This window comes from Sideroxydans sp. CL21 (genome assembly GCF_902459525.1).
Taxonomy (GTDB): domain Bacteria; phylum Pseudomonadota; class Gammaproteobacteria; order Burkholderiales; family Gallionellaceae; genus Sideroxyarcus.
The window spans coordinates 1,252,501-1,367,843 of the sequence record NZ_LR699166.1 but is presented as its reverse complement, the minus strand read 5'-3'; the positions used below and the strand labels follow the sequence as shown (position 1 = coordinate 1,367,843).

Here is a 115,343-nt window from a genome sequence, read left to right as displayed (position 1 = left end):
CTCTTTGGACGCCGCGCGCATCATTGCCTTGACGGCCGCAATCGGTTTTGTCGACGGGAATTTTAAAATTGAAGACAATATTTTATTCAGGAACAGGATTGCGCTCGTAACGGCAACGGAACAAATCACTTCCAAACCTGCCCGGCATCACGGCAAGCTTGAGTTGATGCCGGGCAGCACTGCCTACCTGATTGAAATCAGGCATGGCGACGCCATCAGGGAAGTGCTGATTGATACAGATACCGGACGCGTACTTTTGTCATGAGCGATTCTTTAACAGTAATACCAAATAACGGGAGCACCGTGAAAAATCTTGTGGCGATTGCACTGCTGTCAGTATTGATGACCTGCCCGGCCACCGCGGATGAATTTGGAGACGACTTTGACGGCTCCCCGGTTTCAACCGACCTTTCGGGAAAGTTTTATATTGGAGTTGATATCGCATCCGCTACATTTAGCGGCTCGATTTATCCCAGCACCTCCGGTCTTCGCATTGTGGGAGGGTACAACATCAGTTCGATGTTCGCAGTTGAAGCAGGCTATGCAATGCTGTCCAGTTCGAGCAATAGCTGCGACTATGGAGGATGCGGCTACGGGGGTTACGGATATGGCTACGGATATGGGTACGGATACGGCTACGGGTATCCGCCAGTGTTGGCATCATATTCATTTGATACAAACTCATTACAACTTGCTGCCGTGGGGTCTTATCCAATCAACGATGCAGCCTCCGTTTCCCTCAAGCTCGGAGTGGATAGAAATTCGATGAACTACTCTTCAACGGACAATTCCGGCAACCCTTTGCCCACAATAAGCGGCTCCAAGAACAACCGGATGTACGGTATCGGCGGTCAGTACGACGTGGGAAATGGAATTGTCATACGTATGCAGTATGAAGATCTGGGAGAGCTCGTTCCCGGCATTAGCATGAGGATGATTTCCCTGGGTGGAGTTTACAACTTCTGAGCTTGTCCGCCATTTGAGCGGGGCCAAAAAGTCGCGGCATCCGGTTGTGCAATCTGCGTCAGGCCAATACTCGTCCGGCATCAAACCGCTGCAGACACTGTCGCGCAAACATCTCTGCAATTGCCTGCAAAATGAATTTTTATTAATTACGTAGTCACACGGTAATGCTTATATTACTCACGTGTGTCGCTCGCAGTCCGGAATTGATTCGAACTCTGGCATGACTTGGCCCGGTCAGATCCTGGTTCACCAATTGGCTGTTGAGCGACACCTTGCAAAACTCATTCACCGGTACAAGGCAACATTAATTCCGGCATTTATGCGCTTATCCTTAATGGAGGCAACCATGGCTGAAAATATAAAGCACAGCGCACCGCAGCACGAATTCCTCGGTTTCGACAAGCAATCATTGCGGCATTCCCTCGTCAACAGACTCACCTACGCCGTTGGAAAAGAGCCTCTCAACGCTTCGGTACGCGACTGGTTTCACGCTGTTGCATTTGCCGCACGCGACCGTTTGATAGAGCATTGCATGGAGACCCAGCGCAGGTACTATCGTGATGATGTCAAGCGGGTCTATTACCTCTCAATGGAATTCCTGACCGGGAGGATGCTTGCCAATAGTTTGCTCAACATGGGGTTTTTCGACAATTGCCGTGACGTAATGCTTGAACTGGGTGTGGATTTCGATGCCGTTCGCGAGATCGAGGAAGATGCGGCCCTCGGCAACGGCGGCCTGGGACGTCTGGCAGCCTGCTTCCTTGATTCGCTGGCCACACTCGGCATACCCAGTTACGGGTACGGCATCCGCTACGAATACGGCATGTTCCACCAGGATATCGAAAACGGATCCCAGGTCGAACGCCCGGACAACTGGCTGCGGTATGGGAATCCGTGGGAATTCCCCCGCCCGGACCTGCTTTACAAGGTCAATTTTTACGGTCATGTCATTCATTGCAAAGACGATGACGGTGCCTACCGCCACCATTGGATGGACACCACGGAAGTGATGGCGATGGCCTATGACACGCCTGTTCCCGGCTTCGGCAACAACACGGTCAACAACATGCGTCTGTGGTCGGCCAAGGCGACGCGCGATTTTGACCTGCGCTATTTCAACAATGGCGACTATATCAAGGCTGTCGGGGATAAAAGCGAATCGGAGAGTCTGTCCAAGGTGCTCTATCCGGACGACACGACCGCGATGGGGAAGGAACTCAGACTCAAGCAGCAGTATTTTTTCGTTACCGCCTCTCTGCAGGACATCATTTTCCGCTTTCAGAAATATCACAAGGATTTTGATCTTCTGCCGGACAAGGCAGCCATCCAGTTGAACGACACTCATCCTTCCATTTCCATCCCAGAACTCATGCGCCTGTTGATGGACATTCATCATCTGGACTGGGACAAGGCATGGAACATCACGGTGCGCACTTTTTCCTACACCAACCATACGCTGATGCCGGAAGCGCTGGAAACCTGGCCTTTGGCGATGTTTGAAAGAGTGCTGCCACGCCATATGCAGATCATTTATGAAATCAACCACCGATTCCTGCACGATGTGATGCACCGGAATCCGGGTGACGTTGAATTGTTGCGGCGCATCTCAATCATAGACGAAGATATGGGTAAGCGAGTCAGAATGGCGCATCTGGCCATCGTTGGCAGTCACAAGGTGAATGGCGTGGCACAGATCCATACCGAACTCATGAAAAATACCACCTTCGCCGATTTCGAAAAAATCTACCCGGGCAAGATCATCAATATCACGAACGGCATCACTCCCCGCCGCTGGATCAACCAGGCTAACCCGGCGTTGTCCGCCCTGATAACCCAGCACATCGGGGAGGGATGGAAAACCGGGCTGGAGGAATTGGAAAGGCTGGTACCGCTCGCGGAGAACGAAGCCTTTAAGCAGGCATTCATGTCCGTCAAGCAAACCAACAAGGTCAAGCTTTCGGCCTATATCCGCGACCACCTGAAAATCGAGGTTAATCCCGACTCCCTGTTCGACGTGCAAATCAAGCGTATCCATGAATACAAACGCCAATTGCTCAACCTGCTGCATGTCGTCACCCGGTACAACCGCATCCGTGCCGGAAAGACTGAAGGCCTTGTGCCGCGCACCGTCATCTTCAGCGGCAAAGCCGCGCCGGGTTATGCCACAGCCAAGCTCATCATCAAACTGATCAACGACGTGGCCGACTTCGTCAACAACGATCCCGCCATGCATGATTTGCTGAAAGTGGTATTCATCCCCAACTATAACGTTGCAATCGCAACAGACATCATTCCCGCCACCGACTTATCCGAGCAGATATCGACTGCGGGAACGGAAGCCTCCGGCACCGGCAACATGAAAATGGCACTCAACGGGGCGCTCACCATCGGCACCATGGATGGCGCCAATGTCGAGATCGGGGCTGAAGTCGGGTGGGATAACATCTTCATCTTCGGGCTGAACATCGGGGAAGCTGCCAACCTGCAACGGCACGGCTACAACCCTTGGGATTACTACCACGCCAACAGCGAACTGCAACAGGCACTGGATATGATCGGCTCTGGCTATTTCTCGCCCGAAGAACCGGGACGCTTCCGCAAAATTGTGGACGATCTCACACAGGGAGGTGACCGCTTCCTGCTGCTGGCCGATTATGCCGCCTATATCGACTGCCAGCAAAAAGTCGATGCCCTTTACAACAGGCCGGACGAATGGGCACGCAAGGCAATCCTGAACGTTGCGCATATGGGAAAGTTCTCCAGCGACCGTAGCATCGGCGATTACGCCGAGAAAATCTGGCGCGTTGAACCGGCCCCAAAGGGACGAGCAACCCGGCAACAAGAGCATGTGCGCCTGGCATCGGAAAAGCATCTGACCATTGCTTATTGAAGGCATGCCTTCAACAACAACGGCATTGAAAACGAAGCGAGAGTTCTGTACCCCAATATTCCAGGAATCAATATGGCCAATCTTCTTGAACAACTTGAATCCATGACTGTCATCGTGGCAGACACGGGCGATATCGACGCAATCAGTCATCATCGACCGCAGGATGCAACAACCAATCCGTCCCTGCTGCTCAAGGCGGCAACCCTGCCGGAATATGTTCCGCTCATCACCGATGCGATCGCATGGGGAAAATCGCAAAGCAGCGACCGCGAGCAACAGGCACGCGATGCCATGGACAAACTGGCGGTGGATGCCGGACTGGAAATACTCAAGTATGTTCCGGGTCGCATCTCGACCGAAGTGGATGCGCGACTTTCCTTTGATACGGCCGCCACAGTCAGCAAGGCACGCAAACTGATCCGTCTTTACAGCGCCGCGGGCATAGCCAGCAACCGTGTGCTGATCAAGATAGCCTCCACGTGGGAGGGCATTCGAGCGGCTGAAATCCTTGAGCGCGAGGGCATCAACTGCAATCTTACGTTGCTATTCGGCTTTGCCCAGGCGCGTTGCTGTGCGGAAGCCGGCGTCACACTGATCTCTCCTTTCGTCGGGCGAATTCTTGACTGGAACAAGGCGCACAGCGGCAAGGATTTTGAGGCGGAATCTGATCCCGGCGTACTCTCGGTACGCAAAATTTATGCGTACTACAAGGCGCACGGTTATCAGACCATCGTCATGGGTGCGTCATTCCGCAACATGGACGAGATTCTGGCCCTGGCCGGATGCGACCGTCTCACCATCGCCCCGGTTTTTCTGCAAAAACTGGAGGCCACACAAGGCTTGCTGCCGCGCAAGCTGACCGACACGGGCGTGACCGAAGTACGACCGATGCCGATGACCGAAGCCGAATTTCGCTGGGCAATGAACGAGGATGCCATGGCCACCGAGAAGCTTGCCGAAGGTATACGCGGTTTCACTGCGGATCAGATCAAGCTGGAAAAAATGCTGATGGAAAAGCTTTAAAGCCTTGCCGATATGCGGCTGTCAACAACGCGAGTAATTAAAAACTGAAGGCAACGTTCAACAGCGAATTCTGCCGCGTAATCACCAAGCCCGATACGACAGGCATGAACAGTGCAAGGAGGCAATAGTGAAACAATCACTTCCACAAATAGTGCATCTGGATCGCGAAATCTGCGGCACGCTCGAACTTGCAGAACAGCATGAATGGTGGCTTGCCAACGGCAAAGGAGGCTACGCCGGCGGGACGGTTGCGGGCACACTGACCCGGCGTTACCACGGCTTGCTGATCGCCCCGTTTCAATCGCATTTGCAGCGCAATCTGTTGTTTGCCAAGGCCGATGCCGAATTGCTGGACGGTGATCGCGTCATACATTTACACACCAATCGCTGGGGCAGCGGCGTGGTGGAACCGCGGGGGCATCTTTCCATAGAATCGTTTCGACTGGACGGGCGCATGCCGGTCTGGCATTACCGTCTGGATGACCTGCTGATCGAGGCACGTATCTGGATGGAGCACGGCAGACACAGCACCAGCATAGCCTGGCGCTTGCTGGAGAATCCGGCGGAACGCGGCGTCAAATTGCGTGTACGGTTGCTGGCCAATGTTCGCGATCATCACGGCATCACCGGGTTTGAAAACAGTTCCCCTTCTTTCCAGACCAGCGACCACGAACTGGATATCAGTTATCCCGGCTGCCCCACCCTGCATTTTCATTCCCGTTGCGGCGAGGTACAACGTGCCGATTATTGGATCGAAGATTTCGATCTGCCGGCGGAGCGCGAGCGCGGCCTGTCCAGCCTTGATCGCCATTTATGCGTCGGTCACATGACCTTCCCCATTCATGCCGGGCACTGGGTCGGACTGACTGCCTCCATCGAAGAAGATGAACCGGCCTATTACATGGAGGACTCGATGCGGCGCTTTCAGGCACGCGACCTTGCCATGCTGACCCGCGCGAAAATCACCGTGCCGGAACTGATGCAGGCACCCGCATGGATAGACCAGCTGATCCTGGCAGCGGACAGTTTTGTGATTCGCCATGAGCAGGATGATATCCATGCGCGCGATGCCATCGTGGCAGGATACCCGTGGTTCGGTGAATGGGGGCGCGACAGCATGATTGCGCTGCCCGGACTGCTGCTGGCAACCGGACGTTACCAGCAGGCACGCAGCCTGCTGCTGGGCCACCTGCCGCTGGTGGACGGCGGCATGCTGCCCAATTTCTTTCCGGGCAATGGCGAGGCGCCCCAATACAACACGGTAGATGCGGCACTGTGGTTCATCGAGGCCTGGCACGCGTACTTCTCAGTCATCAAGGATTTGCCGTCGCTGGCTTATGCATGGCCAATATTGCAGCAGATCATCGGACATTATCGCAATGGAACACGCCACGGCATCGGCATGGATCCTTCAGACGGCCTGCTGTGCGCGGGAGAAACTGGCATGCAACTCACCTGGATGGATGCGAGGGTGGGCGACAATGTCATCACGCCGCGGATCGGCAAACCGGTGGAAATAAATGCCCTCTGGTACAACGCATTGCAGACGATGGAGTATTTCGCCCATATCCTGAACGATGAAGCGCGCGCGAAGGAATATTCGGCGATGGCTGCAAAGACCCGAGCTGAATTCCGGAGATTTGTCCGGTCGAAACACAACGGACTATTCGATGTTATTGACGGCCCCGATGGCAATGACGATGACATCCGACCCAACCAGATTCTGGCAGTCAGCCTGACGTTTACTCCGCTGGATTCCCAAGCACGGCAGGACGTCGTTGCCGTCTGCGCGCAACACCTGCTTACTCCTTTCGGTTTGCGTTCCCTGGATTCCGCCAGTCCGGATTACCGTCCGTATTATCAGGGCGATGTCTGGTCGCGCGACAGTGCCTACCATCAGGGTACGGTCTGGGCATGGCTGCTGGGACATTATGCTTTGGCGGAATACCGGGTCAGCGGCAATGCAGAACGAGCTTTGTCACGACTTGAAGGAATGCAGGACCATCTCAATAAAGCCGGACTGGGCACGGTGAGCGAAATATTCGACGGTGATGCGCCGCACACGGCGCGGGGCTGTCCGGCTCAGGCATGGTCGGTCGCCTGCACGCTGGACGCCTGGTTGAAACTTCGTCGCGCCCAATCGAAAAATGAAAAGGAAGATCGGCATGAACAAGCAAAATCTGTCGCATGAACTGAAAGGATGTCCGGTATGAAAACGCTGGATTCCTGCACATTGACCATCTTCGGTGCCGGAGGCAATTTGAGCCGCCGCAAATTGATCCCGGCGCTGTTTCACCTGGAAACGGCACAGCGGCTGCCGGATCATATGGTCATTCTCGGATGCGACATCACGCCGCGCGAACGAACGGACTGGCTGGAATTTGTCAGCGGCATATTGCGCGAACTGCACGGGCACGATATCGATGAGGAAGCGCTCCAGCGCTTTTGCGGGCGCCTGTATTATTTTGCAATTCCTCCGGACGACGACACTGCCTACTCTCGCCTGCAGAAATTGCTGGATGACGGTCCTGATCTTCCGCCCAATATCGTTTATTACATGGCGGTGCGACCGACCGACTATCCCGGTATCGTCGACAAGCTGGGCAACGTTGGTCTGCTCAAGGAGAAAAATGGCTGGCGGCGCGTGGTCATCGAAAAACCCTTCGGCTACGACTTGCAGAGCGCACAGACGCTGCAGGCCAGCCTGTATCGGCATCTGAACGAGCCTCAGATATTTCGGATAGATCACTATCTGGGCAAAGGCACCGTGCAGAATGTCATGGTGTTCCGCTTTGCCAACCTGTTGCTTGAGCCCTTGTGGAACAATCACTACATCGATCATGTGCAGATCACCCATTCCGAAACACTGGGCGTGGATGGCCGCGCGGACTATTACGAGGGCTCGGGTGCATTGCGCGATATGATCCAGAGCCACTTGCTGCAACTCATGGCCCTGGTGGCGATGGAGCCGCCGCTATCCATGGAGGCTGAGCATTTGCGCGACGAGAAAGTGAAGGTGTTCAAGGCCATACGCCCGATCACCCAGAATGCGGTGCATGCCCACGCGTTTCGCGGCCAGTATGCCGGCGGCAGCATCGACGGCAAAGCAGTTCCGGGTTATCTGGAAGAGAAAAATGTGGCTCCGGACAGCACGACTGAAACTTACGCCGCCATGAAATTGTTCATAGATAACTGGCGCTGGGCGGGAGTCCCGTTCTATTTGCGTACCGGAAAGCGCCTTGCCCAGAACAGCTCGGCAATCTGCATCCGCTTCAAGAATCCCCCGCAGGATCTGTTGCGGCACACAAGGCAGGGGCCGCCCCAACCCAACTGGATCATGCTGGGCATCCAGCCCGACGATTGCCTGAAAATGGAAATGCAGGTCAAAGTCCCCGGACTGGATTTGCATACGCGTACCATCAGCCTGGATGCGACTTACCGCAAGGAAGGCGAAAAGGATTACGATGCTTACGAAGGCTTGCTGCTCGATGTAATCATGGGCGACCATTCCCTGTTCCTGCGCATAGACGAGGTGGAGGCAGCGTGGCATGTGGTCGATCCGGTTCTCAAGGTATGGTCGATGGAGCGCGAATTCATCAATACCTATCCTGCCGGCAGTTGGGGGCCGCGCGGCACGTATTGCCTGTTTGATCGCGAAGACCAGTTCTGGCGTCATTCGCTGGATGCGGGCGGATCGGATACACAGGCTTACTGATGCAAGAACCGGAAGATGAAGCGAGGGAAATGACGTTCCAGCCCGCACAACTTGCAATCCATGAAAGCGATGCTGCTCTGGCAACCTGCGTGGCAGAACGCGTTGCCGACCTTGCGGCGCAGGCCATCGCAATTCGGGGCGAATTTCGTCTCGCACTGGCCGGGGGTGAAACGCCGCGTCGTTGTTACGAACAGTTGCGCTACCTGCCGGTGAATTGGGCGCACGTTCAAGTTTTTTTTGGCGACGAACGTTGCCTGCCCCGCGGCGACAAGCAGCGCAACGACACGATGGCGTATGCCACCCTGCTCGACCATGTGGCCATTCCGCCGGCGAATATTCATACCATCGCCGCGGAATACGGCGCATATGATGCGGCAAGAAATTATGCCATGCTGCTGAATGATTATGCCCCGCTGGACCTTGTGTTGCTTGGCCTGGGCGAAGATGGGCACACCGCCAGCCTGTTCCCGGGAAATCCGGCAACCGAGTTGAGCGATGCCGCTGTAGCCGTCTTCGATGCGCCCAAGCCGCCGCCGCAGCGTGTTTCGCTTGGATTGCATACACTGCAGCGGGCACAGCATCGAATATTTCTGGTCACGGGAGCAGGCAAGCGCGCTGCGCTGCAAGCGATTAACGACGGTGCATCATTACCCGCCGCCCGGGTCGGATTGTCCGAATGGCATATTGACCGTGCTGCGATGCCGGAATTTTATTGATTTCATTTGGAGGAAATATGCAGATCGGAATGATAGGGTTGGGACGCATGGGCGCAAATATGGTGCGTCGTTTGCAGAAGGCCGGCCATCAATGCGTGGTGTTCGACCGTAGCAGCGAGGCGGTGCAGGCCTTGGCGCAGGAAGGTGCTACCCCATCCACCAGCATGCGGGATATGGTCGGCAAACTGAGTTCGCCGCGCGCCATATGGCTGATGCTGCCGGCAGCCGTAGTGGATGCCGGCGTCACCGAACTGGCCGCATTGCTGGATGCGGAGGACATCATCATCGATGGCGGCAACTCGTATTACAAGGATGACATCGCGCGGGCCAAGAGTCTGCACAGCAAGTCGATTCATTACGTCGATGTCGGCGTCAGCGGCGGCACCTGGGGACTGGAACGCGGATATTGCCTGATGATAGGCGGACAGAAAACAACGGTGGCACATCTGCAACCCATCTTTTCCTCGCTTGCACCGGGCGTGGAAACCGCGCCGCGCACCGAGGGCCGCACAGGCCAACCCGGTCCGGCAGAGATCGGCTACCTGCACTGCGGACCGGAAGGTGCCGGGCACTTCGTCAAGATGGTGCATAACGGCATCGAATACGGAATGATGGCTGCGTACGCCGAGGGTTTCAATCTGCTGCGCCACGCCAACGTGGGTGGAGTGGCGCGGCAGGCGGATGCGGAGACGACACCGTTGCGCGATCCGGAAGCATTCCGTTACGAAATCGATGTCGCCGAAGTGGCCGAGCTGTGGCGGCGTGGTAGCGTGGTCAGTTCATGGTTGCTCGATCTGACCGCGCACGCGCTGCACAGCGATGCCGACCTCAAACAATTCGGTGGACGCGTTTCCGATTCCGGGGAAGGCCGCTGGACCAGCATCGCTGCAATCGAATCCGGCACGCCAGCCCCGGTGCTGACTGCCGCGCTATTCAACCGTTTCACGTCGCGCGGCGAAGCAGACTACGGCGACAAATTGCTGTCCGCACTGCGGTACGAATTTGGCGGTCATCACGAGAAACACCAGGAAAACACATGACCTGCAAACGACTAATATAATTTTAGAGGCGTCCGGAATTTATGGTTGAATTACAATTTTGGACGGTTTTGTGTTTGCTGTTGGTGCCAAATAGTATAAATAGACTTTGGATTACGAACTCATTCATAACTTCTTGTCATTTTTAATTTCCTTTGCGGGAATAGCAATGTAGTCAAATTGACATGACCAGAAATTTAGTTTGGTATTGGCCGCATTCTGCTTGTTTAACTGGGCAAACTCCTCCGGCGCTTTCTCCTCAATACCGGCCGTTCATAACCCAACCTTTTCGATATTGTAGGAAAAATTAATTACTTATATTTCTTTGCCTTGTAGAGTGCTTGGTCAGCTAGTTCTAATAGTGAAGCTACTGTTTCGACCGAGTCAGTATAGGTAGCCATGCCAATTGAAATACCCACTGACACATTTTTTCCAGTGGAAAGTGTGATGGGAATTTGCACAGCATTCACAATGCGATCGGCAAGTGATTCGGAAGTATTATCGTCGCTTTGTCGCATTAAAATTCCGAATTCATCGCCACCAAATCTCGCTAATAAATCTTCTGCACGAATTTCTTTTCCCATGCGTCGTGAGACTTCGCACAGCACTTCATCACCCGCAGAGTGGCCATAAGTGTCATTGATAATCTTAAAATCATTCAGGTCCATGAAATAAACAGAGAAAGTTTCGCTTTTTCGTCGAGCATGTGCCAATTCAGAGTTTAGTGTTCGTTCGAATTGAACCCGGTTAGGTAGGCCAGTAAGATGGTCCGTCATGGCTAACTGGCCTAATAATTTGGCGCGCTGCCTATTCTCCAAAGCAGTAATTACCAAAGTAGAAAGATCACGTAATAACTCAACTTGAGTTGGCGAAAATTTTCGTGGCTGAATATCTACAACGGCGATAGTGCCAAGCGCGAATCCATCACGATCAATGAGTGGGGCTCCAGCATAGAATCGCAGATGCGGCGCTTGCGTTACCAAGGGGTTGTCCTTGAATCTTGGATCTTGCTGCAAATCTTCCACGATAAGCGCTTCCCCCGGTTTCATGAGCGCATGCGCACAAAAAGCAATCTGGCGATCAAGTTGAGGCACACCAAGCCCAAGCTGTGACTTGAACCATAATCGGTTGGTATCCATCAGTCCGATTACTCCAGCCGGTGTTCCTATTGCTTGAGTAGCAACTCGGGTAAGCGTATCAAAATCAACCTCTGGTGGGGTATCCAAAATTTCGTAGGATTTAACTGCTTTGAGTCGCTGGGACTCATTCGAAGGTATGGGACATGCAATAACAGAATTGTTCATTAACTCCCCCCTATAACAATATTTTCTTATTCTGCCTGAAGAATAGTTGCATGATTTGCAGCATCAATCAACGCTACTGATGTTTTGAATGACAGAACGTCAAAAAGGTCTTTATGACATCTATGGAAATGCTGAATAAGTCCACTCGATGAGGGGGTAGTGCGTTAATGACCAGAAAGCACGGCGGCAGCCAAACCATAAACCGAATGCACCCTTGCTTGTTCCAACACAGCCAGCCGATATTCTGAATATGTATTCAATAAAGCCTGTCCATAACGCTTAACCCCCGATCTCATTTGTGATTCCGTTGCATGACGGCAGCAGCTCATGAAGTACCTTTGTTGACTCCATCAATCCTGATGATCAAGTTCTGGATGACGACAATGTTGTCGAGCGTTTGATTGATTCTGTCAGGCATTCAACGGTTGTGTGACATTTAGCACAGACAGTAGTGGAATGATTATCTACATTAAAAAAAGCCACCGTCAATCAGGAAGAAAAATAAATGAATTCAATGAACATCAATCGTATACACAGTTATTCGCAAGAAGAAAGGCGATACATATGCATGGATGCCAGTTACTTCTGACGGAAGTAAAGCCTTGAGTAAACAATCATTGCTCGATGCCCGATATTTTGGGCCCATGTATTACACGGCAATTCAAATCACGCATGATTCAGGAGACGTTAATGGCATTTGACAAACACCCATCCAATTACTCTCTCAACAGCCTGAACGGATGGTTAGGCAGCGGCCTGGTGGCACTCGTAGCCATTTTGTTCGCAAGCTCTGCCTCCGCAGTCGGCACCGAACCTGCACAAACCGCGCTTTACGCCCAATCTTCGTCCCAGAGTAAAGCTTCGCTTGAACATATCATCCCGCAGGAAGTCGACGCACCTGTTGGAAAGAAAGCTCCTCAGGATCATAAACACTTCAAACAACTCCAAGGGCCGTTTACATCGCCCGAACAAGTCACCAAAGCTTGCCTGAGTTGCCACACTGAAGCAGGCAAGCAGGTCATGTCCACCATCCACTGGACCTGGAAAGCATGGAATCCCAAGACCAAACAAATGGTCGGCAAGAGCCAGGTCTATAACACCTTCTGCGTTAGCCCGATCAGCAACGAGCAGTTTTGCACGGTTTGCCATGTCGGCTATGGAAGTACCGATCCGAATAAATTCATTCCTTTTGATCAACGTACCGAGAATCAGGTCGATTGCCTGGTGTGCCACGACCAGACCAGGGACTATCGCAAGATTCCTTTTATAGGCGGTAATCCAGCGATGGAAAAAATCGCGGTGCGCCCGGGATGTAACGAGGTTTATGGTACCGACAAGCCTTATGTCCTACCCCAGAATCTGGCAAAGATTGCCCAGAGTATTAGCTCACCGACCCGTGCCAACTGCGGTGGTTGCCATTTCTATGGAGGCGGTGGCGACGGAGTCAAACACGGTGATCTGGATAGCTCGCTTCTTGATCCATCACATGAACTCGATGTGCATATGGATACGAAGGGATTGAACTTCCCTTGCCAACAATGCCATCAAACCAGCAATCACCACGTCACCGGCGAACATTACGCCATTGACGCCAATCCAAAACAAGCCGCGTTCATGCCGGGTTCTGATCACAACGGCAATGCTACGGCCTGCCAATCCTGCCATGGTCAAGCTCCACATCACGGGGATGGGCTGACTTCGAAGCAGATTGCCTCCACACTCAATATGCATACCCGTGATATCGCCTGTGAAACTTGCCATATCCCCGAGTTTGCGCGCGGGGGCAAGCCCACGAAAATGAACTGGAACTATGCGACAGCCGGCAAACTTTCACCTAACGGCGCTCCCCTGGTGATTGAAGATGAGAACGGCAGGAACACCTACTGGGGGGTCAAAGGCAGTTTCCTGTGGGAGGATAACGTGGTCCCCGAATATCGCTGGTTCAACGGCACCGAGCGCTGGATGCATATTGGCGACAAGATACAGCCAGATCGAAACGGGGTAGTAGGTGTCAATGATATAGAAGGCAGTGCGATCGACGGTCAATCGAAGATATGGCCTTTCAAGATATCCCGGAACAACCAGCCCTATGACACGCAAACCGGCATACTTGCGGTCTTTCACTCCTTTGGCTTCGATCAGGATTCTTTCACCATGACTTACGATTGGCAGAAAGCGATCACGGCTGGAATGAAGGCCGCCAAACTGCCTTACTCGGGGCAATATGGATTTGTTCAAACTCAAATGTATTGGCCAATATCCCATATGGTTGCGCCCAGGACAAAAGCGCTGGGTTGTGCACAGTGCCACGCAAACAGCGGACGCCTCCAAGGCATAGACGGTGTCTATATGCCGGGACGCTTTAAAGATCATCAACCCTGGATTGAACGCATTGGTCTGCTCGCAGCCGCATTGGCTCTCGCCGGTGTGCTTATTCACGGTCTGATTCGCACCATCCTGTGGTTTCGTCGTCGGTCATAGCTAATAAGGGGTCGTAATGTCAACTCGTATATATCTGTTCAAACGTTTCGAGCGATTCTGGCACTGGAGTCAGGCAGCGCTTGTCATCACCATGTTGATCACGGGTTTTGAAATCCACGGTTACCTTGGAGGATTTACTTTCAAGACAGCGCTGCTGATCCACGGCTATTCCGCTTGGCTTTTGGTCACGCTCTGGATGTTTGCAATTTTCTGGCATTTCACAACAGGTGAATGGAAGCAATACATCCCGACCTTCCAGAAGGTCGTCCTTGTTGCGCGGCATTACGCATGGGGCATGTTCCTCGGTGAGGATCACCCCTTCCACAAAACGTTGCAACACAAGCACAACCCATTGCAACGGCTTGCGTATCTATGGCTGAAGCTGATGATCAACCCTTTGATCTGGGTTAGCGGAATGCTGCTGCTGATTTTCAGTTACGACTGGATTCAACTGCAGCCGTTCGGATTGACACTCACCGAAGTGGCCTGGATTCACACTGCCGCGGCTTACATGATGCTGATTTTCTTTATTGCCCACCTTTACCTGACAACCACCGGCCATACTCCATTGGCCTATATCAAATCCATGATTACAGGCTGGGAAGACAGTGATGAAGAACCCTCGGTTCATGCTTCGTCCTCTTCAACAAACGTCTAACCGCTCAATCACATTAGGACCATGATCATGATGGACAAGAATGCATTTCACGATATTCTGGAATTTGTTATTAAACGATTGGCCACAACAATGGCCGTTGCCATCGTTGTGGCAGCGATAACATCTTTAACCGCCCAGGCTACGCCAACGGCTTCGAACCAGAATGCTCCTGGTTTGGCGGATACGCCCGGAAGCAAAGCCTCAATTGCAGCATCAGATAAAACCCTGACTGAAGGTTCGTTAAAGCTGCAGGATGGCTTGGCATTGCTGGACTCGTCGGTACTGTTAAAAGTGTATTACTACGCCTACTCCGGAGCACCGGTTGACTACAGCGAGATTTTGACCGAAAACACGGAAAACATCATTCAACCCAATCCCGTACAAGCGAGCAATGAGCAAAAGAAGGTGATCGATCGGTTGATTCAGATTGCCAAAACCAAACCGGATTTATTGATCAAGGTCGACGACATTGCGTTGGATTCCTATGACAAGACGAGCCGGTCATTTCCTGTCGTGAACCGACTGTTTATGAAGGGGGCACGCTTTTATTTCGATAACTCGCGTTACCACTATCATTATTCCGATGCCAGTGCATTTGGCGCACTACGTTGCGCGGACAGCAAAACAATTGCCGCCATCAATTCATCAGTTGCCAATTACGAACATTTCTCGATGGATATCGTTGCTCATGTTAACCATGCCGTTGCCAAGGAAGATACGTTAGTCATTGACTTGCACAAGGTTACTCTGAAAGACTCTTCCGGCCATCTGCTGATCACTCAAGTCAAACCTTAACTTTAACGTGAGTTACAAAAGCGTCCGTGCATGACCGTCCAGGTTGGAGGTAGTCCTCCAACCCGGCAATGGTGTCTACCCATCCCGCTTCACCACCGCGAGGCCGTCAGCTGCATGTTTCCTGCCCAACCTGGAAATGAAGTTGAAACACTGTTCAGATCAAGTCTGAGCCTCTACATATGGTTATATAACCTTTGCTATCCGACATCTGATTGATGCCCCTGTGATCATTTACTCGTTTCGCTAATGACTGTGGTCGAGCTTGCATCCGGTCCTGCATGTGATTTTCCGAGCACATGGCGCCTGCCATTCATCCCCGAATGATTCGATGATGCCCATCATCTTCAATATCGAATTGCCACGCAATCAGAGCATAAGCAGACGAAGAATGTTAGTGAAGAAAGTTATCTCGCTTTGCTCATATGTACGTCACCGCACAGAAATATCGATGACTATTTCATAGGATCACATCCACCCGATTCAAAGTTAAAGTTGCTCAAGATTTAGTCCAAATTTAATCACCTGCCAGCAAGGCATCCAAAATGCGTACACTAACCGGATTCACCATCGTTGCCTGCTGTTTGGTGCTGATGCCCGATTTTGCCTGGTCTGCCGATACGCATCTTGCCGCAGCAACTAAATTCTCACGCATACCCAAAGCAGGCTCGATCTTTCACGACTGTCCGGACTGCCCCGATATGGTGGCCATCCCTGAGGGAAGTTTCGACATGGGCTCGCCCAATTCCGAAAATTCAAGGAATGACGACGAAGGCCCCGTGCATCATGTCAAATTGACCGCCTTTGCCATGGGTAAAACGGAGATCACACGGGGGCAGTTTTCAACATTCGTAATAAAATCAAAATACATCACCGGCGACAAATGCGTGGCGCTGAAAGGCAGCAGATTTGAGGAAGACAGCGGGCGGAACTGGCGCGATATTGGCTTTTTGCAAACCACGAATCACCCCGCCTCATGTGTCAGCTGGAACGATGCCAAAGCCTATACGGCATGGCTGTCACTCAAGACGGGAAAACAATACCGGCTATCAACAGAAGCCGAGTGGGAATATGCCGCCCGTGGAAGTTCCGTCACCTCACGTTACTGGGGCGACAATCCGGATGAAGCGTGCGGATATGCAAATGTCGCCGACATGACAGCAAAAGCGTCGGTACCCGGCGCTTCTTTCTGGTTGTTGCATAATTGCACGGATGGCTATGCCTATTCCGCACCAGTAGGCAGCTTCAAGCCAAATGCATTCGGACTGTATGACATGTTGGGAAATGTGACGGAATGGACCGAGGACAGCTATCACGACAGCTATAAAAACGCTCCGCTGGACGGCACCGCATGGCAAGGCGATGCCTCCAGGCGGGTGCTTCGCGGCGGCTCTTGGAACAGCAGTCCGAATCTTGTGCGTGCCGCCAGAAGGTGCGTCAACAAACCTGATGAGCGCTTCAGCTTTGTCGGTTTCCGTGTGGCCAGAACACTTCCCTGAAAGAGGCTGTCCTGATTGTTTGTCCATGGGTTCCCATGAAAGCTGGCTGGCGAACTGATTGCGCAATTTTCCATTCTACGTTCGACCGCACACAGATGGAACACTGACCATTTTCTACCATGCGACCGAACTTATATCAGTTCGGTATCCACACGAATGAATGGCACGACGACGTGTACCGTGTGCTCAGCAATCTGCAGTCATACCAGGGGAACAACTGCTGCCGGCGGAGAACGATCTATGCCCTGATATTCAAAACAACTCGTTGGGCACATTCCGGTACACTAGCGCCAGCGTCTACAACACCTAGTAAAGATTCGAATACCATGTCCGCCCTGCCCGAACTGAACGAGCTTGAACGCATTCTGGAACTTGGCCGAGGCCATCTGGAAGCGCAAATTGCTTGCGAGGTCAGCGCGGGAGACAAGCGCTTTCCGGTTTACCAGCTCACCCTGGGGAATCCCGACCCAAAATTGCCCAGCATCGGATTTTTTGGCGGCGTCCACGGTTTGGAGCGTATCGGCACACAAGTATTGCTGTATTTTTTACGAAGCTTGCTCACCCGCCTGGAATGGGACAACAGCCTGCATCATTTGTTACAGGATGTCCGGCTGGTATTCATGCCCTTGGTCAATCCCGGCGGCATGTGGCAATCCACCCGCAGCAATCCGCGCGGAGTGGACCTGATGCGCAATGCGCCGATAGAGGCGGCAGGTGATGTTCCATTCCTGCTGGGAGGACACCGGATCAGCCCTCACTTGCCCTGGTATCGCGGTACAGCCGGCGCCGAAATGGAGGTCGAAAACCTGGCGTTATGCCGGACCGTGACCGATGAATTGCTGACGCGTCCATTCAGCATTGCAGTGGACTGTCATTCCGGATTCGGCACACGCGACCGGATATGGTTTCCCCTTGCACATAGCGTGCATCCCATCGATCATTTGGCCGATATCCTGAGGCTGGAAGAACTGTTTGAAACAACCTACCCGAACAACAGATACCTGTTCGAGCCGCAAAGCATCCAGTACCGCACCCATGGTGACGTCTGGGATTACCTGTATCTGCAAGCGCTGCGGGACAAGAGCAAGACCTTTTTGCCGTTGACACTGGAGATGGGCTCCTGGCTGTGGGTGAAGAAAAATCCGCTCCAGTTATTCTCCCGGCACGGCATGTTCAATCCCTCCGTAGAGCATCGCTTGCATCGGGTGTTGCGCAGACATACTGTCTGGCTGGATTTTCTGATGCGTGCCGCAAGCGGCCACGACAAATGGCTGGCGAAGGGTCCCACCCGCCTCCGCTTGCAGGAACGCGCCGTAGCGCGCTGGTACAGGCCATGAGTACATGGGTACTGTTGCGCGGCCTGATGCGTGAGACACGCCACTGGGGCGAGTTTCCCATGCTGTTCCAGAATGTCACCGGCGCACAAAATGTGGTGACCCTGGATTTTCCCGGCAACGGCAGACTGCATGCGCAGGCCAGCCCCGGCAGCGTGGGGGAGATGGCGGACCATTGTCGCATGCAGCTTGCGAAACTGGGCTATGCGCCACCTTACCATGTGCTTGCCTTGTCCCTGGGTGCGATGGCCGCAGTGGAATGGAGTGCACGGCATCCGGATGAAATCGACAGACTGGTGCTGATCAATACCAGTCTGGCTCCGCACAATCCCTTTTACCAACGCCTGCGCCCCGCAAATTATCCGGCCCTGTTGCGCTTTCTGATTTCGGGTTCCGAATTCCAGCGCGAAGAGCTGATACTGCATCTAACCAGCACACTGGAGCGCAGCGAACTGCAACGGGCAAAACTCCTGGAACAGTGGACATCCTATGCATGCGAATGTCCCGTCACACGCGCCAATATCCTGCGGCAGTTGCAGGCCGCCATCTCATATCGTGCCGCTCAAACAAAACCACCTGTGCCATTATTGTTGCTCGCCGCGCAACAAGACAGGCTGGTCAGTGTGAAATGCTCGCAAACTCTCGCCAGGCTATGGGACTGCCCGATCAGATTGCATCCGGTTGCGGGGCACGACTTGCCTTTGGATGACGGATTCTGGGTGGCGCAACAAGCAAAGGAATGGCTTGAATCAGAGCATCAAACGGCGGGAAAGTGAGTGCAACCACTTCACTGGATATAGTCGTTCAGGGCAACAGAAAGGCCGCAATCCGGTATGCGGCGCGGCCTTGGAATAACAACGGGTGTGGCAAACCCGCGTCAGTGCATTTCCTGCCTGGGAAGCACGGTTGAAGCGAGCTTGGCATCGGCTTTCAGCAGGCCGACTTCATCGCTGAGTATATGCACCGCTTCGTTAAGCAATACATCCTTTGCGTTCTTTCTGGCCTTCTCGATTGCCAGGTCGGCAGCCAGGTTGCGTTCGTTCGACTGCAAGCCGTCGTCTTCAAATGCAGCACTGTCGGCGACAAGCGCTTCCTTGTCAGCCGACTTGCCGCCTTTTTCTGCCGCATCGTTTTTCTCTCTTGCAAGTATCCGTGCCTCTTGCACTGCACGCTCTTTGCGCCTGTCGGTTTCATTCAGGGAAATGAGGTTTTTCTTGCGCTGGGTGTTGAACTCGGCGATATCTTCCCTTAACGCCTTGAAATCCTTGTCCTTGCTTACCCGTGCATCGTGGATCGCCGTCAGTTGCGGCATGATGCCCGTCAAACTTCCGGCAGACTTATAAGCAGCCGGTTTGATCTGCGACCATGGCAGGGCATTGTCATAGCTGGATTCGCCGAAATCCTCGGCATCGGAGATCATTGGGAGGCTGATATCAGGTATCACCCCGCGCATCTGGGTGGTGCCGCCATTGATGCGGAAGAATTGGGCGATCGTCATCTTGAGTTCGCCGAATTTCGGTTTGTCGCTTTTTTCGAGCTTGTCCAGATCCAGAACAGTCTGCACAGTCCCTTTGCCGAAACTGGTTTCGCCGATCACGAGACCGCGACCGTAATCCTGTATCGCGGCGGCAAAAATTTCGGAAGCCGACGCCGACCCGCGATTGATCAAAACGCCAAGCGGTCCATCCCATGCAACGCCCGGGTGATTGTCATTGTCTACCGTCACCTCGCCTTTGGCGTCGCGTTGCTGCAATACAGGCCCCTGGTCTATGAATAATCCCGTCAACTCGATAGCTTCATCCAGTGAACCTCCGCCATTGTTACGCAGGTCCACCAGCACGCTGTCAACCTTGTCTTTTTTGAGTTCTGCCAACAGGCGCAATACATCCCTGCTTGCACTTTTGAAATCTTTGTCGCCTCTCTGGCGGGCGGCAATATCCTGATAGAACCCCGGCAAGGTAATGATTCCGATACGACGAGTTGCATTACCGTCCTTAACCTCCATTATGGATTTTTTGGCTGCCTGCTTATCGAGGCTGATTTTCTTCCGGACCAGTCGAATTAGATTATGTTTGCCGTCGGGGCCTGCGCCCGCGGGGAGCACATCAAGCACCACCACTGAATCTTCCGCACCGCGTATCAATGCCACAGCGTCGTCAATACGCCAGCCCATCACATCTACAATGGGATTGTTATCTCCCTGCCCGACACCCACGATGCGATCGCCGATTTTCAGTTTTCCCGACAGGGCTGCCGGACTCCCCGCCAATAGATCGCGGATGGTCGTGTATTCATCCTTGGTTTGCAGCTCCGCACCTATACCGACTAGCGACAAGCTCATCGAGATATCAAAGTCTTCCGACGCACGTGGCCCGAAATAGTTTGTGTGCGGGTCTATCGACGTGGCATAGGCGTTCATGAATATCTGGAACACATCTTCGCTTTTGACCTTGGCTATACTGCTCAGAATGTTTTCGTACCGCTTGTCCAAAGTGTCCGCGATGCTTTTGGGATCCTTGCCGGCAAGCTTGAGCCGCAGCCAGTCGTTTTTGACGCGCTTGCGCCACAAATCATTCATTTCGTCTTCAGTCTTTGGCCAAGGCGCCTTTTCTCTCATGTACTGGTAACTTTCCTTGCGCTCGAAATCAAATCCCTTCTTGAGCAAGGAACGGGCATACGCAATGCGTGCAGTAATCCGTTGCTGGTAAACATTGAAAATGCCGAAAGGAATACTCAGGTCTTCGTCGAGAATGGCGTCACCAAGTTTGGTTCGGGCATTTGCGAAACTGTCGACGTCAGCCTGCAGGAAGTAAATTTTTTCACCGTCCAGCGCCTTCAGATAGTAGTCAAATATTTTCGAAGACGATGCATCGTCAAGCGGTATACGCCTGTAATGGTAACGAGTCAGGATTTCAGCGGACAAATGCGCGGCCTGAGATTCCACTTGCAGGGGCTCAAGCGGCGAAGCTGTCCGCGATGCATCAAGCGCTGCCGCCTGCGTCGCTATTGCAAATGCAAGAAATACCCACATCAATTTATTTTTCATAGTTTATCCACCAAAATCATGGGCTGATTATATATCGCCCCACATCTTAATTTCGCTTCAATCGCGGCCTTGCATGAAATGACACCAGTCGGCCTGCGGGATTGTCACTGCAGCCGTCTTTTGTATCAATCGGGTTACAAAAAAATGCCGCCGTATACAGAGCAGACACACTGCAGATACTCGATCGGATTAAATTTCGCATCATGCTAACTCATACGCTCGCGCTGCCGAAAAACGATATGAAAGCTGCTTTCCGATAAATGAAGGCTTGATGCAACAAACCTAAACAGGAGTAACCCGACATGCCATGCAAATCGTTTGTAGTGGAAAGAAATTCCGCAATAAAGGGCAGATTGTTCAAGGACTTCAAAATCAACATGGCCAGATTCATCTTTGCCAGGCACAGACTGCGGACTGTCCGGGCCAGCTGGATATGTGCATCACGAGGCTTGCAGATCGTTGTACGAACCAACAAGGAATAGGCCCGCGCTTGCGAGATGCGCATGTCAAGGTCATGAATCATCTACGGTCCCGGAGCAAACGAACGGAATTGCATGCCTGCGCAGGTAAAAGTGCGACATTGCATTTCTCCGGGCTTCGCCACAGGACATTCGGCCGGACCGGGATTATTTTACTGGCCGCAACCATTTGCTTACCGGAGCAAACAGCTGGTGACGACAACAATGACGCTGACATCTCCATTCTTACGGGCGAGCTGCCCACTCAGTACTGTGAGGATTGAATTCCCGCATCGGAAATTGTGACAAAAACCGATGGCGCGCTTATGAAATTTCAGGGAATCAATATAGCAATCTGAACGAAGGTGAAAATCATGAACAAATACATTTCAGGAGTCATTGCGGGCAGCTTGATCGCCATGTCCTTACCTGCTTATGCCGAACACGGTGATAGGCACTTTGAAGGCGGAGAATATCACCGCGGCGGTGAAGGTTGGCACGGGGACAGACATACTGTGGAAATCTGGCGCGGCGGAAACTGGGTGCATGACCGTCATGACGGCAGGTTCGGATGGTGGTGGGTTGCAGCCGGTATGTGGTATTTCTACCCGGCACCGGTATACCCTTATCCCGATCCCTATACGCCTCCTGTCGTAGTCGTAACCCAGCAACTGCCCACGCCGGCGCCCCAGACAGCCGTCCAGGCGCAACCGGCTTTGCAGTATTGGTATTACTGCGATTCGCTGAAGACTTATTACCCGTATGCACCCAGTTGCCCCGAAGCTTGGCGCATGGTTCCTGCACAACCGCCGGTACCCACCCAGTCTCTTCCGCCACCGCAGGCGGCACCGCATTAAGCGCGTCATGCACGACAGCATTGATCGAAACGAAGGAATAAGATTTTGTGTTGTTTCCCCGCACAAGCAACATTGAGGCAGATTCGAATGAAATATCCAATTCTTGCAGTGATTTTCTTGTCAGTGCTTGCCGGGTGCACAAGTGTTCCCAACGGCCCCAGTGTTGCGGTGATGCCCGCTCCTGGCAAACCGTTCGACCTGTTTGTTGCAGAAGATCGCGAGTGCAGGAAATTTGCGCAGCAATCCATCGGAAAATCGGCCAGCGAGGCCGGCACTGACAGCGAAGTAAAAAGCATGGCTGCCGGCACTGCAATCGGCGCCGTTGCGGGTGCCGTCATCGGAGGCGGCCACAACGGGGCGGGAACCGGCGCGGCCATTGGTCTCCTGAGCGGTGCATCGATAGGCTCGAATGAAGCCCGCTACAGCGAGCGCGAAGCACAGCGGCGTTACGATATTTCCTACGAACAATGTATGTATGCCAAAGGCAATCAGCTCCCCAGTTCATCCGGCTATCGGTCGCGGGCACGCTACGTTCCACCGCCTGCGCAACCTGCGCCGGCATACAATCCGCCACCTCCAGCGCCGCCTTCGGTACAATAAGCACATCGCATCAAGCTTACTTTCATACCCAGAATTCACTTATGCCTCTCAAATCCGGACACCCTGAATTACGTCAATCTTTGCATGGCCTGACCAGAATTTTCAATCGCTATTGGACTCTCGCAGCTGCCAGTGTCCTGCTGATACTGGGTACGTCAGTTTACAGTTTCGCAAAGGAAGGCGAGAGTGCGCCGGGTGCGAATATCCCCCCCATCCCGGTAACGGCAACGGCCGCAAAACAGCAATCCATGCCGGTATGGATAGACATTCAAGGCACGGTCATACCGCTCAATTACGTCAACGTCATGCCGCGTGTGGCGGGGTTGCTGCAAAGCGTTGATTTTCGCGAAGGACAGACGGTCAAGGAGGGGCAGGTGCTGGCCACCATAGACCCGCGGCCCTTCCGCATCCAGGTCGATCAGGCGCAAGCACAGTTGTTGCGGGATGAAGCCCAGCTCTCCGGTGCACAATCCGACCTGGAGCGTTATGAAACGCTGCTGATCCAGGATTCCATTGCAGTTCAACAGGTAGTGGACCAGCGCTCCACGGTGGCGCAACTGAAAGGCACAGTGGCTTCCGACAAGGCAGCGCTTGAAAACGCGCAATTGCAACTTGAATGGACGCGCATCACGTCACCCAGATCGGGTATTGTCGGCCTGCGTCAGGTCGATGTGGGCAACATGGTCGGAACGAACGGGGCGATCGGCGGGGGAGTCAGTGCACTTTCCGGCACGGCTTCGGCTTCTCCCCCCATTGTCACGATCGCCCAGGTACAGCCGATCACGGCAACATTTGCGATTGCGCAAAATCAGTTACCCGCAGTGCTCGACCGCATGCGTAGCGCCAAATTGCCGGTGCAGGCCTGGGACCAGCGCCGTACGACCCTGCTCGACAGCGGCAAGGTGATTGCGGTGGACAACCAGATCAACACCGCCACCGGTACCGTAATGATCAAGGCCCAATTTGCAAATTCACGCCTGACATTGTTCCCCAACCAGTTCGTTAACGTGCGCCTGCTCGTCGATACTGTGGCCAGTGCGATCGTCGTACCTTCGGCAGCCATTGCATCGGGATCCTCCGGCAATTATGTCTATGTGATCGACGATGCCAACAAAGTGTCGGTGCGTCCTGTTACCACGGGCGCGGTCAATCAGGATTACACCGCTGTCAGCACCGGACTCAAGGCCGGTGAGCGCGTTGTTACCGACGGACTCGACAGGCTCAAAGCCGGTAGCACCATACAAGTCGTCGCCCAATATGGCTCCAATAATGCAGCGCCTGCCGACCCGAAAAATCGCGCGAAAGACGGCAAACCTGAAGGGATGCACAACGGTCAACCAAACAAGGGAACCAGCCCATGACCGGCTCGAACACGCCGGACGATTCCGGCGCATCCGGAACAACCCGCGGCGATGAACCCAAACACCCAGCAAATGAAACTCCGGCGCAGCCTGTCGATGAATCGGTTGAAGATTCGACAATCGGAGAACCCAGCCCATCGCGTCTTTTCATACTGCGCCCCATCGCCACCTCATTGCTGATGGTGGCGGTACTACTGGCCGGTTTTGTCGGCTACCGCTTGTTGCCCCAATCCGCACTGCCGGAAGTGGACTATCCGACCATCCAGGTCTCCACGCTTTACCCGGGAGCGAGCCCGGATGTGATCACCTCCTCCATCACCTCGCCATTGGAGCGCCAGTTCGGCCAGATGCCGGGACTGTCGCAGATGTGGTCCAGCAGTTCGGGCGGTGCGTCGGTCATCAACCTGCGCTTCGACCTCAATCTTCCGCTTGATGTCGCCGAGCAGGAAGTGCAGGCGGCCATCAATGCCGCAACCACATTTTTACCCACCGACCTGCCCTGGCCGCCGATCTATGCCAAGGTCAATCCGGCCGATGCGCCGGTCATCACGCTGGGATTGACCTCGGACACGCTGGCGCTCACCCAGTTGCAGGATCTTGCCGATACCCGGCTTGCGCAAAAGCTCTCGCAGGTGACGGGCGTGGGACTGGTGACGCTAAGCGGCGGCCAACGCCCGGCCATACAGGTTCAAGCCAACGGCAGCATGCTGGCGGCACAGGGATTGAGCCTGGCCAGCATTCAGACAGCCATCGTTGCCGCCAACGTCAACACACCCAAGGGCAGCTTCGACGGCCCGAATCGGTCGCTGACCATCAATGCCAACGACCAGCTGCAATCGGCGCAGGACTATCGCGATCTCATCATTTCCTATAACAAGGGCGCCCCGGTACGGCTGAGCGATGTCGCAACCGTGGTGCAGGGGCCGGAAAATTCGCTGCTTGCCGCCTGGGTCAACCGGAAGCCTGGCATCGTCATCAACGTGCAGCGCCAGCCGGGAGCCAACGTGATCGCGGTGGTCGACCACATCCAGAAAATCCTGCCGCAACTGCGGCAAACTCTGCCGGGCGCCACCGACCTGACGGTGCTGTCCGACCGCACGGTGACCATACGTTCGGCGATTGCCGACGTGAAGTTCGAGCTTATGCTGTCGGTTGCGCTGGTGGTAATGGTGATCTTCCTGTTCCTGCGCAATGCGCGTGCCACCTTCATTCCCGCCATGGCCGTGCCTCTGTCGCTGATCGGTACTTTCGGCGTGATGTATCTGGTCGGTTTCTCCATCAACAACCTCACGCTGATGGCAATGACCATTGCCACCGGCTTCGTGGTCGACGACGCGATCGTGATGATCGAAAACATCGCCCGCTATATCGAGCAGGGCGAACCGCCCTTGCAAGCCGCGCTCAAAGGCGCCAAGCAGATTGGCTTCACCATCATCTCGCTGACCTTTTCGCTGATCGCAGTGCTGATCCCCTTGTTGTTCATGGGCGATGTGGTCGGACGCTTGTTCCGCGAGTTCGCCGTCACTCTGGCGGTGGCTATCCTGATCTCCGCTGCAGTGTCGCTGACCTTCACTCCCATGCTCAGTGCAAGACTGCTGCGCCATACGCCGGAAGATAAACAGGGACGATTGCTGCGCTGGAGCCAGCACATGTTCGACCGTCTGATAGCCGCTTACGGAGATGGCTTGCGCTGGGTGTTGCGTCACCAACCGCTTACACTCTGGGTCGCGTTCGGCACACTGGTGTTGACGGTGCTGTTGTATATCGCGATTCCCAAAGGATTCTTTCCGGTGGAAGACACCGGGCTGATACGCGGCATCACCGTTGCGCCGCAAAGCACTTCGTTCCAGGAAATGAACCGGCGCCAGCAAGCTTTGGTCGATGCAATGCTCAAGGACCCTGCGGTACAAAGCATCTCGTCGTTCATCGGCGTGGACGGCAGCAACGCCACGCTGAACAACGGCCGCATGCTCATCAGTCTCAAACCCCTGGAGCAGCGCGGAGATCGCGTTGCCGCTGTGATTGCCCGTTTGCAGCAAGAAGCCGCGCCGATTTCAGGCATCGAGGCTTTCTTGCAACCGGTTCAGGATCTGACCATAGACGACATCGTCAGCCGCAGCACGTACCAGTTCAGCATCAGCGCGACCAGCATGGAAGAGCTCGAAAAATCGAACAACGCCCTGCTTGATAAACTGAGCACGATGCCGCAATTCACCGGCGTGACCAGCAGCCTGCAGAACAACGGCCTGCAGGCATTCGTGGACATAGACCGCGATACCGCATCGCGGCTGGGGATCAGCGTGGCCGCCATCGACGGCGCGCTATACAGCGCCTTCGGCCAGCGCCTGATTTCGATCATCTTCACCCAGTCGACACAATACCGCGTGGTGCTGCAACTTGATCCGAAAGACAGGCAAGGGCTGGATGGCTTCAACAGCATCTACCTGCTTTCGAGCAGCGGACAGGCCGTGCCCCTGTCGCAGATTGTGCGCATCAATCAAAGAACGGGGCCGCTGGAAATCGGCCATCTCGGACAGTTTCCAGCCGCGATGATCTCGTTCGATCTCGCACGCGGCGTCTCCATCGGGGCTGCCGTACAGGCAATACGCGAGGTACAGCAACAATTGAATCTGCCCGCTTCGGTGCCGCTGAAGATGCAGGGCGCAGCGGCTGCCTTCGAAGCGGCGCTTTCCAACCAGCTTTGGCTGCTGCTGGCGGCGGTGGCAACCATGTACATCGTGCTCGGCGTACTGTACGAAAGTTTTGTGCATCCCGTCACAATCCTCTCCACTTTGCCGTCTGCCGGCATCGGCGCTTTGCTGGCACTGATGCTGTCGGGCAACAGCCTGACGGTGATCGCCATCATCGGCATCATCCTGCTGATCGGTATCGTCCAGAAGAATGCCATCATGATGGTGGACTTCGCGCTGGATGCACAGCGCCAGCAAGGGCTGCCACCCGCCGAAGCCATTTTGCAGGCGGCACAACTGCGGCTCAGGCCGATCCTGATGACCACGTTCGCCGCGCTGTTCGGTGCGATACCGCTGATCGTCGGCGGCGGCATGGGCGCCGAGCTGCGCCAGCCTCTGGGTATCACGCTGGTCGGCGGACTGTTGCTGTCGCAGTTGCTCACCCTGTTCACCACGCCGGTCATCTACCTGGCATTTGACCGGCTGGCTACCCGCTGGAAAGTACGCTTCAGCGGCACAGCCTCCGCATCGGAGACAAAGCAGTGAACTTTTCCGCCATGTTCATCCGCCGTCCGGTGGGGACGACATTGCTGGCGGTAGCGGTGGTACTGCTCGGTGCAATCGCCTTCAAGCTATTGCCCGTGTCGCCCCTGCCGCAAGTGGATTTCCCCACCATCAACGTGAATGCCAACCTGCCCGGCGCCAGTCCCGATGTGATGGCGGCAACCGTGGCGACGCCGCTTGAACGCGCACTGGGACGCATCGCGGGCATCACGGAAATGACCTCGACCAGCTCGCTGGGATCAACCAATATCACCATCCAGTTCGACCTGACGAAGAACATCAACGATGCGGCACGCGAAGTGCAGGCCGCCATCAACACGGCCCAGCCCATGTTGCCCACCGGCATGCCGGGCAATCCGACTTACCGCAAGGTCAATCCGGCCGATGCACCGATCATGATCCTGTCGCTGACCTCAAAAAGCCTGTCGCGCAGCCAGCTTTACGATGCCGCTTCGACCATACTGGCGCAGAAGATTTCCCAGCTGCCCGGAATCGGATTGGTGAATGTGGGCGGAGGCGCCTTGCCATCGGTGCGCGTCGATCTGGATGTGGACCAGCTCAACAACATGCGCTTGAGCATGGAACAGGTCCGGCAGGCCATCGTCACCGCCAACATCAATGCGCCCAAGGGAGCGATCGAGGATGCGCTGCATCGCTGGCAGATACAGGCCAACGACCAGCTCACGCTCCCCGAACAATACAACCGGGTGATCGTGGCCTATCGCAACGGCATCCCGGTCCGGCTCGACCAGGTTGCGCATGTCGGCATAGACAGCCAGAACGTGCGCAACATGGGGATGGCCAATGGCGAGCCTTCGATACAGCTGATCATTTCGCGCCAGCCGGGCGCCAACATCATCGAGGCAGTCGAATCCATCAAGGCGGCACTACCAGCGTTCGAGGCGTCGATGCCGCCGGCGGTTGAGGTGCACATGATGTCGGACCGCACCGTCACCATTCGTGCCTCGCTTAAGGACTCCGAACACACGCTGATCCTGTCGGTGCTGCTGGTCGCGATGGTGGTGTTCGTGTTCCTGCGCGATTGGCGCGCCACGCTCATCCCGGCCATCGCCGTGCCCATTTCGCTGGTCGGCACCTTTGCCGTCATGTACCTGATGGGTTACAGCCTGGACAATCTGTCGCTGATGGCACTGATCGTCGCCACCGGTTTCGTGGTCGACGACGCCGTCGTGGTGCTGGAAAATATCATGCGCCACGTCGAGGAAGGCGTCCCGCCGATGCAGGCCGCACTGCGCGGCGCGCGCGAAGTCAGCTTCACAGTGATATCGATGACACTATCGCTGGCGGCGGTGTTCCTGCCCGTGCTGCTCATGGGCGGCATCATCGGTCGCTTGTTCCGCGAATTCGCGGCCACTCTCACCATCGCAATTTTCATCTCGCTCATCGTTTCGCTCACGCTGACGCCGATGCTGGCCTCACGTTTCCTCAAGCAACGCGGCGCATACAAGCCGGGACGCATCGCGGCATGGGGAGAGCGCGGCTATGCAAGATTGCTGCATGGTTACGACCGCAGCCTGACCTGGGCACTCAAACACCATCGGCTGATGCTGGTGGTTTTTTTCGGCACCATAGTGCTGAATGTCTATCTGTACAAGATCGTGCCCAAAGGCTTCTTTCCCACCCAGGATACGGGCGTCATGATCGGCACCATCCAGGCCGACCAGGCGATTTCGTTCCAGGCCATGTCGCAAAAACTTCAACGCATCGTCGAGATCATCAAACAAGATCCGGCGATTGAAAATGTGGTGGCATTTACCGGCGGCGGGAGTACCAACGGCGGCTTCATCTTTATCACTCTGGCGCCCTACAACAAGCGTCCGGATGCGACCGGGGTCATTGCACGGTTGCGGCACAAACTCGCCGAAATTTCGGGGGCACAAGTGTTCATGGCACCCGTGCAGGACATACGTGCGGGAGGCCGCCCTTCGCCCGCGCTTTACCAGTACACCCTGCAAACCAGCGACCTGAACGAACTGCGCGACTGGGAGCCGCGCGTGCTTGCCGCCTTCAACCACATCCCCATCCTGACCGAAGTGAACACCGACCAGCAGAGCAAGGGGTTGCAGATCGAGCTGGTCATCAACCGCGACGCGGCGGCCCAATACGGAATTTCAGTGAGTACCATCGATCAGACGCTCAACGATGCCTTCGGCCAACGCCTGGTCTCGACCATTTATGCGCCGCTTAACCAGTACTACGTCGTGATGGAAGCCGAGGCAAAATACCAGCAGCGTCCCGATGCGCTGAATGACATTTACCTGATCAGCGCTGCCGGCCAGCCCGTTCCGCTTGCCGCGCTGGCTCATTACGAGCCGGATACGACACCGCTACAGGTCAACCACCAGGGATTGTTCGCCGCCTCCACGATCTCCTTCAACCTTACCCAGGGAGCCTCGCTCGGTCAGGCGCAACAGGCGATCGCGGTGGAGATGGCCAAGATCGGCCTGCCCGGCACAATCCAGGGCGGTTTCCAGGGCACGGCAAAACTGTTCCAGGACACGCTCAGCAACCAGCCCCTGTTCATCCTGACCGCCGTTCTGGTCATCTATATCGTGCTGGGAATGCTGTACGAAAGCACCATCCATCCATTGACCATCCTGTCGACCTTGCCTTCGGCCGGGGTCGGTGCGGTCATGGCACTGATGCTGTTCCATACCGATTTTTCCATCATTGCGCTGATCGGCGTGTTCCTGCTGATCGGCATCGTCAAGAAGAACGCCATCCTGATGGTGGATTTTGCGCTGCAGATAGAACGCGAGACGGGAGCGAGCCCGCGCGACGCCATCCACGAAGCGTGCCTGCTGCGCCTGCGTCCGATTTTGATGACGACGCTTGCCGCACTGTTCACCGCATTGCCGCTGGCCATCATCAGCGGCAACGGTGCGGAACTGCGCCAGCCGCTGGGCATCTCGATCGCGGGCGGGCTGATCGTCAGCCAGTTGATCACGTTGTACACTACCCCGGTGATCTACCTGCAACTCGACAAGTTTCGCCACTGGAGTCGCAGCCGTTGGGCGCGCCGCAATCGTCATGCAGCACAACACTAATCAGCACAGGAAACCGGCATGAGTCCGATCAAAACCTTTACCGCTTTATTATCCAACCGGCGACCGGCATCGACATGTGTCGAATTGTCACGTCAGCCAGTCATCCTCGGCATCAGCCTGTTGCTATCGGCCTGTGCGGTGGGTCCGGACTATGAGCGGCCCGACATAAAATCACCGGCACAGTTCAAGGAAAACAAGGGATGGGTGCAGGCCGCACCGCACGCCGTATCGGCACAAGGTGCGTGGTGGACGATCTTCGGCGACGAGACGCTGAATGCGCTGGAGCTGAAAGTAATTCAGGCCAACCAGAGTCTGCGCGCGTCGTATTACGCCTATCAACAGGCGCTGGCACTCACCGATGTGGCGCGTGCAGCCGAGTACCCCACGCTGGGCGTAACAGCTTCATCCACCCGTTCGTCCTTTGGTGGTGGTGCCACCACCACCACGATAGGAGCGACAGGGCCATCCAATGTCATAGCAGGCAAATCACTGGCTTTCAGCGCCAGCTGGGTGCCTGACTTCTGGGGCAAGGTGCGCCGCCAGGTCGAAAGCAATGAAGCCAATGCCGAGGCCAGCCAGGACAACCTCCTGGCTGCCCAGCTCAGTCTGCAAACCACGCTGGCGCAAAACTATTTCCAGATACGCCAGGTCGACAGCCAGATCGCACTGGCACAGGATACCGTAGCGGCGTATGAGAAATTCCTGCAAATGACCCAGAACCGTTATGTTGCCGGTGTTGCCACCAAGGCCGACGTTGCCCAGGCCCAATCGCAATTGGCCAATGCGCGGGTACAGCTTGCCTCTTTCAACGTGCAGCGCCCGCAGTTGGAGCACGCGATTGCCGTACTGATCGGAGAAGTCCCGGCCAATTTCAATCTGCCTCCCATGCCGAGCCTGCCGCCGCCCCATGCCATACCTGCCGGACTTCCGTCGCAATTGTTGCTGCGTCGTCCCGACCTGGGAGCCTCCGAGCGACAAGTAGCTGCGGCCAACGCACTGATCGGCGTGGCCAAATCGGCCTACTTCCCCAGCCTGACACTCTCGGCACAACGCGGCTGGAGCAGCTCTGCCACTTTTTCAAACCTGATTTCCGCACCGAATGCCTTCTGGTCGGTCGGGCCATCACTGGCGGAAACCCTGTTTGAAGGGGGCTTGCGCCGAGCGCAGGTCGCGCAAAGCGAGAATGCATACCAACAGGCAGTTGCTCAATACCGGCAGCTCAGCCTGCAGGCCTTCCAGCAAGTCGAGGATCAGCTTGCTGCACTGAGCGCACTCTTCGAAGAGGCGAAATTGCAGCAGGAAGCTGTCGCGGCGGCGGAAGAATCGCTGCGCCTCGCAACCAACCAGTACAAGTCCGGTACCGTGTCCTACCTGAATGTGATCACCGCCCAGACGACCGCCTATACGGCGAACAACCAGAATCTTCTGATCGAAGGACAGCAACTCACGGCGAACGTGGCTTTGATTCAGGCATTGGGCGGAGGTTGGGAAAACGAAGTGCAAGCTGCCGAGGTGCAACCAGCTGTTTCAGGCGTTGGCACTGCACAGCCGACAACGACTTCCAAGTAGGTGATAGGCTCAAACCTGAACTGCTTCAAACTGTCAGATTGCTACAACCACCTTTGCGATCTCACTTCCATGCAATTTGAAACTGCGTATTCCGTCGAATCTAATCACTGAGTCCGGCAACGTAATCACTCAGTCCGATTATTCTGCGCAGTCGGCTACTGTGAGTGCATTGCCGACGTATTGCGGTGAGGCTAACACCCATCCCGGGATTCCGCCATCGCCCCCAAGGAGCCAGACGAACTAGTAATTTCGACGCCCGAAACCAGACAGGCGTGTGATACCGCAACCCATACCCGACCTTTGAGGTGGAGAATAGGAGACCTCCAATTCAATGAAAATTGGTGAGTCTAAAAGACTCTTCCTAACCCTTACCTGCCGTTGAGCTCTAATCTTTCGCTTCGCGAAAGCGGCCATTCACCCTGATTCCGCAAGCTACCCATTTCCGCCATTACGGTTGGAGGAAAGCGGGCACTCATCGCGTGCTTGCCAACAACACAGGCGGCTTGGTGTCCATCCAGCGCTTAGAACGAAGGGCCGCCTTGCCACAGGGTATGTTGTTCGGTCAGCTTCCACTCTCCATCAAGCCTCTTAAACGATAGTCCAATCCCCTCGCCGACACCGCTCTTGTGGAGCAGCTCAGATTTGTACTTGCCGTTAACGTACCAAGCTTCCGCATACACCAATGCGCGGTTTCCTTTCCACGCTGGATGCGCAAATTTGACGATCAAGATCGATGATGAGGCACCCAGTTGTTGAATCCGAGGCAGCATTTCACTCTCGCTGATGATGCCTAGGTTGACGATGCCATCGCCCAGCTTTACATCGCCAAAACTCCATGGCTCCAACTTATCGAGTAGCCTCTGGCGCTCAGAATCGACGTCATCACCGTCAGTTGAGTACAGATTTCTGTAGATGAGTGCCAGTTCTAGTTCACATGACACGCTGCTAAGTTGCTGCGAGAACTGAAAGGATGGATTGTGGTTCGGCATCTTTGCTCTGCCCATGTCATTTGCGGTAAGGGCCTTATCGAGCACGGCACCCTCCGTTGGCTTTTCATGGCCAATCACAGCCACAAAGGATTTTTTAAGAAGTTCCTCATCCCACGTGCTGTACGTATCTGCCGCATATGCCTCGTGGAAGATTGCTGTCATTAAGACCATTAGTGCCCACATTATCTTTTGCATCACCCTTACCTCATGCAATCATCAAGTTCTAGCCGCCTTTAAGGCAATTTGCCTTCGCGAAATTTTTAGCCTGTAGCAAGTCCCAAGAAGGTGACAGGGAGATTTCGAAATATCCAACCATTGATTCGCTGCATAGCAGCATGGTCAGTTTTGTATTTGGCTTCGAACCATAGTGACATAATCCCACATTTACCTCACCTCGACCCCATGGGGTTGTAAGGATGAACGGGCAGTCTTGCAGATGGATATTAATTTCGCGGAGATCGATCCTGTCCTGGAAATCTTTCTTTATCCCTTCTACTTTTCGTGGCTCCATGACCAGCTCAAATGTCTCCGCGGAATTTTCCTCTTCACGTCCAGCATTCAGCCCACTTAAATAAATGATGCGAATGCGATAAGCCTCATCCACGCAGTCTTCATCACGACATGCATTGCGGATGTTCGAGAGCCAGAGCCGCTGCTCCACCATCAGGGATTCGCGCTTGGCGATGTCTGTCCGATTGTCCAGCGCCTTCTTGTAGACATCGGCGAGCTCATCGTCCAACCTGGACAATGCATGGCTGGCACAGACCATTTTTTCGGTTTTGGTGGCAGCCTTGTTGCAATCAAAGCTTGCCGCATGCGCCGCTGTCATCAAAGCCAGGTAGCCCAGAATAATCCATGCGTTTCGTTTCATTCCGCCCCCTTTGACGATGAAGTCTTTTCGTTGAATGACCATTAACAATTTCGACTGACCGAAATGGGCAGGCGTCGGCCGATCACGTTGACAAATTGCCCGCCGTAAAGCCGCCGCATCCTAATGTCAGCACCTGGCCGATTTGCATCTGTCATGTATTACTTATGCCAGTGTCGGCAATGCGCTCAACTTCAGTCACTCAACTTTCATTTGGTTTCTGAATAATGCGAGCGGAGATTTCAGCCGCCTTGCCGGTATATTTAAAACAACGTTGTTGCCCCAAACGATTATCGCGAAACGTTGCTTGTCCTTCCGGAGTATTTAGGTCGCAACCTAGCAGAACGTGACAATCACGAGCTCCGAATTCCTGTTCAAATTCTTCAATAAGGCGCTGAGTAGCGTCATATGACGGCTTTACCGAGTCATCTGCTTTTGATCGGCCAAGAGCAAGGCTAACACCCATAATCGCACCAGTGAGAGCGCCACAAGTTCCGCTGGTGCGTGCCATGCCGCTGCAAAAAGCAGTCGCCATTTTTGGCAACAATTCAGAATTCACGCCCTGAGCTTTGGCAAGTGCAAGCAAAACGCTTTCTGCGCAATATAAACCAGAGCTGAATGATTCCTCTGCGGATTCTCGGACATTAGCAACGAATTGTGATTCCATGTTGACTCCTAAGTATTACATTTCGGTGAGTTTTTATAACTGCTTGGCTTGTCTGTTCTTGGCCGGTTTTTGTCCTACGACGATATTACCTGCAAGCGTCCACTCCGCACCAGTTTTCAGCCCTTCGTATTTCATTCTTTCATCCGTCTCAGCGTAACCCATCGCGTTCATTTTGGTATAAACATTTTCCTAAAATCCGCAATCTTTTGAGCCTTTACGACAAAACCAAGGTTGTTCGGAATCTTGGACAAGCTGATGGGCATTTGGGCTAATGGCACCTCGATGGTTTGAATTTCTCCCTCGGCAACATGTTGAGGGCCAGCAAACAAGACACCAAGTAAAATGACGCGACCTCCACCTAAGTTGAGATTACCTTTTGCATCAAGGTAGCCGCCTTGGTCAAAGATGAGAACTGGGCTTCCACTTGATCCAGGAAAACAAGCGCAGTCGATCACGAATATTGGGAGTCCGTTGTAGTCATGCTTTGGGTTCGTAGCTGTAATGCCGCGCCTCACGATTGGCATGTTGTTCTTTTCATCCCAAATGCCGTTCGGGTAACCAATCATGGTTATGTTATCGAGACCAGATAGGTCGGCGAGCTTTTCAGGGGTGGCAAGTAGATCTTCTCCAATCGGTGGAGCGAAGAACTTGATGCCTTTTGCTTCGGCTTGATGAATAAGCGGAGCCATTGGAAAAGCCGCCAAATCGACGTTTTCTTCAGGATGTTTTATCCAAAGACTCTCAAAATTATCGAGAACTATTCGCTCTGTGGCACCTAAGATTGGCTCACCCTGATCGTTCATTTTCGTTAGAACGAATGTACCGACCTTCGACTGATTTATTACGTGCTTGTTGGTGACGATTAATGGGACGTGTGTTTTGTCATCGACTTTGAATGAGAAAAAGAACCCAGTTCCAGTAGATGTGCGATTGCCGTCCAGCATGCATTCAAGCCGGACAGTAGTGTGCATTAGTTTTTCAGCGGGAGTCATAGGCGTTGAACGATTGACTATTATTAGACGGGCGCACTCTAGACTGCAAAGCGCAGTAAGGCAATATGCTAAACGGTCTATATATCTTCAGCGATTGTACGAACTGTAGGACACCTACGAACGGCTGTTGTTGGCCGCATTCTGCCTGTTTACCTTCACTTACACCACCGTCTGCTCATCACCTAAAAGCGGACCAGGCATGCCTTATCTCACAAGCCAAACTCAATTCCAACCGAGGCTCCGATAGATCGCTCGCCATTGCTTTTCCCGATTCCGTATCCAAATTCTGGACTGATATACCACCCGATGTTCTTGGTAGGCCAAAACATTAAATCAAGGGCAAATGCTACTCCGAATGAAGTTCCAGTATCTACACCTCGATATTTCCGACCTATCTGTGGCCCGACCCCGATCATGATTTCGGTTGTAGAGGACAGGTGGTAAGGCTTCTTGAACAACACCTCGCCACCCAGCTCCCGTTGGCCCGCGGAATTCAACGACGTTGCACCAACTTCTATCTCGAGAACATCTTCGATAGGTGTAAATTCAACAGCAATAGTGCCGCCGTTGTTGGATGTTTTGTTGTTCAGATTTCGTTCGACTGCCGGGCCTACTTGTAGAACGATAGAATGATCCTCATTTTCCGCGACCTCCTGACACATAGCGTGATGAGGAACGACGACTAAAACTCCTATCACAGCAAGTTTTCGCAGATTTATTGCATTCAAAAACGACACCCCGATTAATGAAGTACGACTATTTATTTTGCCAAAAGTCCAATTTGGAGAACGTCTTCGAACGTCTGCAGTTGGTCGTTATTGCCGAATTCTCCTCGCAATTTTGACTGGCGGCAATGTTACGGGGAGCGAACATTGATTATCCCAATTCGAAGCTCCGCAGCACACAGCGGTAATTCATGTTGCCATTCTGTCTGCCGCGAAGCAGCCACTCGTGAACGGCTGCTGGCGAAACTGGGCCTGTCATCTTGACTAGATCGCTACTCATTCTATGGCTGCATTTATGCCCAAAACCAGTTGACCGTAATTTCCGGTGCTCATGATCGGCGGATTGAGGGATCAGATCAAATCGGAATCGCTGATCACGTCCTACCGGAACGGGTGATCACGAGTGGCCGGAATACGCAACTGAGCTTCCCACGCAGATACGGAGATTCCAGGTAAATGATATAGGTGGATTCGCCTGCATGTTTTCATTCGCCCATCAGGAAAGATGATATTTTCAATTCGTTTCTTTCCAGCCCCCACCCAGCGCCTTCAGTAAACTTACTGCCGATTGAAACTGGCCTCCGCGTATCTGTGACTGGACGCGCAAAGCAGATAACTGGTTTTGTTGGACGGTGGCAAGCGTCAGGGCATTGTCCAGCCCTTCCTTGTAACGCAGCAAGGTAATTTCATACGCCTTGTTCTGGTCACGTACCGCTTCTTCCTGTTTTTTTCTAGCTGACTCCAAACCCTGCAGATTGCCCAGTGCATCCTGGGTTTCCTGTATTGCGACCAGTACGGCTTGCCGGTAATTGGAGACGGCTGCGACATAACCCGCCTGCGCAAAATCGACACCTGCACTGATTCTTCCGCCGTCGAACAGGGTCTGGCTAGCTTGTGCGCCGACAGACCAGATCAGTGAGGGTGCTGAAATCAAGTTGGAAAGGCTATTCGATTCATAACCTCCCAATGCAGGCATCAAAATCAACGATGGGAAATATGCCGCCTTGGCTACGCCGATCTGGGCATTGGCAGCCGCCATCGCGCGTTCTGCCGAGGCGATATCGGGCCGCCGCTCAAGCAGATTTGCCGGCACACCCACAGGAATTGGCGGGGTTTGGGCTGGCAGCATGCCGGTGCTCATTTTAAAGCTTGCTGCCGGAACGCCCGTCAGAGTCGCCAGCGTATCTTCACTTTGTTTGCGCTGATTCTTCAGCAATTCAAGTTGAGCCATGCTCGACTCGACCAAGGCGTTCTGGAAGACCACATCGTTCTCGGCAGCCGCGCCGAATTCGTGGCGTATGCGGGTCAAACCGAGTACCTTTTCCTGCAGTTCTATCGAGCCGGAAACGTAGCCGACTTCTTCATCGAGTTGGCGCAACTGGAAATAGGCGGATGCAACCTGGGCAGTCAGTACCAGTCGCACATTTTCGCGATCGGCAGCCGCTTGTTCGGCGCTGGCGCGGGCACTCTCGATATCCCTGCGCACGCGGCCCAACCAGTCGACCTCATAGCTGACAGTCACGTTGGGCCTGAAGTCGTTCTGAACTGTACTGTTATTGGGAATATTGTAAGCAAACTGCGGTCGATTCGCCGAAGTGCGGGTGCGCGAAGCGTCCGCATTAAGTGCGACAGTCGGAAACATGGCCGCGGCGTGCGCGTTACTTTGTGCAAGTGCCTGATCGAGACGCGCCACGGCCACTTTCAAACTCGGGTTGTCCTTAAGGCAATTGACTTCAAGTTCGTCGAGCTGCTTGTCGCCAAAAGCCTTCCACCATTCTTTCTTGGGAACAGCATCGGCAGGACTGGCAGGCTGCCAGTCCTGCCCGCTCTTCCAGCCAACGGGCATGTCGGTTATCGCGGGACGTTTGTAGTCGGGACCGATAGCCGCACAGGCCGCACACAGAAACGGCAGGCCAACCAGAAGCATAATGGGGCGCATGGCTGTCAGCTTCCTTTGGCAGTTTCGGCGGCAATCGCCACTGATTGGCCGTCGCTAATTGAGTCCGGGGGATTCATCACCACTTTGTCGTCCGGTGTCAGGCCCGCTTTGATTTCGACGTCGTGGCCGTAGTCGGTGCCCAGGGTCACGACTTGCAACCTCACCTTGCTGTCCGGTTGAACGATTGCAACCCGGGTGCCGGCAGAGTTGATCAACAAAGCATTGGTCGGCAGGATCAATCCTCGATTTAATTTCAGCGTGAGCGCGACGTCTACGTAGGCACCGGGCAACAGGCCGTGGTCGGCATTCGGCACCTGGATCTCGATCTGCAATGTCCGCGTCGCCGGATCGATTGCACCCGCAGTACGTACAATCTTTCCCTTGACCGGTTTGTCGGCAGCCTCTGGGCGGAGAATGTCCACACTGTCGCCGACGCGTATCCGCTCTGCCCGGTCTTGCGGCACATAAGCATAAAGGCGCAGCCTGTCGATCTGCGCAACAGCGAACATCGTCTGGCCCGTGCCGCCGTTACCGGCATTCATCAGGTCGCCGTTGTCGATATTGCGGCGCGTCACAATGCCATCGAAGGGAGCCAGCACATTGCTGAAGCTCTGCTGGTCGTGCAAGCGCTTGAGTACCGCCTCGGTCTGCTGATATGCCGCAGTCTTCTCGTCATATTCCTGCTGCGAGACAGCATCGTGCTCGCGCAGCTTGCCCCAGCGCTCGTAAGCGATTTTTGCGAGATCGAAATTTGCTTTCGCTTCCTCGACCTGTTTGTTGACATCGGGGATGTCGAGTGTCGCCAGCAGATCCCCTTTCTTCACCGGCTGGCCGATATCCTTGAACCATTGCTTCACATACCCGTTGGTGCGCGCATATATCTGCGCCTCGTATATACCCTGCAATGCACTGGGCAAGGTCAACTTTGATTCGTAGCCGCTGGCACTCGCTTGAACGACGTGTACATGGAGAATGGCGCTTTCTGCAGCCTGCGTCGCCAGCAACTCCGCGTTTGCCCGGCGGACGAGCAGCGCCCACCCCAAGCCCAGCAGCAGCAAAACGACAATAGCCATCGTCACCCAGCGCGCGGTGCGGACAACCTGGTGGCGGCTGCTTTCCTGTGCAGCTCCGTATAGATGAATTTCCGGCAAGCCCTGATGAGAATGTCGCTGATCAGTCATGATTGTGTCCTATGCAGAAGCGGGTGTGGTGGTGGGAGCGCCGTCGCCCTGACTGCGTGCTTTTCGCGCGGCCAGCCATTGCTGGAAAGAAGCAAAGACGACCGGAACAAAAAGCAGGGTCGAAATAGTCGCAAACAGCAAACCGCCTATCACAGCGCGGCCTAGCGGCGCATTCTGCTCCGAGCCTTCGCCGATACCGATCGCCATCGGAATCATGCCAAGTATCATCGCCAAAGCCGTCATCAAAACCGGGCGCAACCGCGTGGCGCCCGCCTCAAGGGCGGCGGAGAGCGGCGGAAGACCGGCATCCAGACGCTGCCGGGCAAACGCAACAACAAGGATACTGTTGGCGGTAGCCACGCCCATCGTCATGATCGCGCCTGTCAGCGCCGGCACGCTCAGGTCTGTTCCGGTCAATATCAACATCCAGGCGATACCGGCCAGGGCAGCCGGCAGTGCGGAAATGATGATCAGCGGATCAATCCAGGACTGGAAGTTGACCACGATCAGCAGATAAACCAGGACGATGGCGCCAATAATGCCGAGGCCGAGACCAATATATGACGACTGCATGGTCTGCACCTGTCCCCGCATCGCGATGCGGCTGCCTTTCGGCAAGGCCGGCTTTGCCTCGTCAATGAGCGCCTGAATTTCTTTGGCCGCAGAGCCGAGATCGCGCCCGCGCACGTTTGCGTAAATATCGACCGACGTCAGGATGTTATTGTGCGTCACGATACTCGGCTCCCTGTACGGGGAGACCTTTACCAGATTGCTGAGTACCTGCGGCGCATTATCCTTTGCGCCGGGGATATTGACCGGCAGATGCATCAGATCGTCGAGAGAGCTGATCTTGTATTGCGGCGTTTGCACCTGGATGTTGTAGACAATGCCATTCGCCGGATTGAGAAAGAAAGCCGGTTGCGTCTGCTGGCTACCCGAGAGCGGCAGCAGAATATTCTGGGCCACGTCGGTGGGACTGATGCCGATGCTCTGCAAGCGGGGACGGTCCATCTCCAGCGCGATCCCGGGCTCATCCAGTCTCTGGTGGACATGCACATCGACGGCCCCATTGACGGCCTTGATCCGGTTCATGAGTTTTCCGGCGAATACAGTGTTCTCGGCAATATTGTTGCCGTATATCTGTACGTCAATCGCCGCGGGAATGCCAAAGTTGAGGATCTGGGCCACGATATCGGCCGGCTGAAAGAAGAACTCGACACCCGGGAAACGCTTGCCGAGTTCCGACGGAATCTTGTCGATATATTCGCGGGTTGGCCGGTGATCCGGGTTGAGCGAAATAAGAATATCTGCATCCAGCGTGCCTATGGTGCCCGAGTTGCTGTATGAAAGATTGATACCGCTATAGGGCAAACCGATATTGTCGATGATCGATGCCAACTCCTTCGCGGGGATTATTTCACGCAACGCACCGTCGACGGCGTCGGAGATCAGTGCGGTGTTCTCTATCCTGGTTCCGGTCGGCACCCGCATGTGCAGCTTGATTTGGCCGGTGTCCACCGTGGGGAAAAGGTCGCGTCCAAGCATCAGGTAGAGGCCGCAGGACAAAAGGCAAAAGCCGAGAAACCCCGCGATAAAACTGCGGCGGTGCGTCAGCAGATGGCTAATCAGAAGAACGTAAACGTTGCGCAATTTCTCGAAACGCCGATTGAACGATTCATGCACGCTGTATACCCACCGTGCGATTCTGCCGGTGCGATTCTGGTGTCCCATCAACAGCAGGGCCAAAGTCGGCACCAGTGTGCGAGACAGCACATAAGACGCCAGCATCGCGAACACCACGGCTTCGGCCAGCGGCACGAACAGATAGCGTGCCACACCTTCCAGAAAGAACATGGGCACGAACACGATACAGATGCACAAGGTCGAGACAAAGGCAGGGATGGCGATTTCGCCCGCACCGTCGAGAATCGCCGTATAAAGGTCCGAACCCATATGCAGATGACGCTCGATATTCTCGATCGTCACCGTCGCGTCGTCCACGAGAATGCCGACCGCCAGCGCCAGGCCGCCCAGCGTCATGATATTGATGGTCTCGCCTACCGCATGCAGCAATATGATCGAAGTGAATATCGACAACGGGATCGAAATGGCGATGATCGAGGTCGTGCGCAAATTGCCCAGGAATAGCAGCAACATCAAGGCCGTCAACCCTGCAGCGATCAGCGCTTCATGAGTCACTCCCTTGATCGCCGTCTTGACGAATACCGACTGGTCTGCCAGCAGCGCGACGTCGACGCTCTTGGGCAACAGTGGAAGTAAAGTCGGCAACCTGGCTTTGAGGTCGTTGACCACGTCGATGGTCGACGCTCCGCCATTCTTGTAGATGGACAAGAGCAGGCCGCGCTGGCCGTTCTGTTTGACGATATTGGTTTGCGGAGAGAACCCATCGCGGACATGGGCGACCTCCCGCAGGAAAGTCGTTGCACCCCCTGCGGTCTTTACGGGCATGTTGTTCAGCCCTTCGATCGTCGTCGGCGAACTGTTCAGGCTGACGTTATATTCCGTCTCTTCTATCTTGGCGGTGCCGGTAGGCAGAATCAGGTTCTGGCTGTTGACCGCATTGATCACGTCCGCCGACGTCAGGCCCTTTGCCAGGAGAGCCTGCATATCAAGATCCACCGACACCAGACGCATCTTGCCGCCATAGGGCCAGGGAACGGCAACGCCCGGGATCGTCACCAACTGGGGTCTCAATGTATTGGTGGCGAGATCGAACAACCCCTGTTCGGGCACATCCCTGCTCGACATACCGATCTGGATCACGGGAACACTCGACGCGGTGTATTTGATGATCAGCGGAGGCATCATTCCCGGCGGCATCTGGCGCAAAACTGTCTGCGAGACCGCCACGATCTGGGCTATGGCGGTCTGTATGTTGACATTCGGTTGAAAGAAAATCTTGACCACCGCAATGCCGTTCAAGGATTGCGATTCAACATGCTCGATGTCGTTGACCGTCGTTGTGAGGATACGCTCATGTACCGACGTGATGCGGTCTGCCATCTGCTTTGGCGCCATTCCGCTGTAGTTCCAGATCACGCTGATGACGGGAATATCTATTTCAGGCAGCACATCTACCGGCGTGCGCAAAATCGCAAGCGGGGTGGCCAGCAGAATGATGATCGCCAGAACTATAAAGGTATAAGGCCTGCGTAAAGCTAATTCAACTATCCACATCGAAAAAATTTACCTTATCTGGTTATCCTGAATGAAGTGACCAAATGAACCGGGACAGTCCATCGGGGCGGCGCTGCTTTTCCAAAAAAATGCGCACCCAAAGTTCAAATAAAGCCTCCTGGCCAGAAAAATACTGTTGCAATTTCCCGGGCATCCAAGGATGGATAATTGCTTTGCCGGCGCCGCCAATAACCGGGATAGTTTTTAACCATGGGGGCATAAGGCCATTTGATGGTCAATATGTATTTCGTTCAATTACGAAATATATATCGAGCCATATAGAAATACAAGAGAACTTGAGTTCAGACTCTGCCTGTCAGACAAAATCTGGAATGCTACAAATGATGTTTCGGCAAAAGCAATGTTGCGACCAATCCCCCACCCTGCGCATTTTTCAGAGTGATATCGCCTCCCTGTTTCCTGGCCATATCTCTCGCAATGGAAAGACCGAGACCGACACCGCCGTGATTCCGGTTGCGCGAAGCATCCAGCCGGTAGAATGGGGCAAAGACCGATTCCAATTGATCCTCGGGAATGCCGGGGCCGGAATCATGAATAGTGATCACGACATTGCTGTCCGTTTCTCCTATGGAGATACTGGCACTTTCTCCGTAGCGCAAGGCATTTTCAATCAAATTTCCCAGGCAACGACGAATGGCGAGCGGCTGCAACTTGATCGGACTTGAATGACCCGACACCGTGATCGATTCCCCGCACTCCTCTGCATCCTCCACCATTGAATGCACCAGCGCTCCGATATCAAGCATGCAATCCGCTTCCGGCCTTTCGTCTCCGCGCAAATAATCGAGCGTCGTATCGATGATGCTTGCCATCTCATTGATGTCTTTCTGGATATCGGCTTGCAACTCTTGCTGATCCATCTTTTCGGCCTTCAACTTAAGGCGCGTGAGAGGAGTGCGAAGATCATGCGAGACGGCAGCCAAAAACCGGTTGCGCTCCTCCATCTGCAGATTGATGCGCGCTTTCATCTGGTTGAATACTTTCGAAGCCTGCCTGACTTCGGAAGGACCGGATGCTTCCTCAATGTTGGGACTATTCAGGTTTTTCCCCAGTTCTTCAGCCGCATTTGCCATGCGTTTGATGGGATATGAAAGCCAGCGGGCTGCAACCCATGCGGTCAATGCGACTGCGCCTAGCCTGACAAGAAGAATGGCATACAACCTGAATGGATCGCGATGTACGGCAGGAGGCGCATGCTCCAGACCCAGCATGATGAAAATTTCCCTGCCTGCGAAAATGCTGACGGAAAGGATGACAAACAAAAGCAAAAAAAGCCGTACAAACAGCGAGTCCGGAATAACCGATTTCATCGGGTTTCCTTCGTATCGAACAAGTACCCCTCGCCCCGAACAGTCTTGATCAGCGACGGTGTGCGCGGATCGTCATTGAGTTTCTGCCTCACCCGGGAAATCAATATATCTATGCTTCGGTCAAAAAGCTCCATGCCTCTGCCCCGCGCCTCATCAAGCAGGAATTCCCTGGTCAGCACCCGGTTGGGATGCTCGACCAGCACGGCAAGCAGGCGGAATTCCGCATTGGACAGCGGGATCACGATCTGATCCGGAGAAACAAGCTGGCGCAAGATCAAATCCAGCCGCCACCCCATGAACTCCGCTTCCTTTTTCTCCGTCAAACTTCCCCGACCCGAACGCGACCTGCGCAGTATCGACTGTATGCGGGCCACCAGTTCGCGCGGCTCGAACGGCTTAACGATGTAGTCGTCCGCACCCACTTCAAGCCCGACAACCCGATCCATGGCTTCGCCGCGCGCGGTCAGCATCAGTATGGGAATGTCCGATTTGACACGCAGGCTGCGGCACAGCGAAAGTCCGTCTTCCCCGGGAAGCATCAGATCGAGAATGACGAGATCGAAGGAGTTCTTTGCCAGGGATTCTTCCATGGCAGCGCCGTCGGTTACGCCGGTGACGGACATGCCAAAGCCCGCAAGGTATTCCCGCAAAAGCTGGCGAATTTGTTCATCATCATCAACTATTAGAATTGAGACCATAGAATCCATACTCGTGATGCGTTAATAGTAAACAAAGCACTTCCTGTATATTCAGATGATTATTCAGAATTTATGGCTGGATATTAGCAACAGAATTATCCTGGCAGGATGTTCCCATACTCGCCTTGCGTTGTATCGGCATAATTTCTTCTTTGTACAAAAAGAGATACAAACAAATTATGCCCTGAGCAGGAGGTTGCACTCCAGCCCGGCTGCGATGACTGAAGGGAAGGCTTCCGGATTTCAATAGCCCCGGAATTTTCACGATGGGCTGCATTGCCGACACCAACCCAGTCCAGGCAAGCCCATTCCTGATCGATTCTACAAAAAACAAACCCGCTCGGCTCATCACCGAACGGGCTGAATTGACATGCACAAGTTTGCTGCTTACTTTTTATCAGCATCCTTTGCTTCTTTATCTGCTTTCTTTTTGGCTTTCTTGGCTGCCTTCTCGGCTTTTTTGGCTTCGGCAGCCGCCTTCTTGTCGGCTTTCTTGTCTGTCTTGGCACCGTCTTTGGCTGCAGAGTCCGTGGTTTCTTTTACAGCCTTCTTATCGGCCTTCTTGTCTTCTTTGGCTGCGACTTCCTTGGTTTCCTTGTCGGCCTTCTTGTCGCCCTTGGTTATTTTGTTGTCGGTTTTTGCAGGTTTTTCATCCTTGCTGACCGTTGTGGCACCGCTCACTGAAAGTTCAGAGCGCATCTTTGCCACCGTCTTGTCGCCAAATCCTTTGACGTTCTTCAGATCGTCCACACTCTTGAACGAGCCGTTCTTGGTACGATAGTCGATGATTGCCTGTGCTTTGGCCGGGCCTATGCCCTTGACCGAGTCCAGCTCTTCCTTGGTTGCCGTGTTCAGGTTAACTGCCGCGAATGCCATGTTGGCAAACGCAAAGAACAAAACCAGTAATGACAAAATCTTCTTCATGCTTTTCTCCTTTTCAAGTAAACGAAAATTACCCCAGATTACACAAACGCTGCAGCCAATATCAGATTGACTGTTTCAAGAGTTGATTCACATAACGCTCCGTACCCTGCTCTACGGTCAGGAAAGGTTGCGTATACCCAATCTCGCGCAGGGCAGCCATGTCGGCCTGTGTGTAGCTTTGATATTTGCCGCGCAACGCATCCGGGAAAGGGATGTAACGAATGAGTTGTTGCTGAAGCATCTGCTCCAGCGATAATGCCGCTTCATTTTTCGCTGCACGCAATGTATTGATTGTCGCTACCGCCACATCATTGAAGCTCTGCGCATTGCCCGTACCGAGATTGAAAATGCCGGATTTATTGGGGTGATCGAGAAAGAACATGTTGACCTTGACCACATCTTCCACCGAGACGAAATCGCGCAACTGACCGCCGTTTTCATAACCGTCGCACCCTTCGAACAGTTTCACGAATCCGTCAGCACGGTACTGGTTGAAGAAATGATAGGCCACCGAGGCCATGCGCCCCTTGTGCTGCTCGCGCCGGCCATACACATTGAAGTAGCGGAATCCGGCAATCTGGGATGTGCGGTGCGCCCAACGACGACGCACTACCTGATCGAACAGAAATTTTGAATAGGCATAGACGTTGAGCGGGGACTCGAATTCGCGACTCTCCTTGAACACTCCGCCGCCGCCGTATACCGAGGCGGAAGAGGCATACAGAAAGGGAACATCCTCGTTCTGGCAGTGATTCAGGACTTCCAGCGAATAGCGGTAATTGTTCTCCATCATGTAGCGGCCATTGAGTTCCATGGTGTCGGAGCAGGCGCCTTCATGCAATATCGCCGCAATGGTGCCGTCAAAGGAACCGTCCTGCAAGAGTCCAACGAAGTCTTCCTTGTCCAGGTAATCGGCGATCTCGCAATCGGCAAGATTCCTGAACTTGTCGGAATTGTTCCCCAGGTTATCGACGGCGATGATGTTGGTCTCACCGCGCTCGTTCAGCGCCTTGACCAGGTTCGATCCGATAAAACCAGCGGCGCCGGTGACTACGTAGTACATGTTTTTCTCCCAGTTTTCGGGATACAGGACACAGGATGCAGGGTACAAGCAGTTCTGCTGTATCCTGTATCCCGTATCCTGAATCCTAGTTCTTCATATCCTGAAGTATCTCTTCGCGCGACACAACGGCCGTGCCCAGCTTGCCCACCACAACGCCCGCCGCACGGTTCGCGATGCGCACGGCATCCGGCATGTCGGCGCCGCTCGCCAGCATCACCGCCAGCGTGGCGATGACGGTATCGCCCGCACCGCTGACATCAAACACTTCGCGCGCATGGGTCGGTTCGTGCAACACATCCTGCTCGCGGAACAGCGACATGCCTTCTTCGCTGCGCGTGACCAGCAATGCTTCCAATTTCAAATCGGTCCGCAGCTTTTGCGCTTTAGCGCTCAGTTCTGCATCGCTCTTCCAGTTTCCCGCCACTTCCCGGAACTCGCTGCGATTCGGTGTCAGCAACGTTGCGCCTTGATAGCGCGCATAGTCATCGCCCTTGGGGTCGACCAGCACCGGCTTGCCAGCCGCACGTGCCGACTTGATCATTTCGGCGATATGCGCCAGTCCGCCCTTGCCGTAGTCCGAGAGGATCACCACATCGGCCAGCGGCAGCTTGGTGTGGAAATCTGCCAGCTTGGCATTCAACACCTCGTGGCTGGGCGGCGTTTCGAAATCGATGCGCAGCAATTGTTGCTGCCGCGCAATGGCACGCAGTTTGACAATAGTCGAGATGCTGGCATCCCGATGCAGCATTGCTTCGACTCCGCCCTGCTCGGTCAGCAATCGCTGCAGGCAATCCCCCGCCTCATCCGCGCCAACCACCGACAGCAAAGTGCAATGCGCCCCCAGCGATGCGATATTGCGGGCCACATTGGCTGCGCCGCCGGGACGTTCTTCCACACGACTCACTTTCAATACAGGTACCGGCGCTTCCGGCGAGATGCGTGTCACGTCGCCGAACCAGTAACGGTCCAGCATCACATCGCCGACCACCAATATCCGCGCCTTATCGAACGATGGCAGCTTCATGCCAACTCTCCTATCTCTCGAATGATTTCCTGTAAAGCCAATAGCGGATCCGGCGCCTGTGTAATCGGGCGTCCGATGACCAGATAGCTCGCCCCGCTTTCCAGTGCCGCGCGCGGCGTCATGATGCGCGACTGGTCGTCGGCAGCCGCATTGGCCGGGCGGATACCCGGGGTAACCAGGCAGAAATCCTTGCCATATTGCTGACGCAGCATAGGTGCTTCGAGCGCGGAACACACTACACCATCCAGGCCGCTGTCGCGCGCGAGGCCGGCCAGAAGCGGCACCATCTGCGCCGCACTGGCATTGATACCGATGCCGTGCAGATCTTCCTGTGCCATGCTGGTAAGAATGGTGACAGCGATCAGCTTCGGGCGATGTTCGACATTCGCCAGTGCTTCGCACGCCGCTTCCAGCATGCGCTTGCCGCCCAGCGCATGCACGTTCACCATCCACACACCCAATGCTGCGGCAGCCTTGCAGGCTTGCGCCGTTGTGTTGGGAATGTCGTGGAATTTAAGATCGAGGAATACATCAAAGCCGCGCTTCTGCAGTTTCTCGACCAATTGCGGCCCGGCAGCAGTAAATAATTCCTTGCCCACCTTGAGGCGGCACAACGCCGGGTCCAGATGTTTTACCAAAGCCAGCGCCGGTGCGGCTTGTGAATAATCAAGCGCAACGATGATTTTCGCATCGCTCATATTGCCACCCCGTTCTCCTCGCTTCTCTTCGGCGAGTAACTCTCCCAGCTGTGACAGGCCGGGCAATGCCAATAGAACTGACGTGCCTTGAAACCGCAATGCTTGCAGCGATACATGGCCAGCCCGCGCGTACGCTGGAAAATCAGGTCCTTCACCAGCACAAGATCGGCTCGGCGTTCGCCGGCAATATCCAGCAACCGGGCTTCCAGCAACTTATCCAGCCCCAGCAGTGTTGGATTTCGCTTCAGTTCGTTGCGCACCATGAGATAAGCCGCTTCCGGCCCATCGCGCTGCACGAGAACGCTGAACAACACGTTCATCAGGTCCAGCGAAGGGTACTTTTGCAGCCAGGACTGCAGCAAGGCCACGCCTGCCGCTTCATCGCCGCTCTGGCGATAGGCTTGCAGCACGTGCTCGGCCACCAGTGGCAAATATTGCGCATCCTGCTGTTCGACGTGCTTCCATGTCTCGATGGCGCGCGAAACATTGCCTGCCGCCAGCTCGATGTCGCCCAGCATGATGCTGGCGCGCACGCTCTGCGGGTTGACGCTGAGCGCCTGTTCCAGATGTACCATGGCCGCATCGGTTTGTTTGCCGGTTAGCTCGCTTGCCGCAAGCTCGCAAAAAAAGAAGGCCGCTTCCTTGCCGTGGGGCTCACCGGTCAGCGCGGTCAGCCGCTGACTGATATCGATGGACTTGAGCCAGTCCTTTTCTTTCTGGTATATCTCCAGCAGGAAATCCAGCGCTTCCTTTTCATACAGCGTCCCATGCAAGTTATGAAAAGCTTCTTCTGCCCTGTCCAGAATGCCCGCTTTCAGATAGTCCTGCGCCAATTCGAACAAGGCCTGCTGTTTTTTGTCTTCGCTCAAATCGGCCCGCTCAACCAGATTGAGGTGCATACGGATAGCGCGATCCACTTCTCCGCGACGTCGAAACAGGCTGCCCAGCGCAAAGTGCAACTCGACCGTTTGCGGATCGACCTTGACTACTTCGATGAAGGCTTCGATAGCCTGGTCCTGCTGTTCGTTCAGCAGGAAATTCAGTCCCTGGAAATACGAGCGCGGCAAGGCGCTGGATTCCGTGATCAATTCCTTTATATCGATACGCGCTGCCAGCCATCCCATGCCGAAAAACAGGGGAAACACCAGCAACATCCAGGGTTCAAAATCCATCAGTTCAATATCTCGGGAGGTTGGATGGGGTAACGCTGCGCATCGATCTCGGACAATTTGTTTTTCAACTGCAGTTCACGTTTTACCGCGGAGAGTTCGCGGCGTTGCCGAAGCAGCGTGGCCAACATTGCCACAAGGCCGATGAACACACCGAGCACAAAAAAACACAGCAGCACGACGACAAATGAAGTCTGCCATTCATAGCCGAAAAAATATCGCAGTACGACGGGTTGGTCGTTCTTCACCGCAAAGCCCAGTAGCAGCAGGAACAACACGGCACGCAGTGACCAGATCAGGTATCGCATGATGACTTTATCGCTTCTAAATCGGTGCGCAACGATAGCATGAACAGAAAAGGATGCCTCAAAAATTCAAAGTTCTAAGCAAGACAAGGCGCGAACAAAAAATTGCGACGCAGCATATACGTGATATGTAAGGAGTAATTTTTTGTGAGTAACGTAAGTATTGCGACGAAATTTGGATTTTTGAGGCACCCTTAAAAAATTGGCGGCACATCTTGCGACAGGCCGCCAATCGAGTTACTTCCGAACTACATCAGGCAGAAAGATAATCCACCCGTTCGCGCAGTTCTTTCCCGGCTTTAAAGTGAGGCACGTATTTGGCAGGCACCTGAACCTTGTCGCCGGACTTGGGGTTGCGCCCCAAGCGCGGCGGACGATAGTTCAAGGCAAAACTGCCGAATCCGCGAATCTCGATACGTCCACCGCGCGACAGGGTCGCCGACATGCTATCGAGGATCACTTTGACTGCCAGCTCGGCATCCTTACCGAGCAGTTGCGTATAACGCTCCGCAAGTCTGGCGATTAGATCAGAACGGGTCATCGTTCCTCCTTACTGGGCTTCAGCCTTGTTGGAATCCAGCTTCGCCTTGAGCAGCGCACCCAGATTGGTCGTACCGGCCGTGCTGGTGTTCTCAGCAGCGAACTTCTGCATCGCAGCTGCCGTATCCGCCTTGTCCAAAGCCTTGATCGACAGGTTGATGCCGCGGTTCTTGCGATCCACGTTGATGATGACGGCCTTGACGGAATCGCCTTCTTTCAGGTGGTTGCGGATGTCTTCCACGCGGTCGGCGGAAACTTCGGATGCCTTCAGGTAAGCCTCGACATCCCCTTCAAGCATCACTACAGCGCCCTTGGCATCCAGCGATTTGACCACGCCGGTAACCACTGCACCCTTGTCATGACCGGAGGACACGAAGCCGCCGAACGGATCACCTTCCAGTTGCTTCACGCCCAGCGAAATGCGCTCGCGCTCAACGTCGATGGCCAGAACCAGAGCTTCCAGTTCGTCGCCCTTCTTGTAGTTGCGCACGGCTTCTTCGCCAGGGATAGACCAGGACAGGTCGGACAGATGCACCAGACCGTCGATACCACCTTCCAGACCGATGAACACGCCGAAGTCGGTGATGGACTTGATCGCGCCCTTAACTTTGTCGCCCTTCTTGTGGTTGAGCGCGAAGTCGTCCCATGGATTGGACTTGCACTGCTTCATGCCCAGGGAGATACGGCGGCGAGCTTCGTCGATCTCAAGGATCATGACTTCAACTTCGTCGCCCAGCGCTACAACCTTGGACGGATGCACGTTCTTGTTGGTCCAGTCCATTTCGGAAACGTGCACCAGACCTTCGATACCTTGCTCGATCTCAACGAAGGAACCGTAGTCGGTCAGGTTGGTCACCTTGCCGAACAGACGTGTACCTTGCGGGTAGCGACGTGCCAGACCATTCCACGGATCGTCGCCCATTTGCTTGATGCCCAGGGAAACGCGATTCTTCTCCTGGTCGAACTTCAGGATCTTGGCTTCAACTTCATCGCCAACTGTCAGAACTTCGGAAGGATGCTTCACGCGACGCCATGCCAAGTCGGTGATGTGCAACAGGCCGTCGATACCGCCCAAGTCAACGAATGCACCGTAGTCGGTGATGTTCTTGACGATACCCTTGACGATTGCGCCTTCCTTCAGGTTCTCCAGCAGGGACTCGCGATCGGCACCTTGCGACGCTTCCAGCACAGCGCGGCGGGAAACCACCACGTTGTTGCGCTTGCGATCCAGCTTGATAACCTTCAACTCCATCGTCTTGTTTTCGTATGGTGTGGTGTCCTTGACCGGACGAGTATCCACCAGCGAACCGGGCAGGAATGCGCGGATGCCGTTCACCATGGCAGTCAGACCGCCCTTGACCTTGCCGCTGACATAACCTTCAACGATGCGGCCTTCTTCCATTGCTTGTTCCAGATCGATCCAGGCAGCCAGGCGTTTAGCCTTCTCGCGCGACAAGCGCGTTTCGCCGTAACCGTTTTCCAGGGATTCGATGGCGACGGTAACAAAATCACCTGCCTTAACTTCGATTGCGCCCGATGCGTCTTTGAATTCTTCAACGGGAATAAAACTTTCGGACTTCAATCCGGCATTAACCACAACCACGTTCTGCTCGACGCGAACGACTTGGGCCGTAATCAATTCACCTGCGCGCATTTCTTTGCGGTTCAGGCTCTCTTCAAACATTGATGCAAAATTTTCCATTTCAGCAACTGCAGTCATTTTGGTATACCTTGAGGACAATCCCGTGATAAGCGGGGGTTAGTTAATCAACCCAAACAGAAAGGCTCTATTTGGACTCCAACGCACGGTAGCGGCTAAGCACTTCCTGAACCGCCTGCTCGATGTTCAGAGGAGTCGTATCCAGCAAGCTCGCACCTTGCGCCTGTTGCAAAGGGGCCACGCTACGCTGTGTATCCCGCTTGTCGCGCGCCTGTATATCTTGCAAAAGGGCGGCGATATTAGCACTCATCCCTTTTTCTTTCAACTGTTTATATCTGCGCTCGGCCCGCGCTTCGGCACTCGCGGTCAAAAATATCTTCAACGCCGAATCCGGGAATACCACTGACGCCATGTCGCGTCCGTCAGCCACCAGCCCCGGTGCGCGCCGGAAGGCACGCTGCTTGTCCAGCAACGCCGCACGCACCTTGGGCAAGGCTGCGATTTTAGAGGCCGCAGACCCTGCTTCCTCGGTGCGCAATTCGTCGCCCACTTTTGCTCCATCCAGCCAAATATCCTCACCCTCAAAGCGGATATCAACCTGTCCGGCCAGTTCCGCCAGTTGATCTTCTGCTTCCAGCGCGATGCCGCGCTTTTGTGCTGCCAGCCCGAGCAAACGATACAAGGCGCCGCTGTCGAGATAATGCATGCCCAGCGCCGTCGCCACGCGCTGCGCCACCGTGCCTTTGCCGGAAGCCGACGGGCCGTCGATGGCGATCACCGGCACGGCCTGCGTCACTTTGGCAAACTCGGCGAAATATTCAGGGAAAGTCTTGGCGACACACTTCGGATCGTTGATGCGTACGCCTGCTCCGCCGAAGGCCGCAAGCGAGAAACACATCGCCATGCGGTGATCGTCGTAGGTATCGATACCGGATTGGGGATTGAGGATCGAGGAGCGTGAAGCGGGCGGCATGATACGGATGAAATCCGCACCTTCTTCCACTGTTGCACCCACCTTGCGCAGCTCGGTCGCCATGGCCGCGATGCGGTCGGTCTCTTTCACTCGCCAGCTGGCGATGTTGCGCAGCGTGGTCGTGCCGTCGGCGAACAGCGCCGCCACGGCTAGTGTCATTGCCGCATCGGGGATATGGTTGCAGTCGAGATCGATGGCCTTCAACTTGCCATTGGCAGGCCCACGCGCTTCCATCCAATTCGGACCATGGTCAATCAAGGCACCCATTTCCCCCAAGGCATCCATGAACCGCTTATCGCCTTGCACACTAGCGTTGCCGACGCCTTCCACCTTCACCGGACCGCCGCCAATCGCACCAGCGGCCAAAAAATATGAGGCAGACGAAGCATCACCTTCAACATAGATTTCTTGCGGCGACACATAATTCTGGCTGCCGAACACCACAAAGCTGCGCCACTCATGCCGCTCCACTCGTACATCAAAACGCGCCATCATCGCCAGCGTGATCTCGATGTATGGCTTGGAAATGAGTTCGCCGACCACCTCGACTCTTACTGTTTGTCCTGCCAATGGCAATGCCATCAACAAACCCGTCAGGAACTGGCTCGATACATCGCCGCGTACCTCCACAATATCGCCAGCCAATTTCGCAGGAGAAATCTGCAATGGCGGAAAACCCTCATTGCCAAGATACCGAATATTTGCCCCCAGTTGGCGCAATGCATCGACCAGATCGCCGATGGGACGCTCGTGCATGCGCGGCACGCCGGAGAGTTCGTAGCTGCCGCCCGATAAGGCCAGTGCCGCTGTCAAAGGACGGAACGCCGTACCCGCATTACCGAGGAACAGTTTGGCATCTTTGTTCGGAAAATTTCCGCCACAACCCGTGATGCGATATGCGTTATCGCCGAGCGACTCGACCCGCACACCCAATATGCGCAAGGCATCCAGCATGCGTTCGGTATCATCGGAATGCAGCAGGTCACGCACTGTCGTCGTACCTTCGGCCAGCGCTGCCAGCAGCAGCACCCGATTGGAGATGCTCTTGGAACCGGGCAAACGCACGGTACCGTGCGCAGACAACAAAGGGGGGAGATCAATAGATTCGTGCTGAGTCATACTATAAGAAGTGTAGTTATTATTGTTGCGTCCAGGCGCTGCGCACTTTACGCGCCTCGCTGAAAATCTCTTCCAGTTTGGCGGCGTCGTTGTTTTCCAGCGCCTGATATACGACATAAAGCTCATCCGCGTAGCGTTTCACTTCTTTCAGCAAGGCTGCGCGATTGGCCAGACTGATGTCGCGCCACATCTCGGGACTGCTGGCCGCGATGCGGGTGAAATCGCGAAAGCCGCTGGCCGCGAAAGAAAGCAATTGTTCACGGTTGTCGCGTTGCGCCAGGTCGTGCACCAGCGCAAAAGACAGCAGGTGCGGCAGATGGCTCACTGCGGCAAAAACTTCGTCATGCTGTTGCGGTGTCAGCTCGCTCACTACCGCCCCGCATGATTGCCAAGCCTTGCGGATGCGTGCCACCGCATCTTTCGAATTCTCCGTCAACGGAGTCAGCACAACTTTCTTGCCTTGATACAGACCGGCCAGTGCTGCAGCTGCGCCACTCTTTTCGGCACCCGCAATGGGGTGCGCGGGAATGAATTGTCCAATCTTGTTACCCAGATGCGCCCGCGCTGCGGCCACCACGTCGCTCTTGGTGCTGCCACCATCTGTGACCAGCGTGTGAGCGCCAAGATGAGGGGCGATGCGGATGAATATTTCCGCCATTTGCGCCACGGGTGTAGCGAGCAGAACAATGTCCGCATCGCACACTTCCTGCGCCACATCGCCGCCGATGCGGTCAAGGATGCCGAGTTGCCTGGCCTCTTCCAGCGTTGCCGAGCTGCGCCCGAAACCGACCACTTCGCCCACGGCCCCCGCCTTGCGCAACGCCAGGGAAAACGACCCGCCAATCAATCCTGCGCCAAAGATGACGACCTTTCGAAAGGCAGGCTGCATGACTTACAGAGTCCGTCCGATCGCCCCGGCGATCGCACCCAGCGTACCCATCAGCTTCTTCAGCTCGCCCGGCGTCAGCGCCTGGTCGGCATCGCACCATGCGTCGCACGGGCTGGGGTGCATCTCGACCAGCAGACCGTCCGCACCGGCGGCAATGGCGGCCTGCGACAGCGCTGGAACCATCCACGCCTTGCCGCCTGCATGAGAAGGATCGACGATCACCGGCAAATGGGTCTCTTTCTTCAGCACGGGGATAGCCGTCACATCCAGCACGTTGCGGTATGCAGTCTCGAAGGTGCGAATGCCGCGCTCGCAGAAAATGATGTTGTGGTTGCCGCGCGCGGCGATGTATTCCGCGGCCATCAGCCATTCCGAAATCGTCGCCGACATGCCACGCTTGAGAATGACCGGTTTATTGACGCGCCCGACTTCCTTCAACAGGTCGAAGTTCTGCATGTTGCGCGTACCGATCTGGATCACGTCCACATCGTATTCGAGGAAAGCGTCGATCTGGCGCACGTCCATCAGTTCGGTGACGATGGGCAGTTTGAATTTGTCTGCCGCCTTGCGGAACATGGCCAGCCCTTCCACGCCGTGCCCCTGGAAAGCATAGGGGCTGGTGCGCGGCTTGAACGCACCGCCGCGCATCAGACGGCAGCCGGCTTCTTTCACGAACTTGGCCGACAAGTCCATCTGCTCCTGGGTCTCCACCGAACATGGGCCGCCGATGATCTGGATCTGGTTGCCGCCCAGCGGGATACCCGCGATGTCGATGACGGTATCCTGCTTGTGCGACTCGCGCGACACGATTTTGTATTGCTTGGTGATGTGCATCGCCGATTCCACACCCGGCAGCGAAGTGAACATTTCCGGATCCAGCTTGCGTTCGTCGCCGATGGCACCGATGACGGTGCGCTCCACACCGCGCGAGATATTGGCCTTGAGTCCGGCCGTTTCCAGTTTTTTTACCACCGTGTCGATTTGTGCGTCGGTGGTTTCATTGCCCATTACGATGATCATTTGATTTCTCCATTAACTTGCTGATTGATGCACTTTTCAAGCGCAGACAAAAACTTTGCATTTTCACTTTCCAGACCGATACTCACGCGCAACCAGTCCGGCATATCGTAGTTTGCTATCGGGCGTACGATCACACCCAGCTCAAGCAAGCGTCGGTACATCGCCGTTGCATTGCCGATGCGGAATGCCACGAAATTGCCGAACGACGGGATGTACTCCAGGCCCAGCTTGGTCAAACCTTCGGTGATCTGCAGCATACCGCGCCGGTTCAGTTCGAAAGTCTTCTTCACGAAGGATACATCGCGCAAGGCCGCCACGGCTGCCGCCTGCGCGACGCTGTTCACGTTGAACGGCTGGCGCACGCGATTCATCATGTCCGTCACCTGTTCATGCGCCAGTGCATAACCTACGCGCAAACCTGCCAGGCCATAAGCCTTGGAGAAAGTGCGCGAGATGATCAGGTTGGGGAACTCCTTCAGCCAGCCCACGCTGTCGTAGCGTTTGTCTTCCGGCAGATATTCGTTGTATGCCTCGTCCAGCACCACCAGAATTTCGGGTGGAAGGCCACGCAGGAATACCTCCAACTCGTCGGCACTCAGGAAGGTACCGGTCGGGTTGTTCGGGTTGGCGATGAACACGATCTTCGCCTTGTTGTCTTTGGCTGCTTTCAGCATCGCGGGCAGATCATGCCCGTAACCTTTGGCGGCCGGGACGCTGATGCCGGTTGCACCGACGGCCTGCGATGCCAGCGCGTACACCGCAAAGGCATGTGCCGAATAGACGACATTATCGCCGGGCGTCAGGAAAGCACGCGCCGCGAGTTCCAGCAGGTCGTTGCTTCCGTTGCCCAAGGTCACGTTGGCATGGGTTACACCGTAGCGTTTCACCAGCGCATCCTTCAGATCGAAACCGTTGCCGTCCGGATACAGCGCGATGGTCTTGATCGCCTCCTGCATCGCGGCAACCGCGGCCGGGCTCGCACCCAGCGGGTTCTCGTTCGAGGCCAGCTTGACGATGCCGGTGATGCCCAGCTCGCGCTCCAACTCGGAGATCGGCTTGCCCGGCTGATACGGCGCAATAGAGCGAATATAGGAAGGTGCTAAATCACAGTAATTCATTTGATACCTTGCTTGTTGAAACGTTTAGCCGGCGACCGGATAAGAACCCAGCACCTTGACGAAAGAAGCAATCTGCTTGAGCTGCGCCAACGAAGCCGCCACTTTGGCATCCGATTGATGACCTTCAATATCGACGTAGAACACATATTCCCACAAGCCGGTGCGAGAAGGCCGCGATTCCATCTTGGTCATCGACACGCCATTGCTCGCAAACGGCGTGAGCAGGTCGTGCATCGCACCGGGACGGTTTGCGGCGGACATCGCCAGCGAAGTCTTGTCGCGGCCGGACGGCGCCACTTCCTGCTTGCCGATGACGAGGAAGCGCGTGGTGTTGCGCGCATCGTCCTCAATGTTCGGCACCAGGACTTTCAGCTTGAAATGCTCCGCAGCCTGCTCCCCGGCAATGGCTGCAGCGAATGATTCCTCTGCCGCCAGGCGCGCTGCGTCGGCATTGCTGGACGCAGTGATACGCTCGGCGTGCGGCAGATGTGCATTCAACCAGCCCTGGCATTGCCCGAAAGATTGCGGATGCGAATAGACTTTACGAATAAGCGAAAGATCATTCTCGTTCGACAGCACGCATTGATGCACCTGCAGCAAGACCTCGCCGCAAATCTTGAGATTGCTGTTCAGCAGCAGATCAAGCGTGCGCCCAATCGCTCCCTCGGTGGAATTCTCTACCGGCACCAGACCGTAGTTGGCCGCTCCGCTTTCCACGGCACTGAATACGCCATCTATCGAATCAACGGGCAATCCTTCGGTAGCCTGACCGAATCTCTGGAAGACCGCGGCTTCGCTGAACGTCCCGTGCGGGCCAAGATAAGCCACACGCAACGGGGCCTCCAGCGCGCGGCATTGCGACATGACCTCGGTGAACAACTGCGTCACTCCCTGGTTGGACAGCGGCCCGGTATTCGCCTGAACCATGCGCTGCAGCACCTGAGCCTCGCGCTCGGGACGCAGCACCGCGCCGTTTCCCTTGGCATGGCCGATCTGCTGCGCCAGTCCGGCGCGCTGATTGAAGAGCTTCAGCAACTCGTCGTCGATACGGTCGATTTTTTCCCGGTATTTTTTCAACTCTTCGCTCATTCGTCCGCCTCCAGCGGCAACGCCCGCACCATCAGCACACCGGGAATGGCTGCAATCTGCGCAATCACGTTTTCTGGCAGTGCGGTATCGGTATCAACAAGTGTGTAAGCCATGTCTCCGCGCGATTTGTTGGTCATGTTATGAATATTGATACTTGCTTTCGCCAGCGCAGTGGATATCTGCCCCAGCATGTTCGGCACATTGCTGTTGGCAATGGCCACACGAAACGCCGATTCGCGCGGCATGGAAACATTGGGGAAGTTCACCGTGTTGGCGATATTGCCGTGTTCCAGATATTCGCGCAGCTGCTCCACCACCATCACGGCACAATTCTCTTCCGCCTCTTCAGTGGAAGCCCCCAGATGAGGCAGTGCGATGATCTTGTCATTCGATAGCGACTTGTTGCTTGGAAAATCGCATACATAACCGCGCAAATGATTGCTCGCCAGCCCGGCAATGACCGCATCCTCGTTGACAATGGCATCGCGCGAGAAGTTCAGCAGCACAGCACCCGACTTCATCGCCGCCACGCGCTTGTCGTCGATCAGGTTGCGGGTCGCATCCAGCAGCGGCACGTGCAGCGTGACGAAATCGCTGTGCTTGAGCAGGTCCTCGATGCCGGATGCCTTCTTCACCTGCGAAGACAGGCTCCATGCCGCATCCACAGTGATCTCCGGATCGTAGCCGATCACTTTCATGCCGAGCCCGATGGCGGCATTCGCCACCAGGCGTCCGATCGCGCCCAAGCCGACTATACCCAGCGTACGTCCCTGCAACTCGGTCCCGGCGTAGTCTTTCTTTCCGTCCTCGACCAGCTTGTGCATGGTCGCATCGTCGCCCTTCAACCCGGATGTAAAACGCAGCGCAGGAACGACGTTGCGCGAGGCCAGCAGCATGCCCGTGATGACCAGCTCCTTGACCGCGTTCGCGTTCGCGCCAGGCGCAATGAAGACCGGCACGCCGCGCTCGCTCATCTTCTTCACGGGCACGTTGTTCGTTCCCGCCCCTGCGCGTGCAATGGCCAGCACACCGGACGGGATATCCATCTCCAGCATGTTGTGCGATCGCACCAGAATCGCATCCGGATGTGTGACCTTGTCCCCTACGTGATAGCGCCCCGCCGGCAGGCGCTTCAGGCCTGTCGGCGAAATCTTGTTCAGCGTCAGGATCTGGAAACCCTTAGCCATGCTGGCTGGCAAACTCGTTCATGAAGTTCACCAGAGCCTGCACGCCTGCCAAGGGCATCGCGTTGTAGATGGAAGCACGCATGCCGCCGACGGAACGGTGTCCCTTCAGTTGCAGCAAACCGCGCGCATCCGCCTGTTTCAGGAAATCGCCGTCCATATTCGCATCCTTAAGCGTGAACGGCACGTTCATGCGCGAACGGTCAGACTTGCTCACCGGGCAATTGTAAAAGCCGTTGCTGGCATCGATCGCCGAGTACAGCAGCTCCGCCTTGGCGATATTGGCGCGCTCCATGGCGCCGATGCCGCCGTTCTTTTTCAGCCACTGGAACACCAGTCCGGCCATGTAGATGGCAAACGTGGGCGGCGTGTTGTACATCGAGTCGTTATCGGCGTGTGTCTTGTAATCCAGCATGGTCGGCAATCCTGACGGAGCATGTCCTATCAGGTCTTCGCGCACGATCACGATGGTCAGGCCTGCCGGGCCAATGTTCTTCTGCGCACCGGCATAGATCAGGCCGAACTTCCAGACATCCACAGGGCGCGAAAGGATATTGGAAGACATGTCCGCCACCAGCGGCACATCGCCCACATTGGGAATCCAGTTGAACTCGACGCCGCCGATGGTTTCGTTCGGCGTGTAGTGCAGGTAGGCCGCATCCTTGTCCAGTTTCCAGGTGTCGAATGCGGGTACATAGGTACATTTCTTGTCGTTATTGTCCGCCGCCACATTCACGTAGCTGAATTTCTTGGCTTCTGCGATGGCCTTTTTCGACCACTCGCCGGTATTCACGTAGTCGGCGGAGAGCTTGCCGCGCAGTAGGTTCAACGGAATCATCGAGAACTGCTGATGCGCGCCGCCTTGCAGGAATAGCACTTTGTAATTGGCGGGGATTCCCATCAACTCGCGCAGATCGGCCTCGGCTTGGGCATGGATGCCCATGTATTCCTTGCCGCGGTGCGACATTTCCATCACGGACATGCCGCTGCCATGCCAGTCGATGAGTTCCGACTGTGCCTGCTGCAACACTTCTTTCGGCAACACTGCCGGGCCTGCGCTGAAATTGTAAATCGTCATGCAGCTCTCCTCAGAGGTTATTCAGATTCAGGTTCAGATTCTTCTTCCGTTTCGGCGATACGGCTTAAACCTGCCAACTTCTCGCCCTCGCCCAGATTGATCAGTGTCACGCCTTGCGTGGCGCGGCTCATCTCGCGGATCTCGTTGACGCGCGTGCGAATCAGCACGCCGTTGGTGCCTATCAGCATGATTTCTTCTTCCGGCTTGACCAGCGTCGCCGCCACCACCTTGCCATTACGCTCGGTGGTCTGTATCGCGATCATGCCCTGCGTACCGCGTCCGTGACGGGTATATTCAGCGATCGGCGTGCGTTTGCCGAAGCCGTTCTCGGTTGCGGTCAGCACGGTTTGCTGTTCGTCTTCCGCCACCAGCAGCGCAATCACTTTGCCACCCTTGGCCAGGTTCATGCCGCGCACGCCGCGCGTCACACGGCCCATCGAGCGCACGTCATCCTCGTCGAAACGCACTGCCCTGCCTTCATCCGAGAACAGCATCACGTCGTGCTTGCCGTCGGTAATCGCCACGCCGATAAGGAAGTCGCCCTCGTCCAGATTGATGGCGATGATGCCGGCCTTGCGCGGGTTGGCGAAGTCGGACAACGGCGTCTTTTTCACCGTACCGTCGGTGGTGGCAAAGAAGATGAACTGATCTTCGGTAAACTCTTTCACCGGCAGAATGGCGTTGATCTTTTCGTTCGGCTCCAGCGGCAACAAATTGACGATAGGCTTGCCGCGGCTGATGCGCGTACCTTGCGGCACGTCGTACACCTTGAGCCAGTACACGCGACCGCGGTTGGAGAAGCACAGGATGTAATCGTGCGTGTTGGCGATGAACAGGTTATCGACGAAATCGTCTTCCTTGGTCGCGGTGGCCTGCTTGCCGCGTCCGCCGCGTTTCTGGGCGCGGTATTCATCCAGCTTCTGCGCCTTCATGTAGCCGCCGTGCGACATGGTCACCACCACGTCTTCCGGCGCGATCAGGTCTTCCATGCTCATGTCTTGTGTATGCGTGATGATTTCGCTACGGCGCTTGTCGCCGAACTGCGAGCGTATCGTCACCAGTTCGTCGCCGATGATCTGAGTCACGCGGGCCGGCTTGGCCAGGATATCCAGCAGGTCGGTGATCTTGTCCATCACCTCGCGGTACTCTCCGACGATCTTGTCCTGCTCCAGTCCGGTCAAACGTTGCAAACGCAATTCCAGAATGGCTTGTGCTTGCGCATCCGACAGGTAGTAGCCACGTTCACCGTCTTTTCCTACCAGACCGAACTCAGGTGCCAAACCATCGGGACGCGATGCGTCGCTGACGCGGGAAAGCATGTCTTCCACCAGCGAGGAGCGCCAGCCGCGCGCCATCAATTCTCGCTTGGCGTCCGGCGGAGTCGGTGCGGCCTTGATCAGCGCAATGATCTCGTCCACATTGGACAGCGCGACTGCCAGACCTTCCAGGATATGGCCGCGCTCACGCGCCTTGCGCAGTTCGAATATGGTGCGGCGCGTGACAACTTCGCGACGATGGCGCAGGAACGCCTCGATCACTTGCTTGAGGTTGAGCAGCTTGGGCTGGCCGTCAAGAATCGCGACCATGTTGATACCGAAGCTGTCCTGCATCGGCGTGTCTTTGTATAGCTGGTTCAGGATCACTTCAGCGTTCTCACCGCGCTTCAGCTCGATCACCGCACGCATGCCGGATTTGTCCGATTCGTCGCGAATCTCGGAGATGCCTTCAATGCGCTTTTCGCGCACCATCTCGCCGATCTTCATCAGCAACGTGGCCTTGTTTACCTGATACGGAAGTTCGTCAATGATGATGGCCTGACGGTCGCCCTTGCCGATGTCCTCGAAGTGGGTACGCGCACGCATCACCACGCGGCCACGGCCCGTGCGGTAACCTTCCTTCACTCCTGCCAGGCCGTAGATGAATCCGGCGGTCGGGAAGTCGGGAGCCGGCACCAGTTCGATCAGCTGCTCGATGTCCATGTCCGGCTCTTTCAGCAGGGCCAGGCAGGCATCCACCACTTCACTCATGTTGTGCGGCGGGATGTTGGTCGCCATGCCCACCGCGATACCGGAGGAGCCGTTCACCAGCAGGTTGGGGAAGCGCGCGGGGAACACCAGCGGCTCATGCTCCGAACCGTCGTAGTTCGGCCCGAAGTCCACTGTCTCTTTATCCAGATCGGCCAGCAGTTCGTGTGCGATCTTCGCCATGCGGATCTCGGTGTAACGCATCGCCGCCGCGTTATCGCCGTCCACCGAACCGAAGTTACCCTGGCCATCCACCAGCGTGTAACGCAAGGAAAAATCCTGCGCCATGCGCACGATGGTGTCGTACACCGCCGTGTCGCCGTGCGGGTGGTATTTACCGATGACATCGCCGACGATACGCGCGGATTTCTTGTAAGCGCGATTCCAGTCGTTATTGAGTTCGTGCATCGCGAACAGAACGCGCCTGTGCACCGGCTTCAGGCCATCGCGCACATCCGGCAACGCACGGCCCACGATGACGCTCATCGCATAGTCCAGATAGGACTTGCGCATTTCTTCTTCAAGGCTGACTGGCAGGGTTTCTTTGGCGAATTGTTGTTCCATGAGCGACCTAATTATTGAGACGTAGGGGCAAAAAACGAAGTTCGCATTCTACCACAGCAGCCCTGACACGGTGCGGCGGAGCCGACGGTGCGGGAGGGGCTGCACGCGGTCGCTCCCGCAATCGGCTGCTACGCAGTAACGCGTCGCGACCGCCCCCTGACACGGTGCGGCGGAGCCGACGGTGCGGGAGGGGCTGCAGGCAGTCGCTCCCGCAATCGGCTGCTTACGCAGTAACGCACCCGCAAGGAGTAGGCCGATGGGTTCCCCGCTGCTACGCAGCGATCCATTCGCTCAGTCGCGCCCCCCTCCCGCGCCGACTACCGGCCAGCCCACCTTCTTAGTTTGGCTATTAGCCGGTAGTTTTGTTAAAGTCGCTTACCTGTCAACAAGAGCCCACGCCATGTCCAACGCCGACCCTATCGAACTGGAAAAATTCTCGCAACTCGCCCACAAGTGGTGGGACAAGAACAGCGAATTCAAGCCTCTGCACGAGATTAACCCTTTGCGCCTTGGGTACATCGACCGCATCGCGTCTCTTTCCGGCAAGACGGTGCTGGATGTGGGCTGCGGCGGCGGCATTTTGACGGAGAGCCTGGCAGCGTCCGGCGCCAAGGTGACGGGCATCGACCTTGCAGACAAGTCGTTGCAAGTCGCCAAACTGCACTTGCTGGAAAGCGGCATGCAGGTGGAATACCGCAAGGTGGCAGTGGAAGAGCTGGCTGCCGAGCGCCCCGCCCATTACGACGTGGTGACCTGCATGGAGATGCTGGAACATGTACCCGATCCCGCCGCCGTGGTCGCAGCCTGCGCCCAACTGGCGAAGCCGGGCGGACATGTGTTCTTCTCCACGCTGAACCGCAACCCGAAGTCGTACCTGTTCGCAATCCTCGGCGCGGAATATGTACTCAATCTGCTGCCGCGCGGAACGCACGACTTCGCCAAATTCATCAAACCTTCCGAGCTCGCGCAATGGTGCCGCGATGCGGGGCTGACTGTTTCGGATATCACAGGCATGAGCTATAACCCGCTGAACAAGAGCTACTCCCTCGGGCACGATACCAGCGTCAATTACATGGCCGCTTGCCGCAAAGACTAACGTGATTCAGGCAGTTCTCTTCGATCTCGACGGCACCTTCGCTGATTCCGCCCCCGACTTGGGTGCGGCACTTAACCATGTGCGTGAGTTGCACGACCTGCCACCTTTACCCATCGAGATTCTCCGTCTGCAGGCTTCTCATGGCTCGCGCGGACTGCTCAAACTGGGAATGAACGTCGAGCCGGACGCGCCCAATTACGAAGCGTTGCGCGATGCATTCCTGCAGCATTATGAAAGTCACATCTGCGACAACACTGTCCTGTTCCCCGGCATGGGAGCGCTGATTGCCGAACTGGAGCGGCACGATCTGCCCTGGGGCATCGTCACCAACAAGCCGCACCGCTATACCGTTCCGCTGATGGAAAAACTCGGCTATGCCAAACGCGCAGCCTGTCTGGTTAGTGGCGATACCTGCGCACGCGCCAAACCGCATCCGATGCCGTTGCTGCACGCGGCAGATCTGATGGGGGTCATCCCGGAAAACTGCCTCTATCTGGGCGACGATCTGCGCGACATGGAAGCAGCACAGGCCGCAGGCATGACTGGCATCATCGCGGCATACGGCTATATCGATCCGGTTGCGGATCTAACCGCCTGGCCTGCCTCCGGCAGCGTACTAACACCCTTTGCCCTGCTGCGTTACATCCAGAACTGAACGGCGGTATGATGCCCTACATAACAAGAAATCCGGGCAGGAGAGCATGAACAAGAAAGCCGGGGGAGATGACACATCCACCAATCCAACACAAGACAATATCCAGGAGATATTGCACAAAGTCATCATCGCCCATCAACAGGCGTTGACTCTGCTGCAACAGACCGAGGCGGCGTATAGTCGGCTGATCCCGCATCAATTGCTCCACCTGCTCGAAGCCAAAAGCATCGTGGATGTAAAGCTGGGCGACCAGGTCGAACGCAAAATGACCATTCTGTTCTCGGACATCCGCGATTTCACTCCGCTATCGGAATCCATGACCCCGACGGAAAACTTCGAGTTCATCAATTCGTATCTCGGCCAGATGGAACCCGTCATCAGCCGCCATCACGGCATCATCGACAAATACATCGGCGACACCATCATGGCCCTGTTCGAAAAAGGCGCGGATGATGCAGTCAGCGGTGCCATCGCCATGCAGGAACGGCTGGATTATTACAATGCCGGACGCATACGTGCGGGCTACGAGCCGATCAACGTCGGCATCGGCCTGAACACGGGCGTGGTGATGATCGGCACGGTGGGCGGCATCAACCGCATGGACAGCACCGTGATCGGCGATGCCGTGAACCTGACCTCGCGCATCGAAGAAGCCACCAAGACCTACCATGCGCCCCTCATCATCAGCCAGAACACTTTGTACGACCTGGCCGACCCAAAAAAATTCGACATCCGATTCCTGGACCGCATTCGCGTCAAAGGCAAATCACAGCCGCTTTCCATTTATGAAGTCTTCGACAACAACCCCGAAGAACTGCGTAACAGTAAACGGGAAACCCTGGAGATATTCGAAAAGGCGGTCGCCTATTACCACCTGAAAGACACCGAGAAAGCCATCCCGCTGCTCAGGCAGTGCATCGATATTTCCCCAGAGGACTTTCCTGCCCTCTTCTACCTGGAGCGCTGCTACGAATTTCAGGCCACCGGACAGCATTTGGGAACCGGAGAACTGCAGACCGGGCTGGCATGGAAAGAAGACCAACATACCGGCTTGCCGGAAGTCGACGCGGCACATCATGTTTTGATGGAACACATCAACACACTCTCCGCACAAATCGATCAAAACGACTGCGGCAAGTTTGCCGACATTTTCCCCTTCCTCGCGCAGCACACCCAACAACTCTTCCCCATAGAAGAAAAAATGATGCGGGAGCGCAATTACCCCTTCGCCGATGGCCATGCCCAGGAGCACAAGCGCTTCATCGAAAATTTTTCCGAACTGGAAAAGAAAGCCAGAATCGGCAAGGAAGACCCGCGCTACCTCGCCTTCCGTACCGAACTGCTACTGCTCGACTGGTTCTCTTCGCATGCCACCAAGGCTGACCGCCACTTCTCCCGCTCCCTGCTGCAGAACAAGCCGAAGTAATACTGCTATAATGCCCACTGTTAGTAGCACAACGAACCGGGGGCGACCTGGCTTCGACGTGGGTTACAAAGCAGCGTAGGGCATACCGAGGACCCGCAACCTCGTAAATCAGCTGGAAAACCAATAGTCGCAAACGACGAAAAGTACGCTCTAGCCGCTTAACCGGTTAGACCTCACACCCCGCTGTCTGTGGAGGGGCTCAAGGTAGCAATACCGCGATGAGTGAGGTCATTTACACAGAATCGTGTCGTACAGGGTTACTTTGTACGAAGCTAAAATTAAGGTGACTCGTCCTGTAGCAGCCTGTCGGTTGGCGTCTGCCGGATAAAATTAAACAACCAGACTAAGTATGTAGAACTGCCTGTAGAGGACTTGCGGACGCGGGTTCAATTCCCGCCGCCTCCACCATTTCACTGTATCACCCTGTCTAACGACATACACGAAACCCGCTTCAATCCTAACGATTGGCGGGTTTTTTGTTTTAAGCCGTACATTGCCATCTATTGCAATTGGGAGAGGATTGGGGGCACAATTCTGAGCGTTATGCCCCCTTTACGATTTTGATGCCCCCAGTGAGGTACGGCCATGAAGCTATCAGACCCGGCGGTAAAGAAAGCCAAACCAGAAGCCAAACCCTACAAAATGGCAGACGGCGGCGGAATGTATCTGGAGGTGATGCCGAACGGCTCAAAGTATTGGAGGCTCAAATATCGTTTTGGCGGAAAGGAAAAGCGGTTCGCCTTGGGCGTATATCCAGACGTAACCCTATCCGACGCTCGATCCAGGCGCGATGAAGCCCGCAAGCAACTCGCAAACGATATTGATCCCAGCGAACACCGCAAAGCCACCAAGGCAGCAAAATCCGAACGCGCAGCTAATAGCTTTGAAATCGTTGCACGCGAATGGATCGCAAAACAATCCAATACCTGGACAGCCAACCATGCCGATAGAATCATCAAACGGCTTGAACGCGACATATTCCCTTGGATTGGCGGAAAGCCAATAGCTGAAATCAAAGCGCCAGAGTTGCTTGCCACTCTCCGCAGGATTGAAGAACGCGGAGCAGTCGAGACTTCACATCGTGCGCTCCAAAATTGCGGGCAGGTTTTCCGTTATGCCATAGCAACGGGACGCGCCGATCGCGACCCTTCTCCAGACCTCAAGGGTGCCCTACCCCCAGTAAAACAAGAACACCATGCCGCCATTACCGATCCTATGGCAATCGCCGACCTTCTGCGCGCCATGGATGGTTATAAAGGCGCGTTCGTTACCAAGTGCGCTCTCCGCCTCGCCCCCCTATTCTTTGTACGCCCTGGGGAACTACGTAAAGCCGAATGGGCAGAGTTTGACTTAGATAAGGCCGAGTGGAACATTCCCGCAGCTCGTATGAAGATGCGCGAACCACACCTTGTTCCCCTATCCACCCAAGCAATAGAAATTCTTCGCGAACTGCACGCATTAACAGGCGATGGACGTTATGTGTTTCCAGGGGCGCGAACGAATGGCAGGCCAATGAGTGACAATGCAGTATTGGCCGCACTGCGCCGCATGGGATTTGCCAAAGATGAAATGAGTGGTCACGGCTTTCGTGCCATGGCGCGTACCATCTTGGATGAAGTTTTACAGGTGCGCCCCGACTTCATAGAACATCAACTTGCCCATGCCGTACGCGACCCCAATGGGCGCGCATACAACCGTACAGCACACCTTGCAGAACGCCGCGCCATGATGCAGCAATGGGCGGATTATCTGGACAAGATTAAGCAAGGTGCAGAAGTGCTAACGCTTCGAGCATAATTCGAGTTATCCACGCCTAGCCCGACGGGGCGAAAACGGACACCCTTATCCGCTGGCGTAGGTTCTATTGAGGGACGTGAAAGGGGCGCGGCATGTCTGAAGTTAAACACATTGCTAGATTGAAAACAGACGACTTGTCATGGTTTGACATTGGCAAATACGACCGAACTAAGTCTTGGGGAGTGCCCGATTGGACGAGGCATTTGGGTGTCAGGTATATGTTGAAAGGTGTTGCGGATCGTGGCCACTGTGTTGGCAAGAGCCCCAATGATAGTCTCAATGAAATACTCGTTAAGATCTTATGCAATCCAACGCCCAACGAAGGGGGACATGTTGGTGGATTCTTAGCAAAAGGCTCTTCAAGAGTTTGGGATAGAACCGTAGTTGACGTTTACGATGGCCAATTTAGATTGAAGAATGAGGCTTATCAGGACGTTGATTCAGCGGCAAAGGCCTGGTATCACCACATCGATGTAACTGGAGAAGTGCCTGAAATACCAGCATTGCTAGATAGGGCGTTTATTGATTTAATTTATGAGAGGTTTCCAGATAGCTCTTATTACGAAGAAGTTTTTGTTGACTTGAATACTTCGGACGCTCAATTGATAGGCGACTTCAAAAACTGGCTGGCAAAAAAACGTGAAGCAAGAGGAATGGGCGCCCCCAAAAAAGATGTTACTGATGCTGACATGCAAGACTGGTGGCGATACCGCGTGCTCGCGCTCATTGATATTGATCTGTTTTGCCACTATACAGATACGAGCATATCTCAAGCAACTTTGGGCAACCTGCTATTCCCTGATGAATTTGATATTGACGTTTCCGAGCGCGTTAGAAAGGTGGTGAGACCACTTGCAAACAAATTAATGTCAAATGTGTATCTTGCCGCTTTGGATGAGCAAGCCGCGAGAGTGGAACGAAAAACTGAATAATTTATTCCGTGATAGATATTCACCTATTTCATCCCTCGAAATCTACTGCCTGTGTAACTAAAGTCGCATCGTGCCGTTGCTTAACGGTGAACCGGAAACGATGCGATGCAAACCAAAACACTTACCGACACCCCCGCTTATCTGCGCCTAGCTGATCTGCGCAACCGCTACCGTGTAGCAGGGAGCACGATCTGGAAATGGGCGGCGACACCCTCAACAGGATTTCCTCAACCTGTGAAGCTTGGTAGCAATACAACTTGCTGGAGACTTACGGATTTGCTGGCGTGGGAAGCAACCCGCACTTCTGCAAAATAAGGGGGCGACATGGACACCACAAACAACAAGGGCGCACCTCGCAACGGCACGCCCTCAAAAACACCACGCGGCGATTCTAACAGCGCCCATGCACAACGGCAAAGACTGCTGGAACGCCTGAAACAATCCCCGATTGATACAGTAACAGCACGGCATGAACTGGACATTCTTTGTCCGGCTGCGCGGGTGTTGGAGTTACGGCGACGCGGTAACGGGATAGAAACGGTCTGGATAGGACGTCAGACCGATTGCGGCAAAGTGCATCGTGTCGCGCTCTACGTTTTACAACCCAGCGAGGTGTCCGATGAATAACCTGGACTGGATGGAACGCCTGCAATGCCTCGCTGTACGGTTTTCACACCTTGGCATAGGTGCTGACCTCACCGCGCTTTCAATGATCGAGGCATGGGGCTTGTATCTGTTCCTTTCACGCCTTGCGGATGGCTAAGCGATGGCAAAAAAGAATCGATACAGGAACGCGGCTGACAAACGCGACGGTGGCTCATTTATCACGCTGCCGTTGTGTGTGCTGAATGGAGCGGCTTATCTGGGGGTGAGTGCTCATGCACGGATGTTGCTGTTTGATTTGGTGGCGCAGTATCGCGGCGACAATAACGGCGACCTGTGCGCGGCCTTTAGCATGATGAAGTTGCGCGGGTGGAAATCTACCCACACGCTACATGCGGCAAAGCTCGAATTGATAGAGGCAGGCTTGATCGTGGAAACGCGGAAAGGTTCACGCCCCAGCAAGGCGAGCCTGTATGCGGTTACATGGTATGCGATGGACGATTGTGGCGGAAAGCTGGAAATTAGTGCGCAGTCATTTCCGCGTGGTGCATACAGGTTGAAAGATCCGCGACCAGTGCTAAAGGTGGTTGAGAAAAACGCACCCCTTAATGCACTGGCAGCATCACAAGCGCGCTAACTGATGCAGTGGCTGCACTAGAGGGCTAAGGGAAACTGTGTCACTGATGCACTAGCTGCATCACTAGAGGCACTTTTCAAACCAGCCCTGATGCACTAGTTGCATACCTATCTAGAATTACCATCTTTACACTGCATCTTGCAGGGAAGGTTAAACATGGCAACGAAGAAAATAGCAAAGACCGACGCAAAGCAACCCGCACAATCCGACAAGGAAAAGGCCGAATATGTTGCCAAGGTGTCACTGATGCCAAGCGTCAACGCGGCGGCAGTGGTTTCAGAATACGCGAAAGCCTTTGGCGAGCAAGACATAAGCGAGCTGACTGCGCAGCTACGCGAGAAAATTCACCAAGTGGAAGACGGAGATCTAAAGCTCTGTGAAGCCATGCTGGTCGGGCAGGCTAATGCTCTGCAAGCCATCTTTGTGAGCCTGGCAAGACGGGCAGTAAATCAGGAATACTTGAAGCAATACGAAACCTATTTGCGCCTGGCATTGAAGGCTCAGAATCAAAGCCGTATGACGTTAGAGACATTGGCGACGATCAAGAACCCGCCCGTGGTGTTTGCAAGGCAGGCGAATATCAACCAAGGCAACGGCAACCAGCAAGTGAACAACGGCACACCCTCCCCCGCTGCTCGCGCGGAGAAAAACATAAATCAGCAAAACGAACTATTAGAGGTGCAGCATGGCGGCGAGACAGTGGACGGTAGAGCAACGGGCGCAACAGGCGGAAAAGATCAGGCAATGGCAACCGTGGACTAGATCGACGGGGGCACGTACACCTGAAGGCAAGACGGTATCATCGCGGAACGCCTACAAGGGAGGTTGGCGAACAATGCTGCGTGAGCTATCGTCATTGCTGCGTGCGCAACGGGATGAGCTAAACGAGATTTCATAATGAAAAGTGGATTTGAGAGGCCGCTTTCCGGCAGACAATATGGCAACATGAAGTACCGCTGTGTGCCATTAGTGGGCGTAGCTGATTAAAAAACCCCGCCGTAGCGGGGTTATCACGTCAAATACTGGAAATGTATCAGGCGAAATTCATCAGGCTATTCTGGTTCTTACGACGGGAAGCGATGAAACCAACCAGTCCCAAGCCGGCAAGTAGCATGGCATAGGTCTCAGGCTCAGGAACAGCAGACAAAGGTGTGTACTTAGCGGAATCAGTTGCACAGGTGCCTAGTCCCTGCACATGTATGTACGAATTGATGAGGTTAGCATTCGATGCAAAAGGTGACACGTTCCATGTAACATAATCATTCTGGGAAAGCCTGTTGTTGGCACCCTTCCCGAAGCTGGTTCCAAAGTCGAAACAACCTATACTTGTGCCGCCAGTACAATTTCCGCCAGTGGTAGCGACGCTAGTCACTCCGCCCACATCGCTGGAAACAAAAGTCGATGTCATATTGCTCCAATTCACGTTAGGGTCAATATTGAACTCCATACCTCCAATGAAGGCGCTAGAACCGAAGCTACTGAACAAATTGTTGTTGATGGTCAGTGTAAACTGCCATGTGCCGGTGCCAAAATTCGTTACAAGCAGATTCGCAAATGGGTTGGATGAGAAATTGTTGGGAGCCGTGTAGCCTGATGATGCACTCAATAAAGTACCATAATCGAACGACTGCGTCGTAGATGCTTGGGCCGTGCCAGTGAAGGCAAGGAAACAGGCAACCATAGATGTATAAAGCATTTTAGATCTGAACATGATTCCCCCACTCAGTGGTTATAAATTCAATTAACTGGTTTTGAAGCTACTCCACTTGGGCAAAGAAAAATATTGTACTTAGGTACTAGAAAGGGGGAAGCTGTCAAATAACGTGATGCGAAATATAGATTTCCATGCGGATGACGGATATTCCTGGGGGCACAATTGGGGGCATATCAAAACTATTTATTCTCAATATCTAGCAGTGATGTGGCATAGATAGCACTATTCGGTAGACGCCGCCACAAAAAAGCTCACCTGTAAGGGTGGGCTTTTTTGTTTGTATTGAACACAACAATTTATATAAAATTCCGCTCCGCCTTGGTTCGCCGAAGTCCACAAGTGAGCGAATAGGAGAGCGCTCGTTTTTACCCTCGATAAATCGCGCTAATGGGAAATCCGGGTTGATATCAAACTGGAAACCGCTTCTGTTGCACGAAGCGCAAATGCACGCTTCCTTGACGCTATATTGACATTTTCTTTACGGAATCGTTGTTAGGATACGGGGACTCGGGCTATCCGACAATGCAGTGCCACTGCTTTATCTTTCAGGTAAGTAGATGGATAAGTTAGTAACTTTGTTTTTTAACTACTCAGGGGGAATCTATGAAATCTTTTATCGTAGGCATGACAGTAGCAGCAGGATTGATGGTAGCTGGAAGCGCAATGGCAGAAGATATGCCGCCATTGGCCAAGAAGAATGGTTGTACCGCTTGCCACGCAATTGACCACAAGGTGGTTGGCCCGGCTTGGATGGATGTGTCCAAAAAATACAAGGGTGTCAAGACTTACAAGTATTCAAATAACGGATCTGCTGCTCCCGACGCCAAGGAATTTCCGCTGGTTGAAGGTCTGATGATGAAGGTTTCCAAGGGCGGTCATGGCAACTGGGGTACTGCAGCAATGGTGCCTAACGACCCAGCCGGCAAGAAGCAACCAGAAATCAAGGAATTGGTCGAATTCGTACTGGGCCTGGCCAAGTAAATTTGATTCAGTTCTACACAAAAAAGCCGACGCAAGTCGGCTTTTTTATTTGCTTTGACCCGTTCTGAAATAAATTGATGCTATTTTCAATGCCAAATGAGGCGTCAAATTGCGTCAGGAAAATCGCTTCAAATACCCCGCATGCACAAATGCTTTCTACGTTGACTACGGCAGGTTTCTTGCCAGACGGAGCCCGTAGCTGAAATCCCGGTAATTGGAGGCGAACTTGGAACGCGCTGCCGCGCGCCCGAACTTGGGATCTTTTCCCCACGAGCCGCCGCGCAAAACGCGCATGGAACCACCCTCCCATGCGCTGCCATCCGCCGGGGCACCATTGTAGTTTTCGTGATAGTTGTCTTCGATCCATTCCCAGACGTTGCCGCTCATATCGTACAAACCAAATGCGTTGGCATGTTTGGTCGCAACCGGATGTGGCGTATTGAAAAAGAAGCCGCCGCTGTTCAAGGTGTTCCACGACACATTGTCCGCATTGTCGCTACCGCAATATTCCAGTTGGCTCCCTGCCCGGCAGGCATATTCCCATTCGGCTTCAGTAGGCAAACGATACTGTTTTCCGGTTTTGGCATTGAGCTTTTTAATGAAGGTCTGGGCGTCGTTCCAGCTGACTTGTTCCACCGGGCAAGTATCACCACACCCATTGAAATAACTGGGGTCGCTACCCATCACTGCATACCATTGTTCCTGGGTGACCTCGGTCTTGCCTATGGCAAAGGGTTTGCTGAAAGTAACTCGATGCACGGGCTTTTCGTCTGCTTCCCCGTTGTTCGATCCCATGTCAAAACTGCCCGCAGGAATCTCTACCATCTCCGCACATGTCGGGCAGTCTTTGAATGTCTTCCCGGCTTCCGGAAGTGCCTTCGCCGCTTCCGGGGTCGTTTTGCCCGTTTCCGGTTCGATCACCACTTCCCATTGGTATATCTTGTCCTGGGCTGCGCGCGCATCGGCACCTTCAGGAGCAAGCAGCAGATAATGCTTCATCTCTTGCGTCGCATCCCGGTATTTTTTTGCTTCGCCAAGGAGCAACCCCAACTGGTAGTGTCCCTCGGGCCACCAGGGAGCAACATTCAATGCCTTGCCATACAGCGCTATAGCCTTGTCAGGTTGCTTTTCCTGCATCATGAATTCGGCCTGAACCTTGTACTTGTGGGCCTCCTCGGACAGAACCGGTTTGGGATTCGCTGCCAGATATTTTGCGGCAACCTCCTGGAACGGGTCGTTCGCGCTTTCGGCAAATGCCGGTGCGCAAACAATTAAAAGAATAACTGCCAGACACTTCTGAATGTTAACCAAAATAAAATCCCTTCATATGTGCTTCGTCGGTGGTGACTGCGAGTAATTGTAGCTGTTTTTTTAACATGGTTTTTTGAAGCTTCTAAAAATCATGATCATTGACATATCAGGAGCGATTTGCACCAGCCTGCGTGTTCCGGGCATGCGGCTAGTCCACGAAGCCCGCCCTGTCCCGAACAGCGTCTAGCCCTTTACCATGAACTTCTCAAGATGCTCGATAAACGCCCGTGTCTTGGCCGGCAAATAGCGGCGCATCGGCATCACCGCCCATGCCGGGACGGAAGGTAAACACCATTCCGGCAAAATGCGCACCAGCCGTTTCATGTTCACATGTTCTTGCGCAAACCGGTCGGGTAAAGCGCCGATGCCGGCACCGTCCAGCAGAAACTGTTGGATGAGGCCGATAGAGTTCAGCGCCAACCGTCCGGAAGGAACGCCTTCCCACAAGGCCTTGCCGCGCGACAACTTCCACGGGATGGAATCGCCATGATCGGAAAGCAACCGTACCGCAACGTGCTGTAGCAGCTCATCCGGATGCTTGGGCGACGGATGCAGGCTCAGATAAATAGGACTGGCATACAGGCCGAAGTGTTGGTCGTCTATCTTGCGTGCAACCAGGGTGGAGTCGTTTTCCAGGTTTCCCATGCGAATGGCGAGATCGAACCGCTCTCCGATCAGATCGACCAAGCGTGAACTCAGATCGAGATCAAGTTGGATCTCCGGGTAGGCTTCAATGAAAGTGGCCAGCGCACGCGACAGATTGTGCTTGGCATAATCGTCCGGCATGGAGATGCGCAGGCGGCCATGCGGCTGCACATCGTGGCTGCGCACAAAATCCTGCGCTGTCGCCACCTCTTCCGCTACCCGGCGGCAATGATCGAGAAATTCCTGACCGAATTCGGTGAGCGTCAGACGGCGCGTGGTCCGCAACAACAAGCGTTGCCCCAGCGCCGCTTCAAGATTCGTCAATCGGCGCGAAACCGTCGCCTTGGGCATGCCGAGATGCTCGGCAGCACGCACCATGCTTTCCTGATCCGCAATCGTGGCGAACAGGATGTAGTCATCGGCAGAGATGTTTGTCTGTTCCATTTGTGAGACAGTCTATCTCGAATTCATGGCTTTATCTATCTTTTCGAGACGCCTAATATGCAACCACTTTACTCCACTAAGGAGAACGATATGAACACTGCCACCCAAGTCACACTGCAACAATCGCGCACTATCGACCGGCTGGTCGAGGGCGTCGCCACCTCCGATGGCGCCGGTGTGAAACTGACGCGCGTACTCACCGGCAAATTGCAGCACCGGCTCGACCCCTTCCTGATGCTAGACGCATTCGGCAGCGACGATCCGGACGACTACATCGCGGGATTCCCCGACCATCCGCATCGCGGCTTCGAGACTGTGACCTACATGCTCTCGGGCCGCATGCGCCACCGCGACAGCGCCGGACACGAAGGCTTGCTGGAAAACGGCGGTGTGCAATGGATGACTGCCGGCCGTGGCGTGATCCACTCGGAAATACCCGAACAGAAAGACGGAGTCATGGAAGGCTTCCAACTCTGGCTCAACCTTCCTGCACAGAGCAAAATGGCTCAGCCCTGGTACAAAGACTTTGCCAGCAAGGATATTCCGGAATATGTCACTGCCGACAATGTCACCGTACGCGTCATCGCCGGCAGCAGCAATGGCGTAAATGGTGCCGTCATCCGCGAAACCACCGAGCCGCTGTATCTCGATATCCATTTGCCTGCCGGGTCCGCATTCTCGACTTCGCTGCCAACCATGCACAACGCTTTTATTTACGTTTATCGCGGAGCAATAAAAATCGGCGATACGCCGGTAGCGTCGCGCCGCATGGGCATCTTGAGCAACACACCCGAAGCTGACGGCGTGACGCTGACAGCGACGGAAGATGCGCGCCTGATACTGGTTGCGGGAAAGCCTTTGAAAGAGTCCATCGTTCAATACGGCCCTTTCGTGATGAATACGCAGGAAGAGATACACCAGGCATTGGACGATTTTCGAAATGGGCGTTTGGCCTGAAACGAACTTAAGCAAATTACGCAAGGAGCAACGAATGAACACCCTGTTCAAGTGCTTAACCGGCGCTGCCGTCCTGATACTGATAACCAGCCCGGTCATGGCGCTCGAATTCAAGCAAGTGCAAACGAATGACAGCGCGGTCACTTTTGGTTTCAAGCAAATGGGCGTACCGCTGGACGGCAAGTTCAACAAGTTCTCGGCACAACTCTCATTCGACCCGACCCAACTGGCCAAAGCGCAGGCTCGCATCGATATTGACCTGTCCAGCATCGACACCGGCTCGGCAGAAGGCAATGAAGAGGTGGTCGGTAAAAAATGGTTCAACGTCAAGGACTATCCTACCGCCAGCTTTGTTTCGACCGGAATCAAGGCATTGGGTGGCAATCGTTATCAGGCCCTCGGAAAACTCAGTATCAAGGGCAGGACGCAGGATGTTGCAGCACCCGTCACCTTCCAGTCCGACGGCAAGCGCGGAATATTCGAGGGCGCCTTTGAAATCAAGCGCCTCGACTATGCGATCGGCGAAGGGGAATGGACGGATGTCAGTTCGGTCGCCAACGAAATCCAGATCAAGTTTCACGTTGTAGTCAATGCATCACCCAGCAAGAAGTAGCTTTACCTTTATCCACCACCTAGGAGAACACCATGAAAAGATTAGTTGCCCTGGCCTTAGCCGCCTCTTTGTCTTCGGTCGCTTTTGCCGCATCCGAAACTTACGTGCTCGACACCAACCATACCAAGCCGCGTTTTGAATACAGCCACTTCGGTTATTCCACCCAGCTCAGCCGTTTCGATACGGTAAAAGGCACTGTCACGATTGATCGCGCCGCCAAGACCGGATCTGTAGATGTAGAGATCGATGCAAAATCGGTCGATACCGGATATGCCTTATTCAACGAACACATCCAGGGTGAGGATTTCTTCAACACTGCAAAATATCCCACCATTACTTTCAAGTCGGACAAGATGAAGTTTGAAGGGGACAAGCTGGTTGCGGTCGAAGGCAATTTGACGATCAAAGGCATCACCAAGCCGGTAACGCTGACTGTAACCTCCTTCATGTGCATGCCCCACCCGATCATGAAAAAAGATGCCTGCGGTGCCAATGCAACAGTTCAGGTAAAGCGCTCGGATTTCAATATGGCCAAGTACGTGCCCTATGTAAGTGACGAAGTAACCCTGTCCATCCCGGTTGAGTCCATCAAGCAATAATAACGCTTCATCCCTCTCCCTCACGGGGGAGGGAATTTTATAGTCAAGCAGGCAAGGAGTATGACATGAGCAATATCCTCTTCACCCCCACCACACTTGGCAAGCTGCAACTGAAGAACCGCGTCGTCATGGCGCCAATGACGCGTTCGCGCGCCACCGGTAACGTGCCGAACGAGCTAATGGCAAAATATTACGCAGACCGCGCAACAGCGGGTCTCATCATCACCGAAGGCACATCCCCCTCCCCCAACGGGCTCGGCTATGCACGCATCCCCGGCATGTTCAGCGATGAGCAGGTGAAGGGCTGGAAACAAGTGAACGATGCAGTGCATGCCAAGGGCGGCAAAACGTTCATCCAGTTGATGCATACCGGCCGCGTCAGCCATCCGGCCAACATGGCCGCTGGAACCAGGATTGTTGCCCCTTCGACCGTCGCGGCACCGGGAGAAATGTGGACAGACAGCAATGGCATGCAGCCACACCCGGCTCCCGCCGAAATGAGTGAAACCGATATTACACAGGCCATCGCTGAATATGCCAATGCCTCCAAGCGGGCCATCGAAGCCGGCTTTGATGGAGTCGAGTTGCATGCAGCAAACGGCTATCTGATCGATCAGTTCCTCAATACCGCCACCAACCAGCGCACCGACAAATGGGGCGGCAGCGTCGAGAACCGCATCCGCTTTGCGGTGGAAGTGGCCAAGGCTGCCGTTGCGGCCATCGGCGCAGAGCGCGTCGGAATGCGCATCTCGCCCTATGGTGCGTTCAACGGCACCGTTTCCGACGTCAAGACGGATGCCTTGTATCTACGCCTGATCGAGGAACTGAACAACATCGGTCTTGTATATATTCACGTAGTCGATCACAGCTCGATGGGAGCGCCGGAAGTCAGCCCGGAACTGAAGTCAAAGATCCGCGCCAACTTCAAGGGCAAGTACATCCTTTCCGGTGGTTATGACGCCGCTCGGGCGAATACTGACCTCGACGCACAGCGCGGCGATCTGGTGGCTTTCGGGCGTCCGTTTGTCTCCAACCCGGACCTGGTACAGAAGCTGCAAAATGGAACAGCACTGACTGCGCCGGATTTTGCCACCTTCTATACGCCCGGCGAAAAAGGTTATACCGATTATTAATTCGTATCGGCACCGGGCGGCGGTCTTTGGCAGACTGCCGCCCGGTGATACAATTCGCGCCTTTCAATTTCCACCTAAAGGCGTCGCACCATGAGTTTGAACAGAGTCCCCTCCGGCAAAGACCTTCCCAACGACTTCAACGTTATCATCGAGATCCCGATGCATGGCGAGCCCGTGAAATATGAAGTGGACAAAGAGTCCGGCGCGATCTTCGTGGATCGCTTCATGAATACCGCGATGCACTACCCCTGCAACTACGGCTACATCCCGCACACACTCTCCGACGACGGCGATCCGGTCGATGTGCTGGTCATCACCCCCGTCCCGCTGAACAGCGGCGTCGTGGTGCGCTGTCGCCCGCTGTGCGTGCTGAAGATGGAAGACGAATCCGGTTTCGATGCCAAAGTGCTGGCGGTCCCTGTAGACAAGCTCTCGACCCTGTATCGCGGCCTGAAAAACTATACCGAGCTGCCCGAGATCGTGCTGAAACAAATCGAACACTTCTTCGCCCATTACAAGGACCTCGAACCCAACAAATGGGTCAAGATCGGCGGCTGGGGAGATGTGGAAGAAGCGCGCAAGGAAATCATGGCTGGCGTTGCCAACTACGAGAAATCCTCCGACAAACCGCAATTCTGAATCGCCAGGAGACCACGATGACCGCACGCATCATTGACGGCAAAGCCATCGCACAGGAAGTGCGCGCCGAATGGAAAGTTCGCGCCGACGCCTTGAAAGCGCGCGGCATCTCGCCCGGACTGGCGGTCATCATCGTCGGCGAAGACCCGGCTTCCAAGATCTATGTCGGCAACAAGGTGAAAGCCTGTGCCGAACTCGGCCTGTACTCTGAACATATCGCCCTGCCCGCCGACACCAGCGAGTCGGCACTGCTGGCAAAGATCGCCGAGTTGAATGCCGACCCGAAGATACACGGCCTGCTCGTGCAACTGCCCGTGCCCAAACACATCGACAGCAGCAAGGTGATCGAAGCCATCAGCCCTGACAAGGACGTCGACGGCTTCAATCCGATCAACGTCGGCGCGCTATCCACTGGCAATATGCGCTTCGCCCCCTGCACGCCTTTTGGCGCGATGACACTGCTGGAAAAAGCCGGCGTACCCATCGAAGGCAAACATGCCGTCGTGATCGGCCGCAGCAACATCGTCGGCAAGCCGATGGCGATGCTGTTGCTGCAGGCCAACGCCACCGTCACCATCTGCACGTCGAAGACCGTCGACCTCGCCAAGTTCACGCGCGACGCCGACATCCTGGTCGTCGCCACCGGCAAGCCGAAGATGATCACCGGCGACATGATCAAGCCCGGCGCAGCCGTCATCGACGTGGGCATCAATCGCATGGCAGACGGCAAGCTGTGCGGCGATGTGGATTTTGAATCTGCAAAAGAAGTCGCCGGATGGATCACCCCGGTTCCCGGCGGCGTCGGCCCGATGACCATTACCATGCTGGTGGCCAACACGGTGCAGGCGGCCGAGCGGGCGGCGGGCCAATAAAGTGCGCTACCTTAGGGCAGCGGAGTTATCCCATTGGCAACCAGCTCTGCATTGATCGCAATCTTGTTTTCCTCATTATTCCCAACCGTCCCGTTAGGAGTCATCCACCCGTACCAGACGTTGCCCGCCCTTACCCCATAGATGTAGTTGTTCATCCACGCGAGAGTACCGGTTGCCGACAAACGCAGTACCGTCGGCACCACCGTATTGCCTGTACTTTGTATGCTTACTAGGACAGTACCGACCGCTGATGTCGTGATGGCAGAGGCAATGTCAGATGCCAGGCAACTAGCAGTACTAAAAACGTTATAGTTATTACTCCCCGGTGCTGGTGCGGGATTAATCGGTTGAAGAACACTAAAATTGTCCGTATCGCAGAAGGTGGGGCCAGTAGCCCCAACACTCGGCAAGGCAGTTAGCGCGGCACCCGATGAATCTGTTAATGCTGTGCAATATGCAAAACCGCATAGAGAATACCAATCCGAGCCATAGGTTTGTGTGAAACTCACCGCCCCTGCAGGATAGTTGCCCGGCACGGAACAAGTGACAACCAGTCCCGTAGTTGGTGAGGTACATGTAATGGGAGTGCCTGCCAGACTAGTGCTCACCATGGTGACCGCAAGGGCGGGCTCTCCCGTGTTCGTAAGAATTATTGTGCTGCCGTCGCCGCTGTCGACCCATGTCCCGGTAGAAGGACATTGCAGCCACCCTGTTGGAATCAAATCGTAACAGGCCCCAAACCAAGGGGTTGGATTAGTCCCCCAAGTTGTGCCAGCCAATAACTTTTCAACATAAGTGTTGTTGTAAGTATTTGCCGTTGCAGTCGCTACCAGCGTGCTTTCAGAAGCAACTACAGCCGAAGCAGGGGTGATGGCCCACGAGCCCACAAAACCCGGCGTTAGATGATCGGCAATGTAATTGCCAACAGCCGTAGTCGCTCCTGACGCAGGAGGATTCGCAGAAGGTGTAACGGAATTACTGGCATTCGATGCAGTTCCTGTGCCCGCACTGTTGGTGGCTGTAACCTTGAAAGTGTAGGCCGTGCCATTGGTTAATCCTGTGACTGAAATCGGGCTGGCGGTGCTTTTGGCGGTGATGTTTCCCGGGGTGGAGGTCACGGCATAGCTGGTAATAGCTGCACCGCCATTATTGGTCGGCGGCGTGAATCTTATTGCTGCTGTGGTATTGCCACCCGAAGCGGTAACGCCCGTCGGTGCCCCTGGTGCAGTAACCAAAGATAAGGGATTGGTTGTAGTCGTAGCAGTAGTACTGCTTCCGCCACCACACCCAACCAATGCCAACATCAGCCCAATAACAAACAATTGCGATATTGCCGGGATTCCTTTTCTGCCAGCTGCGGGGGTAACTAAATAATCAGTCATGATCATCACTCCATATGAATTAATTCTTATCTAAACCCGTTGCAGTTGATTCACTTTGATTCCTATTCTTAAAGTTTCCAGAGTAGTTCCAGTCCGTAACCGGCAGTTTCAAGCCTACTGTTTGGTAACTCCGCTAAACCTATTGTCTGGCTTCCACGAGAAGAATTAGACAATTGCCCCCACAATCCAATCTGGATATTATTTTTAATTGCCCAGCTATACCGGCCTTCAAGCCATACATCGTATCCTTGTATGTTTGTAAAGGTATCGCCCGGATTGTCGGTATTTGTCACTCTCCGCCAAACTGGAACGCCGGCAGTGAGACTCAAAGAATAGTGGTCAGGTCTATTGAGTACTTGTTCTGACTCTAACCCTATCCCTAAATTGACCAATATCTCACTCGCTGTTTCTTCAACAACCGAACTGGTGTTTACTCCGGGTTGTGCCGCTACAAATGCGCTGCGTTTGAACGAATTGGTATTAAACGAAGGCCCTCCCATCACAAACCACTCATTTGCGATTCGTTTATGCAGAAAAAGACGGGTACTGGATTGAGAAAGACTGAAATCGTCCTGTTGAAGCAATCCTGTATTGAATGAATACCCACCTGCGCTGAACGGACTGGTGGCGTTCCACGATTCGGTTGCATTCCCGGGATAGAACGTAGATTGATTTTCAATGGACAGCAGATAATCGTGGTCTATTGCGTAAAGCGCACCACTATTAATTATCAGGTTGTTAGTCTGGGCTTTGGATTTTATGGCACCTGTATTTTCCTGATAGCGCACTGATGAGCCTGCCAGTCCGACGAAAAACGAAAATCCTTTATCGGACAAACCGTCTGATTTTGTATCGTCCGCAAGCGCAGCATTAGCGACAAAAATTAACCCGACAAGAATCGTGCGGAACGAGGCGTTTGTTAACATCGGCTTATCCCTTTTAGACGCATCACCCAAGGAAGCCAGGCTCCCTCGGGTGACATACATTGAATTCGATTAAAATGCAGCGACCGCAATTAGTGACATATTGTTATAAACCGTTTGCACAAAAGCATAGCTGGTATTCGTTCCTGGAGTGCCATAGTAATGACCCATTGTCACAGTAGCCGTAACGTCGTTGATATTAGGACCGTAATAGGTGTTGTTGACTGTTTGGCCATTGGCCGAATCATTCATATTGAGTAAAACGGCGTTTGAATATGATCCGGTTGGCTTTGTCCAATTCACCGTCACGCTTATTGGGGAAGTCGAACCAGCGGGAGAGACCCCCGTAATCGTTGCAAACCAACTTGCAGGAACGCTCGCCGGTGGAGTAACTTGAAGCCTCTCCATATGCGTCTCCACGAGGGTAGCGCCATTATAAAAGCTGACTGTGTAATCACTTCCGGCCACCGCGTTAGCGTTGAAGCAAGGAGTAGTAGGTGTTGCCGCCCCCCAGCCACTAGTATGGCTTGCGACCCAAGTACAAGAGACCAAGAGACTGTTCCCCTCGATCCCGGTAGAACCATCCGCTGCATAATATGAATTTGGGGTAGATGAAGAATAGTATGGGTCTTGGATATAACTATCTGAATTGAGATTCGGATCCGCAGGCGTTAACGTCACAGGAATTGGTGTAGCGTTGTTGCCGTTTATTTGCCAATCTCCATAAGCAACCAGCCCAGCCCCACCAATAACGGCTTTGGTATATGGATTTGGTTGTCTGCTTGAGGCAGCGGTACTGGTATTGGGCACATGCAAATGCAAACCCGACCTACTGGCAGCGCCACTCCAGCTTTCTGCAAGTACGGTGGACTTGTAATTTCTTTGGTTACCGGCAATTGTCCAAGATCCTCCCAAACATGTAGTGGGGTTATATCCGGTATCAATCAGTTTGATTATTCCACCCTGCATCCCGGAACCCAAATTTACACCGTGGTTAGCGATATGCACCCAGACAGAGGTAACACAGTTGCCTGCGTCAAAAGTCGCATTGGGTGCAGGTGTGACTCCGGTAAAGGGAGCGCTAGAATAGGGGGCAATCGCGCCGCCCGTAACCGTCTCGCCTAACGGAAATTCGTTACCAAGTCCACTTTGGGTCAGGAATGTAGCGCCACTTTGACCGTCATCCAAAAAGGAAACGTCAATTAGCGGCGTCAGAGTCGTCACAAGAAGCGGGTATGTAGCTTGATTTAATGCACTTTGCAAAGTCGCAAATACTTTTGGAATTTCTGTGGTAGTGGTAAGGACGGACGAAAGATTTGCAGCTTGAGCCGCCTGAGCCGTACTAATGGTTCCCGTAGTAATGGAGGTCGTCGATTGCGTACCGGCAGTACCGGTAGTCGGGACAGTCATCACCGGTGTTGTCGGGGCGGATATGGATGAGACTATATAGCTGCTTGCTCCTGATCCCGCCGGAGTCACAATAATCTGATCCATCACAAGATCCACACCAGTATGGTTAGCTGTAAATGGTGTTGTAAAAACATTGTAACCACTTGGGAACGATAAACCCGCTGGTACCGCAGCCACGAAAGTTGTATTGGCCGCTGACAATTTCCCGTAAATTGTGTTTAGTAGCGCCGGGCATGCGGAAATATTACCGGTACATGCACTTTCAAGAGATTGGGTGCTTACCCCTGATGAATAGCCCAGCACAATATCCGTGAGAGGAGTGATGTTGGTAGTTGAATTGGCATTACCCGTTGTTGCCAAAGAATACATATTGACGGGCGATCCGCCTGAATTTACCCCAATGACGTGAAGCAAGAAGGGACCTTGCCCCGTTGCGCTGACACTGTAATTTCCACTTGAATTTGTGGTAAACGGAATCGTGTTTCCCGTTGATGCATCCAGGACATACCCTCCGCCGTTGATTACAGGATAGCCGGACGCAACGACGCCGGATAAAGTAATACCTGAAGCTTTTGGTGATGTGGTAGAGGTGGAACTTGAACTTCCCGCTCCTCCGCATGCCACAAGAAGTACCGGCAAGATAGCCATTACCATCGGTGTCTTTGTCCAATGTGAAATTTTTAGTTTCATGTTCGTTACCTGCCCTTCTGTCAACTATGACGAAATGCTTGTTAGAAATTCAACCCAGTTTGCATACTCAAGACTGCTTCTTGCTGACTCGCATAGGCCACGGAAAGGTCAACGTGCAATCCAAAGGGAGATAAGCCAAGGCCCACGGAAGGCAGGTTCGGATAGTTGCCTTTCAAGTCATGGCGGTAACCAACACGTAGTTGCGCCCAACGCCAGGCATCGAACTCCGCGCCAAACCGCAGATACTGCGACTCCTTGCTGAATCCGCTCACAACCGGCTGGTTAGTGATGACATCAAGATCAATTCCGGTAGTGGTCAGGTCGGTCAGGTAACTTGCACCGACGGTGGCCTGAGGTTTAACAGTGATGGTATTTCCGAGAATCGTCGTAAAGCTTCTGGACATCATGTTTTTAACCACCATTCCAACCTTGACTTCATTTTTGTCTGAGGTCTTGAACATATCTGCAGCCTTGAATGTTTTTGAAACACCAACATCCATATTGTAGGAACTGTATCCTTTCTCGCCCTGATTCAAGGACAAGCTCGTAGACTGTGCGTTGACAGCATAGTCATAGGTTGTCAGTTGCGAGACTTTAGGCGTGACGCCCATATCAATCCCGCCGAGAAAGTCAAAATGATGCGCAGCGGTTATTCCAACGTCTTTAAATCTCACTCCGCGAACCAATAGTTGCGATTGCAGATTATTCACTGTGCCATTCGGGGCAAGCCCATTCACCGTGGTGGCTGCGGAAGCGCAGGCTGCCTGGTTGGCGGCGCAGCTGTTCAGCGCTAACGATATATTGGAAAGGGTTGCCTGGTCTGCCGTCGCATATGCAAAGAGTGCGCCCGCTTCTACCCGTTCATCGACAAACAAGGAAAACGCAAAATTTTTGCCTGGGATCCCGAGCATGGCTCCCGCAAAAATATCGCCCATTAATGACTTATTACTAGCTTGTGCCAACGAGTTGTTGAAATTGGTGATCGCCGAAGCTGCCGTAGCTGCAGTGATTTGAGAAGGATTGGCCTGGAAGGCATTGATGGCGGAACTCAACGCATTGGTGTTGCTTTTGAGCGTACTCACGTCCGAATGAAGATTGTTCTCATCCTGAAGCCGTAATGAAATGATGGGAAATTCAAACGCCACGGAATCGCGCGGCGTCGACGCCAACATCGCCGGATTCTGAAAAGCCGCATTGCGTGTATTGGAAGTGGTTACCCCTGTACCACCCATTGCGACGGCACGGGGATCGTATGTGCTGTCATCGGCATAAGCGATTAGAGAGAGGCAGGACATAGCCACGACCACAGTGGCTTGACTTGGATTTATATTTAGCAGTTTTTTCTTCATTTTTAAAAACCTTTTGCAAAGACCATGTTTATTGAAAGGCCAATGTTTAGCCTGATTTGACACGATGCTACCCAACCAATTAGGTTTGCAAAATACGGCGTTTGGAGTACTGCGAATGCCGTATGCCAATTCAGAATCTTCATGTACATTACGCATAACGTAGAATTTCTTATTTTGCGTTTTGCGTCAGGTTACTAACAAAAAGAGCTTGTAAATAACCAGCCATGCGATTACTTATCATTGATGATCACGCCTTGTTTAGAGAAGGTTTGGTTTCGCTAATTGCACGTGACAATCCAGAGGCAACGCTTCTGGAAGCGGCGTCGCTGGCTGAAGCGCAAAAGCTGGTATCGAACAACAAACAAAGCTTTGATTTTGTACTGCTGGACCTGAAGCTTAATGAAATGGAAGTCAGTCAGGTGACTACCAAAACGATCCAGATGTTTCCGGAGATACCCATTGTTGTGCTTTCCGGTGAAGTGGATCCACGCTTGATACGAAGTTCCATTGAAGCTGGCGCTATGGGATTCATCCCGAAATCACTTACTTTCTCCGATTTTTCCGCAGCCTTGACCCGTTCTCTGGCTGGCGAAGTGTATCTTCCGCAAATGGGCGTCAAAGAACGCTTGAGTGGTTTGAAAAGAGGAAGTCTCCCGTTTCACGGGGATACTGACAGTGTGACCTCCGCGATTGAACGGCTATCACCTCGACAACTCGAGATATTGCGCTTGCTGGTATATGGATTGAGTAATTGTTCCATAGCCAAGAAATTGAAAATTAGCGATGGCACTGTCAAGACACATTTGGGTAATATTTTCCCTTTATTAGGCGTACATTCCCGAGCAGAGGCGGTCTACTTGCTTGCCCAAGTCGAACACTCCATTGGTCGGCATAGCAGGACGCGAAAGTCGGATGAGCGCATTCATGACAACTAAGCTGCTGCAGACTGAAACCGACAAAGCGGTTGCCGCAGAAAAAATCAAGGCTTTTTTCAAGGATTCAAACGATCAAAATCTGGCAGGCGCTGTCGTTTTCACGCTGATCATTTGGGTAGTGGTTGAATATGTTCCCACATGGTCATGGCTTTCCGGGTTGGTAATTGTCTATGCCGCGACCGGCGCACGTGCATATTTGATTTGGCAATATGGCCGGAATTCAACGTCCAAATCGCCGGAACAGTGGGAAGCCGGTCAAGTTTTCTTAGTCGCAGTTGCGGGTACAGGCTGGGGCTTTACGAACACAATCATGAGCACATATGTATCCGTGCCATTCCAAGTGTTTATCGCAGCAGTAACATCCGTTGCCGCTGCCGCTTCGACGTTGGAGGGTTTTTCCTACCCAGCTCCTTCCAGAGCATTCATCGTCACTTCGCTTACTCCATTGACGCTCTGGTTCTACACCGTACAGGACCGATTGCACCTAATTCTCGGCGTAATGCTGACTGTTTTTATCACCGTGATTCTCTGGCAGGCAACAAAACATCACTATTCATTTATCGATTCGTTGAAATTGCGTTTCGACAATGAAATTCTGGCGAACAAATTAGCGGAACAATATAAAATCGCCGAAGAGGCTGGCTGGGCGAAAGCCAGGTTTCTCGCAGCGGCAAGCCATGACTTGCGCCAACCCATACAGGCATTGATGATTTTTCAGGAACTGATCCGTCCCGAAATAATCTTGACTGAAAAGGGGGAGCACTACTTCTCCCGATCACAGCAAGCTGTAAAATCAATCAGTAATCTGCTGGATTCATTGCTGGATATTTCCAAACTTGATTCGAATACAGTCAAGTGCGAGCCACAGGTGGTTAATCTGGAGAATTTGCTTGATGAAATACGAAGTGAATTTATGCCATTGGCTAAACAAAAGGGAATTCGTCTGCGTATTGTGAAGACTTCCAATTGCCTTGAAACCGATCCTTGGTTGCTGGGACAAATTCTACGCAATTTGATTTCCAATGCGCTGCGCTATACCCATACTGGCAAGGTCCTCGTAGGGTGTCGTCGTCGGCAAAATCGTTTGGCGATAGCGATCTGGGATACTGGCATTGGAATTCAGGAAAAATACCTGCGGGCGATCTTTGGCGAATTCTTCCAGGTAGACAATAAGGAAAGGGATCGCCAACGCGGGCTTGGACTCGGCCTCGCCATTGTTGATCGGGCTGCAAAGCTGCTGAACGCAACGGTTACGGTCAGCTCCAAGTTAGGGCATGGATCTTGTTTTACAATTTCTTTGCCTTTGGGCAATGAAATAACTAAAAACTCAATAAATCCAATCGAAAAATCTGCATTGTCAAATTTTGACCTGCAAGATCGACTTATTGTTGTAATCGAAAATGAGGCGCTAATCAGGAAAGGGATACATTCCCTTCTGGAAAACTGGGGTTGCAAAGTAATTTCCGGGGAATCCGAAGATGATGTACGGGAGCAGATACACCATCAGAATAAGGCAATCGATATGGTGATTTCCGATTTCGGTCTGGCAGGTAGCAACAACGGAATTGACGTAATCCAAAACCTCAGAATACATTTTGGGAGTGATATTCCTGCCCTGCTGATTACTGGCGATACCAGCCAACACGCGATACAAGAAGCAAGCAAGGCGAATCTGAAAACCCTGCACAAGCCTATACAACCATGGCTGTTGCAGCAGACTTTAACAGGGTTATTCAAACCAATATAGCGTGTTCCTTTTTTCGCTAGACTTCATTCAACGCAACTTTACATGCGTCTCACCGGTTAACAGATCATGAAAGAGATTTATTGTATGCCAGCATTCCCGCAATGACACCGCATGCACTGCAGGAATATTTCCACAGCCATATACCGCTTTCCGGCGCGATGGCTGTAGCAGTCCAAGCAGCCACACCGCAAGTCGTACGCCTGGTTGCGCCGCTGGCACCCAACACCAATCATCATGGCACCGTTTTCGGCGGTAGCGCCTCTGCCGTCGCCGTTCTGTCGGCGTGGGGATTGCTTTATGTCTCTTTGGTAGATGCGAGCATCAATGCAGACCTCGTGGTCCAAAAGAGCAGCATGAACTACGAACAGCCCATCACGGGGGAGTTCACTGCCGAAGCTGTTGCACCTGCGCCGGAAAAATGGCAACGCTTTGTTGCCATGTTGCTGAAATACAAACGCGCCCGCATCAACATCCCGTCGGTTTTGAAATGCAATGGGCAGAAGGTTGGCGAATTTGAGGGAGACTTCGTCGCCACCCTGTCCTGAGCTGGCAGCTCAGGCTTTCTTGCCGATAAGCTCGATCATGTAGCCATCGGGATCCCTGACAAACGCAATGATCCTCGTCCCGCCATTCATCGGACCCGCTTCGCGCACCATCTTCCCGCCCAGTCTCTTGATCTCGTCACAGGCGGTATAGACATCGTCGACCTCGAGGGCGATATGGCCGTAGCCTGTGCCCAGGTCGTATCGATCGACACCCCAGTTGTAGGTCAGCTCGATCGCCGATTGTTCGCTCTCGTCGCCATAGCCGAGGAAGGCCAAGGTAAATTTCCCATCGGGGTACTCATGTCGCCGCAGCAGCTTCATGCCCAGCACTTTGGTATAGAAATCGATGGAGCGATCAAGGTCTCCAGTCCGGATCATCGTGTGAAGTATTCGCATCGTTGTGTTCCTGAAGTGTGATGATGTATTTACGGCGCCGGATAAAGGTAGTAAAGCGTGTTCAGATATCGCGCAACCGCCGATATGTCTTCATCGTTCCATCCCAGCCCACCCAACCTCTGCCAGCGTCCAACTTCGGCGAGGAGGCTTTGGTAGTCCTTGGCCAGCTTCTTGTCGCGCCAATGAATCTGGGTGCTGTGACAGGCGATGCAATGGTTCGAATACAGTAGCTCGCCGCGTTGCGGATCATGCATCGCCTGCGCATTTGCTGTAGCGAGGCTTCCTGACAGAACGAGCAGCATGACGGGTATCGATTTGCGAAGCATGTTCTTCCCCAAATTTTGCGATGACGCTCAGTATACGCTTCGTCAAACTGCAGAACTACTTGGCAAACAGACCTCCAAATAAAAGATTCTGTGCACCAGTTTGCTATAGTTGGTCACCTTAGTTTGCACAAAATTCGAGGCTTTTGATCTGTCATGACAACTGCATTTCCGCCGGGCCTGAGTCACCAAGATGCGGCAGACCGTTTGGACGCCGAGGGACCGAACGAACTCAGTACGGACCAGCGACGCACCTTGTTTGCCATTGCTGGCGAAGTCGTGCGCGAGCCGATGTTCCTGCTGCTGCTGGGTGCCGGCGCCATCTATCTTGCACTCGGCGATGCGCGTGAAGCCCTGATACTGGTGGGTTTCGTCGTGATCATCATGGTCGTTACCATCCTGCAGGAACGGCGCACCGAGAGCGCCCTAGAAGCTTTGCGCGATCTCTCCAGCCCGCGGGCCCTGGTGATCCGGGACGGTGTGCCGACGCGTATCGCCGGGCGCGAGGTGGTGCGCGAAGACATTGCGATCCTGGTCGAAGGCGATCGCGTTCCCGCGGATGGCACCGTGCTGCAGGCGCATGAACTGGCTGCCGACGAATCTTTGCTGACAGGCGAATCCGAAGCGGTGGTCAAGTTCGCCGACGGCAACCAGGTTTTCGCCGGCACCCTGATCGTGCGCGGGCAGGGGCTGGTTCGCATCACCGCAGTGGGCGGCCAGACCGAACTGGGACGCATCGGCAAATCGCTGCAAAGCATCGCCATCGAATCGTCACCGCTACGTGACGAAATCGGCCTGCTGACCAAACGCCTCGCACTGATCGGAATCGGCTTGTGTCTCACCCTGGCCCTGCTTTACTGGATGCTGCGCGGCGGTTGGCTGGACGGTTTGCTTGCTGGCATCACACTGGCAATGGGCATTCTGCCGCAGGAGTTCCCGGTCATCATGATCGTTTTTCTTGCCCTGGGTGCGCGCCGCATCGCCGGTCAGCGTGTGCTGACACGTCGCCTGAATGCCATCGAAACGCTGGGCGAAACGACGGTGCTGTGCGTGGACAAGACCGGGACTTTGACCCAGAACCGGATGAATTTGACCGCTCTGTCCGTCGCCGGACAGCTGCTGAAAACTGCCGACCTCGCCCACAACGGACTGCCCGAGGCCTATCACGAGTTGCTTGAGTATGCGGTACTGGCCAGCGAGATTGATCCACACGATCCGATGGAACTCGCATTCCACGGCTTTGCCCGCGAATATCTGGCCAACACGGAACACTTGCATCCCGATTGGGCGTTGGCTCGGGAATACGAACTTTCACCGGAACTTTTTGCCATGTCGCATCTGTGGCGCAACGATTCGGGCAAAAATGATGTCGTCGCCACCAAGGGCGCGCCGGAAGCGATTGCCGATCTTTGCCATCTGACCGGGGAAGCAAGGCAACGCCTGAATCAGGATGCAGAGCTCATGGCTGACCAGGGCTTGCGCGTGCTGGGTGTGGCCAAGGCAAAATACAGCGTCGACAAAAGCTGGCCCGACATCCAGCATGATTTTGATTTCGAATTCGTTGGTCTGGTGGGGCTTGCCGACCCGCTGCGCCCGGAAGTGGCCGATGCGGTCGCAGAATGCCATCGCGCCGGGATACGCGTCGTCATGATCACCGGCGACCATCCGCGTACTGCACGTGCCATCGCGACCGCCGCCGGTATCGATAGCGGCAAGTTGCTGACGGGCGATGAGTTGGAAAAAACGGACGCGGCTGCATTGGCGCAGCGCATCGCTTCGGTGAATGTCTTCGCCCGTGTTACCCCGCAACAGAAGCTCACCATCGTCGAAGCACTCAAGGCCAACGGCGATGTGGTCGCCATGACGGGCGACGGTGTAAACGACGCACCCGCGCTGAAGGCGGCTCACATCGGCATCGCCATGGGCAAACGCGGCACCGACGTCGCCCGCGAGGCTGCATCTTTGGTGTTACTGGAAGACGATTTCAACGCGATCGTTTCCGCCATCCGGCTGGGACGCCGTATCTTCGCCAACCTGCGCCAGGCCGTGGTATATACCCTCGCCGTCCACATTCCGATCATCGGCATGTCCATCCTGCCCTTGTTTTTCGGGCTGCCACTGATTTTGGCACCGATACACATTGCCTTCCTGGAACTGATCATCGATCCCGCCTGCTCCATCGTGTTCGAAGCCGAAGAAGGCAGTCCGGGCCTGATGCAACAGCCGCCGCGCTCGAATACCGAGCATCTGATTTCATCACGGCATCTCTTCGTGAGCCTGGCACAAGGCGCGCTGGTCACGCTGGCTGTTGTGGTTTTTTACATGTGGAGCCTGCGGGCATACATCGTGGCTGAAGAAGCGCGCGCATTGGCATTCATCGTTCTGGTCACGGCGAATGCCGCGCTCATTCTTTCCGTTCGTTCCCCTCAGCAAACGTGGCATCAAATATTTTCCATGCCTTCTACAGTTGCCATGTGGGTACTCGCCGGAACATTGTCTGGATTGGTAATCATTACCAATATCCCCGCGATTGCGCGAGCCTTTTCTTTCCAGCCGCCCTCGGTGCAGCACTCGCTGACTGCGTTTATCGCTGGCGTCGGTATTGTGCTGTTGTTCGATGTCGGCAGGGTCACTTTACGCAAGCTTGCCCGCTAAACCACTCTATTTAGTCTCGCGTTTGCTGTTCAGGCTGATGACGAGCACGCCGGCCAGCACCAGCGCCGATCCCGCAATCTGCAGCCACGAGATACTTTCTCCCAGAATCGCATATGCCATGTAGATGGTGCTGACCGGGCCGATGGAGCCGATCAGCGAGGCGCTGCCCGAACCGATGCGGCGAATGGCGAAAGACAACAGGAACACCGGCAGCACCGTGGAAAAAAATGCCATCGCAATGGAAAGCCCGTACACCCGCACCGGCAATTCAAGCGCAGCCAGCGGGCGCATCGCGAGGAATTGCAGCACACAAGCCGCGCTTGCAACCAGGGAGGCGTAGGCGGTGAAGCGCATCGTGCCGATGCGCGCGATGGCATGTCCCGCCCCCACCAGGTAGATCGAGTAGGACAAGGTGCTGGCGAATACCAGCGATGCGCCCAGCACGATGCTGCCCTCCCTGGCGCCCACATCATGCAGGAACACCAGTGCAATCCCGGCATAGCTCAGTGCCATCGCCGCAATAACCATCCTGCCGATGGCACGCTTGTAGAGCAGGGCCGAGATGATCACCGTCATGGTCGGGTAGAGGAACAGGATCAGGCGCTCCAGTCCGGCAGAGATATATTGCAACCCGAGAAAATCGAGATAGCTGGAAAGGTAATAACCGACGAACCCCAGCCCCAGTACAAGCAGGCGATCATGCGCATCGAGCGGCTCGGCATGATGCCGCCTCGCCCAGATCGCCACGCCGATGAAGAACGGCACCGCGAACACCATGCGCAAAGCCAGGAGAGTGATTGCATCCACGCTGTCGTGATAGGCCAGCTTGACCAGAATGGCTTTGGCCGAAAAACCGACCGCGGCGAGAAGGGCAAAAGTGACACCTAGAAATGCGTCCCGATTGGCGAAGGTGCTGCGTGTCTGCATGGGATTGAAATATACGGTGTCGTGCCTGCATGGTCAATTCAATCAATTGTGAAACATCCTGCGGACACCTATACTCCGCCGACGCCAAGCTGAACGTCTTGGTCGGGATCCAATCGGAAAAACTGAACGAATTATGAATGCACGCAAGCAATATTTTCCCAGACAAGTTGTTGAAGCCGGTGGAAACCGCTGGGATTGGGCCTTGTTGCCCATGGTGCTGGCCATATTCGTCCTGCTCGCTTACGGTGCCAATCAGATGGCGCGCCCTTATCAACTAGGCGAAGTCCTGCCGCTCTCCCTGGACCCCATCAATCTTCCCTATTACCTGCTGCGGACAACCCTGCGCATGTTCATCGCACTCGGCGCTTCCATACTTTTCAGCTGCGTATTCGCCGCGCTGACAACAAAATATCGCGCCGCAGAAAAGGTCCTGGTTCCGTTGCTGGACATTCTCCAGTCGATCCCGATTCTGGGTTTTCTATCCATTACCGTCACCGCCTTCATTGCCTTGTTTCCGGGCAACCTGCTCGGTGTCGAATGCGCCGCGATATTTGCCATTTTCACCTCTCAAGCCTGGAATATGGCGTTCAGCGCTTATCAGGGGTTTCGCACCGTGCCTGCCGAATTGGTCGAGGCTGCCATGGTGTTCAAGCTGTCCGCCTGGCAGCGTTTCTGGCGGATGGAACTTCCCTTTGCCATGCCGGGCCTGCTCTGGAACATGATGATGTCCATGTCGGGAGGCTGGTTCTTTGTCGTTGCCTCTGAAGCCATCTCGGTCTCCAACCAGAACATCAAGCTGCCCGGCATCGGTTCCTATATCGCCCTGGCCATAGAACAGCGCGATCTCCAGGCGATCGGCTGGGCCATCGGCGCAATGCTGATCGGCGTGATGCTCTACGATCAATTGTTCTTCAGACCCCTGCTTGCCTGGGCCGACAAATTCCGCTTCGAGGAATCCGGCAGCGAAACGGCGCAGAACTCATGGCTGCTCAACTGGGTGCGCCGAACCGAACGGATGCAAGGGGTCGTAGTTGCATTCGGCAGACTGCTGGAACGATCGTTCGCGATTTTCCGGCTCCGTTACGACGGCACGTCGATTCGGGCACGACCGCATAAACATTCGTCGACCCCGGAACGCATCTGGGATGCCACCATTGCCGCCGTTGTCTTCTATGCCTTGTGGATGCTTGTTCACTTTATTCATACCGAAGTCGGCTGGAGTGAAGTGGGTCGGGTCTGCGTGCTGGGTTTCTATACGATGCTGCGCGTGGTCATCCTGATTTTTCTGGCAGCGCTGATCTGGATTCCGATCGGCGTGAAGATAGGAATGAATCCCCGATTGGCATCGCGTGCACAGGCGATCATCCAGTTCCTTGCCTCTTTCCCTGCCAATTTGATGTTCCCCGTTGCCGTCGTTGTGGTCGTTCGCTTCGGGCTCAATCCGGATATCTGGTTGTCGCCCCTGATGATTTTGGGCACGCAGTGGTATCTCCTGTTCAATGTCATCGCCGGCGCATCCACGGTCCCGACCGAATTGCGTTACGCCGCGCATAATCTGGGACTGAGCGGCTGGCTCAAATGGCGCCGTTATCTGCTGCCGGCGATCTTCCCGAGTTTCGTCACCGGTGCCATCACGGCTTCCGGCGGTTCGTGGAACGCCAGCATCGTTGCGGAATATGTGACCTGGGGTACCACCACAGTGCAAGCTCACGGCATCGGCAGCTATATCGCCGAAAAGACGGCCATAGGCGATTTCCCGCGGATTGCGCTGGGGATCGGCGTCATGTGCATTTTTGTCATGGGATTCAATCATTTTGTATGGCGTCGGCTTTATCGTATGGCCGAGGACCGCCTGCATTTCTAAGGACTCACGCAATGGCTACACCTGTCATCGAACTCAAGTCTGTCGGCAAATCTTTCCGTTCCGCGGACGGCACTTCCCGATCCGTGCTGGAAGGTGTCGACTTCACCCTGAACGAGGGGGAGATCGTGGCATTGCTGGGCCAGTCCGGATCGGGCAAGTCCACCATGTTGCGCATCATGGCCGGACTGATTGCGGCAGATATCGGCCAGGTACTCTATCGGGGACTTCCGTTGTATGGACCGGCACATTCCATCAGCATGGTGTTCCAGTCCTTCGCCTTGTTCCCCTGGCTCACTGTGCAAAAGAATGTGGAATTGGGACTTGAGGCGAAAGGAATGGCGCCCGCCGACAGGGCACGGCGTGCCGAGGCCGCGATAGAGCTGATCGGGCTGTCGGGATTTGAGGGCGCCCTGCCCCGCGAGTTGTCGGGCGGCATGCGGCAGCGGGTCGGCATCGCCCGCGCTCTGGTTCTGGAACCCGAAGTTCTGCTGATGGATGAGGCATTTTCGGCGCTCGATGTGCTCACCGGAGAGCGCCTGCGCGACGAAATCCTGGAACTGTGGCAGACAAAGCAGCTGCCGACCAAGGCCATCCTTGTGGTCTCACACAATATCGAGGAGGCGGTCATGATGGCCGACCGGGTCCTGATCTTCGCCAGCGATCCGGGACGCATCCGGGATGAACTGCCGGTGACTCTTTCACGTCCGAGAGAAGTGGAAAGCCAGGAAGTCCGCATCCTCATCGACAACGTATACGGGCTGATGACAGCGGGCGCGATGCGCCCGGGACGTGTCACCGAGAAAGAAGTCAAATTGCAGCTGGGCGACCGCTTGCCGGAGGCGGACATCGCCCGCATGGAAGGTATTCTGGAACTGCTGGCCGAGGAGCCTTTCCTCGGTCGTGCGGACTTGCCCAAGCTGGCTGAAGAAACGGAACTCACCGACCAGGAACTCTTGAATGTGTCGCGGGCGCTAACCCTGCTGGGATTCGCCCACCTCGATCATGGCGACATCATCATCACGCCTCTGGGCGAACAATATGTGCATGCCAACACACCGGAACGCCAACTGATCTTCGGTCGGCAACTCATAGAAAACGTGCCTTTGGTCGCCTACATCCATCTCGGCCTGAAGCAGGACCCATCCGGCGATTTGCACGAAGACCTGTTCCTTCGGTTGCTGCGCTTCACATTGAACGAAGCCGAGGCAATCTCGGCTTTGCGTGTGGCCATCGAATGGGGACGTTATGGAGATCTGTTCGAATACAACTTCAACACCGGAATAATTCAAATTCCGAAAGACAAGGAAGCTGTCTCTGAATAGAGAGCGGACAAATACCACTGCGACCCAATTCCCCGGTGTGCCGCATCCGCGCCCGGCAGGCTGGCTGGCAACCCGAATCATTGCAAAGTGCGCCCGATTCGGTCTGAGACATGCGCAGACTGGTTCAGTATTTCGGCATCCACACTGCCAACAATGCGAGGAAAGCCAAGGCAAAAAGATTTTGCTCTATGTTATTTCGCGCTGCATCGACCAGCGTCTTGTTTATTCGTTTTTTATCTTCAACCATGCTTGCTTCGGCAGCTTCGAGGTGTTCAAGCAAAGGATGATCTATACCCTTGACGGCAACATCGGCCGGACGAGGATCAAAGCCATCCCTGATCAGCAATTCCACACTGCTTTTGTATAGTTCGCGATTCGCCTCATGTGCATCGACAAAAGCTTTAACCTGGGTACTGACTGCCGGCGATTCGCTTTCACGAATAATGTCCTGCGCCTCCGCGGAAACTTTCCGGAACACCACCTCAAAAGCGTTCCAGTTTTTGTCCAAAGCATCCCGATTGGTACTGCGCAGCAGCAGGTCTTTCCATTGCTGAATTTCATTTTTGAAATCAACCTGAATATTGTGGATCGCAGTATTCTGGTCTGTGGCTGAATTCAATTTGCTATCCAAATCTGCCGTGCTATTCCAGGTCATGTATATCCAGAAAAAAAAGATGGCAGTAAAGCCGATGCGCCCTGCCGTGTTCCATGAGAATAATTTACTGCCGCTTCCGGTTCCTTTCACGGATACTCCTCTATCAAAAAATTCATACAGATCGTTGGTATCACATAGCCCCACTCTTCCGGCAATCGCATGCTTGCTTCATCCTGCCAGATTGATGCAACGCAAGGAATTTTGCACAAAGGGATACATAACTTTACGCCTTGCCCGGTGCAATCCGGAGAACTTTCAGACTAAAGGCCCGCAAAACAATTCAGCCATTTATCGTTTTAGCCTTACCGTTTGTCAGGTTCGACCGATACTTCTGGCAGTGGCATTGCATTTTTGTTTGTTCGTGTCGAGAATGATTTAAAATTGATGCCATATACATATCATTTAAGGTATGGTTGATCATGGACGGATCAATATTTCAAGGAGAACAAAATGAATAATATAGAAGATTCCAGAACCCAGCCTACGGTGTTGGTACGCCCCACAATTTTGATTGTTGATGACGCCGATGAAAATCTGATGATCATGGAATCGATTTTAGCGAAGGAATATTCGTTGAAATTGTTTAACAATGCGAAAGCTGCGCTTGATGATGCATTTGCAAATCCTCCCGACCTGATCTTGCTGGATGTCATGATGCCGGATATTGATGGTTTTGAGGCTTGCCGTCGCCTGAAAGCCAATCCGAAACTCGTGGACATACCGGTTATTTTCATCACTTCCAAGAATGAAGATGAATATGAAGAAACGGGATTTGCGGTAGGCGCTTCAGACTTTATCCACAAGCCCATTAACGCCCCCATACTGATTGCGCGCGTCAAGACTCATATCAAAATCAAGTTCGTGATGGATTATCTCAGGAATGAAAATGTTCGCCTGCAAGGTAGTGCAAAGCAGTCATCTTCCGAACTGGTAGAAGTGATAAAAATGCTTTGGGGCAGTCCTTTCGTAAAATTCTGACCGTCCGGAAAGCCGTGCCCACCAACGAAGGTACCGCCCACGACAGGCCGTGTTTATGTTGGCTATACCCTTCATGTCTGTCGACTGTTCGCTGGACTGGTTCAGGAAGGTTGTATTTTTGAATCGGCCTGCTACGTGCAAGCTGAACGTTGATCATGAAATTCAGCATCACGATGCTGCCCTTGGCAATTTAATTGCTGCAGATATACCGGTGGCATGAGTTGTTTGAACGCAACGTTTGAAATATTCTGAAATCAACTGAGCCATGAAACATGATCGTTTCATATTAATGTGGACCTTATGACAAAACTGAATTGTCTGGTTGTCCTTGTGCTGTTTTCAGTCGGTATTTCCATCGCTGACGCAGATCAAACCAACTTGGCCTCGAACAATGTCGTAGCGGATCAACCGACCTTCAAATTGGGTGGGTTCGGCACGCTTGGTTTATCACACTCCAGTCAAGGCATGGGAGATTACGTTGTGGACACTGCCACCCCCAAGGGAGCCGGTTTGAGCAACGATTGGTCAGCAACCAATAACAGCAGGTTTGCGGCGCACTTGAATGCCAATTTCACCCCTAAAGTCTCGGCCTTGCTACAAGTTGATTCGGAATATCACGCCGACGGCACTTACCGCCCGGAGATCGAATGGTTCAGCGTGAAATATGCCTTTACCCCGAATTTCTACATGAGGGTCGGACGCATCGCACTGCCAACTTTCATGGACTCCGAAAATTGGGATGTCGGATATAGCTATACCTGGGTCACACCGCCCGTAGATCTATACCATCAACTTTCCATTCCGAGCAGCGATGGCATAGATGCAATGTACCGCGCCGAGATCGGGGATGCTGTGAATACTTTCAAGACCATATACGGTAGAAACACCCTCGACAGGCCTAACAGCGTTACGACTTCCAAAGAAATGTGGGGAATATTCGATACGCTGGAATATGGACAGGCCACCTATCATGCCGGCTACCAGCAGCGAATGTCCTCGACCGAGTATATTTTGACGGGGATGACCGGGCCATGGATACAAAACAGCGATGTCTCTGTCGGGGCCAACTACGACCCGGGCAACTGGTTCGTCATGTCCGAGTGGATGCAGCGTCGCTCAATTTATCTATCCAGCGCGATGTATGTCAGCGCCGGTTATCGCATCAATAAGTTCACACCGTATTTGACACACAGCCAGAATAGCTCAGGTTCATTCATTCAATCTTCTCCGCCACCGAGCGCTTACGACCTGCAATTGGCCAACCGGGCGCAGAGTACGGACAGCTTTGGTGTACGCTGGGACTTCGTGAGAAATTTCGATTTCAAAATACAGTATGATCGCGTCACACTCAGCGACAACTCAAACGGTTACCTCATCAATGTTCCGGCGAACGTTATTCTCTACGGTACAACGTTCCATATCATCTCCGCAGTTGTTGACTTCGTTTTCTAGTCGCCTGGCACAGCATGGGAACACTGATGACATTGCACAATGGCCTGAAGTTTATACTGCTGCTTGCCTTGCTATCGCTTGCCTTCAGCGCACAAGCTGAGGTCGTCGTCGTCGTTTCTTCCAAGAGTTCGGTCACCAGTCTGACTGCCGAGCAGACTGCGAAGATATTCCTCGGCAAAGTCGTTACCTTTCCGAATGAGCACGCCGCCTTTCCCATAGACCAGCCCGAGGGAAGTGCTGTCAGGGATGAGTTCTATTCCAAAGTCACCCACAAGAACTCGTCACAACTCACTGCATACTGGGCCAAAATCATTTTTACCGGGGAGGGCCGCCCGCCGCAACTCATAGCGGGTGATATGGCCGTCAGAAAGGCCATTGCGAACAACCCAAATGCTATCGGATATATCGACAAAAGCGCAGTGAACCACAGCGTCAGAGTCGTTCTGAAACCTTAGGGCGAATTGACCATGAAAATGAACCGATTCCGCAACTATCCATTGAAGTTGAAACTGTTGCTGGTGCCTTCAATTTCAGTAGTCAGCTTTGTCGCATACCTGATTTACTCCTCACTTGTGCTGTCCGGGGGGAACGAGCTTCTCAAGGAAATTCGCGATGCCGAATTCCCGATACTCAATGCGGCTGGAGAGAACCTCAAAAGTTTCGAGGGTGTAGTGGAATCGTTGAATGCGGCAGCCGCAACCGGAGAAGTGGACTATCTGGAAGCATCCAAAGCCAAGTCATCTGAAATCCTGAGCCGTTATGAATCTATGGAAGAGATTGATACTGCGCACACGAATGAAATTGAAAAACTGAAATCCGATTTCAATGCCTTCTACAAGTTGGCGTTCAATGTGGCACAGAAAATGATGGCCAAGAAGGACCTTCCCAGTCAGCAGCAAATAAAGCAGTTGCGGGATCTGCGCAATGCCTATACGGCGGCCGCAACATCATACAGGGATACCGCAGAAAAAGATTTCCAGGAAACAATACGAATAGCGATAGGACGATCTGAAACGGCGCAAGGATCGGGAGCGATAATCGGCACATTCATGCTTTTCGTTATCGGGGTACTGACGTTGCTGGTCAACCGCGGTATCGTGGTGCTGGAAAAAGTGGTGGAAAACCGCAACAAAATGCTGGTACTGGTCAACAGCGAACTTGAACAGGAAATCCAGAAACTGAAAGCAGCTGAAGAAGCGCGGAATAGTGCTGAAGCTGCAAGCCAGACCAAGGATGAGTTTCTCGCCAACATGAGTCATGAGCTTCGCACACCAATGAACGCAGTCATTGGTTTAAGCCATCTTTGCTTGCAGACGGAGTTGTCCGGCAAGCAGCAGGATTATCTCCAGAAAATCCACAGTTCGGCCAAATCGCTTCTGGGCATCCTCAACGACATACTGGATGTCTCCAAAATTGAGGCGGGGAAAATGGAGTTGGATCGAGTCTCATTCGAACTGGATGAGGTAATGGACAATCTTGCCACGATTTTGGGAGTCAAAGCCCAGGAAAAAAATCTCGAACTTCTCATAGAGACCTCTCCAGACGTCCCATCAGTTTTGATCGGCGATCCCCTTAGACTGGGGCAGGTATTGATCAATTTGGCAGGTAATGCCGTCAAGTTCACCCCCAAAGGCGAGGTAGTGGTAAGTGCTGAATTGGAAAAGGAGGAAGGCGATCAGGTCGTTCTGCGATTCACTGTCAAAGACACGGGAATAGGAATGTCGCAACAGGATATCGACAAACTGTTCCGGCCGTTTACCCAGGCTGATACCAGCATCACCCGGAAATTTGGCGGTACCGGCCTGGGTCTGACGATCAGCAAGCGCCTTATCGAAATCATGGGTGGCAAAATCTGGGTGGAAAGCACTCCCGGTCTGGGTTCGAAATTCATCTTCACAGTCAATGTTCTCAAAGCTGAAAAGTCGGCGAACATTCCACACGCCGAATTCACCGGGTTGGGCGGTATGCGTGTCCTGGCTGTCGACGACAGCGAGAACAGTCTGCAAATTCTGAAAAGTTATCTTGAGTCATTCTCGTTCGACGTGGCTGTTGCAAATAATGGGCGTGATGCATTGAGCACAGTGCGCAAAGCAAACAAGGAAGGACGGCCTATTAATCTGGCCATCCTGGACTGGAAGATGCCGCAAATGAATGGACTGGAGTTGGCCAGAGAATTGCATTCAATGACTGAATTAAGCATCAAGCCCAAGGTACTGATGATCGCAGGTTATGGACAGAATGAAATTCCGGCACTGGTAAACGACAAAACGATTGACGGAGTATTGGAAAAGCCGTTCAAGCAACAAAAACTATTCGATACCATCGCCAGTATCTTCGGTCTGGATAAATGGGTGGCGGGGAAATTCAGAATAATCGGTGCGCAATTTAACCCGGCACTGGTTGCCCAAGTCCGCGGAGCGCACTTGCTGCTTGTAGAAGACAACGAAATCAACCAGCAAGTTGCGCGCGAGCTGCTTGAGAGTTTCGGAATCAAGGTTACCATCGCCGAGAACGGTGAAGAGGCGATAGCACGACTGCAGGAAGAACCGTTCGACGGTGTACTGATGGACATGCAGATGCCGGTGATGGATGGAATAACCGCCACCCGTGAAATTCGCCAAAACCCCATGCTTGCCAATTTGCCGATTATCGCCCTGACAGCCAATGTATACGTCAGTGAACAAAATGCTTTTCTGGCTGCGGGCATGAACGACCATATCGGCAAACCCCTCGATCCGGATCGGCTGATCGCTACCCTTGCAAAATGGATCCATCCAGCACGGGTTACGGAACGTCCACCTCTCCCCGAGACTGTCGCAATTTCCGCACCCATGCCATTGCCCGACTTGCCGGACGTCAAAGTGGCTGCCAGCGTGCGTCGAATCGGAGGGAACGTAGATTTGTATTATTCGCTGCTGGAGAAGTTCAGAGCAAATCAAGGAAATGCCGTCCGAAATATTCGGGACTCTCTGGCATCAAACGACCACAAAACAGCGGAAAGGCTTGCCCACACGCTCAGGGGTATCGCCGGCACCCTGGGCGCGGAATACCTGCAAAATCAGGCTGAACTCCTGGAGAATAAAATCAAGAACGGAGCCTTGGATGATGTCGAATCATTGCTCGGTAAAATTGACCAGGAGCTGGACAAATTGATGGCGAACATCGAGCGCGCTCTTGCTTTGCGCAAAGGTTGAGTGCTACACAAGGCTTGCATCCCCAGGAATTATCCAGCTAATCCCACATAGACGTTCTGCACATCGTCATCTTCGTCGATTGCTTCAAGGAAGGCTTCCACCTCTTCACGCTCGGCGTCATTGCCGAGAGTAACCGGATTCTTCGGACGATAGCCAAGTTGGGCGGAGATGACGGTAAAGCCTTGCGCAGGCAACGCTTTGCATACGACATCCAGATCGGTGATATCGGTGATGAAGAGGGTTGCGCCTTCTTCTGAAGGTTCCAGATCCTGAGCACCCGCTTCGATAGCAGCGACTTCCGGATCCGCATCTTTGGAATTCGGTGTAGCCTCGATCATGCCGACGTGGCTGAAGTCCCACGAGACGGAACCTTCTGCGCCAAGCTGGCCTTTGCGGAACAGTACGTTCATGCTGGCCTTGGTACGATTGATATTGTCGGACAGACATTCGACGATGATGGGCACCCGGTGCGGGGCAAAACCTTCATACACGAGACGTTCCAATTGCGCGCCGCCGTCGAGCAGTCCAGCCCCCTTCTTGATGGCACGATCCAGCGTATCTTTGGGCATAGAGGCTTTTTTGGCTTGTTCGACCACAAGTCGCAAGCGCGAATTCAAGCTCGGGTCGGCGCCGCCTTTGGCAGCGACCATGATTTCTTTGGCGAGCTTGCCGAAAATTTTACCTTTTGCGTTCGCTGCGACCTCTTTGTGCCTGGCTTTCCACTGTGCGCCCATGTCTGTTCTCTATGTGTTGGTTGGATATTGCATTTACTCGGGGAAAATCCCGAAGACGCATCTTGCCTCATGTGGCGTCAGGCATCAATCTCGAAAACGATTCAGCCCGTTCGAACTCCGTTCGCCATATCTTCCACCACCTGCAAAAATGCATCGCCGTACTTCGCCAGCTTGGCCTGGCCGATACCGCTGATCTGCGCCATGTCGCCCAGCGTTTGCGGTTTGCGGTTGAGGATTTCCAGCAAAGTGCTGTCGTGAAAGATGACGTAAGGTGGCACGCCTTGTTCGCGGGCGAGTTCCGTGCGTTTGGATTTGAGCGCCTGCCACAATGGATCTTCGTTGGCACCGGCAAAAGCTTCGCGCAAGCGCGAACCACGTTCGGCCTTGCTGGCTTTGCGCTTGGCCGGTTCGGCGTCGCGTCGCAACCAGATTTCCTGTTCACCGCGCAATACGGGACGTGCCGCTTCGGCAAGTTTCAGACCGCCATAGCCTTCTATGTCCACGTTGATAAATCCGGCTGCGACGAGCTGGCGATAGACACTGCTCCATTGTGTTTGGGCCAGGTCTTTGCCGATACCGAATGTGCTCAGTTGCTGGTGGTTGAATTGTTTGATTTTGGGTGTGGTCTTGCCCAGCAATACGTCGATCAGATGCGCAACGCCGAAGCGCTGCCCGGTGCGATAAACGCAGGAAAGCGCCATCTGAGCGGCTTTCGTGGCGTCCCATGTATCGACGGGAGTGAGACAGTTGTCGCACTGGTCGCAATCGCCAGGATGCTCTTCGCCAAAGTAGCGCAGGATGGTCTGGTGGCGGCATGCGGTGGATTCGCAGAAACCTAGCAGCGCATCAAGCTTTTGCAGTTCGACGCGCTTGCGTTCATCGGGCGCATCACCGGAGAGCAGCATTTGCCGCATGGAAACCACGTCGCCCAGACCGTAGGCCATCCAGGCATTCGCGGGCAAGCCGTCGCGACCGGCGCGACCGGTTTCCTGATAATAACCCTCCATGCTCTTGGGCAAATCGAGATGGGCCACGAAGCGCACGTTGGGTTTGTCGATGCCCATGCCAAAGGCAACGGTAGCAACCATGATGACACCTTCCTCGCGCAGAAATCTCCTCTGATTGACGTTGCGCGTGGCTGCATCCAGTCCGGCGTGATACGGCAGTGCATCCCAGCCCTGCTCCTTGAGCCAGGCGGCGGTCTCTTCGACCTTCTTGCGTGACAGGCAATACACGATGCCGGCATCGTCGGGATGCTCGGTTTCGAGGAAGGTCTGCAACTGCTGGCGTGCATTGTCCTTGAGCGTGATGCGGTAGCGGATGTTGGGACGGTCAAAACTGGATACGAAATGCTGCGCCTGCTCCAGAGACAGGCGCTCGACGATCTCGCGCCGCGTCGGCGCATCCGCCGTGGCAGTCAGCGCAATGCGCGGCACGCCCGGAAAGCGCTCGTGCAACACCGTCAGCGCACGATACTCCGGACGGAAGTCGTGGCCCCATTGCGAGACGCAATGCGCTTCGTCAATGGCGAACAGGGCGATATTGTTGTCCTGTTGCAAGCGCTCCAGCTGATTCAGGAATCCTTCCGTCATCAACCTCTCGGGGGCGACATACAGCAGCTTCAACTCGCCGCGCATCAACTGCCGCGATACCTCGCGTGCCTCTTCGGCTTCCAGGCTGGAATTGAGAAAAGCCGCGGGCACACCGAGTTGCTTGAGCGCATCGACCTGGTCCTGCATCAATGCGATCAGTGGCGATACCACGATGCCGACCCCATTCCTTATCATTGCAGGAATCTGGTAACACAGTGATTTTCCGCCTCCGGTAGGCATGAGAACCAGCGCATCGCCGCCGTTGACGACATATTCGACAATGGACTGCTGCGCACCGCGAAATGAGGGAAAGCCGAAAGTGTCGCGGAGGATTTGTTGGGCGGTGCCGGAACTCATGAAATGGACGATTAGATCAAGGTGCGTAAGCTTAACCTGACTGGCAGAACTCTGGGGACAGTTGGTCATCAGATTCCGATATTTTCGCCATAGTTGCATAGCTAACTAATATCCGTTATGCTGTACAGCATGTTTGAAGAATGCCTCTATTTCAATACGGTAGCGCTGGCGCGACGACTGGAACGCGAGTGGGCCGCCGCCTTTAAGCCATTCGGACTCAGTCCGTCCCAAGCTTTTTTGTTGCGCACCATCCTGAATAAACCCGGACTGTTGCAACGGGAGTTGGCCGACTCGCTGGCAATCTCCCGTCCAACCGCAACCCGTGTGCTGGATGGGCTTGCAGCAAAGGAGCTGATTGAACGGCGGGATTCCGGACGCGATGGTCGAGAGTATGCGATCTATCCCACGCGAAAGGCGTCCACCCTCCAGGCGCCGCTGAATGAGGCCAGCGGGAAAGTCACCAAACGTCTCAAAAAACTGTTAAACGAAGATGTTTTTGCGGAAGCAGTCACCAAGGTGCGTGGGGTACGTTCCGCGCTCGATTGAAAATTTTTTGATCTAATAGTTGCATAGCTAACCATAGGAGAATACCCATGCCCATTTTGAACGTTAAAGTCAGCGCCAAAAAGTCTGCTGAGTTAACCAAAGCTATTTCCAACACCCTGCTGGAATTGACAAGTCGCATTCTGCACAAGAAACCGGAGGTGACTTCGATCGCCATTGATTACGTCGATCCTGATGACTGGATTGTTGCAGGACAGTCTCTTACCGAACAAGGCAAGAGCAGCATCTATTTCGACATCAAGATCACGGATGAAACGAACACCAAAGCCGAAAAGGCACAGTACGTCGGCGAGGCGTTCGCCGTGTTCAGCCGGTTGCTCGGCAACCTGCACGAAATAAGCTACATCTATATCGAGGATGTGCGCGCCACGGCTTACGGTTATGGCGGGTTAACACAGGAATACCGGTACCACCATACCAACTGACATGGTTGTGATAATCACCTTTTGAACGCGATGGTATGATGCTATGCAAACGTCAACAAATGAGGATACACATGAGCATCCGCACCGTTTCTACCCAGCCATTCCCCGACCAGAAACCCGGCACTTCCGGACTGCGCAAGAAGGTTCCCACCTTCCGGCAACCACACTATCTGGAGAACTTCGTACAAAGCATCTTCGACAGCATCGCGGCTCCGCAAGGTTCAACGCTGGTACTGGGCGGCGATGGTCGTTACTACAACCGTCTTGCGATCCAGATCATTCTAAAAATGGCTGCGGCGAACGGATTCGGTCAGGTCCTGGTGGGACGCGGCGGCATCCTTTCCACACCGGCGGCATCCTGTGTGATCCGCAAATACAAGACTTTCGGCGGCATCATCCTTTCCGCAAGCCACAATCCCGGCGGACCCGACGGCGACTTCGGCATCAAGTTCAACAGCAGCAACGGCGGCCCTGCCACCGAGACGGTGACCGAGGCGATCTATGTCAAAAGCAAAGCAATCTCCAGCTATCGCATCCTCGATACGGAAGATGTGATGTTGGATAAGTTGGGCGAGACCACCCTGGGTGGCATGAAAGTGAAGGTATTCGACCCGGTAAGCGACTACGCAGAGCTGATGGAGTCCCTGTTTGATTTTCCCGCTATCCGCACGCTTCTGAAAAGTGGGTTCAAGATCAAGTTCGATGCGATGCACGCAGTGAACGGGCCTTATGCCAAAGAGTTACTGGAAAAACGTCTCGGTGCGCCAGTGGGCAGCGTGATGAACGGCGTACCACTGGAAGATTTTGGCGGCGGGCACCCCGACCCCAACCTGACATATGCGCATGATCTGGTGGAGATCATGTACGGCGCGGAAGCACCGGATTTCGGTGCAGCATCGGATGGCGATGGCGACCGCAATATGATCCTCGGCAAACGTTTCTTCGTCACCCCTTCGGACAGTCTGGCACTACTCGCCGCTAATGCAACATTGATACCCGCCTACAAGCAAGGATTGGCGGGCGTCGCGAGGTCGATGCCCACCAGCGCGGCAGTGGATCGCGTGGCAAAGGCGTTGAACATCCCATGTTACGAAACACCGACCGGCTGGAAATTCTTCGGTAACCTGATGGATGCCGGCAAGGTCACGCTATGCGGAGAGGAAAGTTTCGGCACCGGTTCCAACCATGTGCGCGAGAAGGACGGGCTGTGGGCGGTACTGTTCTGGCTGAACATCCTGGCCGTGCGCAAGCAATCGGTAGAATCCATTGTGCGAGAACATTGGGCTAGATTCGGTCGCAACTTCTATTCGCGCTACGACTACGAAGGCTTGCCGACCGAAGCAGCCAACGGCGTGATACAACATCTGCGCGATAATTTTCCCACCCTCACAAACAAACAGTTCGGTAACCACACCGTACAAACGTGCGACGACTTCAGCTATACCGATCCGGTGGATGGCAGCATCAGTAAAGGCCAGGGGCTGCGTATCCTGTTCAGCGACGATTCGCGCATTATTTTCCGGCTATCCGGCACCGGGACAGAGGGAGCTACTTTACGCGTTTATCTGGAAGCGTATGAAGCGGATGTCTCGCGACATCATCTGGATGCACAAGAAGCGTTGAAAGAATTGATCCGGGTCGCGTTGGACATCTCAGAATTGCAGTCTCGCACCGGGCGGGATCAACCTACAGTCATTACTTGACCTTGTCTTTTGGCGGTGTTGCAGCGGCTACAGCGGAAACCGCTGCAGCCTGTTCGCCGCCAACCACCTGAAAGAATATCTCTCCCTGCTTGACCATGCCGAGCTCGCTGCGCGCGCGTTCTTCGATGGCATCGGTTCCGAGTTTGAGGTCGCGCACTTCGGCATCCAGTGCCGCATTGCGCTTTTGGGTTTGCTCGTTGATTTGCTTCTGGGCTTGTACCTGCTGGCCCATGTCCCACACCTTCAGCCAGCTACCCTTCCCCAGCCAGAGCGGATATTGCAACAGCAGGAGAAGAGCCAGTAGGATGTAGGTGACAACACGCATCAGCCTAACTGGTAATAAGCCTCGCGACCGGGATAGGAGGCGCTGTCTCCGAGGTCTTCCTCGATGCGCAGCAGTTGGTTGTACTTGGCCATGCGGTCTGAACGGGACAGGGAGCCGGTCTTGATCTGCATAACGTTGGTTCCAACCGCGAGATCGGCAATGGTGGAGTCTTCAGTCTCACCGGAACGATGCGACATCACGGCGGTATAACCTGCGCGCTTCGCCATCTCGATGGCGGCGAACGTCTCGGTCAGGGTACCTATCTGGTTGACCTTGATCAAAATGGAATTGGCGATACCTTGCTTGATGCCTTCGCGCAGGATTTTGGTGTTGGTCACAAACACATCGTCGCCAACCAGCTGGATGGTCTTGCCCAAGCGCTCGGTCAGCATCTTCCAGCCCGGCCAGTCGAGCTCGCTCATGCCGTCCTCAATGGAAACGATGGGATACTTGTCCACCCAAGTTGCATAAAGATCAACCATCTGTTGGGAGGTGAGCGTCAAACCGTCGGCCTTCAGGTGATATTTGCCATCCTTGTAGAATTCGGAAGCCGCCGGATCCATGCCGATCGCCACGTCTGTCCCGGGGATATAGCCAGCTGCTTCGATGGCTTCGACAATAACCTTCAACGCTGCTTCGTTGGAACCGAGTGCAGGTGCAAAACCGCCTTCGTCGCCAACGGTGGTCGGCAGACCGCGATGGTGCAGCACGGCTTTGAGTGCGTGGAACACCTCTGCACCATAGCGCAAGGCTTCGCGAAAACTCGGCGCGCCTACCGGGATGATCATGAATTCCTGCATGTCGGAACCACCTGTGGCATGGGCGCCGCCGTTGATGACATTCATCATGGGTACGGGCATTTCCATGCGCGCCGCGCCGCCGAAGTAGCGATACAACGGCAAACCGGATTCCTCGGCAGCTGCTTTGGCAACCGCGATGGATACAGCGAGAATCGCGTTCGCGCCGAGGCGGGATTTGTTCTCGGTGCCGTCAAGGTCGATCATGGTCTGGTCGATAAATGCCTGTTCAGCCGCATCCAAGCCGATGATCGCTTCGGCGATCTCGGTGTTCACATTCTCCACCGCTTTCAACACACCCTTGCCCAAGTAGCGCTTCTTGTCGCCATCGCGCAATTCAACCGCTTCTTTTGTACCCGTCGATGCGCCTGAGGGCACGGCTGCGCGCCCCATCACACCAGATTCCAGCAACACATCCGCTTCTACAGTAGGATTCCCACGGGAATCCAGAATCTCACGCGCTATGACATCAACAATTGCACTCATTCTTATTTTTCCTTCGCTCACACACTTTTCAAGTTAACGTTTTCTTCGATAAAACCTTGCTGCTTCACCAATGCATCCACCGCTTTCAGCGTCTGCAACAACTCTTGCAGATGTCCCAGCGGGAATGCGTTGGGACCATCCGACAAAGCTTTTGCGGGATCCGGATGCGTCTCCATGAATACTCCCGCCACTCCTGCCGCTACTGCGGCACGTGCCAATACCGGCACAAATTCTCGCTGGCCGCCGCTCGCTGTGCCTTGCCCGCCGGGTAACTGGACCGAGTGCGTGGCATCGAACACTACCGGGCATCCGGTGTTGCGCATCACTGCCAGCGAGCGCATATCCGAAACCAGATTGTTGTAGCCAAACGATGCTCCGCGTTCGCACACCATAATGTTGTCCCCGCCACTTACTTCGCGCGCCTTGTCCACAACATTTTTCATATCCCAAGGAGAAAGGAACTGGCCTTTCTTGATGTTCACCGGCCTGCCTGCCTTCGCCACTGCATGGATGAAATCAGTCTGGCGACACAGGAATGCCGGGGTTTGCAGCACATCAACCACGGCGGCTACGGATTCAATCTCGTCTTCGCTATGCACATCGGTCAGTACCGGCACGCCGATCTGCGCTTTTACCTTTTCCAGTATCTTCAACCCTGCTTCCATACCGAAACCGCGGAATGTCTTGCCGGAACTACGATTGGCTTTATCGTAGGAAGATTTATAGATGAACGGAATGTCAAGCTTCAGGCATATCTCTTTCAATTGGCCTGCTGTATCCAGCGCCATTTGCTCTGACTCGATCACGCATGGACCTGCGATCAAGAATAACGGCTTTTCCAGGCCAACATCAAATCCGCACAATTTCATACAGCCTCCTTATGCTTCACGGCTGCTTCGACATAAGCTTTGAATAGGGGATGTCCAGTACGCGGTGTCGAAGTAAATTCAGGGTGGAACTGCACACCTACAAACCATGGATGCATGGTCTGCGGTAACTCCATCATCTCGGGCAAATCTTCTGACGGTGTACGCGCAGAAATGATCAGGCCGGTTTTCTCCAGCACCGGGACATAATGGTTGTTCACTTCATAGCGGTGACGGTGGCGTTCGTTCACTTCATCGCCGTAAATGCGTTGAGCCATCGTGTTGGGTTTGACGGGGCAGCGTTGCGATCCAAGTCGCATGGTGCCGCCCATATCCGAGTCAGCGCTGCGCTTGGCGACTTTGCCATCCCTATCCAACCACTCGGTGATCAGCGCCACCACCGGATGTTCGGTTTCCAGGTTGAACTCAGTACTGTTGGCATCGCTCATGTTTGCCACATGACGTGCATACTCGATCACCGCCAGTTGCATACCGAGGCAGATGCCGAGATAAGGTATTTTGTTCTCGCGCGCATATTGAATCGACGCGATCTTGCCTTCCGTACCGCGCACGCCAAAACCGCCGGGCACTAGGATTGCATCGAGACTTTTCGGGCAGTCGGTACCTTCTGTCTCGATGACCTCAGAATCCAGATATTCGATATTAACGCGCGTTGCGGTATGGATACCCGCGTGACGCAACGCCTCGATCAATGATTTGTACGATTCGGTAAGATCGACATATTTACCAACCATGCCAATGGTGATTTCATGCTGCGGATTTTCCTGTGCTTTAATGAGATTCTGCCATTCCGTCAAGTTTGCAGGCGGTGCATTCAGCGCCAGCTCTTCACAAATGATGCGATCCAGCCCCTGTTCGTGCAGCATTTGCGGAACTTTGTAAATGCTGTCCACGTCCCACATGGAAATCACGCTTGCTTCACGTACATTGGCGAACAGAGAGATTTTAGCGCGTTCGTCGTCAGGAATACGCCGGTCTGCGCGACATATCAGCGCGGTGGGGAAGATACCAATCTCGCGAAGCTTCTGCACGCTGTGTTGTGTCGGCTTGGTCTTCAATTCGCCTGCAGTAGCAATATAGGGAACCAGTGTCAGATGGACATACGCCACCTGATTGCGTCCCATACGCAACCCCATCTGGCGCGCGGCTTCAAGGAACGGCAGCGACTCTATATCACCCACCGTGCCGCCGATCTCGACAATTGCGATATCTGCTTTACCGTCAAGGGAGGCGGCTGCACCGCGTTCAATGAAGGCTTGAATCTCGTTGGTGATGTGCGGAATCACTTGCACGGTTTTACCCAGATATTCGCCGCGCCTTTCTTTTCGAATCACGCTTTCGTAAATCTGTCCGGTAGTGAAATTATTCGCTTTGCGCATCTTGGCCGAGATGAAACGCTCGTAGTGCCCCAAATCCAGATCGGTCTCAGCGCCGTCTTCAGTAACGAACACCTCGCCATGCTGAAATGGACTCATTGTTCCCGGATCGACGTTAATGTAGGGATCGAGTTTGAGCATCGTGACCTTAAGCCCGCGAGACTCCAGGATAGCCGCAAGTGAAGCGGCGGCGATGCCTTTTCCAAGGGAAGAGACAACGCCGCCGGTAATAAATATGTACTTAGTCATGGAGCGCGATTGTATCGCAAAACGGGTATCCCCTCAAAGGAAGAAGCGCGCAAATCGAGGCAGTTGCTTATTTTCGTGTGCAATAAATAAAAAGCCCCCAAGTTTTCACTTGGGGGCTTTCTACTTTGTAAGGAGTCTGACGATGACCTACTTTCACATGCGGACGCACACTATCATTGGCGCGAAGTCGTTTCACTGTCCTGTTCGAGATGGGAAGGAGTGGGGCCAACTTGCTATGGTCGTCAGACATAACTGTTATCAATCGCTGAAACGGGTTTAGCGTTCCAGCGCCTGATGTAATTTTGGAAGAAGTAAAGATGTGTTCTGATTGTTGCGAAACTCACACTACTTGCAACTGAACCTAATGTTATAGGATCAAGCCGCACGGGCAATTAGTATCGGTTAGCTTAACGCATTACTGCGCTTCCACACCCGACCTATCAACGTGGTAGTCTTCCACGACCCTTCAGGGAGATCGAATCTCCAGGGAAGTCTCATCTTGAGGCGAGTTTCCCGCTTAGATGCTTTCAGCGGTTATCTCTTCCGTATATAGCTACCCGGCTATGCCACTGGCGTGACAACCGGTACACCAGAGATACGTCCACTCCGGTCCTCTCGTACTAGGAGCAGGTCCCCTCAAACTTCCAGCGCCCAAGGCAGATAGGGACCAAACTGTCTCACGACGTTTTAAACCCAGCTCACGTACCACTTTAAATGGCGAACAGCCATACCCTTGGGACCGGCTACAGCCCCAGGATGTGATGAGCCGACATCGAGGTGCCAAACTCCCCCGTCGATATGAACTCTTGGGAGGAATCAGCCTGTTATCCCCAGAGTACCTTTTATCCGTTGAGCGATGGCCCTTCCATACAGAACCACCGGATCACTATGACCTGCTTTCGCACCTGCTCGACTTGTCAGTCTCGCAGTTAAGCATCCTTTTGCCATTGCACTATCAGTACGATGTCCGACCGTACCTAGGATACCTTCGTACTCCTCCGTTACACTTTGGGAGGAGACCGCCCCAGTCAAACTGCCTACCATGCAATGTCCCCAATCCGGATTACGGATCTAGGTTAGAACCTCGAACACACCAGGCTGGTATTTCAACGTCGGCTCCACGATGTCTGGCGACACCGCTTCAAAGCCTCCCAGCTATCCTACACAGGTCTATTCAAAATCCAATGCAAAGCTACAGTAAAGGTTCATGGGGTCTTTCCGTCTAGCCTCGGGTAGATTGCATCTTCACAAACATTTCAACTTCGCTGAGTCCCGGGTGGAGACAGTGTGGCCATCGTTACGCCATTCGTGCAGGTCGGAACTTACCCGACAAGGAATTTCGCTACCTTAGGACCGTTATAGTTACGGCCGCCGTTTACTGGGACTTCAATCAAGAGCTTGCACCCCATCATTTAATCTTCCAGCACCGGGCAGGCGTCACACTCTATACGTCCACTTTCGTGTTTGCAGAGTGCTGTGTTTTTATTAAACAGTCGCAGCCACCATTTCACTGCAACCCCATCGAGCTTCGAGAGCAAGTCTCTACACTCTATCGGGGCGCACCTTTTCCCGAAGTTACGGTGCTAATTTGCCGAGTTCCTTCACCCGAGTTCTCTCAAGCGCCTTAGAATTCTCATCCTGCCCACCTGTGTCGGTTTGCGGTACGGTCTCAATACAACTGAAGCTTAGTGGCTTTTCTTGGAAGCTTGGTATCAGCAACTTCGCGCCCGAAGGCACTCGTCATCACGCCTCAGAATTGACCTCCCGGATTTGCCTAAGAGATCTCCCTACACGCTTAAACCAGGACATCCAACACCTGGCTTGCTTAACCTTCTCCGTCCCCACATCGCATTGCATTGAGGTACAGGAATATTAACCTGTTTCCCATCGACTACGCATTTCTGCCTCGCCTTAGGGGCCGACTCACCCTGCGCCGATGAACGTTGCGCAGGAAACCTTGGGCTTTCGGCGAGGGAGCCTTTCACTCCCTTTATCGCTACTCATGTCAGCATTCGCACTTCTGATACCTCCAGCATCCGTTACCAGACACCTTCGCAGGCCTACAGAACGCTCTCCTACCATATCAGTACTCCTTTTAGAACACGCTCAATGTTGTCGCTCGAACCACGCATGTGGTGAGTGCGACAAACCTTCAATTGAGGTGAGGGATGCCTGCTCCCTGTTTTATCAGAGAGCGTTTTGCAACGCGCCACACTGCGTGTGGCGCATTGCGAAACTTCGCATGTCCTAAAAGGAGTACTGATATCCGCGATTTCGGTGCATAGTTTGAGCCCCGTTACATCTTCCGCGCAGGACGACTCGATCAGTGAGCTATTACGCTTTCTTTAAATGATGGCTGCTTCTAAGCCAACATCCTGACTGTTTTAGCC

At 54.1% G+C, this 115,343-nt stretch carries 97 protein-coding genes, 2 rRNA genes and 1 other RNA gene (2 of these 100 only partly in view); 52 read left to right on the top strand and 48 right to left on the bottom strand.

Annotated features, from left to right (window positions below):
• The 8 genes from QOY30_RS06440 to gnd all read left to right on the top strand — a co-directional run.
• On the top strand, positions 1 to 265 hold the 3' portion of the coding sequence (locus QOY30_RS06440; RefSeq protein ID WP_283743805.1) for a hypothetical protein. The gene continues 17 nt to the left of window position 1, outside the view; the window shows 265 of its 282 coding nt (coding positions 18–282); its start codon lies off the left edge, out of view; its stop codon occupies positions 263 to 265.
• Positions 262 to 966: an outer membrane beta-barrel protein gene (locus QOY30_RS06435; protein ID WP_283743804.1), complete on the top strand. Its 705-nt coding sequence runs from the start codon at positions 262 to 264 to the stop codon at positions 964 to 966. Before QOY30_RS06440 ends, QOY30_RS06435 begins: the two co-directional genes overlap by 4 nt.
• 346 nt (positions 967 to 1,312) lie before the next feature.
• Positions 1,313 to 3,856: a glycogen/starch/alpha-glucan phosphorylase gene (locus QOY30_RS06430; protein ID WP_283743803.1), complete on the top strand. Its 2,544-nt coding sequence runs from the start codon at positions 1,313 to 1,315 to the stop codon at positions 3,854 to 3,856.
• Between the two features lie 72 nt (positions 3,857 to 3,928).
• Positions 3,929 to 4,879: a transaldolase gene (gene tal, locus QOY30_RS06425; RefSeq protein ID WP_283743802.1), complete on the top strand. Its 951-nt coding sequence runs from the start codon at positions 3,929 to 3,931 to the stop codon at positions 4,877 to 4,879.
• A gap of 127 nt (positions 4,880 to 5,006) precedes the next feature.
• Complete coding sequence (locus tag QOY30_RS06420; protein ID WP_283743801.1) at positions 5,007 to 7,070, top strand: amylo-alpha-1,6-glucosidase; 2,064 nt, start codon at positions 5,007 to 5,009, stop codon at positions 7,068 to 7,070.
• 18 nt (positions 7,071 to 7,088) lie between these two features.
• Positions 7,089 to 8,594, top strand: a complete 1,506-nt coding sequence (gene zwf / locus QOY30_RS06415) for a glucose-6-phosphate dehydrogenase (protein WP_283743800.1) — start codon at positions 7,089 to 7,091, stop codon at positions 8,592 to 8,594.
• Positions 8,594 to 9,310, top strand: coding sequence for a 6-phosphogluconolactonase (pgl, locus tag QOY30_RS06410; RefSeq protein WP_283743799.1), 717 nt, complete (start codon positions 8,594 to 8,596; stop codon positions 9,308 to 9,310). Before zwf ends, pgl begins: the two co-directional genes overlap by 1 nt.
• Positions 9,311 to 9,327: 17 nt before the next feature.
• A complete protein-coding gene (gnd, locus tag QOY30_RS06405; protein WP_283743798.1) occupies positions 9,328 to 10,350 on the top strand; it encodes a phosphogluconate dehydrogenase (NAD(+)-dependent, decarboxylating) in 1,023 nt (340 codons plus the stop codon).
• 308 nt (positions 10,351 to 10,658) lie between these two features.
• Here gnd and QOY30_RS06400 read toward each other — a convergent pair whose 3' ends face one another.
• On the bottom strand, positions 10,659 to 11,651 hold the full coding sequence (locus tag QOY30_RS06400) for a GGDEF domain-containing protein (RefSeq protein ID WP_283743797.1): 993 nt from the start codon (positions 11,649 to 11,651) through the stop codon (positions 10,659 to 10,661).
• Between the two features lie 690 nt (positions 11,652 to 12,341).
• On the opposite strand from QOY30_RS06400, the gene QOY30_RS06395 reads away from it, so the two are divergent.
• From QOY30_RS06395 to QOY30_RS06370, 6 genes are all read left to right on the top strand, one after another.
• Entirely contained in the window at positions 12,342 to 14,132 is a 1,791-nt protein-coding gene (locus QOY30_RS06395; protein ID WP_283743796.1) for a tetrathionate reductase family octaheme c-type cytochrome, read from the top strand.
• A 16-nt stretch (positions 14,133 to 14,148) separates the two neighbouring features.
• On the top strand, positions 14,149 to 14,790 hold the full coding sequence (locus QOY30_RS06390) for a cytochrome b/b6 domain-containing protein (protein ID WP_283743795.1): 642 nt from the start codon (positions 14,149 to 14,151) through the stop codon (positions 14,788 to 14,790).
• A 27-nt stretch (positions 14,791 to 14,817) separates the two neighbouring features.
• The gene (locus tag QOY30_RS06385; RefSeq protein ID WP_283743794.1) at positions 14,818 to 15,585 is read left to right on the top strand and encodes a hypothetical protein; all 768 of its coding nucleotides are present in this window, start codon (positions 14,818 to 14,820) and stop codon (positions 15,583 to 15,585) included.
• Between the two features lie 542 nt (positions 15,586 to 16,127).
• On the top strand, positions 16,128 to 17,081 hold the full coding sequence (locus tag QOY30_RS06380; RefSeq protein ID WP_283743793.1) for a formylglycine-generating enzyme family protein: 954 nt from the start codon (positions 16,128 to 16,130) through the stop codon (positions 17,079 to 17,081).
• A 326-nt stretch (positions 17,082 to 17,407) separates the two neighbouring features.
• Entirely contained in the window at positions 17,408 to 18,418 is a 1,011-nt protein-coding gene (locus QOY30_RS06375; protein WP_283743792.1) for a M14 family zinc carboxypeptidase, read from the top strand.
• Positions 18,415 to 19,191 carry an alpha/beta fold hydrolase gene (locus QOY30_RS06370; RefSeq protein WP_283743791.1) on the top strand — a complete coding sequence of 259 codons (777 nt, stop codon included), beginning with the start codon at positions 18,415 to 18,417 and terminating at the stop codon, positions 19,189 to 19,191. The genes QOY30_RS06375 and QOY30_RS06370 overlap by 4 nt, the downstream gene beginning before the upstream one ends.
• Before the next feature lie 101 nt (positions 19,192 to 19,292).
• Here QOY30_RS06370 and QOY30_RS06365 read toward each other — a convergent pair whose 3' ends face one another.
• Entirely contained in the window at positions 19,293 to 21,461 is a 2,169-nt protein-coding gene (locus tag QOY30_RS06365; RefSeq protein WP_283743790.1) for a carboxy terminal-processing peptidase, read from the bottom strand.
• Positions 21,462 to 21,768: 307 nt separating this feature from the next.
• Between QOY30_RS06365 and QOY30_RS06360 the strand changes: the two genes are divergently transcribed.
• The 7 genes from QOY30_RS06360 (at position 21,769) to QOY30_RS06330 (ending at position 32,628) form a co-directional block, all read left to right on the top strand.
• Complete coding sequence (locus QOY30_RS06360) at positions 21,769 to 22,203, top strand: hypothetical protein (RefSeq protein WP_283743789.1); 435 nt, start codon at positions 21,769 to 21,771, stop codon at positions 22,201 to 22,203.
• Positions 22,204 to 22,293: 90 nt separating this feature from the next.
• The gene (locus QOY30_RS06355; protein ID WP_283743788.1) at positions 22,294 to 22,776 is read left to right on the top strand and encodes a hypothetical protein; all 483 of its coding nucleotides are present in this window, start codon (positions 22,294 to 22,296) and stop codon (positions 22,774 to 22,776) included.
• An 87-nt stretch (positions 22,777 to 22,863) separates the two neighbouring features.
• Positions 22,864 to 23,376, top strand: coding sequence for a glycine zipper family protein (locus QOY30_RS06350; protein ID WP_283743787.1), 513 nt, complete (start codon positions 22,864 to 22,866; stop codon positions 23,374 to 23,376).
• A gap of 41 nt (positions 23,377 to 23,417) precedes the next feature.
• Complete coding sequence (locus QOY30_RS06345) at positions 23,418 to 24,737, top strand: efflux RND transporter periplasmic adaptor subunit (RefSeq protein WP_283743786.1); 1,320 nt, start codon at positions 23,418 to 23,420, stop codon at positions 24,735 to 24,737.
• The gene (locus tag QOY30_RS06340; RefSeq protein ID WP_283743785.1) at positions 24,734 to 27,973 is read left to right on the top strand and encodes an MdtB/MuxB family multidrug efflux RND transporter permease subunit; all 3,240 of its coding nucleotides are present in this window, start codon (positions 24,734 to 24,736) and stop codon (positions 27,971 to 27,973) included. Before QOY30_RS06345 ends, QOY30_RS06340 begins: the two co-directional genes overlap by 4 nt.
• Positions 27,970 to 31,059 carry a multidrug efflux RND transporter permease subunit gene (locus QOY30_RS06335; protein ID WP_283743784.1) on the top strand — a complete coding sequence of 1,030 codons (3,090 nt, stop codon included), beginning with the start codon at positions 27,970 to 27,972 and terminating at the stop codon, positions 31,057 to 31,059. The genes QOY30_RS06340 and QOY30_RS06335 overlap by 4 nt, the downstream gene beginning before the upstream one ends.
• 18 nt (positions 31,060 to 31,077) lie before the next feature.
• The gene (locus tag QOY30_RS06330) at positions 31,078 to 32,628 is read left to right on the top strand and encodes an efflux transporter outer membrane subunit (RefSeq protein WP_283743783.1); all 1,551 of its coding nucleotides are present in this window, start codon (positions 31,078 to 31,080) and stop codon (positions 32,626 to 32,628) included.
• Positions 32,629 to 33,149: 521 nt separating this feature from the next.
• Here the strand turns inward: QOY30_RS06330 and QOY30_RS06325 are convergent.
• The 27 genes from QOY30_RS06325 to gyrA all read right to left on the bottom strand — a co-directional run bounded on the left by QOY30_RS06325 (position 33,150) and on the right by gyrA (position 63,657).
• A complete protein-coding gene (locus tag QOY30_RS06325) occupies positions 33,150 to 33,812 on the bottom strand; it encodes a hypothetical protein (RefSeq protein ID WP_283743782.1) in 663 nt (220 codons plus the stop codon).
• A gap of 28 nt (positions 33,813 to 33,840) precedes the next feature.
• Entirely contained in the window at positions 33,841 to 34,530 is a 690-nt protein-coding gene (locus tag QOY30_RS06320; RefSeq protein ID WP_283743781.1) for a lysozyme inhibitor LprI family protein, read from the bottom strand.
• A 157-nt stretch (positions 34,531 to 34,687) separates the two neighbouring features.
• Positions 34,688 to 35,152, bottom strand: a complete 465-nt coding sequence (locus QOY30_RS06315; protein ID WP_283743780.1) for a C-GCAxxG-C-C family protein — start codon at positions 35,150 to 35,152, stop codon at positions 34,688 to 34,690.
• 33 nt (positions 35,153 to 35,185) lie between these two features.
• Complete coding sequence (locus tag QOY30_RS06310; RefSeq protein WP_283743779.1) at positions 35,186 to 35,323, bottom strand: hypothetical protein; 138 nt, start codon at positions 35,321 to 35,323, stop codon at positions 35,186 to 35,188.
• Positions 35,320 to 36,096 carry a S1 family peptidase gene (locus QOY30_RS06305; RefSeq protein ID WP_283743778.1) on the bottom strand — a complete coding sequence of 259 codons (777 nt, stop codon included), beginning with the start codon at positions 36,094 to 36,096 and terminating at the stop codon, positions 35,320 to 35,322. The genes QOY30_RS06310 and QOY30_RS06305 overlap by 4 nt, the downstream gene beginning before the upstream one ends.
• A gap of 257 nt (positions 36,097 to 36,353) precedes the next feature.
• Positions 36,354 to 36,872 (bottom strand): hypothetical protein, encoded by a 519-nt coding sequence (locus QOY30_RS06300; protein WP_283743777.1) that lies wholly within the window; start codon positions 36,870 to 36,872, stop codon positions 36,354 to 36,356.
• A 511-nt stretch (positions 36,873 to 37,383) separates the two neighbouring features.
• Positions 37,384 to 38,808 (bottom strand): efflux transporter outer membrane subunit, encoded by a 1,425-nt coding sequence (locus QOY30_RS06295; RefSeq protein WP_283743776.1) that lies wholly within the window; start codon positions 38,806 to 38,808, stop codon positions 37,384 to 37,386.
• A gap of 5 nt (positions 38,809 to 38,813) precedes the next feature.
• Complete coding sequence (locus QOY30_RS06290; protein WP_283743775.1) at positions 38,814 to 39,989, bottom strand: efflux RND transporter periplasmic adaptor subunit; 1,176 nt, start codon at positions 39,987 to 39,989, stop codon at positions 38,814 to 38,816.
• Positions 39,990 to 39,998: 9 nt separating this feature from the next.
• Positions 39,999 to 43,187, bottom strand: coding sequence for an efflux RND transporter permease subunit (locus QOY30_RS06285; protein WP_283743774.1), 3,189 nt, complete (start codon positions 43,185 to 43,187; stop codon positions 39,999 to 40,001).
• A 335-nt stretch (positions 43,188 to 43,522) separates the two neighbouring features.
• Complete coding sequence (locus QOY30_RS06280) at positions 43,523 to 44,518, bottom strand: ATP-binding protein (protein ID WP_283743773.1); 996 nt, start codon at positions 44,516 to 44,518, stop codon at positions 43,523 to 43,525.
• Positions 44,515 to 45,216, bottom strand: coding sequence for a response regulator (locus tag QOY30_RS06275; RefSeq protein WP_283743772.1), 702 nt, complete (start codon positions 45,214 to 45,216; stop codon positions 44,515 to 44,517). Before QOY30_RS06275 ends, QOY30_RS06280 begins: the two co-directional genes overlap by 4 nt.
• Positions 45,217 to 45,603: 387 nt before the next feature.
• Positions 45,604 to 46,140, bottom strand: a complete 537-nt coding sequence (locus QOY30_RS06270) for a ComEA family DNA-binding protein (RefSeq protein ID WP_283743771.1) — start codon at positions 46,138 to 46,140, stop codon at positions 45,604 to 45,606.
• Between the two features lie 61 nt (positions 46,141 to 46,201).
• On the bottom strand, positions 46,202 to 47,203 hold the full coding sequence (rfaD, locus tag QOY30_RS06265) for an ADP-glyceromanno-heptose 6-epimerase (RefSeq protein WP_283743770.1): 1,002 nt from the start codon (positions 47,201 to 47,203) through the stop codon (positions 46,202 to 46,204).
• Between the two features lie 85 nt (positions 47,204 to 47,288).
• Complete coding sequence (rfaE1, locus tag QOY30_RS06260) at positions 47,289 to 48,227, bottom strand: D-glycero-beta-D-manno-heptose-7-phosphate kinase (RefSeq protein WP_283743769.1); 939 nt, start codon at positions 48,225 to 48,227, stop codon at positions 47,289 to 47,291.
• A complete protein-coding gene (gene pyrF, locus QOY30_RS06255; protein WP_283743768.1) occupies positions 48,224 to 48,925 on the bottom strand; it encodes an orotidine-5'-phosphate decarboxylase in 702 nt (233 codons plus the stop codon). The genes rfaE1 and pyrF overlap by 4 nt, the downstream gene beginning before the upstream one ends.
• Positions 48,922 to 50,097, bottom strand: coding sequence for a lipopolysaccharide assembly protein LapB (gene lapB / locus QOY30_RS06250; protein ID WP_283743767.1), 1,176 nt, complete (start codon positions 50,095 to 50,097; stop codon positions 48,922 to 48,924). Before lapB ends, pyrF begins: the two co-directional genes overlap by 4 nt.
• On the bottom strand, positions 50,097 to 50,402 hold the full coding sequence (locus tag QOY30_RS06245) for a LapA family protein (RefSeq protein ID WP_283743766.1): 306 nt from the start codon (positions 50,400 to 50,402) through the stop codon (positions 50,097 to 50,099). Before QOY30_RS06245 ends, lapB begins: the two co-directional genes overlap by 1 nt.
• 250 nt (positions 50,403 to 50,652) lie before the next feature.
• Positions 50,653 to 50,940, bottom strand: coding sequence for an integration host factor subunit beta (locus tag QOY30_RS06240; RefSeq protein WP_283743765.1), 288 nt, complete (start codon positions 50,938 to 50,940; stop codon positions 50,653 to 50,655).
• A 9-nt stretch (positions 50,941 to 50,949) separates the two neighbouring features.
• The gene (gene rpsA, locus QOY30_RS06235) at positions 50,950 to 52,659 is read right to left on the bottom strand and encodes a 30S ribosomal protein S1 (protein ID WP_283743764.1); all 1,710 of its coding nucleotides are present in this window, start codon (positions 52,657 to 52,659) and stop codon (positions 50,950 to 50,952) included.
• A 67-nt stretch (positions 52,660 to 52,726) separates the two neighbouring features.
• Positions 52,727 to 54,691, bottom strand: coding sequence for a bifunctional 3-phosphoshikimate 1-carboxyvinyltransferase/cytidylate kinase (locus tag QOY30_RS06230; protein WP_283743763.1), 1,965 nt, complete (start codon positions 54,689 to 54,691; stop codon positions 52,727 to 52,729).
• Between the two features lie 19 nt (positions 54,692 to 54,710).
• Positions 54,711 to 55,580 (bottom strand): prephenate dehydrogenase, encoded by an 870-nt coding sequence (locus tag QOY30_RS06225; RefSeq protein WP_283743762.1) that lies wholly within the window; start codon positions 55,578 to 55,580, stop codon positions 54,711 to 54,713.
• Between the two features lie 3 nt (positions 55,581 to 55,583).
• Positions 55,584 to 56,600 (bottom strand): 3-deoxy-7-phosphoheptulonate synthase, encoded by a 1,017-nt coding sequence (gene aroF / locus QOY30_RS06220; RefSeq protein ID WP_283743761.1) that lies wholly within the window; start codon positions 56,598 to 56,600, stop codon positions 55,584 to 55,586.
• Positions 56,597 to 57,718, bottom strand: a complete 1,122-nt coding sequence (gene hisC, locus QOY30_RS06215) for a histidinol-phosphate transaminase (protein WP_283743760.1) — start codon at positions 57,716 to 57,718, stop codon at positions 56,597 to 56,599. The genes aroF and hisC overlap by 4 nt, the downstream gene beginning before the upstream one ends.
• Positions 57,719 to 57,742: 24 nt before the next feature.
• Positions 57,743 to 58,807, bottom strand: a complete 1,065-nt coding sequence (pheA, locus tag QOY30_RS06210; RefSeq protein ID WP_283743759.1) for a prephenate dehydratase — start codon at positions 58,805 to 58,807, stop codon at positions 57,743 to 57,745.
• Entirely contained in the window at positions 58,804 to 59,994 is a 1,191-nt protein-coding gene (locus tag QOY30_RS06205) for a phosphoglycerate dehydrogenase (protein WP_283743758.1), read from the bottom strand. The genes pheA and QOY30_RS06205 overlap by 4 nt, the downstream gene beginning before the upstream one ends.
• Complete coding sequence (serC, locus tag QOY30_RS06200) at positions 59,987 to 61,069, bottom strand: 3-phosphoserine/phosphohydroxythreonine transaminase (RefSeq protein WP_283743757.1); 1,083 nt, start codon at positions 61,067 to 61,069, stop codon at positions 59,987 to 59,989. Before serC ends, QOY30_RS06205 begins: the two co-directional genes overlap by 8 nt.
• Before the next feature lie 17 nt (positions 61,070 to 61,086).
• On the bottom strand, positions 61,087 to 63,657 hold the full coding sequence (gyrA, locus tag QOY30_RS06195; RefSeq protein ID WP_283743756.1) for a DNA gyrase subunit A: 2,571 nt from the start codon (positions 63,655 to 63,657) through the stop codon (positions 61,087 to 61,089).
• A 400-nt stretch (positions 63,658 to 64,057) separates the two neighbouring features.
• On the opposite strand from gyrA, the gene ubiG reads away from it, so the two are divergent.
• From ubiG to QOY30_RS06140, 11 genes are all read left to right on the top strand, one after another.
• Positions 64,058 to 64,753: a bifunctional 2-polyprenyl-6-hydroxyphenol methylase/3-demethylubiquinol 3-O-methyltransferase UbiG gene (gene ubiG / locus QOY30_RS06190; protein WP_283743755.1), complete on the top strand. Its 696-nt coding sequence runs from the start codon at positions 64,058 to 64,060 to the stop codon at positions 64,751 to 64,753.
• A gap of 1 nt (position 64,754) precedes the next feature.
• Entirely contained in the window at positions 64,755 to 65,408 is a 654-nt protein-coding gene (locus QOY30_RS06185) for an HAD family hydrolase (RefSeq protein WP_283743754.1), read from the top strand.
• A gap of 46 nt (positions 65,409 to 65,454) precedes the next feature.
• Positions 65,455 to 66,834 (top strand): hemerythrin domain-containing protein, encoded by a 1,380-nt coding sequence (locus tag QOY30_RS06180; protein ID WP_283743753.1) that lies wholly within the window; start codon positions 65,455 to 65,457, stop codon positions 66,832 to 66,834.
• A 38-nt stretch (positions 66,835 to 66,872) separates the two neighbouring features.
• Positions 66,873 to 67,242, top strand: a transfer-messenger RNA (tmRNA) gene (ssrA, locus tag QOY30_RS06175).
• Positions 67,243 to 67,419: 177 nt separating this feature from the next.
• Positions 67,420 to 68,631, top strand: a complete 1,212-nt coding sequence (locus QOY30_RS06170) for a tyrosine-type recombinase/integrase (protein ID WP_283743752.1) — start codon at positions 67,420 to 67,422, stop codon at positions 68,629 to 68,631.
• A gap of 92 nt (positions 68,632 to 68,723) precedes the next feature.
• Positions 68,724 to 69,563 (top strand): DUF6387 family protein, encoded by an 840-nt coding sequence (locus QOY30_RS06165; protein WP_283743751.1) that lies wholly within the window; start codon positions 68,724 to 68,726, stop codon positions 69,561 to 69,563.
• 105 nt (positions 69,564 to 69,668) lie between these two features.
• Positions 69,669 to 69,878, top strand: a complete 210-nt coding sequence (locus QOY30_RS06160; RefSeq protein ID WP_283743750.1) for a helix-turn-helix transcriptional regulator — start codon at positions 69,669 to 69,671, stop codon at positions 69,876 to 69,878.
• 9 nt (positions 69,879 to 69,887) lie between these two features.
• On the top strand, positions 69,888 to 70,190 hold the full coding sequence (locus tag QOY30_RS06155) for a helix-turn-helix domain-containing protein (RefSeq protein ID WP_283743749.1): 303 nt from the start codon (positions 69,888 to 69,890) through the stop codon (positions 70,188 to 70,190).
• Complete coding sequence (locus QOY30_RS06150; protein ID WP_283743748.1) at positions 70,183 to 70,326, top strand: hypothetical protein; 144 nt, start codon at positions 70,183 to 70,185, stop codon at positions 70,324 to 70,326. Before QOY30_RS06155 ends, QOY30_RS06150 begins: the two co-directional genes overlap by 8 nt.
• 3 nt (positions 70,327 to 70,329) lie before the next feature.
• The gene (locus QOY30_RS06145; RefSeq protein WP_283743747.1) at positions 70,330 to 70,803 is read left to right on the top strand and encodes a hypothetical protein; all 474 of its coding nucleotides are present in this window, start codon (positions 70,330 to 70,332) and stop codon (positions 70,801 to 70,803) included.
• A gap of 156 nt (positions 70,804 to 70,959) precedes the next feature.
• Complete coding sequence (locus QOY30_RS06140; RefSeq protein ID WP_283743746.1) at positions 70,960 to 71,565, top strand: hypothetical protein; 606 nt, start codon at positions 70,960 to 70,962, stop codon at positions 71,563 to 71,565.
• 271 nt (positions 71,566 to 71,836) lie between these two features.
• Here the strand turns inward: QOY30_RS06140 and QOY30_RS06135 are convergent, their stop codons facing one another.
• Entirely contained in the window at positions 71,837 to 72,514 is a 678-nt protein-coding gene (locus QOY30_RS06135; protein ID WP_283743745.1) for a PEP-CTERM sorting domain-containing protein, read from the bottom strand.
• Positions 72,515 to 73,120: 606 nt separating this feature from the next.
• Between QOY30_RS06135 and QOY30_RS06130 the strand changes: the two genes are divergently transcribed.
• Positions 73,121 to 73,498 (top strand): c-type cytochrome, encoded by a 378-nt coding sequence (locus QOY30_RS06130; RefSeq protein WP_283743744.1) that lies wholly within the window; start codon positions 73,121 to 73,123, stop codon positions 73,496 to 73,498.
• 165 nt (positions 73,499 to 73,663) lie between these two features.
• Here QOY30_RS06130 and QOY30_RS06125 read toward each other — a convergent pair whose 3' ends face one another.
• Positions 73,664 to 74,809 (bottom strand): formylglycine-generating enzyme family protein, encoded by a 1,146-nt coding sequence (locus QOY30_RS06125; protein ID WP_283743743.1) that lies wholly within the window; start codon positions 74,807 to 74,809, stop codon positions 73,664 to 73,666.
• A 183-nt stretch (positions 74,810 to 74,992) separates the two neighbouring features.
• The gene (locus QOY30_RS06120; RefSeq protein WP_283743742.1) at positions 74,993 to 75,898 is read right to left on the bottom strand and encodes a LysR family transcriptional regulator; all 906 of its coding nucleotides are present in this window, start codon (positions 75,896 to 75,898) and stop codon (positions 74,993 to 74,995) included.
• Between the two features lie 90 nt (positions 75,899 to 75,988).
• Between QOY30_RS06120 and QOY30_RS06115 the strand changes: the two genes are divergently transcribed.
• From QOY30_RS06115 to folD, 6 genes are all read left to right on the top strand, one after another.
• Positions 75,989 to 76,855 (top strand): pirin family protein, encoded by an 867-nt coding sequence (locus QOY30_RS06115; protein ID WP_283743741.1) that lies wholly within the window; start codon positions 75,989 to 75,991, stop codon positions 76,853 to 76,855.
• Between the two features lie 34 nt (positions 76,856 to 76,889).
• Positions 76,890 to 77,468 carry a YceI family protein gene (locus QOY30_RS06110; RefSeq protein ID WP_283743740.1) on the top strand — a complete coding sequence of 193 codons (579 nt, stop codon included), beginning with the start codon at positions 76,890 to 76,892 and terminating at the stop codon, positions 77,466 to 77,468.
• 32 nt (positions 77,469 to 77,500) lie between these two features.
• Positions 77,501 to 78,067: a YceI family protein gene (locus QOY30_RS06105; protein WP_283743739.1), complete on the top strand. Its 567-nt coding sequence runs from the start codon at positions 77,501 to 77,503 to the stop codon at positions 78,065 to 78,067.
• Between the two features lie 65 nt (positions 78,068 to 78,132).
• Positions 78,133 to 79,200 carry an alkene reductase gene (locus QOY30_RS06100; protein ID WP_283743738.1) on the top strand — a complete coding sequence of 356 codons (1,068 nt, stop codon included), beginning with the start codon at positions 78,133 to 78,135 and terminating at the stop codon, positions 79,198 to 79,200.
• A gap of 90 nt (positions 79,201 to 79,290) precedes the next feature.
• Entirely contained in the window at positions 79,291 to 79,839 is a 549-nt protein-coding gene (ppa, locus tag QOY30_RS06095) for an inorganic diphosphatase (protein ID WP_283743737.1), read from the top strand.
• A gap of 17 nt (positions 79,840 to 79,856) precedes the next feature.
• Positions 79,857 to 80,711, top strand: a complete 855-nt coding sequence (gene folD, locus QOY30_RS06090; RefSeq protein ID WP_283743736.1) for a bifunctional methylenetetrahydrofolate dehydrogenase/methenyltetrahydrofolate cyclohydrolase FolD — start codon at positions 79,857 to 79,859, stop codon at positions 80,709 to 80,711.
• Positions 80,712 to 80,722: 11 nt separating this feature from the next.
• Here folD and QOY30_RS06085 read toward each other — a convergent pair whose 3' ends face one another.
• The 4 genes from QOY30_RS06085 to traF all read right to left on the bottom strand — a co-directional run bounded on the left by QOY30_RS06085 (position 80,723) and on the right by traF (position 86,465).
• The gene (locus QOY30_RS06085; protein ID WP_283743735.1) at positions 80,723 to 82,093 is read right to left on the bottom strand and encodes a fibronectin type III domain-containing protein; all 1,371 of its coding nucleotides are present in this window, start codon (positions 82,091 to 82,093) and stop codon (positions 80,723 to 80,725) included.
• A 68-nt stretch (positions 82,094 to 82,161) separates the two neighbouring features.
• Entirely contained in the window at positions 82,162 to 83,019 is an 858-nt protein-coding gene (locus tag QOY30_RS06080) for a hypothetical protein (protein ID WP_283743734.1), read from the bottom strand.
• Between the two features lie 69 nt (positions 83,020 to 83,088).
• Positions 83,089 to 85,116 (bottom strand): hypothetical protein, encoded by a 2,028-nt coding sequence (locus tag QOY30_RS06075; protein WP_283743733.1) that lies wholly within the window; start codon positions 85,114 to 85,116, stop codon positions 83,089 to 83,091.
• 41 nt (positions 85,117 to 85,157) lie between these two features.
• A complete protein-coding gene (traF, locus tag QOY30_RS06070; RefSeq protein WP_283743732.1) occupies positions 85,158 to 86,465 on the bottom strand; it encodes a conjugal transfer protein TraF in 1,308 nt (435 codons plus the stop codon).
• A 224-nt stretch (positions 86,466 to 86,689) separates the two neighbouring features.
• Here traF and QOY30_RS06065 point away from each other — a divergent pair, with 224 nt between their 5' ends.
• The 3 genes from QOY30_RS06065 to QOY30_RS06055 all read left to right on the top strand — a co-directional run bounded on the left by QOY30_RS06065 (position 86,690) and on the right by QOY30_RS06055 (position 89,692).
• Complete coding sequence (locus QOY30_RS06065; protein ID WP_283743731.1) at positions 86,690 to 87,400, top strand: LuxR C-terminal-related transcriptional regulator; 711 nt, start codon at positions 86,690 to 86,692, stop codon at positions 87,398 to 87,400.
• The gene (locus QOY30_RS06060) at positions 87,390 to 89,147 is read left to right on the top strand and encodes an ATP-binding response regulator (protein WP_283743730.1); all 1,758 of its coding nucleotides are present in this window, start codon (positions 87,390 to 87,392) and stop codon (positions 89,145 to 89,147) included. The genes QOY30_RS06065 and QOY30_RS06060 overlap by 11 nt, the downstream gene beginning before the upstream one ends.
• Before the next feature lie 101 nt (positions 89,148 to 89,248).
• Positions 89,249 to 89,692, top strand: coding sequence for a YiiD C-terminal domain-containing protein (locus tag QOY30_RS06055; protein WP_283743729.1), 444 nt, complete (start codon positions 89,249 to 89,251; stop codon positions 89,690 to 89,692).
• A gap of 9 nt (positions 89,693 to 89,701) precedes the next feature.
• Here the strand turns inward: QOY30_RS06055 and gloA are convergent, their stop codons facing one another.
• Positions 89,702 to 90,088 carry a lactoylglutathione lyase gene (gene gloA, locus QOY30_RS06050; RefSeq protein WP_283743728.1) on the bottom strand — a complete coding sequence of 129 codons (387 nt, stop codon included), beginning with the start codon at positions 90,086 to 90,088 and terminating at the stop codon, positions 89,702 to 89,704.
• 29 nt (positions 90,089 to 90,117) lie between these two features.
• On the bottom strand, positions 90,118 to 90,414 hold the full coding sequence (locus QOY30_RS06045; RefSeq protein WP_283743727.1) for a hypothetical protein: 297 nt from the start codon (positions 90,412 to 90,414) through the stop codon (positions 90,118 to 90,120).
• 153 nt (positions 90,415 to 90,567) lie between these two features.
• Here QOY30_RS06045 and QOY30_RS06040 point away from each other — a divergent pair, with 153 nt between their 5' ends.
• Complete coding sequence (locus tag QOY30_RS06040; RefSeq protein ID WP_283743726.1) at positions 90,568 to 93,066, top strand: cation-translocating P-type ATPase; 2,499 nt, start codon at positions 90,568 to 90,570, stop codon at positions 93,064 to 93,066.
• A gap of 6 nt (positions 93,067 to 93,072) precedes the next feature.
• Here the strand turns inward: QOY30_RS06040 and QOY30_RS06035 are convergent, their stop codons facing one another.
• Entirely contained in the window at positions 93,073 to 93,993 is a 921-nt protein-coding gene (locus tag QOY30_RS06035) for a DMT family transporter (protein ID WP_283743725.1), read from the bottom strand.
• 133 nt (positions 93,994 to 94,126) lie between these two features.
• Between QOY30_RS06035 and QOY30_RS06030 the strand changes: the two genes are divergently transcribed.
• Together QOY30_RS06030 and QOY30_RS06025 are read left to right on the top strand one after the other, a co-directional pair.
• A complete protein-coding gene (locus QOY30_RS06030; protein ID WP_283743724.1) occupies positions 94,127 to 95,857 on the top strand; it encodes an ABC transporter permease in 1,731 nt (576 codons plus the stop codon).
• Positions 95,858 to 95,868: 11 nt separating this feature from the next.
• Positions 95,869 to 97,179 carry an ABC transporter ATP-binding protein gene (locus tag QOY30_RS06025; protein WP_283743723.1) on the top strand — a complete coding sequence of 437 codons (1,311 nt, stop codon included), beginning with the start codon at positions 95,869 to 95,871 and terminating at the stop codon, positions 97,177 to 97,179.
• Between the two features lie 124 nt (positions 97,180 to 97,303).
• Here the strand turns inward: QOY30_RS06025 and QOY30_RS06020 are convergent, their stop codons facing one another.
• Positions 97,304 to 97,924 (bottom strand): hypothetical protein, encoded by a 621-nt coding sequence (locus QOY30_RS06020; protein ID WP_283743722.1) that lies wholly within the window; start codon positions 97,922 to 97,924, stop codon positions 97,304 to 97,306.
• Positions 97,925 to 98,284: 360 nt separating this feature from the next.
• Between QOY30_RS06020 and QOY30_RS06015 the strand changes: the two genes are divergently transcribed.
• The 4 genes from QOY30_RS06015 (at position 98,285) to QOY30_RS06000 (ending at position 103,458) form a co-directional block, all read left to right on the top strand.
• On the top strand, positions 98,285 to 98,812 hold the full coding sequence (locus QOY30_RS06015) for a response regulator (protein ID WP_283743721.1): 528 nt from the start codon (positions 98,285 to 98,287) through the stop codon (positions 98,810 to 98,812).
• 300 nt (positions 98,813 to 99,112) lie between these two features.
• Positions 99,113 to 100,264, top strand: coding sequence for a hypothetical protein (locus QOY30_RS06010; protein WP_283743720.1), 1,152 nt, complete (start codon positions 99,113 to 99,115; stop codon positions 100,262 to 100,264).
• Between the two features lie 26 nt (positions 100,265 to 100,290).
• The gene (locus QOY30_RS06005; protein WP_283743719.1) at positions 100,291 to 100,719 is read left to right on the top strand and encodes a type 2 periplasmic-binding domain-containing protein; all 429 of its coding nucleotides are present in this window, start codon (positions 100,291 to 100,293) and stop codon (positions 100,717 to 100,719) included.
• Between the two features lie 12 nt (positions 100,720 to 100,731).
• Positions 100,732 to 103,458 (top strand): response regulator, encoded by a 2,727-nt coding sequence (locus QOY30_RS06000; RefSeq protein ID WP_283743718.1) that lies wholly within the window; start codon positions 100,732 to 100,734, stop codon positions 103,456 to 103,458.
• 29 nt (positions 103,459 to 103,487) lie between these two features.
• Here the strand turns inward: QOY30_RS06000 and QOY30_RS05995 are convergent, their stop codons facing one another.
• A complete protein-coding gene (locus tag QOY30_RS05995) occupies positions 103,488 to 104,192 on the bottom strand; it encodes a YebC/PmpR family DNA-binding transcriptional regulator (protein WP_283743717.1) in 705 nt (234 codons plus the stop codon).
• A 101-nt stretch (positions 104,193 to 104,293) separates the two neighbouring features.
• Positions 104,294 to 106,141 carry a DNA helicase RecQ gene (gene recQ, locus QOY30_RS05990; RefSeq protein ID WP_283746037.1) on the bottom strand — a complete coding sequence of 616 codons (1,848 nt, stop codon included), beginning with the start codon at positions 106,139 to 106,141 and terminating at the stop codon, positions 104,294 to 104,296.
• 129 nt (positions 106,142 to 106,270) lie between these two features.
• On the opposite strand from recQ, the gene QOY30_RS05985 reads away from it, so the two are divergent.
• The 3 genes from QOY30_RS05985 (at position 106,271) to QOY30_RS05975 (ending at position 108,833) form a co-directional block, all read left to right on the top strand.
• Positions 106,271 to 106,687 (top strand): MarR family winged helix-turn-helix transcriptional regulator, encoded by a 417-nt coding sequence (locus QOY30_RS05985; RefSeq protein ID WP_283743716.1) that lies wholly within the window; start codon positions 106,271 to 106,273, stop codon positions 106,685 to 106,687.
• 47 nt (positions 106,688 to 106,734) lie between these two features.
• A complete protein-coding gene (locus QOY30_RS05980; RefSeq protein ID WP_283743715.1) occupies positions 106,735 to 107,130 on the top strand; it encodes a tautomerase family protein in 396 nt (131 codons plus the stop codon).
• 71 nt (positions 107,131 to 107,201) lie between these two features.
• Positions 107,202 to 108,833, top strand: coding sequence for an alpha-D-glucose phosphate-specific phosphoglucomutase (locus QOY30_RS05975; protein WP_283743714.1), 1,632 nt, complete (start codon positions 107,202 to 107,204; stop codon positions 108,831 to 108,833).
• Here the strand turns inward: QOY30_RS05975 and ftsB are convergent.
• The 6 genes from ftsB to QOY30_RS05945 form a co-directional block, all read right to left on the bottom strand.
• A complete protein-coding gene (gene ftsB, locus QOY30_RS05970) occupies positions 108,826 to 109,158 on the bottom strand; it encodes a cell division protein FtsB (RefSeq protein ID WP_283743713.1) in 333 nt (110 codons plus the stop codon). The genes QOY30_RS05975 and ftsB overlap by 8 nt on opposite strands.
• Positions 109,158 to 110,441, bottom strand: coding sequence for a phosphopyruvate hydratase (gene eno, locus QOY30_RS05965; RefSeq protein WP_283743712.1), 1,284 nt, complete (start codon positions 110,439 to 110,441; stop codon positions 109,158 to 109,160). The genes ftsB and eno overlap by 1 nt, the downstream gene beginning before the upstream one ends.
• A 17-nt stretch (positions 110,442 to 110,458) precedes the next feature.
• Positions 110,459 to 111,310, bottom strand: coding sequence for a 3-deoxy-8-phosphooctulonate synthase (gene kdsA, locus QOY30_RS05960; RefSeq protein ID WP_283743711.1), 852 nt, complete (start codon positions 111,308 to 111,310; stop codon positions 110,459 to 110,461).
• The gene (gene pyrG / locus QOY30_RS05955; protein WP_283743710.1) at positions 111,307 to 112,953 is read right to left on the bottom strand and encodes a CTP synthase; all 1,647 of its coding nucleotides are present in this window, start codon (positions 112,951 to 112,953) and stop codon (positions 111,307 to 111,309) included. The genes kdsA and pyrG overlap by 4 nt, the downstream gene beginning before the upstream one ends.
• Positions 112,954 to 113,087: 134 nt before the next feature.
• Positions 113,088 to 113,200: ribosomal RNA gene (rrf, locus tag QOY30_RS05950) — 5S ribosomal RNA — on the bottom strand.
• Positions 113,201 to 113,324: 124 nt separating this feature from the next.
• Positions 113,325 to 115,343: ribosomal RNA gene (locus QOY30_RS05945) — 23S ribosomal RNA — on the bottom strand (it continues 1,035 nt past the right edge of the window).

Coding starts and splice junctions, on each gene's coding strand:
- QOY30_RS06435 (WP_283743804.1), top strand. CDS start 262: ATGAGCGATTCTTTAACAGTAATACCAAATAACGGGAGCACCGTGAAA.
- QOY30_RS06430 (WP_283743803.1), top strand. CDS start 1,313: ATGGCTGAAAATATAAAGCACAGCGCACCGCAGCACGAATTCCTCGGT.
- tal (WP_283743802.1), top strand. CDS start 3,929: ATGGCCAATCTTCTTGAACAACTTGAATCCATGACTGTCATCGTGGCA.
- zwf (WP_283743800.1), top strand. CDS start 7,089: ATGAAAACGCTGGATTCCTGCACATTGACCATCTTCGGTGCCGGAGGC.
- pgl (WP_283743799.1), top strand. CDS start 8,594: ATGCAAGAACCGGAAGATGAAGCGAGGGAAATGACGTTCCAGCCCGCA.
- gnd (WP_283743798.1), top strand. CDS start 9,328: ATGCAGATCGGAATGATAGGGTTGGGACGCATGGGCGCAAATATGGTG.
- QOY30_RS06400 (WP_283743797.1), bottom strand. CDS start 11,651: ATGAACAATTCTGTTATTGCATGTCCCATACCTTCGAATGAGTCCCAG.
- QOY30_RS06395 (WP_283743796.1), top strand. CDS start 12,342: ATGGCATTTGACAAACACCCATCCAATTACTCTCTCAACAGCCTGAAC.
- QOY30_RS06390 (WP_283743795.1), top strand. CDS start 14,149: ATGTCAACTCGTATATATCTGTTCAAACGTTTCGAGCGATTCTGGCAC.
- QOY30_RS06385 (WP_283743794.1), top strand. CDS start 14,818: ATGATGGACAAGAATGCATTTCACGATATTCTGGAATTTGTTATTAAA.
- QOY30_RS06380 (WP_283743793.1), top strand. CDS start 16,128: ATGCGTACACTAACCGGATTCACCATCGTTGCCTGCTGTTTGGTGCTG.
- QOY30_RS06375 (WP_283743792.1), top strand. CDS start 17,408: ATGTCCGCCCTGCCCGAACTGAACGAGCTTGAACGCATTCTGGAACTT.
- QOY30_RS06370 (WP_283743791.1), top strand. CDS start 18,415: ATGAGTACATGGGTACTGTTGCGCGGCCTGATGCGTGAGACACGCCAC.
- QOY30_RS06365 (WP_283743790.1), bottom strand. CDS start 21,461: ATGAAAAATAAATTGATGTGGGTATTTCTTGCATTTGCAATAGCGACG.
- QOY30_RS06360 (WP_283743789.1), top strand. CDS start 21,769: ATGCAAATCGTTTGTAGTGGAAAGAAATTCCGCAATAAAGGGCAGATT.
- QOY30_RS06355 (WP_283743788.1), top strand. CDS start 22,294: ATGAACAAATACATTTCAGGAGTCATTGCGGGCAGCTTGATCGCCATG.
- QOY30_RS06350 (WP_283743787.1), top strand. CDS start 22,864: ATGAAATATCCAATTCTTGCAGTGATTTTCTTGTCAGTGCTTGCCGGG.
- QOY30_RS06345 (WP_283743786.1), top strand. CDS start 23,418: ATGCCTCTCAAATCCGGACACCCTGAATTACGTCAATCTTTGCATGGC.
- QOY30_RS06340 (WP_283743785.1), top strand. CDS start 24,734: ATGACCGGCTCGAACACGCCGGACGATTCCGGCGCATCCGGAACAACC.
- QOY30_RS06330 (WP_283743783.1), top strand. CDS start 31,078: ATGAGTCCGATCAAAACCTTTACCGCTTTATTATCCAACCGGCGACCG.
- QOY30_RS06325 (WP_283743782.1), bottom strand. CDS start 33,812: ATGCAAAAGATAATGTGGGCACTAATGGTCTTAATGACAGCAATCTTC.
- QOY30_RS06320 (WP_283743781.1), bottom strand. CDS start 34,530: ATGGTCATTCAACGAAAAGACTTCATCGTCAAAGGGGGCGGAATGAAA.
- QOY30_RS06315 (WP_283743780.1), bottom strand. CDS start 35,152: ATGGAATCACAATTCGTTGCTAATGTCCGAGAATCCGCAGAGGAATCA.
- QOY30_RS06310 (WP_283743779.1), bottom strand. CDS start 35,323: ATGAACGCGATGGGTTACGCTGAGACGGATGAAAGAATGAAATACGAA.
- QOY30_RS06305 (WP_283743778.1), bottom strand. CDS start 36,096: ATGCTGGACGGCAATCGCACATCTACTGGAACTGGGTTCTTTTTCTCA.
- QOY30_RS06295 (WP_283743776.1), bottom strand. CDS start 38,808: ATGCGCCCCATTATGCTTCTGGTTGGCCTGCCGTTTCTGTGTGCGGCC.
- QOY30_RS06290 (WP_283743775.1), bottom strand. CDS start 39,989: ATGACTGATCAGCGACATTCTCATCAGGGCTTGCCGGAAATTCATCTA.
- QOY30_RS06285 (WP_283743774.1), bottom strand. CDS start 43,187: ATGTGGATAGTTGAATTAGCTTTACGCAGGCCTTATACCTTTATAGTT.
- QOY30_RS06280 (WP_283743773.1), bottom strand. CDS start 44,518: ATGAAATCGGTTATTCCGGACTCGCTGTTTGTACGGCTTTTTTTGCTT.
- QOY30_RS06275 (WP_283743772.1), bottom strand. CDS start 45,216: ATGGTCTCAATTCTAATAGTTGATGATGATGAACAAATTCGCCAGCTT.
- QOY30_RS06270 (WP_283743771.1), bottom strand. CDS start 46,140: ATGAAGAAGATTTTGTCATTACTGGTTTTGTTCTTTGCGTTTGCCAAC.
- rfaD (WP_283743770.1), bottom strand. CDS start 47,203: ATGTACTACGTAGTCACCGGCGCCGCTGGTTTTATCGGATCGAACCTG.
- rfaE1 (WP_283743769.1), bottom strand. CDS start 48,227: ATGAAGCTGCCATCGTTCGATAAGGCGCGGATATTGGTGGTCGGCGAT.
- pyrF (WP_283743768.1), bottom strand. CDS start 48,925: ATGAGCGATGCGAAAATCATCGTTGCGCTTGATTATTCACAAGCCGCA.
- lapB (WP_283743767.1), bottom strand. CDS start 50,097: ATGGATTTTGAACCCTGGATGTTGCTGGTGTTTCCCCTGTTTTTCGGC.
- QOY30_RS06245 (WP_283743766.1), bottom strand. CDS start 50,402: ATGCGATACCTGATCTGGTCACTGCGTGCCGTGTTGTTCCTGCTGCTA.
- QOY30_RS06240 (WP_283743765.1), bottom strand. CDS start 50,940: ATGACCCGTTCTGATCTAATCGCCAGACTTGCGGAGCGTTATACGCAA.
- rpsA (WP_283743764.1), bottom strand. CDS start 52,659: ATGACTGCAGTTGCTGAAATGGAAAATTTTGCATCAATGTTTGAAGAG.
- QOY30_RS06230 (WP_283743763.1), bottom strand. CDS start 54,691: ATGACTCAGCACGAATCTATTGATCTCCCCCCTTTGTTGTCTGCGCAC.
- QOY30_RS06225 (WP_283743762.1), bottom strand. CDS start 55,580: ATGCAGCCTGCCTTTCGAAAGGTCGTCATCTTTGGCGCAGGATTGATT.
- aroF (WP_283743761.1), bottom strand. CDS start 56,600: ATGATCATCGTAATGGGCAATGAAACCACCGACGCACAAATCGACACG.
- hisC (WP_283743760.1), bottom strand. CDS start 57,718: ATGAATTACTGTGATTTAGCACCTTCCTATATTCGCTCTATTGCGCCG.
- pheA (WP_283743759.1), bottom strand. CDS start 58,807: ATGAGCGAAGAGTTGAAAAAATACCGGGAAAAAATCGACCGTATCGAC.
- QOY30_RS06205 (WP_283743758.1), bottom strand. CDS start 59,994: ATGGCTAAGGGTTTCCAGATCCTGACGCTGAACAAGATTTCGCCGACA.
- serC (WP_283743757.1), bottom strand. CDS start 61,069: ATGACGATTTACAATTTCAGCGCAGGCCCGGCAGTGTTGCCGAAAGAA.
- gyrA (WP_283743756.1), bottom strand. CDS start 63,657: ATGGAACAACAATTCGCCAAAGAAACCCTGCCAGTCAGCCTTGAAGAA.
- ubiG (WP_283743755.1), top strand. CDS start 64,058: ATGTCCAACGCCGACCCTATCGAACTGGAAAAATTCTCGCAACTCGCC.
- QOY30_RS06180 (WP_283743753.1), top strand. CDS start 65,455: ATGAACAAGAAAGCCGGGGGAGATGACACATCCACCAATCCAACACAA.
- QOY30_RS06170 (WP_283743752.1), top strand. CDS start 67,420: ATGAAGCTATCAGACCCGGCGGTAAAGAAAGCCAAACCAGAAGCCAAA.
- QOY30_RS06165 (WP_283743751.1), top strand. CDS start 68,724: ATGTCTGAAGTTAAACACATTGCTAGATTGAAAACAGACGACTTGTCA.
- QOY30_RS06160 (WP_283743750.1), top strand. CDS start 69,669: ATGCAAACCAAAACACTTACCGACACCCCCGCTTATCTGCGCCTAGCT.
- QOY30_RS06155 (WP_283743749.1), top strand. CDS start 69,888: ATGGACACCACAAACAACAAGGGCGCACCTCGCAACGGCACGCCCTCA.
- QOY30_RS06150 (WP_283743748.1), top strand. CDS start 70,183: ATGAATAACCTGGACTGGATGGAACGCCTGCAATGCCTCGCTGTACGG.
- QOY30_RS06145 (WP_283743747.1), top strand. CDS start 70,330: ATGGCAAAAAAGAATCGATACAGGAACGCGGCTGACAAACGCGACGGT.
- QOY30_RS06140 (WP_283743746.1), top strand. CDS start 70,960: ATGGCAACGAAGAAAATAGCAAAGACCGACGCAAAGCAACCCGCACAA.
- QOY30_RS06135 (WP_283743745.1), bottom strand. CDS start 72,514: ATGTTCAGATCTAAAATGCTTTATACATCTATGGTTGCCTGTTTCCTT.
- QOY30_RS06130 (WP_283743744.1), top strand. CDS start 73,121: ATGAAATCTTTTATCGTAGGCATGACAGTAGCAGCAGGATTGATGGTA.
- QOY30_RS06120 (WP_283743742.1), bottom strand. CDS start 75,898: ATGGAACAGACAAACATCTCTGCCGATGACTACATCCTGTTCGCCACG.
- QOY30_RS06115 (WP_283743741.1), top strand. CDS start 75,989: ATGAACACTGCCACCCAAGTCACACTGCAACAATCGCGCACTATCGAC.
- QOY30_RS06110 (WP_283743740.1), top strand. CDS start 76,890: ATGAACACCCTGTTCAAGTGCTTAACCGGCGCTGCCGTCCTGATACTG.
- QOY30_RS06105 (WP_283743739.1), top strand. CDS start 77,501: ATGAAAAGATTAGTTGCCCTGGCCTTAGCCGCCTCTTTGTCTTCGGTC.
- QOY30_RS06100 (WP_283743738.1), top strand. CDS start 78,133: ATGAGCAATATCCTCTTCACCCCCACCACACTTGGCAAGCTGCAACTG.
- ppa (WP_283743737.1), top strand. CDS start 79,291: ATGAGTTTGAACAGAGTCCCCTCCGGCAAAGACCTTCCCAACGACTTC.
- folD (WP_283743736.1), top strand. CDS start 79,857: ATGACCGCACGCATCATTGACGGCAAAGCCATCGCACAGGAAGTGCGC.
- QOY30_RS06085 (WP_283743735.1), bottom strand. CDS start 82,093: ATGACTGATTATTTAGTTACCCCCGCAGCTGGCAGAAAAGGAATCCCG.
- QOY30_RS06080 (WP_283743734.1), bottom strand. CDS start 83,019: ATGTTAACAAACGCCTCGTTCCGCACGATTCTTGTCGGGTTAATTTTT.
- QOY30_RS06075 (WP_283743733.1), bottom strand. CDS start 85,116: ATGAAACTAAAAATTTCACATTGGACAAAGACACCGATGGTAATGGCT.
- traF (WP_283743732.1), bottom strand. CDS start 86,465: ATGAAGAAAAAACTGCTAAATATAAATCCAAGTCAAGCCACTGTGGTC.
- QOY30_RS06065 (WP_283743731.1), top strand. CDS start 86,690: ATGCGATTACTTATCATTGATGATCACGCCTTGTTTAGAGAAGGTTTG.
- QOY30_RS06060 (WP_283743730.1), top strand. CDS start 87,390: ATGACAACTAAGCTGCTGCAGACTGAAACCGACAAAGCGGTTGCCGCA.
- QOY30_RS06055 (WP_283743729.1), top strand. CDS start 89,249: ATGACACCGCATGCACTGCAGGAATATTTCCACAGCCATATACCGCTT.
- gloA (WP_283743728.1), bottom strand. CDS start 90,088: ATGCGAATACTTCACACGATGATCCGGACTGGAGACCTTGATCGCTCC.
- QOY30_RS06045 (WP_283743727.1), bottom strand. CDS start 90,414: ATGCTTCGCAAATCGATACCCGTCATGCTGCTCGTTCTGTCAGGAAGC.
- QOY30_RS06040 (WP_283743726.1), top strand. CDS start 90,568: ATGACAACTGCATTTCCGCCGGGCCTGAGTCACCAAGATGCGGCAGAC.
- QOY30_RS06035 (WP_283743725.1), bottom strand. CDS start 93,993: ATGCAGACACGCAGCACCTTCGCCAATCGGGACGCATTTCTAGGTGTC.
- QOY30_RS06030 (WP_283743724.1), top strand. CDS start 94,127: ATGAATGCACGCAAGCAATATTTTCCCAGACAAGTTGTTGAAGCCGGT.
- QOY30_RS06025 (WP_283743723.1), top strand. CDS start 95,869: ATGGCTACACCTGTCATCGAACTCAAGTCTGTCGGCAAATCTTTCCGT.
- QOY30_RS06015 (WP_283743721.1), top strand. CDS start 98,285: ATGAATAATATAGAAGATTCCAGAACCCAGCCTACGGTGTTGGTACGC.
- QOY30_RS06010 (WP_283743720.1), top strand. CDS start 99,113: ATGACAAAACTGAATTGTCTGGTTGTCCTTGTGCTGTTTTCAGTCGGT.
- QOY30_RS06005 (WP_283743719.1), top strand. CDS start 100,291: ATGACATTGCACAATGGCCTGAAGTTTATACTGCTGCTTGCCTTGCTA.
- QOY30_RS06000 (WP_283743718.1), top strand. CDS start 100,732: ATGAAAATGAACCGATTCCGCAACTATCCATTGAAGTTGAAACTGTTG.
- QOY30_RS05995 (WP_283743717.1), bottom strand. CDS start 104,192: ATGGGCGCACAGTGGAAAGCCAGGCACAAAGAGGTCGCAGCGAACGCA.
- recQ (WP_283746037.1), bottom strand. CDS start 106,141: ATGAGTTCCGGCACCGCCCAACAAATCCTCCGCGACACTTTCGGCTTT.
- QOY30_RS05985 (WP_283743716.1), top strand. CDS start 106,271: ATGTTTGAAGAATGCCTCTATTTCAATACGGTAGCGCTGGCGCGACGA.
- QOY30_RS05980 (WP_283743715.1), top strand. CDS start 106,735: ATGCCCATTTTGAACGTTAAAGTCAGCGCCAAAAAGTCTGCTGAGTTA.
- QOY30_RS05975 (WP_283743714.1), top strand. CDS start 107,202: ATGAGCATCCGCACCGTTTCTACCCAGCCATTCCCCGACCAGAAACCC.
- ftsB (WP_283743713.1), bottom strand. CDS start 109,158: ATGCGTGTTGTCACCTACATCCTACTGGCTCTTCTCCTGCTGTTGCAA.
- eno (WP_283743712.1), bottom strand. CDS start 110,441: ATGAGTGCAATTGTTGATGTCATAGCGCGTGAGATTCTGGATTCCCGT.
- kdsA (WP_283743711.1), bottom strand. CDS start 111,310: ATGAAATTGTGCGGATTTGATGTTGGCCTGGAAAAGCCGTTATTCTTG.
- pyrG (WP_283743710.1), bottom strand. CDS start 112,953: ATGACTAAGTACATATTTATTACCGGCGGCGTTGTCTCTTCCCTTGGA.